The following is a 111771-nucleotide window of genomic DNA, read 5'->3' as shown; positions in this document are numbered from 1 at the left end:
CAGCCCCAGCGAGGCGAACAGCCCGAGCACGACCGAGACCAGCGCCAGCGGCCGGTCCTCGATGCCGGTCTCCTTCTCCGGCTTGAGCCGGTCGAGCGCGAACGTGCCCTCGCGAACCGGCCGCCCGAGCGCGCCCAACTGCTGGCGCAGCTGCGTGAACAGCGGGTCCGCCCCGTCCTTGCCGTGCCCCTCGACGGTGACGCTGCGCCCGTCGAACAGCACGACGTCGGCCGAGGCCTCCTTCGTCCCGCGCGTGGCCACGTACAGCGTGTCGATGTCGGCCCACCGGGCTGCGCTCGGCCGCCCCCGCCCGGCCCACACGATCCCCTCGTCGAAGGCGTAGAGCGAGGCGGAGCCCTTGAACAGCATGTAGAAGGTCAGCAGCACGACCCCGATGGCGGCCAGCACGGCCAGCACGGCCACCAGCGCCAGCGGCTTCACCTGCCAGGACTTGGGCAGCGCGTTGATGAGCGCGGCCACCCCGAACAGCCCGCCCCCGATGATCGCCCCCGTCGCCAGCGTCGCGACCGCACCGCTGCCCGCGCGCCCGCCCGTGGGCGCACCCAGCCGCATGTCCGACGCAAGCTGTACAACCTTCGCCGGCGGCGCGACGAGCACAGCCTGCGACCCGGAAGATGCCGTCATGATGCCCCCGTGCAGTTCGATCGATGCTGATGGCCCGGCCATGTTAGGCCACGCCGGCCCGCCCTCACACCCCGTCCGCGATGAGCTCGCTGTTCTCGCGGGTACGGCGGCGCTCATGTGGTGCGGGGATCAGCAGGCGCTGCTCTCGGAGCTGCAGCCGCGACGTTCAGGACTGGGCTCGGGTCATCCGCCTTCGTGGGCACCTTCGGCTGCGGGCACTCACGTAGGCATCCATAAGGGGCAATGACCTTGCAAAGGTGCGCGAATCAGCCCGTGATTCCAGGGTTTGGCCAAAAGGCGAGCAGCGTGTCGGCACGCTCAAGGCGACGCGTCGCCCCAGCGGCGGAGACCTTGCCGCAGCTGTAGTCGACCCGAACGACCGCATGAGTGCCATCGGGGTAGCCAAGGGCGATCTGATACTGGTCGTGGCCCATCAGCCCGCATCCGACAACAGTCCCCGAGTCGAATGCAATCAGCCTGTTCAGGTACTCCGTGACCCGATCCGGACTCGCGGCAGCCGACAGACTGCGCCGCAATTGGAACGTGCCTACGTTGTCTCCCGTGCCGAACGGGTAGACGCATAGCAACGCCGTGTCAGCACCGGCTGGTACCAGTTCGCCGCTCCTGTCGGAGGACGGGCCGGACGACTCAGTGAACGTCTGCGGGCACTCAGCCGGCCCGGGTGCTGCGGAAGGACCGCGATCTTCTTTCCCGCCACACGCCGACGTCGACAACACCAGTGCGGTCGCGATCAACACCAAGGCCACGTGACGCACGTTCAACACTTACTCCCTTTAGAGTCTTGTCGCCGCAGATGACGCCACTTTTCGATGTCTTGGTTGCAATGGCTGGGCACGAACACGAGCTGCGCCGGCGGATCTCGGTCGACGTGCCCGAAGTGCTGCGCCTCGACCAGTGGCATCATCCCGATGTCGAGCCGCCCAGCCAGTCCGAAACCTTCCGCCACATCGCCGATGTCCTGGCAACGGGCGATATCGATCGGTACGCACCCAGCAAGCCGCCCAACACGCATTGGTCCAACTGGCCGGAATCGGGAAGTCTGTAACCAGACCAGACCAGCCGTCAACTTGACACTGAAGTCGCGCGAGGCAGAACTGGTACAGCGCCCCAGCCTGGGTCGGCGAGCAGCGCTCTAGCGACCGAGGCTGACTCTGGGCCTCGTCTGGTAAGGGACATGCGGTTGTGACGGGCTCAAACTGGCCCACATGGGTTGGTCGCACATGGCGGCGGACTTTCGTCACCGTGGGCGCGGCCCTGGTGGTGGCGGTCGTCGGCATCGCTTGGAGCCAGTGCCTGGTGCACATCGGCGACAGGCGGGTCCGGGAGGGCCGTCCCGTCCCCGCGCTCGTCGCCGACGTGCATGCGACCAGGTGGGGCAAGCTCGGCAGCGAGGCGGTCCAAGCCTTCGTCACGTACGAGGTGGACGGCCGACGGTATGACGCGGGGCTGTCCGGATACGACGGCCTGGCGAAGGGCGACGTCGTGACCCTGTACGTCGAGCGAGGTCTACATGCCGAAACCCGTTGCGGGGCAACGGTTCGAGGTTCATTGGGGTGCGCCGCCGTACGTGGCCGTTCGCCCCGGTGGACCCCCGGATTGACCCTTGACGCCGCCCGGAACGGCTGAGGCAAGCCACATCCGGACGGTTGTCAACGTGACCCACTTTGAAGCGTGGGCACCTTCCCGCGTGGATTCAGGCCAGGCGTATTGGCCTTTGCGGCGCCCGCCGGCCAAGGCGCGGCCGGGCCGTTTCGTGTCGGCTGGAAATTCGTGGCGTTGCCCGGCGAACTCGACGACCCGGTGCGGCAAGTACAGGGCAGCAGCAAGCGGCCGGAGGAGGGATCATGAGCGGTCCGACGCGCGTCCGCGGTGTGCGAGCGCCGCGGTGATGGCGGAACCGCGGGCCGCGGTGCCCGACGCCAGGCCGGAGACCGACGCCGCGATCGTCGCGCGGTCCCGGACCGAACCCGAGCGGTTCGGCGAGATCTACGACCGCTACGCCGACGCGGTGCACCGCTACCTCGCCCGCCGGGCGGGCCCGGCGCTCGCCGACGACCTGACGGCCGAGACGTTCCTGGCCGCCTTCCGCGGCCGGCACGGCTACGACCCGCAGGCCGAGCGCGCGCTGCCGTGGCTGTACGGCATCGCCACCAACCTGCTGCGCCGCCACGCCCGCGCGGAGCGCGCCCAGTACCGCGCGTGGGCCCGCACCGGCGCCGACCCGGTCGTCGCGGACAACCACGCCGACGCCGTCGCGGCCGGCGTCACCGCCGAGGCAACCGTCCGGCGGCTGGCCGGCGCGCTGGCCGGGCTCACCGCGCGGGAGCGCGACGTGCTGCTGCTGGTCGTCTGGGGCGCCCTGACCTACGAGGAGACCGCGGCGGCGCTCGACGTGCCGGTCGGCACCGTGCGCTCCCGTCTCAACCGCGCCCGCCGGCGGCTGCGCGACGCGCTAGGCGGTATCGATCCCAGCGAGGAGTCACAGACATGAACGAACTCGACGAGCTGGCGCGCGTCCGGGCCGGCGTCGCGCCGATGTCCGCGCACGCCCGCAACGCCGCCCGACTCCGACTCGCCGACGCGATGGCGGGCGAGGGCCCGCGGATCCTGCACCGGCCGGTTGAGCGCCGGCGGCTGGCGATCGGGCTGGCCTTCGGTGTGACCCTGACCGCCACCGCGGCCGGCGCCCTCGTGCTGCCCCGGCCCGGCACCGACCGCCCGTCCGGCGCGGCCGGCTCCGAGTCCGGGTCGGAGCAGGTGCCGCGCCCGGACCAGTACGTGTTCACGGAGACCCGGAACTCGTCACCCACGCCGGGCCCGGACTACCACGTCTGGTCCTGGATGGCGGCCGACGGCACCCGGCCGGGCCGCGTGCGCTCGGTCAAAGAGTCGCCGTCCTGTCGCCCGGCCTCGTCGGGATCGCCCGCGGCTCCGTCCGGTGCGGCCGCCGGGGCCAGCACCAAGGCGGGCTGGTCGCGTGACGGGTGCAGCTGGGAGGACGAACTGCCGGTCTACGATCCGAAGGCTGGCCTGGCGTCCGCGCCGTACACGGTGTTGGCGCAGCTCCCGACCGATCCGAGCCTGCTCGCCGCCCTACAGGCCGACCCCTCCATCAGGGTGAGCACCTCGAAGGCGCCGGGCGCCGGCGGCCCGGTGGTGACCCGCGAGGCCGCGCTGTGGGAGGTGCTGCGGTCGCTGGCCGGCCGCCTGCCGGCCGCCCAGCGGGTCGCGCTGTTCCGGGCGCTGAGCGCCATGCGCGGCGTCAGCATCCATTCCGGCATCGCGGACGCGATCGGCCGCAAGGGCGTGGGTTTCGGCGTGGACGACGAACGCCTCGGCCGGGTCGTGCTGATCTTCGACCAGAACGGCTTGCGGTACCTCGGCGAGGCCATCCTCGACCACGACGGCCGCACCCAGTACAGCGGCACGCTCCTGCGGACCGTCGTTGTCGACCGCATCGGACAGCTGCCGTCCTGACCCCCGCCCGGAGCACCGCCTGTCAGGGGGACTGCACCCGAGGCAGCCCGACGTGGACGGCGATGGATGCCGTGCTAGGCCAGGACGACCGCCTGGGCCCGGTCGGGTTCGGGAACCCGCACGGCCTTGACCAGCAGCCACGCGATGAACGATAGTTCTGCGACCGCTGCGGGGGTCATGACGAACGGTGAGATGGTTGCGCCGAGGTCGGGGGCAAGGAAGCGCACGAACACGTCCGCGAGGTGGCCGAAGCATCCGATCACCAGCAGGACGCCCAACGCCTTGGGGAAGTAGCCCGACTTGACGACCAGGTAGCCCAGCGGCAGGAGCCACAGGCCGAAGTACGTCTGGGCAATGAGGTACCCGTCGTGTTGCATGTCAACGAACAGCATCGCTAGCTGGTCGGAACCTGCCGGGCCGAAGGTGGCGGTGTAGTCCTGGCCGGTGGCGATCGTCAGCGCCGCTTTCTGGTTGAGCAGGTTCAGGCTCTGGATCGCGACGCTGACCGCGACGAGGGTGACCATCGCGGCGGCAGCCATGTGGTTGACGTGCTTGAGCAGCATGTACAGGGCCATGCCCGTCAGCAGAAAGACCGTAGCCCCCACCAACTCGCTGACGAAGCCGATGCGAAACAGGGTGGCCGAGGTGTCGATGTTGTCGGCCGTGGTCGCTGCGTCCCCTGACTCGACGATGCGTGTGTTCACCAGTCCGGCGAAGATGGTGAACACGGCGACGATCAGATACAGGGATCCCGCGATCCTCGCGAGCGCCTTCGGTGCGGTCACGAGCGGACGCTTACGCCGGACCGTCGGCGTGGGCAAGGGCTGATGGGGTCAGCCGGCCGACGATGGCCGGGGCCTCTTGGACAAGGGCGTCGTTCTCCACCGCCTCGACCATGAAACGGGCGTAGTCCACGCGACGGGTCAGGTTGCTCGCGAGGACAGGGTCGCCGACGTGCCGGCTCCATACCGGCAGGCCCTGACTGTCCCCCTCCTCTAGGTCACTGCCACGCACGACCGTCCAGTTGGTGTTACTGGCAAAGATCCTCCGGCACGCCTCCACCTGGTCGTCCACGTCCACGACACGGGCGAGCTTCGCCAGCCGCCCGAACACGGCCGCGTAAGCCTTGAACTTCCGGGTGTACACGTCCTTCCCATCGCGAGTGATGTGCCAGCCGCAGGAGAACACCAAACGGGCGCTCGGACGTGCGTGGTCGAGCACAGCCTGGGCTGTACCGGAGGCATAGTGGTTCGTGCCCCACGGCACCAGCACCGTGAGCACGGCGTCGCATTCGTGCACCGCCCGTGCGACGACCGCGCGGTCGTCGGTCGGTCCAGGGATCACCGTGATCCGTCCCTCGAACTCGGCGAGCTTGCTCACGCTCTGCTCTCGGCACACACCCACGATTTCGTAGCCGCGGTCCAACGCGTGCTGCACCATGTAGCGCCCGAGCTTCCCGGACGCGCCGACGATGCACATCCTCTTCCCCGTGCCCGGCTTTTTGGCTCCGTCCAAACCGATCGGTTCCATGGCCCTCTCCTCAGCTCGCCGTCACCTCGACCCTTACGCTGTAAGGTACAACCTTGCGGCGTAAGGTTGTCAAGCCGTCCAAGCGACCCGGACAGGAGGACCTCGTGGCCACGGAGCCAGCCGACACGCATCGCCGCAACGCGCTCAGCAAGGAGTTGGTGCTTCGCACGGCGGTCGCGATGGCCGACGAGGCCGGCACCGGTGCGCCGAGCATGCGCCGGCTCGCCGAGCGGCTCGGCGTCGAGGCCATGTCGCTGTACCACCACTTCCGCAACAAGGATGTGATCCTCGACAGCATGATCGACCTCGTCTTCGGCGAGATCGAGCTCCCGTCGGACGACGTCGACTGGCGGACCGCGATGCGACGGCGGGCAGTCTCGATGCGTGACGCGCTGACCCGCCACCCCTGGGCGATCCGACTGATGGACTCACGGACAAACCCTGGCCACGCGACGCTGCGCCACCACAACGCGGCAATCGGCTGCCTACGGGCGGGCGGCTTCTCGATCGCTGGCGCGGCCCACGCGTTCTCGGTACTAGACAGCTACATCTACGGATTCACGCTCCAGGAGCTCAGCCTGCCCTTTACGTCATCCGCCGACCTCGAGGACGTGGCGGGATCGATTCTGCAACAGCTGCCCCGCGACGAGTTCCCGCACCTCACCGAGATGATCGCCGACCGCGCCCTGAAACCTGGTTACGCGTACACCGAGGAGTTCGACATCGGACTCGACCTGATCCTCGACGGACTGCAGCGACAGCGCGGACGCTGGCTGTAGCCCGTCGGCAAAACGAGCCCGGAACAACGGGGTCAGTTTTCACACGGAGCCGACACCGCGCAACGAGCACCGGGTCTCCCCGCAACGAACGCCTGTCCGGTCGCGGATAATCGCCCGCCCACTGCACACACCACAAACGCCGGGCGGCTGTTCCGGGTCATGGCCGCTCGCCGCTCCGACCGGCGGCCGTTCGCAGACCAACCGGTCCCCGCCGAAGCCCTCGACGGGCTACGGTCGGCCGCCGACGCCAACGGCGCCCAACTGCACCTACCCGCGCCGGCGATCTGGTCGACGTCACCGCCGCCGCTGGCCGGGCGGCAAAGGTGGAACTGGCCGACCCCGCATACCGGAGCGACCGGCGCGATCAACCCCTACTTGTGCCGCGCGTACTCGGCGATCTCGCCGAAGTCCAGGGCCACGCACTCCTCATCGCCGACCACCTCAGCGTCGTGGCCGGGCAGGATCGACGCCACCTCGCCAGGCGTGAGCTCCTGCTCGCTGCCATCGTTCATGTGGATACGCATGCGCCCCTGGAGCACGTACATCAGATGCGAAAACTCACAGGACTCCGTGCCCGCGATGGGTTTGACGTTGTTCGACCAGCGCCAGCCCGGTTCGAAGTGCCCACACTCCACCGTCTTGCCGGCCACGGTCACCATGTCGGCGTACCCCTTGCCCTCGAAGGGCCGCGTCTCGTCCGGCTTGTCGAAGGTCTTTACCTCGACGCTCACGACAACCACCCCCTTCTTCGGACCGTAACGCCTAGTCAGGCAGGGGTGTCAAGTCTTCGTCACCGAACCACTGCAGATCGTGTCCGCGAGGGCCGGGGGACAGACCGCTCAACCGGGCTGGAGTGGTCTCTTTCCCACTGATCTTGCCGCGCGTCCCTGGGGTGGCCCCCGCCCAGGCGCAGGTCAGGGCCCGCTGTCTGGGGAGGGCAGAGCACCGGGGCCGCGCCAACGTCGCCGCGGTGCCGCCGATCATGGAGAAGCTGCCCTGGTTTGATCTCAACTCGGGTCACCTTCTCCTTGATCGACGAGGTTGACAGACACGCCGATCACTGTTCGCTTCGGTGACCCCCTGTTAGCCCCCTCGTCGGGGAAGGCTGCAACAGGCCATCGCGTAGGCGGTACGGAATCTCTTGTCAGGTGTGTTTACGGAAGGTCAGCGGATAGGCGCATGACGGCAACCTGGCTGCCGTAGCCTACGGCGAGGTGGCCGTCTGGCAGCAGAGATAGCGCGTACACCTCCCCTGGCGTCTCGGTGTGGCCCACCTGCTCACTCGTCGTGGGGTCCCACAACCGCACCGTTTCGTCGTAACTGCCGGAGGCCAACAGCGTCCGCCCGCCCGGCAGCGACACCGCCGCCACCGAAACGACCCCGTCGGTGTGGCCGGTCAGCGGCGCACCCACCGGCTCACCAGTACCGGGATCCCACAGTTGCACCGTGCAGTCCAAACTGCCGGAGGCCAACAGCGTCCGCCCGTCCGGCAGCGACACCGCCGCCGCCGAAACGACCCAGTCGGTGTGGCCGGTCAGCGGCACACCCACCGGCTCACCGGTACCGGGATCCCACAACCGCACCGTGTGATCCTGGCTGCCGGAGGCCAGCAACGTCCGCCCATCCGGCAGCGGCACCGCCGCCACCGCCGCGACCCCGTGAGTGTGGCCGGTCAGCGGCACACCCACCGGCTCACCGGTACCGGGATCCCACAACCGCACCGTGTGATCCTGGCTGCCGGAGGCCAACAGCGTCCGCCCATCCGGCAGCGGAACCGTCGCCACCGAACGGACCCCGCCGGTGTGGCCGGCCAGCGGCGCACCCACCGGCTCACCATTGCCGGGATCCCACAACCGCACCGTGCCGTCCCGGCCGCTAGAGGCCAACAGCGTCCGCCCGTCCGGGAGCGGAACCGTCGCCACCGATCGGACCCCGCCGGTGTGGCCGGTCAGCGGCGCACCCACCGGCTTACCGGTACTGGGATTCCACAACCGCACCGTGCCGTCCCGGCTGCCGGAGGCCAACAGCATTGATCCGTCCGGCAGCGGCACCGCCGCCACCGAACGGACCCCGCCGGTGTGGCCGGTCAGCGGCGCACCCACCTGGTCATCGATGGTGGGGTCCCACAACCGCACCGTGCCGTCGCCGTCGCCGGAGGCCAGCAGCATCGACCCGTCCGGGAGCGACACCGCCGCCACCGAAACGACCCAGTCGGTGTGGCCGGTCAGCGGCATACCCACCGGTTCACCCGTGCAGGGATCCCACAACCGCACCGTGCCGTCGCCGCTGCCGGAGGCCAGCAGTTTCGACCCGCCCGGCAGCGGCACCGCCGCCACCGCTGCGACCCCGTTGGTGTGGCCGGTCAGCGGCATACCCACCGGTTCACCCGTGCTGGGATCCCACAACCGCACCGTGTGGTCTTGACTGCCGGAGGCCAGCAACGTCCGCCCATCCGGCAGCGATACCGCAACCACCGAACGGACCCAGTCGGTGTGGCCAGTCAGCGGCGCGCCCACCGACTCACCGGTGCCGGGATTCCACAGCCGCACCGTGCCGTCGTCGCTGCCGGAGGCCAACAGCGTCCGCCCGTCCGGCAGCGACACCGCCGCCACCGCTGCGAGCCCGTTGGTGTGTCCGGTCAGCGGCGCACCAACCGGCTCACCCGTGGCGGGATCCCACAACCGCACCGTTCCGTCGTCGCTGCCGGAGGCCAACAGCATCGACCCACCCGGCAACGACACCGCCGCCTTGACCCGGCCGGTGTCCAACGGCGCACCCACCGGCTCACCGGTACTGGGATCCCACAACCGCACCGTGCCGTCGTCGCTGCCGGAGGCCAGCAGCATCCGCCCATCCGGCAACGGCACCGCCGCCACCGCCGTAACCCAGTTGTGGTGGCCGGTCAGCGGCGCACCCACCGGCTTACCGGTGCTGGGATCCCACAACCGCACGGTGCGGTCCTGGCTGCCGGAGGCCAGCAGCATCGATCCGTCCGGCAGCGGCACCGCCGCCACCGAACGGACCCCGCCGGTGTGGCCGGTCAGTGGCGCACCCAACACCCACGGCACGGTGCTCCATACCGGATCGACCACCGACCCACCGCCCCAACCGGCCAACCACGCCCCAACATCAACCGCACCGAACCCCGACATCGCAATCCGCAACCGATCACCTTGCCCTGCAGCCGACAGCCCTGCCGTCGGCAGCCCCGCAGCTGACAGCACCGCCGCCCACACCCGACCCCGCTCACCAGCACTAGACAACGCCAGCAGCAACACCGCGGGATCTGCATCGGACAACAACCCCGGAGCGCCTACCAGCTCATCCAACCGGCCCGCCGCCGCAGCCAACTCCACCAACCGTCGCACCCCACCAGCCGGCACCGCCGACCACCCCAACAACGCCGCCGACAACAACTCACGCTCAAACACCGAAGCCACGCCATCCACCTCCCGCCACGTCCGCCCGAACACATACCAGACGCCTGCAAGCAGGCTGAAACAGAAGGGTGTGCCGATCCCCCTCTACGGACTGTAAAACGAACGGTGTCCCGGCAAGGTGCAGTTCAATGGCGGTGGGGGCATCCGGGAGTGTACGCACCGATTGACGCGCAGTTTGACGCTCAGTACGGCGTGGTAACGAGCAGGCTCACCCCCCCGTACGCGCGGCCTAGAAGGGCAGCCGAGACACTACGGGGTGTCTCGGCTGCCCTTTTCTTCGTTGGGCGCGATAACGGGGACACGTTCGCGGCCATCAGTCGATACAGAACTCGTTGCCCTCGATGTCCAGCATCGGGATGCACGAATCGTTGCCGTCGTACAGCGTTTGCACGTGTACCGCGCCGAGCGGGACCAACCGTGCGCATTCGGCCTCAAGTGCGGCGAGGCGCTCTTCACCCACGAGTCCGGTACCGACCCGCACATCGAGATGCACCCGGTTCTTGGCGGCCTTCCCCTCAGGGACGCGCTGGAAGTACAGTCGCGGGCCCACGCCTGAGGGATCGATGCAGGCGAACCGAGAATCCCGCTGCTCAGGTGGCTGCGAGCCCTTGAAGTCGTCCCAAGTGGCAAACCCCTCCGGCGGCGGCGGTACGACGTACCCCAACACCTCGCACCAGAAACGAGCGAGGCGCTCAGGTTCAGCGCAGTCGAAGGTGACTTGGAACTTCTTGATCGACGTCATCGACCCACCATATTGGCGCTTGGACACTATTTCGCTGCTCAGGGCATGTTCTGTGACACCCGTGATCATGCTGTCACGGCCGTCTTCCCTGATTAACCCACCTAGCGTGACACCAGCGACACCTACGCCCACGCGCTCCATGCATCGGCGATGATCTCGCTCAATGTCGAGTGCCGCGGCGTCCAGCCGAGATTGCGCGCGGCGAGCGTCACGTCGGCGACGAGGTGCTGAGCTTCCGGCTGCGGAGGGTTCCTCCGGACCGGCACTGCCCGGCCTGCTGTGGCCTCGGCGGCCTCGATGATCTCCGCGACGCTGACCCCGTGCCCGCTGGCGATGTTGTACGTCCGACTCTGCCCGGCGTGCGCCGCGCTGAGCGCGCTCAGGACGGCCGAGGCGGCATCCCGGACGTGGACGAAGTCGCGTACCGCCGATCCGGTGCCGTTGAGCGTCACGTACTCCAGTTGGCCAGTGATGGCCCGGAAGACGTTGGGGATGATTCGGGCGGTGTCCGTGTCGCCGAGGCCGTCGACCGCACCGGCGAGGTTGGGCGGTCTACCGCCAGCAGCTCGTTCCGGTGTTGGTGAGCGGGGCGGAGGTCATGAACCGGATGTTCGGGGTGCCGACCGGGGCGGTTGCGACCCCCCTAGACCCCCCCCGAACGGATCAAGGGCCGTTTCCGACTGGCGGAAACGGCCCTTGAGCTGTGGTGGGCGATACTGGGTTTGAACCAGTGACCTCTTCCGTGTCAACGCCATGATCGTCGCGCCTGACATGCCGAAACCCGTTGCGGCCTAAGGTTTCTAGGTCCGCGAGCGTGCGTCGGCGTACGTGGCTGTCCGCTTCGGTGACCCCCCTGTTAGCCCCCAGGGGGAAGGCTGCAAACAGGCCGTCACGTGGGCGGCACGGCGACCTTTGTCGGGTGTCTTTACGGAAGATCAGCGGAGAGGCGCATGACGGCGACGTGGTCGCCGTAGCCTACGGCGAGGTGGCCGTCTGGCAGCGGAGATAGCGCAAACACTCTTTCTGGCGTCTCAAAGTGGCCCACCCGCTCACTCGTCATGGGGTCCCACAACCGGACCGTGCAATCTAAGCCGGCGGAGGCCAGCAGCATGCGTCCGTCCGGCAGCGGCACCGCCGTCAAAGCCCGGAGCCAGGAGGTGTGGCCGGTCAGCGGCTCACCTACCGGCTCACCGGTGGCGGGGTCCCACAACCGCACCGTGCAATCCAGGCCGGCGGAGGCCAGCAGCGTCCGTCCGTCCGGCAGTGGCACTGCTGCCGCGGCCTGGACCATGGCGGTGTGGCCGGTCAGTGGCTTGCCTACCGGCTCGCCGCTGGTGGGGTCCCACAACCGGACCGTGCGGTCGCCGCTGCCGGAGGCCAGTAGTGTCCATCCGTCCGGCAGTGGCACCGCCGCCAACGCCGGGACGGAGCCGGCGTGGCCGGTCAGTGGCTCACCTACCGGCTCGCCGGTGGTGGGGTCCCACAACCGGACCATGTCGTCGTTGCTGCCGGAGGCCAGCAGTGTCCGCCCGTCCGGCAGTGGCACCGCCGCCATGGCCTGGACTTCGCCTGTGCCGGTCAGTGGCTTGCCTACCGGCTCACCGGTGGTGGGGTCCCAGAGCCGCACCGTGTGGTCGCTGCTGCCGGAGGCCAGTAGCGTCCGCCCGTCCGGTAGTGGCACCGCCGTCAACGCCTGGACACTGTTGGTGTGGCCGGTCAGCGGCGCACCTATCGGCTGACTGGTGGTGGGGTCCCACAGCCGCACCGTGTGGTCGTAGCTGCCGGAGGCCAGCAGTGTCCGTCCGTCCGGTAGTGACACCGCCGTCAACGCCGGGACGGAGCTGGCGTGGCCGGTCACTGGCTCACCTACCGGCTCACTGGTGGTCGGGTTCCACAGCCGCACCATGCCGTCATCGCTGCCGGAGGCCAGCAGCGTCCGTCCGTCCGGCAGAGACACGGCCGTCAGCGCCCCGACCCCCGCGGTGTGGCCGGTCAGCGGCTCACCTACCGGCTCACCGGTGGCGGGGTCCCACAACCGGACCGTGCAATCCAGGCTGGCCGAGGCCACTAGTGTCCGCCCGCCCGGCAGCGGCACTGCCGCTACGGCCTGGACCGAGACGGTGTGGCCGGTCAGCGGCTCACCTACCGGCTCGCCGGTGGTGGGGTCCCACAGCCGCACCGTCTGGTCCCGGCTGCCGGAGGCCAGCAGTGTCCGCCCGTTCGGCAGTGGCACTGCCGCTACAGCCTGGACTGTGGCGGTGTGGCCGATTAGCAGCTCACCTACCGGCTCGCTGGTGGTGGGGTCCCACAGCCGCACCGTCTGGTCCCGGCTGCCGGAGGCCAGCAGTGTTCGCCCGTCCGGTAGTGGCACCGCCGCCACTGTCAGGACGTTGTCGGTGTGGCCGGTCAGCGGCGCACCCACCGGCTCGCCGGTGGTGGGGTCCCACAGCCGCACCGTGTGGTCGTAGCTGCCGGAGGCCAGCAGCGTCCGCCCGTCCGGCAGCGGCACCGCCGTCAACGCCCCGATCCCCGCGGTGTGGCCGGTCAGCGGCGCACCCACCGGCTCGCCGGTGGTGGGGTCCCACAGCCGCACCGTGCCGTCGTAGCTGCCGGAGGCCAGCAGCGTCCGCCCGTTCGGCAGCGGCACCGCCGCCAACGCCGGGACGGAGCCGGTGTGGCCGGTTAGCGGCTTACTCGCCGGCTCACCGGTGGTGGGGTCCCACAATCGCACCGTGCCGTCATCGCTGCCGGAGGCCAGTAGCGTTTGCCTGTCCGGCAGCGGCACCGCCGCCACCGCCCGAACTTGGCCCATGCCTCTCAGCGGCGTACCCAACGCCGACGGCACGGTACTCCATACCGGTTCCATCACCGAGCCGACGCCCCAACCGGCCACCCGCGCCCCAGCATCAACCGTCCTGAACCCCGACATCGCCACCCGTAACCGATCACCCTGGCCGGCAACCGACACCCCAGCCGCTGGCAGCCTCGCAGCTGCCAGCACCGCTGCCCAGATCCGACCCTGCTCACCAGCGCCGTGCAACGCCAGCAGCAACACCGCGGGATCCACATCCGACAACAACCCCGGAGCCGCGACCAGCTCATCCAACCGGCCAGCCGCCGCGGCCAACCCCACCAACCGCCGCACCTCATCGGCTGGCATCGCCGACCACCCCACCAACGCGGCCAACAACAACTCACGCTCAAACTCCGGAGCCGCGCCATCCACTGTCACAACTCCCTACGCCACCAAGATCGTCTGAGCCCCTACCAGAGGCTGCGAGCAGGCTGGAACAGGGGGGGTGGGCCGATTCTCCTCTGTTCCAGCCGGTTCTCGATCGACGGGCCCTCAGGGACAGAGGTGATCAAGGTGTCCCCGGCAAACGTTCGGTTCAACGACGGTTGAGGGACGCCGGGGACAGCAGGGACAGCTACGCCCAGGCACTCCATGCGTCAGCGATGATCTCGTTCAGTGACGAGTGACGCGGTATCCAGCTGAGGTCGCGTGCGGCGAGTGTGACGTCGGCGACGAGGTGCTGAACTTGCGGCTGCGGAGGGTTCCTCCGTAACCGGCACCGTCCGGCCAGCCGTCGCCTCGGCGGCCTCTTCCGTGTCAACTGCCCGCTCGTCCCGAGCTGCCCGGCGTCGCCCCCGAGTTGGAGGCGCCCCTTCGCGGACCCGCTGCGTTGCCGCACCGCGGTGTTTGTCCGTTCCAGGTATGTCGCTACTCCCACGTCGCTGCCGCTGGCGCACTCACCGCTGCGCCCAGTCCTGACACAAAGCGCGGAGGCGGTGGACAGGTTCTTCGCGGCGCCCGCCGGGTGGGGGCAATAGCTAGACCCCCTGAACGGGTCAAGGGCCGTTTCCGATCATCGAAAACGGCCCTTGACCTGCGGTGGGCGATACTGGGTTTGAACCAGTGACCTCTTCCGTGTCAAGGAAGCGCGCTCCCACTGCGCCAATCGCCCTAGAGGTGCCACATTATGGTATGGCGACTCCGAGGTGGGAACGGGATTTGAACCCGTGTACACGGCTTTGCAGGCCGTTGCCTCGCCTCTCGGCCACCCCACCGTGGTGACTATCCCGAGCGGACGACGGGATTCGAACCCGCGACCCTCACCTTGGCAAGGTGATGCGCTACCAGCTGCGCTACGTCCGCACCGCCCGTTCGTACCGGGCGACGGTTGGAAACTTTAGCCGACCGTCACCCCCCATGCCAAACCGGTATCCCGCTTCGGCGCGTCGAGGGGGTCCTACCTGCGGATTCAGGATGCCGGGGACGGGGACAGGGCGGCGCAGGAGCGCAACCCGGAGTACCGCTGGGCGAGCTTGGTGGCGGCGGGGCCGGTCAGCAGGGCGGGCTGGCCGGTGTTGGAGACGACCGCGGGCAGGAACTGGGTCGCCGTGACCACGCGGGCGCGCACCGTCAGGCGAAGGATGCCGGTTTCCGTGCTCTTCGACGTGCCGTACCACAGGAAATTGCCCATCCCGTAGGCCACGAACGTGCGGCCCAGCCAGCCGGAGCCCTGCAGGGTGTGTGCGTGGGCGCCGATGATGAGGTCGGCGCCGGCCCTCGACAGGTGGGCGGCGAAGGTCTTCTGCTCGCCGGTGGGGCAGCTGTTGGCCTCCTCGCCCCAGTGGTTGAAGACGATCACCAGGTCGGCTCGGGGGCGGGCGGCGGTCACGGCGGCGATGGCGCGGTCTGTGTCGAAGGCCATGGCGATGCCGGGCCTGTCCGGGCCGGGGGCCCAGGTCGAGGCGAGCTCGTGGACCTGGCTGAAGCCGAGCAGGGCGATCTTGACACCCTTCACGGTGGTGTACCACGGGGCGTACGCGTCGTCCGTGTTGCGCCCGGCGCCCACGTACGGGTAGCCGGCCGCGTGCAGAGCGTCCAGCGTGTCCAGCAGGCCCACCCGGCCGTAGTCCAGGGTGTGGTTGTTCGCGATCGTCACCGCGTCGATCCCGGCCGCCTTCAGTGCGTCGATCGCCTTCGGCTCGGTGCGGAAGTGGTACGTCTTGGGCTCCGGCGTGCCGCGCGACGTGATCGCCGTCTCGAGGTTGACCACGGTGAGGTCGGCGTCGGACAGCGCGCTCGCGATCGGGCCGAAGGCGGTCGCCGGGTTCTTCAGCAGCGCGGCGGTGCGGTCCATGAAGTGCACGTCGCCGGCGAAGGCGAGGCGCAGCTCGGCCGGGGGCGGGCTCGCGGCCGGCGCGGTCGTGGGCACCGGCGTGGGCGTGGGCGTCGCGGCGGGAGCCGGCGCCGCGCTGCAGCCCGCGAGCAGCAGCGTCGTCGCGAGCGCGCGCACCCTCACCAGCATCACGCTAACGGGTGAGGGGCCCCGCCAGAAGTGCCCGCCGCGAATGCGCTACAGTTCTTCTGCACGCGGACGTAGCGCAGCTGGTAGCGCATCACCTTGCCAAGGTGAGGGTCGCGGGTTCGAATCCCGTCGTCCGCTCTTTCAATCGAGTCATTTCGTAGTCGTACGGCGGGAATTGACCGCTTCGACACTCCCACGACGTCACCGGTGGCCGCGCCGAGATGGGAAACGCCGCCGACGCCAAGGGCGAGGCTGCCGCGGTACCGCGTGAGATCGGTGAACCAGGCCGGCGCCGCGAGCAGATCGGCGCGCGAGATGGCAGACGTACGGGCGTGCTCGAAATGCGCCGAGAAGCTCGCCGGCCCATGCTGGCCGCCCGCGTTTCCCGGCGGCGGTATCCAGCGGCAAGGAACCGGCCGCGAGTGCGGCCCGGCGGTGGCCAGAACGAGGCGTGTGGTCCACATTCCCTGACGTTCCCGGATCACCGCGAGCCCGCGCAGACGAAATCGCTAAAGCTGCTCCACATGGATGTCGAGCTGCCCGGATTGGGCCTCCTCGACCCGGTACCCGAGTTCACGCAACGTTTCTGAAAGCTTTACCGGCGTCCGCGGCCGCGCCCCGCTCTCCAGCAGCGCCCGCACGATGCGCCCCTTGGTCGCCTTGTTGAAGTGGCTGACCACCTTCCCGCCGTGCAGCACCCGCACGCTCTGCCCGTTGCGCGGCGTCCACATCCCGGCGTACGCCGACGAGCGCAGGTCCAGCACCAGGTCGTCCCCGGCCACCTCGTCGAGCACCGGCCCCAGCGCCCGCCGCCAGTGCTGCGTCAACGCCCCGGCCGCCGGCAGCCGCACCCCGATGGAGCACCGGTACGGCGGAATGCGGTCGCCGACCCCCACGACCCCCCAGAGCCCCGAGAAGATGAGCAGCTGCCTGCCGGCCCGCCGCCGTGCCGCCGCGTCGAGTGTGGCCAGCCCGAGCGCGTCGTAGAGCACCCCGGTGTACACCTTCCCGGCCGGCGCGGTGGCGGCACGCTCCAGCCGCGCGTTCCGCTCGACCTCCGCCGTCTGCCCGCCCGTGAGCCCGAGCGTGGCCAGCGCGCTCTCGGGCTCGGCGCTGAGCTTCACGAGCTCGTCGAGCACCGCCCGCCGCGCGTCGTTGAGCCGCGGCAGCGAGAGGCCCTGGAGATCGAGCGGCTTCCCGCGCCGCGGCGCATCGGCCTTGCCTTCGGACGGCGGCAGAAGAATGAGCACCGCCAGACGCTACCGGTCGGCACCGGCCCGTTCACGGGCACGGTGCAGCCCAGCGACGGTGCTGTCATCCTGCAGGGTCAGAGCCAGCCCTCGCGGGCGGCCAGCAGGCCGGCCTCGAATCGGCTCCGCGCGTTCAGGCGCTCCATCAGGTCCGCCATCATGCGGCGGCACGTGCGCTCCGAGACGCCGAGCCGCTTGGCCGCCGACTCGTCGGTGTGGCCCTGGCCGAGCAGGTTGAGCAGCTCGCGCTCCTGCGCGGTGACCCCCTGACGGTCGCGGGCCTTGCTGGCGCCCAGCGGTACCGCGGTGCTCCACACCTGCTCGAACAGCGCCACGAGTGAGGCGACGACCCCGCGGCCGGTCAGCACAAGGATGCCGGCCGCCGTGTCGGTCGGGTCGACCGGCACGATGGCCGTGCTCCGGTCGGAGATGAGCATCCGGGGCGGCAGCAGCGGCGCCGTGCGGACCTCGGCGCCGGCGTCGGTCAGGGACTGCGCGTAGGCCAGGGTGGGCCGGTCGTTGCGCGCGGAGTCCTGCATCGCGGTGCGGATGGTGACGCTGCGCGACAGCAGCTCCGCGTTGTTGCGCAGGCCGGCCTCGATGGTGTGCACCGACTGCACGCCGGGCGTGATGCTCAGCGCCTCGACGCGGGTGTTGTCGGCCAGCTCCTCCAGGCGGCCCAGGACGGCATCGATGCCGACCACCCGATCGACGTCGGTCGGCGCCGCGCTCGTCGACCGGTCGGCGAACTCCGCGACCATCGTGGCCATGGCGGCCTGGCTGTCGGCGATCTGCTGCTTGCGCCGCTCGAGGTCCGCCTGCTGCCGGGCCAGCAGCGACTGGAGGCCGACTCGGGGGTTCACCGGCAGGAACCGGCCCTCCTGCTCGACCGACTTGCGGAGTAGCGACAGCTCGAACAGTTCGTCGAGCGCGGTCCGGATCTGGTCGGGTCCCGTATCGAGCGCCTCGGCAAGCTCGGCGACGCCCCAGTCCGGGTGGCCGAGCATCAAGCGGTAGACGCCCTCGGCGCTCGCGTCGAGCCCCAGGTATTCCAGCATGCTTATCTCCCCGTGATAGACGATCATCATCCCGTCCCCGCTCGCCCCGAAGCAACGGGCCCCCATGTCGCGCAGCGACCGTCAAATCGGGACATCCGGCTCCATTCGCCCGGCCGGTAGCGGACACTTCCGGCCGGGCCGGAACCGTCCAGTTGCCAAGCCTTCCGCCCGGCCCGGCGGTGCGGAAAAGTATTCATCACCGGCGGGGAGGACCCCGAAGGAAGCGAAAGAAAGAAATCAAACAAACCTCTCGAACAAAGGTGGAGTCATGTCTATTTCGGTGTCGAAGATTGGAATTCCCGTCGCGATCCTGGCGGCTCTCTTTGCATTCTTCGCTCTCGCGACGACGCACTCCGGGCCGGCCGGTAACCCGATTCCGGCGCACGCCGGCGGCTCACCCGCCCCGTCCCTGTCCCCTTCCCCGTCCCAGTCCCCGGCCACGACCGACGGCTGGACCTGGGGGTAGGCGATGCACTGGGTCAACCTGGCGATCGCGCCCGGCCTCGAGGCGCGGCTGCGGTCGCTGACATCGGCCCGGGCCGTCGAACTCCTGCGGCGCACCGCGGTGGACGGCGACCAGCTGGAACACATCAGCGCCCGCGCCGGGCCCGACCGGCTGCACGTCGGGCTGTTCTTCCGCACACCCAGCGGCAACGCCCGCGATTTCTGTCGCCGGGCGCTGGCCACCCAACCGGAACTCGCCGGTTGGCACGTGGTCGATTGACATAAACGTCAACCCCTTCGGCAACGGCTGGCACTTCGCGTAGACAGACCCACATCGACTGCCGGAAGCTGCACCTGGCCCCGGCGGTCGTCGTATGTCGCTGTCCGGCTGCTCTACAGTGTCAGCCGTCCTGGCGCGGGCAGACGGCCGTGAACACTTGGCGGTCGAGCTGCTTGCCGTCCTTGCCCTTGACGACGTAAGCAGGCAGGTCGGCCTCTGCCGTCGTCGCCGTCACCGGCGAGCCGTCGCGGATGGCCCAGAACAGGACCACGCTGCGGTCCATCGACCAGCCGGCGATACTCGCGTCGGTTTGAGTTCCGCCGTGCTCGACCGACACGCCGCCGACGTTGCCCTTGGCGACGCCGACGTCGACCAGGCGGCCGTCCTTCGCGACGATCTGCACGATGTGTTGCAGGCTCGGCCCGAGCTTGCACGGTCCCCACGAGGCGCCGCCGCCGTCCGGCTGCTGTCGAATCGCCGCGGTCTTCGTGTCCCGCCAGACCGTGAGCACGGATGTGGAGCCGGTCAACGCCAGCACCAGTTCCTCGCGGCCGACGACCAGGCCCGTCTCGATGATGTCGCCGGCCGGCCGAGCGCTGGCATTCGGCCATGCGGACGAAGTGGCGTCATGCCTCGGCCCGCGGGGCGGCGCCGAGGTGCCTTGTGCGCAGCCGGCCGCGAGGACGAGCGTGACGGCCACGGTCCCGCCCCACAGCCGGACAGTACGTCTCATCTACTGCCCCCCCGATAGTGCAGCGTCAATGCAAGAATCGCATCGCCGCCGCAATGGCGCCAGGGGTCATCTCGCTGGCGTTTGCGCCGGCGAGATGACCCCGTTGATCAGCACTTCCGTGGTGACCAAACCCGCGACACGGGGGTGTTCTGGTTATTTCAGCAGGGGAACGCGCCGCTGTAGAGGGCGTGGCCGTACGAGGACTTGCCGGAGCCGAAGCCCCAGATGCCATCGTCGGACCACACCGCCTCGCGCGAGCCGTTGACGCACGTCGAGGTCGGGGCGATCGCGAAGCCCTCGAGATTGTCGACCGGCATCACGGCCGGGTTCGTGTAGGTCACGTCCGCAACGATCGCGCCGCCGGCGTTCACCTTCATGAAGGTGTGCGTCTCGCCGCAGGTGTTGTCGCACGTCGCGACGATGCGCTGCGTGCCGGCATCGAACATGACGTCCATGACCGAGGCCTTGCCGGTGGGGATGGCGCCGAAGGTCGTGAACGTGCCGTCCGAGTTGAGGCCGTAGATGTGCAGCGTGCCGTCCCACTCGAGGCCGGCGAAGAAGAGACCCGACCCGTGCAGCGGGTAGTTCGACGGGTTGTAGGCCGCCCCGGTCAGCGGGTCGATCCAGCTGTTGGCGGTCAGCCAGCTGTCCGGCACGTAGGCCACGCCCTCGAAGCCGAGGTTGGCGTCGTCCTTGTTGCCGGTGTTGAGCTGCGGGAACTGCGAGGTCATGTCCCACTGGCGCAGCGGGGTGAGCGTCGAGCCGGTCGCGGCCGGGTCGAACTCCATGATCGTGTCCTTGGGGGCCGTGTTGTGGTTGTTGTCGCGCTCGGAGGTGACGTAGATGTGGCCGTTGCCGCCGATCGTCAGCCCCTCCGAGTCCGGCAGGCCGGAGCCGCCGGCGAAGCGGATCTGCTTGCCGGTCGCGCTCCAGGACGGGTCCGGGATCCACGTACTGCCGCTCTTGACCAGCTTGAACAGCCAGTTCTTGTTCTTCACCGCCCACAGCGTCGACGGGTTCGACGGGTCGAACACCAGGCCGCTCACATCACGGCCCTCGGGCCCCGTGGAGGTGGTGAAGGCGCAGACGTTGTCGGCGATGGTGACATCCAGCCCACCGGGCCACGGCAGGGTGCCGGCCGGGGTCGAACCCGTGCCCGTCGGCGCCTCCGGGGTGCAGCCGCTCGTCAGCGCACCGCCGCCGCCCAGCAACTGGCCGGTCGGCGGCTTCGTCGAGGTTGGCGTCGGGCTCGGCGAGCCGCCCGAGCACGAGTTCGCGCCGCCGAGCGTCGCGGTGGTGGCCGTCTGGAACCAGCCGGTGCCGTTGGCGCACCGTTCGGCCGACGGCTTGGCCCCGCCGAGCGCCCAGGTCACCGAGTCGATCGTGTTGCCGCTGCCGTCGATGAGGAACAGCGAGTCGTTGTCGCCGAGGCCGAGACCGGAGTTGAACGTCACGTACCCGCCGGCGGGGATGGTGGTGGCGCTCGGCGTCGACGACGAGATCGAGGTCGTGGCGTGGGAGGTGTCGCCGTCGACGTACTTCCACGTGCCGATGCTGACCGCGCTCGTGCCGCCGTTGTACAGCTCGACGGTGTCGGCGCCGTCCGAGGTCACCTCGTTGATCCGCACCTTGCTCGCGGCCGGGATCGTCGCCGGGCACCCGGAAGCGTTCGCGGCGCCGAACGTCGTCGCGGTCGTGGTGGTCACCCACGCGCCGGTGCCGTCCCCGCCGCAGCGGGCCATCGCCGGCTTGGCCTTGTTCGTGGCCCACTCGACGCGGTCGACCACCGTGCCGTCCGCCGTGTAGATCACCACCTTGTCCGAGTCACCGAGACCCTTGGGGGAGTTGAACGTGACGAAGCCACCCGCGGGGATCGTGGTCGAGGACGGGCTGAACGACTGCGGCGAGAAGCTGTCGTCCGACATCTTCCAGCCGCTGATGCTGACCGGCGTCGATCCCGCGTTGTACAGCTCGACCGTGTCGTTGCCGCTCGACGTGACTTCGTTGATGCGAACGTTCTGGTAGCCACCCGGGTCGGCGGCGGCCGCGGGCTGCGCGGTAGCGAACGCGACGACACCGACGCCGACGGTCAGCAGGCCGGCGCAGGCTAGGGCGATGCGGGCAGGGGTGTGATGTGACGGCATGGGGCAGACGTTGCTGAGCAGACCTTGAGACAACGTGGATCCCATCTGAATCTCAGATGCTGTGCGGCAGAACGCCAGGTACCGCATCCCCGGGGGCTGGTCGCCCGCCGCCACGCCCGTGCTGTGTGATCCTTCTCCACGTGCATCTATGGACGGGGAACTTCACGCGGTACTTCATCGCACGGGCGGTTTCGGTGTTCGGCGACGCGATGCTCGTCGTCGCCTCGGCGCTGGCGGTCGGGCAGGTGTACGGGGCGACCGGGGTCGGACTGGTGCTCGCCGCCTGGACGCTGCCGTTCCTCGGCTGCATTCTCTTCGGCGGGGTGTTCGCCGACCGGATCGGGGCGCGGCCGCTGATGCTCGGGGCCGACCTGGTCCGGGTGGTCGCGCAGGGCGTTCTGGCCGTGGCGTTCTTCGCCGGTACGCCGGGACTGTGGCTCCTGCTCGTCTGTTCCGCGGTGAGCGGCTGCGCGGCGGCGATGTTCCAGCCCGGGGTCAACGGCATCGTGCCACTGGTGGCCGAGGACCGCCACCGGGCCAACGCGGTCATCAAGGTGGCCGGCAGCGTGGCGCAGCTGCTCGGGCCGGCCACCGCCGGGGTGGTGTTCGGGCTGGCCGGGGCCGGGCCCGTGTACGCCGTGGACGCGGCCACCTTCGCGGTGAGCGCGATCTGCCTGGCGGGGCTACGGCTCGGGCGGATCAGCGCCGGTGACTCGTCGCCGCTGCGCGATCTGGTCGAGGGCTGGCGCGGGTTCCGGGAGCGGACGTGGATCTGGAGCGTGATCCTGGTCTGGGTGGTGTACGGCATCACGCTCTTCGGCCCGCTCGTCCCGCTCGGCGCCGTGCTGATCAGCGGGCGGCTGGGCCCCCTGGCGTACGGCTGGACGGAATCGGCGCTGGGGGTCGGCACCGTGGTCGGCGGGCTCGCCGCGCTGCGGGTCCGGCCGGGGCGGCCGCTCGTCGCCGGGGCGGTCGCGATGTTCGGCTACGGGCTGCTGCCGCTGGCGATCGCCGTGCACGCCGGGCTGCCGGCGCTGCTGGGCGCGGCCACGGTGAACGGCGCGGCCTGGGCGTTCTGGTCGGTGATGTGGCAGACCAGCGTGCAGACCCACGTGCCGGCGGGGATGCTCAACCGGATCACCTCCTACGAGGTCTTCGGCTCCGACGGCAGCCTCCCGCTCGGCCAGGCCCTCGCCGGGCCGGTCGCCGGGCTGGTCGGTGCGGAGCTGGTGCTGGGGACCTCGGCCGCGGTGAGCGTGCTCGGCTGCGTGACGTTGCTGATCATCCCGGCCGTGCGCCAGCTGCGACAGGCGGCACCCACGCCACCGGCGGGGTGAGCAACGCCCAGCGCCGGCGCCGTGCCCGGCGGGGTGTGGCGCACGGCGCGCCCCGGGTCGGGCCCCGGACCCGCGAGGGGCGTGCAGAATTGACCGGTGAACTTCCGGTCGATCTACGCTCACGGGTTCGTGCGGGTGGCCGCCTGCACCGGGCGGACCGCCATCGCCGACCCGCCCGCCAACGCCGCCGCGGTGCTGGCGCAGGCGCGGGAGTGCTCGGACGAGGGCGTGGCCCTGGCGGTCTTCCCGGAGCTGGGGCTGTGCGGGTACAGCATCGAGGACCTCCTGCTGCAGGACGCGGTCCTCGACGGGGTCGAGGACGCGCTCGCGACCGTCGTGGCCGGGTCGTCCGACCTGCTGACGGTGCTGGTCGTGGGGGCGCCGCTGCGCCACCGCGGCCGGGTGTACAACTGTGCGGTCGTGGTGCATCGCGGGCGGGTGCTGGGCGTGGCGCCCAAGTCGTACCTGCCGAACTACCGGGAGTTCTACGAGGCGCGGCAGCTCACCGCGGGCGACGAGGTGCGCGGCGGGACGATCCGGGTCGGGGGCGCCGACGTCCCGTTCGGCACGGACCTGCTCTTCGCGGCCGAGGATCTCCCCGATCTGGTACTGCACGTCGAGATCTGCGAGGACATGTGGGTGCCCGTCCCGCCGAGCGCGGAGGCGGCCCTCGCGGGCGCGACGATCCTGGCGAACCTCTCCGGCAGCCCGATCACGGTCGGGCGGGCCGAGGACCGGCGGCTGCTGTGCCGGTCCGCGTCGTCGCGGTGCCTGGCCGCCTATGTGTACGCGGCGGCCGGCCTCGGCGAGTCCTCGACCGACCTGTCGTGGGACGGCCAGACGATGATCTACGAGAACGGCGCGCTGCTGGCCGAGACCGAGCGGTTCCCGGACGGGCCGCGGCACGCGGTGGCCGACGTCGACCTGGACCTGCTGCGCCAGGAGCGGCAGCGGATGGGCACGTTCGAGGACAACCGGCGCACCCACGCCGCGCGGACCGGGGACTTCCGCCGGGTGGCGTTCACGCTCGGGGCGCCCGACGGCGACCTCGGGCTGCGGCGGGTGGTCGAGCGGTTCCCGTTTGTGCCGGCCGACGTCGAGCGGCTCGCGCTGGACTGCTACGAGGCGTACAACATCCAGGTCGCCGGGCTCCGCCAGCGTCTGGCCGCGATCGGCGAGCCCAAGATCGTCATCGGCGTGTCCGGCGGCCTCGACTCCACCCAGGCACTCATCGTGGCCGCGCGCGCGATGGACCGGGCCGGGCGGCCGCGCACCGACATCCTGGCCTATACGATGCCGGGGTTTGCCACGTCCAGCGGTACCAAGGACAACGCCCACGCCCTCATGCGAGCCCTCGGCGTCAGCGTGCACGAGCTGGACATCACCCCGACCGCGCGGCTCATGCTGGCCGAGCTGGGCCACCCGTTCGCCAAGGGCGAGCCCGTCTACGACGTGACGTTCGAGAACGTGCAGGCCGGGCTGCGCTACGACTACCTGTTCCGCATCGCCAACCACCGCGGCGGCATCGTGCTCGGCACCGGGGACCTCTCGGAGCTGGCGCTGGGCTGGTCGACGTACGGCGTCGGCGACCACATGAGCCACTACAACGTCAACGGCGGCGTGCCGAAGACGCTGATCCAGCACCTGATCCGCTGGGTCGCGGCCACCGGCGAGTTCGACGAGGAGGTCGTCAAGATCCTCCTGGCCATCCTCGACCAGGAGATCTCGCCCGAGCTGGTGCCGGGGGAGGAGCTGCAGTCCTCGGAGTCGAAGGTCGGCCCCTACGCGCTGCAGGACTTCACGCTGTTCCACGTGCTGCGCTACGGCATGCGCCCCTCGAAAGTCGCGTTCCTGGCCTGGCACGCCTGGCGCGACGCCGCCGCCGGCGCGTGGCCGGCCCACTTCCCCGAGGCCAAGCGGGTCGCCTACGACCTGCCGCAGATCCGCCACTGGCTGGAGGTGTTCTGCCGGCGGTACTTCGGCTTCGCCCAGTTCAAGCGCTCCGCCCTGCCCAACAGCCCGAAGGTCTCGGCCGGCGGCTCCCTGTCCCCCCGCGGCGACTGGCGCGCCCCCTCGGACGGCAACGCCAACGCCTGGCTGCGCGAGCTGGAACGGTGGGACATGTCATGAGCTGCTACACGTGTACCGTGAACGCCCGCTCCGGCGACCTCCCGCCCCGCGAGGAGATCGCGTCCGATCCGTACTGGCGGGTGGCGCACGTCTTCGACACCGCGCTGCCGGGCTGGCTGGTCCTCGTCCCGCGCCGGCACGTCACCACCGTCGCCGACCTCACCGACGAGGAGGCCGCCGGCCTGGGCACCTGGCTGACCCGCCTGTCCCGGGCGCTGCGCGACGTGACCGGCTGCGCGAAGACCTACGTCGCCCAGTTCGCGGAGAAGGAGGGGTTCGCGCACGTGCACTTCCACGTGGTGCCGCGCATACCCGACCTCGCGGCGCCGCTGCTCGGGCCGGGCATCTTCGGCCTGCTCGGCGTCCCGGGGGAGCGCGCCGTCCCGGAGCCGGAGCGCGACTCCCTCGCCCTGGCACTGCGAGCCTCGCTGGGCGCACGCCAGTGACCGGGTTCGATAAGTCGGGCGCTGGCGCGCCGCGACTTATCGCATTTATACCCTGACAGGTCATAAATGCGATAAGTCGGACAGCAACGCACTTCACGCTCGCGCGGCCGCGTTGCGGCGGAGCGGGGCGGTCTACGTGCCCGGCGAGGCGGTCAGCTCGGCGCGGAGCAGCGAGTAGAGGTACACCGAACGCCACCGCCCCTCGCGGAACTGCGCCGCGCGGATCAGCCCCTCCCGGGTGAACCCGGCCTTCTCCAGCGCCCGCTGCTCCGCCACGTTCTCCACGTCGGTGTAGGCCTCCACCCGCTCGACGGCGGTGGTGTCGAAGAGGTACTCGGCGAGCAGGCGCTGGGCCCGGGTCCCGTGCCCCCGGCCGCGGTGCTCAGGCAGCAGCGCGGCGCCGATGTTCCAGCAGCTCCAGGCGGGGATCCCGTAGGTCGCCCGGCCCCACGTCACGGTGCCGGCGACCGCCTCCGGCAGCTGCACCAGCAGGCAGCCGTCGTCCGGGCCGATCAGCCGGTGCTCCTCGAAGCGGCGCAGGGTGCCGGCGATGTCACGGAAGCCGGACCAGTTGAACGCGCCGCCGGCCTCCGGCTCGTCGGCCTGCCGCTGCAGCACCCACAGGTCCGCCGCCGTCACCGGCCGCAGGGTCACGCCCATCGCAGCAGCGTACCCGGCCGCTACACCGGGGGCGCCCGCTCGGTTCGCCGCGCGGCGGATGTGTCGAGAACCCGTCGCGGGCCGGGCCGAGACCGGGCCGATCGACCATGATTGGCGCGGGCAGAGGTTGGAGAACGGCAATGTCGTCCGGTTCCGACACCCGGCTGGGCGTCGAGACTGACATGGAACCGGTCGCCGCGGCCACGCGCGCCCTGCACGTGGACGGCGACCTGCACAACGCACGGAGGTACTTCGACGCCGCGTGGGCGCGCGCCGAGGCCGAGAGGGACGTCCCCGCCATGGCCGAGGCGGCGCTGGGCTACGCGGGCGTCTGGGTGCACGAGCACCGCACCGGCGCGGCTGCGGCCGTGCTCGAGCAGCGGCTGCAGCGCGTGCACGCGCTGGTCGACCCCGGCGGCGCGCTCGCGTTGCGGATCCGGGCCCGGCTGGCCGCCGAGCGCGACTACCGCGAGGGCCGGGCCGACGCCGTCCTGACCACCCTGGAGGAGGCGCGGGCGCTGGGCGACCCGATCGCGCACGCCGAGGCGCTGAGCCTGGCCCACCACTGCCTGCTCGGCCCCGAGCAGCGGCTGCTGCGCCGGGAGATCGCCGTCGAGCTGCTCGGGATCAGCTCCCGCACCGGCCGCCGCAGCGACCTGCTCCTGGGGCTGCTGTGGTGGACGTCCGACCTGCTGCTGGACGGGGATCGGCACGCCGAGCGCCGACTGGCCGAGCTGCGCGGCCTGCTGCGGGCGCACGAACACCTCGCGATCGGGTACGTGAGCGCCGCCATCGAGGTCATGTGCGAGATCCGGGCCGGGCGCTTCGCCGAGGCTGAGCGGCTGGCCGAGCGCTGCTTCGAGCTGGGCGCCCGGGCCGGGGACGCCGACGCCGCCGGCTGGCACGGCGGGCACCTGGTCGCCATCCGCTGGTACCAGGGGCGGCTGCCGGAGCTGCGCCCGATGCTGGACCAGCTGGTGCACTGGCCGACGCTCTCCGTCGTGGACAACGCCTACTTCGCCGTGCACGCCGTCGCCGCGGCCGAGGCCGGCGACCTGCGCACGGCCGCCGGCGCCCTGGCCCGGCTGCGCGGCCGGTCGCTCGAGGAGCTGCCACACTCCGGCAGCTGGCTGGTCACCATGCACGGCATCGTCGAGGCGGCGCGCATCCTCGGCGACGCCGACCTGGCCGCCGAGGCCTACGAGCTGCTGCGCCCGCACGCCGAGCTGCCCGCCATGGTCAGCCTCGGCATCGCCTGCTTCGGCTCGGTGCACCACGCCCTGGGCGTCGCCGCGGCCACCTTCGGCCGCCGGGACCTCGCCGAGGAGCACCTCACCCGGGCCGTCGAGCGCAACCGGGCGCTCGGGCACTGGCCGGCTGCCGAGGAGTCCCGCCGGGCCCTGCAGCGGCTCGCACCGGCCGAGCCGGCGCGGGCCTCCTGCGTGCGGGAGCGCCAGCACTGGCGGCTGGAGTGGGACGGACGCCCGGTGCTGGTCGAGAACAGCGTCGGCATGCTGCACCTGGCCGTGCTGCTGGCCAACGCCGGCACCGAGATCCCGGCCGTCGAGCTGGCGATGGGGGTCACGGGCATGGCGCAGGCGGCCGGCTCGCGCACGTCGCCGCAGGACGTCCTCGACCAGGAGGCGATGCGGCGGTACCGCGGCCGCGTCGCCGAGCTGCGCCGGGAGATCGAGGCCACCTCGGACCGCCGCCGCGCCGCCGCCGCCGAGCGCGAGACGGAGGCGCTGCTGGCCGAGCTGGCCGGCAGCGTCGGCATCGGCGGGCGCAGCCGGCGGTTCGCCGACAACGCCGAGCGGGCCCGGGTCGCGGTCGGCAAGGCGATCCGCCGCGCCATCGCGAAGGTCGAGGAGTCCGACCCCCGCCTGGGCCGGCACCTGCGGGAGACGGTGCACACCGGCCGGCAGTGCTCCTACCGGCCGGTGTGAGCGACCCGCGCACGAACCAGCCGACGTGTCCGGCCCGGTGTGGGCTACCGCTGGGCCGGGATCGTCCGCGTGCCGGTCGCCTGCGGCCACTGCGCCGCCGCGCCGCCCGCCTGGTCGACGACGACCGCGAACTGCGCGTGCAGCTGCGCGACCTCGCCGTTGAGTCGCTCCTCGAGCTTGCCGTGGGAGTAGCGCTGGGCGACGTCGCGCGCGTCGCGCAGCACGGCCAGGTTGAGGCCCGGCAGCTGCGGCTCGCCGGCGTCGGGCTCCGGGGCCGGCCGCTCGTCGTCCCACGGCCAGCGCAGGTGGACCAGCGGCAGCGCGAGCCGGCCGGCCACCCCGTTGCGGCCGCGGTCCTCGAGGATCGCGGCGCACCCCTCCTCGAACACCTCGCGGGCCCGGCCCTCGGCGCTGGAGATCGCCGACTGCAGCGCGTTCCAGGCCTTGCCGTGCTCGCCGAGCGCGCCCCGGGCCGCGTCGATGTCCCGCTCGCTGCGCGTCCGCGCCCGCTCGACGCCCCGGGCCACCGCGTCCTCGCGGTCGGCGAAAGGGTTGTGCGACTGCACCTTCACGCCGATGGCCGAGACGCTGAGCAGCAGCAGGATCACCACGAAGGCCCAGCGGTAGTCGGCCAGGTCGTCGAAGGCCGCGCCGGCCGTGGTGGCTCGCACGTACGCGGCCACGCCGAGCAGGCCGACGGTGCACACCCCCGCCAGCACCGGGAACGTCAGCCGCGGCCAGGGCAGGTCGCCGACGTCCCGGCGCAGCGGCTCGGGCCGCCAGTCCCAGAAGATGCGGCGCAGCAGGATGGCCGGGTTGAGCGCGGGCAGCAGCCGGCGCCGGGTGACCCGGGCCCGCCGCCGGAAGAGGTGCTCGGCCAGCTTGTCGCCGGCCAGCAGCAGGCACAGCGCCATGCCCACGGCCGGCAGGTAGGCGAGGTAGGCGAACAGGCTGCCGTCCGGCAGGTCGAGGATGCGCTGCACGAGGGTGCCGACGAACTGCCCGTCGAAGACCGACGCGATGGCGAGCACCGCCCACACCACCCACTTGGGGATGGACCGGCGCCGCAGGTCCTCGGGCCCGTCGTCGGCGTGGTCCCAGACCATCCGCTCGCGCTGGCCGCACGCCTCGGCCGCGGTGCCGACGGCGCGGAAGGTCGCGACCCGGTCGATGGCCGCGGCCGTGGCCTGGAACCGGTCGATCACCACGTCGCAGGCCTGCCGGATGCTCGGCAGCGCCTCGCGCAGCGACGCATTGCCGGCGTTGAAGGCGCGCACCAGCGCCGCCGCCTCGAGGTCGTCGACGCTCTGCGTGACCTGCGTGGGCGAGCCGATCCGGATCGGCACCGGCCCGGCGTCGCGCGAGCAGGGCACCGGCCCGGACCAGCGGCCGGTCCGCGCGCCGTTGTTGGAGCTCAACTCCGCCATGAAGACTCCCTCAGCTCACGTGGCGACGATGTCGACGCGCCGGAAGCACTGCAGCTTCTCGTCGTCGCCGGCCCCGGCCGGCACCTCGATCGGGTACGGGCAGGCCTGGGTCACGCCCATCCCGCGCGGCGTCACGCCGGGCACCTTGTTGCGCTGCAGCGCGGCGGCGACGGCCTCGGCCCGCCGCTGCGACAGCTCCTGGTTGTGCCCGGCCGAGCCCCGCGCGTCGGCGTAGCCGAACACCTCGACCTTGAGGTTGGGCCGGTTACGGATCTCCACAGAAATCTGCAGGATCAGGTCCATGGCGCTGGTCCGCAGCGTGGTCTGGTCCGTGTCGAACTGCGCCGCGGAGATCGAGTAGACCGAGCGCGAGGGGTCGAACGGCACCGACGGGTCCTCGACGGACTTGCTCGGCGGCGTGCCGTCGCCGGTGCCGGCGCTCGTCACCGACGTCGTGCTCACCGTGCACCGGCCGCCGGCCCCGGTGCAGAGCTTCTGCCACAGCTGGCCGAGCCAGGCGACCTGCTCGGTGGTCGGGACCGGCTGCTGCGCGGCCGGCTTGCCGATGCCGACGAACTCCACCGTGACGCCGTCCAGGGTGGCGGGCTTGAGGTCGCCGCCGGCGCACTCCCGCGCGATGGCGTCGATCTCCTGGGGGTTGGCGAAGTTCGCGTGGACCAGGTTGGCGCAGCCGGTGTTGGCCAGCCCGTCCGTGGCCACGACGAGGTGCCTGGCCCCCTTGCCGTCGCGCAGCCAGCCGGCCGCGAGGCTGATCGCCTTGGCGATGTCGCTGCCCTTGGCCAGCGGCGCGCTCGCGGCGGCGGTGGCCAGGTCGGCGCCGATGCAGCCGCTGGCCTCCTGCTCCCGGCTCTGCTGGTTGGCGGTGTTCTTGACGCCCTGCTGCCAGTCGGTGGAGCGGTCCTTGGCCGTCCACGCGAGGTCGGCCGTGGTCCCGCTGAAGGGCGCGATCGAGATCGTGTCCCGCCGGTGGACGGCCTCGTCGACCATCGGCTGCAGCGCGTCGGCGTAGTCCGGCGACTGGGCCGCGGGGCCGCCCGCCCGCGTTGAGTTTGTGGTGTCCAGCAGCACGGCGGTCCGCCCGGCCCCGTCCTGGCGCTGGCTCATCCAGCCGCACTTGGCCTGCTGGCGCGGCGCCTCGCAGGCCGCCGCCCCCGCGGTGGTGAGCAGCAGCGCGAGCAGCGCCGCCGCCGGGCGCGCGGCGCTCACAGCTGGGCCTCCAGCGTCTCGCTGTCGGCGGGGCCGGCCTCGCCGAAGTCGGCCAGGTTCCACTGTCCGATGTCGACGCCCATCTGGCGGCAGAAGGCCTGCAGCGCCTTGTCGTAGGCGTTGGCGAACTCGAACAGCCCCAGCCGCTCGTGGTCGCCCACGGCCCGCCGCAGCACGCCGACGAGATCGTTGTAGCGCCGCTCGCGGTCGCGGGCCAGCGCCTGGGTCACCTTCGAGAACCGCTCGTCGACCATGCTGGCCGCGAAGAGCAGCAGGAACTGCCGCTCGTCCTTGCCCAGCTCGGCGAACTGCTCGAGCTGCTGGAGGCCGCGCAGCCAGGACTCGGTGCGCTCGCGGAGGAAGTGGTCCCGCAGCGTCTGGCTGAGGTGCTCCTCCTCGATCTTGATCCGGCGCAGCTCGAGCGGGGCCTTCTCCTCCCGCAGCTTCGGGTCGAGGAAGACCCGGACCGTGGGCACGCACTGCACCATGCCGTTGTCGTCGCCGAAGCACATGCCCTGGCGCATCTCGCGGTCGGCGTTCATCACGTTCTCCGCGGACGCGGGGTGCAGGGGCTCGAGGGTCCGGGCCAGCCGCCAGATCGTCTTGAGGAACGAGTTGACCGCCGTGTCGTGGTAGATGCCTGCGAGCTGCTCCAGCCGCACGTACTCCAGCTGCTTGCCCGGCGCATTGCGCCAGCTCAGGTGCAGGATGACGTGGAAGTCGAACACGTCACCGGCGGCCGGCACGATGAACGGCGTCTGGATCGGCCGCGGCTCGAACGTCCCGGCCGGTCGCAACGGCTCCTTCGACGCCTCCTCGGGGGGCTCGTCGATCGTCTCCGGCTCCGGCCGGGGGTCCTTGAACCAGTCCACGATCCGTCGCAAGAAGCTCATGGTGTCGGTGCCTCCGTAGTGGTCTTCAAGCGGTGGTACAGCGTCTCGATCAGTCCGGCCTTGGGGTTGCGCTTGCGCCAGATGGTGAGGTTGAACAGCGCCCGCTGGGCGAGCGCGCCGCGGAATACGTCCAGCGCCATGGCCTCGACGAACGCGGCCAGCTCCGGGTCGCGGTCGGCCAGCAGCAGCCACTGCAGCATCGGCGTCCAGGCGCGGCGGGAGGTCATGGGGCCGGTCAGCGCCCGGCGCCACAGCGCCACGAGGGCGTCGCGGTACTCGTGGTTGCCGGCCGCGATCTCGGGGAGCGCGGGCCACCCCTCCAGGCCCGCGCTCCCGGCATAGCGAGCGAGGATGACCAGCACCCGGACCGCGTGCTGGCGCAGGTGCTGGTTCTCGCTCGAGATCCACTCGGAGATCTCCCGCATGACGAGGTCGCCGCCGCCGTTGAGGAACAGCCAGCCCATGGCCACCGAGACCGCGTTGCTGGTCGCCAGGCCGGACCGGCCGCCCAGCCAAGCGATCATCTTGATCGCGTGCGGGACGTCGGCCGTGCCGATGTCCAGCCCGTAGGAGCGCGCGGCGGCGTCCTGCAGCTGCGGGTCGGAGCTGCCGGCCCAGGCGTCGACCTGCCCGTGCACCCGCTCGGCGAGGCCCTTCGCGCGGTACGCCTGGTCCATGGCGGCCGCGGCCGAGAAGCGGTACTGCACCTGCCAGCCCGCCCAGACCCGGATCACCGTGGCGTACACCTCGGCGAAGTCGAAGGCCGCGAGCAGCCCGACGATCTGCCCGGCGCGCACCCGGACCTGCGCGATCGGGCTCCCGCCGAGCACCTGCAGCCACAGCATGATGGGCCGGCGCAGCGTGTCGTAGTCGTGCCAGGCGACCTCGAGCAGCGAGCCGAGCAGGCGTACGTCGGACAGCTGCGCCGTGCGCGGGGCGCCGTCGGCGGCGACCTCGGCCGGCTGCGCCGCGACCATGCGCTGGTCGATGAGTGTGTCCAGGCTCGCGTCGAAGATCAGGTGGGCCGGCGCCGACTCCCGCACCTCGTACAGCGGCATGATCTTCTGGCTCAGCAGCTCCGCCGCCTGGAACACGTACGACAGCGGCAGGCCGTGGAAGACCGCGTAGGAGATCCGGAACGCCTGCTGGTGCGGCACCAGCTGCGGCTTGGCCGGATCGCTCGGCGGCGCCTGCAGCAGCTCCTTCGCCAGGTTGCGCAGGGCGTCGTCCCAGGCCGGGTCGACGTCGTCCAGCGGCTTGCCGCTGTGCACCACGTCCGGGCGGGTCAGCGGCGCCACCAGCAGCCGCACGACGTCGGAGACCGACCTGGTCAGCAGCAGCCGGGCGCGCACGGCGGGGTCGTCCCGCACGCGCCGGCGGTACCGCAGCAGGCTCATCTCGTCGCAGCCGGCGTAGCAGTCGGCCCGGTGCCGGCGCAGCCGGACCTCCAGGTGCCGGTCGAGGACCTCGGCCCCGTCCGGGCGCGCCACGGTGAACGGGCCCGGCTCCGGCCCGTCGACGATGACGAGGAAGGCGCCGCTGTCCGTGGCCCGCTGGCGCAGCGCCTCGACGCTGTTGGCGCGCATCGGCCGGCCGGCGCGCTCGATCACGAACCCCTGCCCGGGCTCGAGCGTCACCTCGTCGTAGAGGACGGCGAAGATGTTCTCGTCGTCGACCTCGAGGGTGCCGATCCGGGCGGGGTCGCAGCCGGCCCGCTCCAGCAGGTACAGGCCGGTCGTGGTCCGCCCGCTGCCGGGCGCCCCGCCGAGCACGACCAGGTGGCGGCCGCGGAGCTCGGCGAGCATGTCGCCGACCCGGTCGACCGGGACGTACGTCTCGATCTCCCGCGCGACGTAGCCGGCGCCGAAGGTCGCCTTCTGCACCGTGAGCTGGCGGCCGCCGAAGGAGATGTACTCGTTGTACTGGTGCTCGTAGTAGTTGTTCTGCGAGTGGTCGCCCTGGCCGATGGCGCCGCGGTTGACGTGCGCCTCGTTCAGGGTCTCCCGGCCGGCGGCGACGGCCCGCATCTCCTCGGGCATGTTGTCGTACCGGCCGCCGCCGTCCTCGGCCGAGCCCGGGCCCCCTTCGGGCTGCTTGCCCTCGATGCCGCCGATGCTCTGCCGGGAGCTGAGCGAGGCGACCGAGTCCAGCGCCGACTTGGCGGGCTCCGGCTTCGCGGGCTCGGCCACCTCCTCGCCCTCGGCCGGCTTCTCGTCCTCGACGCCGAGCTCTCCATCGAGTTCGACGCCGAGTTCGACGCCGACGTCCCCGGCGTCGAACTCGTCCGCCGGTATCGGTGCGGGCGCCTCCTCGGTCTCGTCCGCCATCAGGCGCCGTTCTCGTAGAAATAGTTGGTGGTGTGATCGCCCTGGCTCAGCACGCCGTGCTCGAGCGTGCCCGTCCGGGCGCCGGGCGAAGCGGCGGGCTCCGGCCGGGTGGGCCGCGGGACGTGCTCGGACAGCACGGCCACGAGCGCGGGCAGGTCGAGCTCCAGGTTTCGGGAGCGCAGGCTCATCGCCGAGTGGTTGCTGAGCTCGGCGATCCCGCTCGGCAGATCCCCCGACTTGGGCAGCGGGGTGCCATCCAGCACCAGCGGAATGATCGTGATGTTGCGCTGCAGCGATGTCTCGATCTCGTACCGGACGAAGTCCTTGTCCTGATCGATGAGCCGCTCCCCGAGCGGGTTGCGCAGGATGAGCCAGTTCGGGCCGATGAGCACGAGCAGCACGGTGCAGTCGCGCAGGCGGCGGTCCAGCTCCGGGGGGAAGGGGGCGCCCGGCGGGAGGTCGGTCGAGTCGAGAAAGATCTTCTCTGCGCCGAATACCTGGCGCAGCTCCCGATTGAGATGCGCCGCGGCCTGGTGGCCGTCGCCGGTACGGTAATTGATGAATACGCCGGACATTCCGGTGGCCTTTCACGCAAGAAGTGAGGCAGGCCCCAGCGTGGCATCGGCGACGGCCGGAAATCAATGGTTGCCCATGGCCCCTTCGGGCGGACAACGGGATACGGCGAGACCGGTCGGAATTGGCTTTCGGTCGACCCCATTCCGGCTATCACCATACGCGGCAAATTCAGGGATGCAGGGCCATCGCCAATTCGGGCATGATGCGCACGACGGCGGGGTCGCCGTGCCATCGCCGGAGGGTTTGATTGAGCCGCCGAAGGTCGCTGCGCACGGTGGCCGAATCGACGAACCGGACGACCTCGGCCACCGGCCCGAGCACCGTCCCGGCGGCCTCGAGCTCGCGCTGCTCGGCCAGCGCCAGGGCGAGCCGGGCGCCGTAGCGGGCCCGGACCCGGTGCGCGTGGGCGGGGATGCACTCGAACTCCCGGCCCAGGATCTCGGCCGACTCCCGGGGCCGGGCCAGGTCGAGCAGGCACCAGCCGCGCACGAACGCGGTCGGGTCGCGCATGGTCGCGCTGCCCAGCACCGGCAGCGCCGCCGCGGGCGCCGGGTCGGCCTCCTGGGCCTGCTCGCCGGCCCGGTCCAGCATGCGCAGGCACTCGAGCTCGTTGCCGGCCAGCCCGTGCCCCTGGGCCAGCCGCTGCAGGGCCATCGCGCGCACCCGCGGCGTGGTGGCGGCGGCCAGCGCGGCCTCGGCGGCCCGCACGGTGCCGAGCGGGTCGTCGTCGTACAGCGCCAGCTCCGCCGCCCGGATCAGCAGGTACGTGCCGAGCTCCCCGTCGCCGGCCTCGTGGGCCATGTCGCCGGCCAGCCCGTTCCACCAGGCGCAGGCCCGCGGGTCGCCGCTCTCCTGGGCCATCCAGCCCGAGTACTCCGCGAACCGGGCGCCGACGCGCAGCAGGCCGGTCCGGTCGGCCCCGCGCGCGAGGCCCGCCTGGGTGCGCAGCGAGTGCACGATCGCGGCCGCGATTTTCAGCACGTCGGCCGGCCGCCCGGACTGCCCGAGCCGGCGCACGTCGTGCAGCAGCTGGACGTAGGCGGCGACCCCGTCGCCCAGCACCGGCCCGGTCGGCGCGGTCCGCGGCCGGGGCCAGCCCATCGCCACCGTGGCCGCCGTCGAGGTCAGCAGCGTGCGCCGGCTGATCGCCTGGAAGCCCCCGGCGCCGTCGTCCTGCATCTGGATCGTCCAGTCCCCGCCCGCGTCCGCCGCGCCGGCCTCGGCGCGCGGCGGGTGGTGGACCGGGACCAGCCCGGCGAGTGCCCCACCCGCGCCGAGGACATTGTCGAGCCGCCGCGCGAGGGCGATATTCGGCGGCTTCGCTCCGGATTCGATCTTGCTCAGATATCCCTTGCTGTACTTCGACAGGTCGGCGAGCGCCTCCAGTGAAAGATCGCGATCCCGCCGCCACCGCTTCAACTCGGTCCCGAATTGTTGCCCGTGCGCGTCTTCGGGCGCCATGCCGCACCACCGGGTTTCCGTCGCTCAACCGGACAGGGAATGAGGCAACGGTAGACCCGCGGCGCAAATGTGAAATAGATGCTGATCAAGGCAGACTGTGTGGTCTGCGGCCGTTGGGCACCAATTCGCCGGGGGCGGGCAGTCCAAGATCACGCAGGAAACGGCCGGTTTGGGCGTTTCGGTCAAGTTCCCCACCGGTCGGCCGATGTGCCCGATGTGCGGGATGGGGCGGCTGGGCGGCTGGGGTCGCCGCGGCGGGCCGGGGCGAAGACCTCGGCCCCGGCTGTGCTGCCCGGTGGTCGGGCCGCGGTGCGCGAGGCGTGGCACGGCGGCGGCGCCGAGCGCCCGCGTCACAAGGCGAAACGGGAGGGCCGCAACCGGATCGCGGCGGGCCAGCGGCCACCGGAGATCCCCAGCGGTTTGATAATCTCAGCGGTTTGAGGGAGCAAGCCACGAGCATGTCCGACCATCGAGCGGACCAGTCCGCCGGCGTCGCCGGTGGACCGGTGGCGCTGACGTTCGCGGAGCTGGAGTTCGTCCTGCGCTCCGCGGCCGAGCGCGGGGTCGACGTCGACGGCGTGCGCCGCCGCCTCAACTTCCAGCCCGGCGTCTCCACCGGCATCGTCGTCGCCTCCGGCATCGCCTCGCTGCTCGCCCGCGACCTGTGCCGGCTGGAGGGCGACCGGCTGGTGCCCGGCGAGTTCGTGCAGTGCGCGATCGCCGCCCTGGCGACCCGGCACACCAGCACCGAGGCGGCCGGGTGGATGGACGGGCGCCCGGTCGTCGTGCACCTGTTCAGCGGGGTGACCGGCCGGCTGGCCGTGTACCCGGGCTCCTACGGGCTGTTCACGGTGGAGCTGATCGATGCGGCCGAGCCGCTGTCGGCCCCGGTGCTGCGCTTCCTGGACCTGTGCACGTCGGGCCGCGGCGCGGCGACGGTGCTGGTGCGCACCCGGGCCGGCGAGGCGGACGAGGCCGGCGTGGTGGTGGCCCGCAGTGCCGCCGGCGCCTGGTTCGTCTCCGACTCGCTGGAGCGCCCCGACCCCGGCCGGCCGCTCGGCCGCGACGCCGCGGTGGCCCGGCTGCTGAGCCTTCTCGCGCAACCGGTGGGGGTCTGATGGCCGTACACATGACCGGTTGGACGGTGGTGTCCGCTCGGCTCAACGGGTCTGATCTGATGGTGGCTGGCCGCGGGCGGGCGACGGGCCGATGATTGCGGTTTCTGACGGTGGCCGGTCGGGATATGGCGGGCCCGGACGGTTGGCTGGGGCGATGGCGGTGGAGGACTGATGGCGAACATCCGCGCCGGTGCGGCGAGCGACGTCGGCAAGGTGCGGCGCCGCAACGAGGACAGCGCGCTGGCCGGTCGGAGCGTCTTCGCCGTCGCCGACGGCATGGGCGGCCACGCGGCCGGCGACGTGGCCAGCCGGATCGCGGTCGAGGCCTTGCAGCGCCTGGACGACTCGGCCGGCGCGAACGGCGTCGGCCCCCTGGACGTGCGCGACGCGATCGTGCAGGCCAACGCCGACATCCTCGGCGCCGCCGCGGCCGACCCGGCCCAGGGCGGCATGGGCACCACCGCCGCGGGCCTGACCCTCGGCATCGTGGACGGCGACGAGTGCTGGATCGTCTTCAACGTCGGCGACTCCCGCGTGTACCGCAGCGCCGGGGGCAGCCTCGAACAGCTCACGGTCGACCACGTGGCCCCCGAGGCCGTCACCATGCGCCGGGGCGTGATCACCCGGGCGCTGGGCACCGACCCGGGCCCGCGGCCGGACCTGTGGGTGCGCACGGCGGTGCCCGGCGAGCGGTACCTCGTCTGCTCCGACGGCCTCTCGCTCGAGCTCACGGACGAGGAGATCGCCACCGTGCTCTCCTCGGTCCCGGACCCGGTCGAGGCGGCCGAGGAGCTGGTCCGGCGCGCGGTCCTGGCCGGCGGCCGCGACAACGTGACCGTCGTCGTGGTCGACCACCGCCCGGACTGACCCGTATCGGCGGCGTTTCGCGACCGGACTTATGCCTCGCCGGGCGGAAGGCCGGTCAGGTGCGGGAATGTCGTTTTGTGCGGCCCTCCGTACGCCGTGATGAGCGGCAAGCCGGCCTCGAGCCCGGGCGCGGTCGAACTGCTGGTGCGGACCGGCGTCAGGCGCGCTGGCGGGGCCAGCGCATGCCGGTCTCCGCGGCCGGGTGGACCTCCTCGACGTCGCCGAGGACGACGACCAGCACCGGCACGCCATCGGGAAGGCCGAGCTCCTCGCGCTCGCGCGGCGTGGGCATCCGGGCCCGCAGCACCGCCTGTGCCGGCATCTCCACGATCGTCGGCGGCACGTCCACCGCGGCGCCGACGGCCCGGCGCTCGACCGGGCCGACCCGCACGATGTTGTCGCGGCCGAGCAGGAGCAGCCCCTCGCGGCGCAGCACGCGCAGCGCCTTCAGGGCGGTGTCCCGCCCGGTACCGTGATCGCGGGCCAGCTGTTCGGCACTCGGCACCGCCTCCCCGGGCGCCAGCGCGCCGGAGGTGATTCGCTCGCGCAGCGCGTCGGCGACATCCAGGTAGCGCACCATGCCGTCAATGTAGCCAAGTGGCCACAGGAACACAAATCCCCGGCGCGTCGGTGGAACTTCCAGGCCCCGAGGATGCCGGAGGTCCCGGAACGTCAGGCGACATTCCGGGACCTCGTGCGCGAACGTCAGGCGGGGGAGGACTGGCGGTAGGCCAGCACGCCGACCACCAGGCCGGCGAGGCCGAGGACCAGGCCCGCGATGCCGAGGCCGATGGCGGTGCCGTCGCTACCGGAGCCGGACGCCTCGGCGGTCGCCGTCGGGCCGGCCGAGGCGGCGGTCGTGTCGGCCTTCTTGGTGAGCTTCAGGACCGGGGCCGGGTGCTCGGCCTCGGCGCCCGCCGACGGCTCGTCGATCCAGCGGACGATCTCGCCGTTGGAGTACGTCTGCAGGGCCTTGAACACGATCTGGTCGGTCTGCGGCAGCGGGCCGAGGGAGACGTCGAACTCCTGGAACTGGTGGGGCTTGATGCCCGAGTTGGCGTCGGCCGTCCAGGTGATCTTCGAGACGGCCTCCGTGATCTCGCCCCCGTCGCCGGTCTTGAGGGGGGTGGTGAGCTTCGAGCTCTCGGTCACCGCCGTCCAGCCCTGCACCGGCTTGAGCGACACCGATGCGATCGGCTTGTCGGTCGGGATGGCCACCTCCAGCTTCGTGGTGCTCGCGTCGTCGCGCTCGGTCGGCACGCGGAAGGTCACCTTGGTGTAGCCGCCCTGGACGGCCGTGTTCGGGTTGACGGTGACGTGCGCGGAGGCGACGGCGGGGAAGGCGAGCGCCGCGGTGATGGCCGCCGCGGCGGCGACACCGGCGCGGACCACGTGGGTCAGGCGCATGACGGGGAGTTCCTCTCGGGTGCCGGGGATGTGTCGCGCGGTTAGTCGCCACACATCCCCGCAAAGTTCCCGAATGTCTCCCAGGCGGTTACCGGGCTTCTTTCAGGTCGCCGGGATCGGCCCAGGCGGTGCCGATCGCGGCCAGCGCGAAGAGCCCGACGGCCAGCACGTGCACCGCCGTGCACCACAGGCAGATGGCCTTCAGCGTGAACAGCTCGGCGAAGACCAGGTAGAAGACGAAGAGCACGCCGATCCCGGAGAAGATCAGGCGGCCGTACCGCAGGGCCGGCAGTGGCGAGCGCCACAGGGCCGGGAGCGACAGGACGAGCATGATCACGAAGTACACCAGGCCCAGAATGGCGACCGGGATGCCCAGGAACGCCGACTGTTCCGACGTGGTGACCTTCAGGCAGTTCAGCGCGCCGGTCTCCGGGCAGGCGAGGGTGGTCGAGGACGTGAAGTGCTCGATGGTGAGGTACACCGACACGGCCAAGCCGGCGACCGCCAGCACCATCGACGCGAGCGGCACCCAGGGCTGCACCAGGCTGCGGTCGATCTCGACCTCACTGACCGACATTGGCGAACTCCCCCTGGAAGGCCTTCACGGCGGCGCTGGAACACACGTCGGCCGGCTGCGCGCCGGTCAGCTTGCAGATGAGCGCGGTGAGCGCGTTGGCGTTGCCGTTGATCGCGCCGCCGAGCTGGCTGTTCGGGTCCTTGATGGCGGCGACGATCTGGGCGTGCGAGTGGTTCTGCAGCAGCTGGGGGCTGAAGGAGGCGCCGGCCAGCACGGCCCGGTTGGCGAAGTCCATGAAGGGGATCGATCCGGCCGAGTCCTGGGGGACGTACGGCGGCGCGTTGAACTTCTGCACGATCTGCACCTGCGCGGGCGTCAGCTGGTCCAGCGGCGCGTACTGGCCGTTCTTGCGCACGTTCGTGGTCGTCTCCACGCCCTGGAAGGCGATGTACTGGCTCGTGTACGTCGAACCGTGGAACGACAGCGTCGGCGTGTTGGGGAACGTGTCGTCGGCGGCGGACGTGGTCAGCGCGAGGTCGCTGAAGGTCCCGAACCGCGACAGGGCCACCACCACGGGCCAGCGCTGGGCGGCGCAGAAGGGGCAGTACTCGGCCCCGACGTACAGCAGCAGCGGCTTCCCGCCCTCGGTCAGCGTCGCCTGCCCGGTGACCACCGTCGGCAGCACCTGGGCGGAGCCCTTGCCGACCTGGTCGAGGGTGGCCGCCGGCACCGAGGTGACCCCGGCGGTGATCTCGGCGGCGGCGCTGCCCGTCGGCAGGGCGCTGGGCGCCTCGCCGCCCCCGCCGCCCGCCCCGGACCCGAGCCGGACCACGATCATCACGGCGAAGACCAGCAGGACGGCGCCGATGGCGGAGTACGCCATCCGGAGGCGGCCGTGCCGGGCCGTCGCCCGCTCCTGGATCATCCGCATTCGGCGCGCATATTCGCGCGAGTCGCGCTGCCGTTTGGACACGCGGCCACCTTCCGGAGAAACGTCGGTCTTGTCTTAGTCGCACGCGCCGCGGTCCTGGTTCCCCGGAACTCGGCAAAGATCACCCGCCGAGGCTCGATGCTAGGCGGTCCGGCGCGTCGCGCGGCCGGGTACAAGGTCCCGAACCGCGGGGTGAGAAGGGCCTAAAGTCGGCGGCAACATCGTCGTGCACGGATGCGAAGGGGCGATTCGAACAACATGCAGAGACGACACCTGCTCGCGGCCGCTGGCGGAGCGGTCGCCGGAGCCGCCGGGCTGGCCGGCAGCGCCGCGGCCGCGCCCGCCGGGGCCGACGCGCTGCGGCCCGGCAAGACCCGCCTGATCAGCCTGTCCCACGTCAACGACCCCGCCAAAACCAATATCTACCCCGGGGACCCCGCGTTCACGCTCGAGACCATCGCCACGATCGAGAACGATGGGTACTACCTGCAGTACGTCCGGGAGGGCGAGGCGACCGGCACGCACTGGGGCGCGCCGGGGCACTTCAACGCCGGCGAGCCGCTCGCCGACGAGCTCGACCCGAACGATCTCTTCCTGCCCGCGGTGAAGATCGACGTGCGGGACAAGTGCGCCCGCAACGCCGACTACGCGCTCACCGTCGACGACGTGAAGCAGTGGGAGCGCCGCCACGGCCGCATCCCCAACGAGTCCATGATCATTATGTGGACCGGCTGGGAGTACAAGTGGGGCACCCCGGCCTTCCCCAACCTCGACGCCGACGGCGTGCTGCACCAGCCCGGCTTCGCGCCGGAGACGGTCCAGTGGTTCATCGACACCGGCCGGATCGGCCGCAACGGCGGCACCGGCATCGACACGTTCGGGCCGGACCTGGGCACGGACCCGCAGTTCCTCGCCTCGCTGCTGGTGTACCAGCGGCACCGGGTCAGCCTGGAGATCCTGGCCGGGCTGGCCCGGTTCCCCACCACGGGCGCCTCGGTGCTGTGCGGCGGCTTTATCAACCTCAAGGGCGCGGGATCGACGGCCCTGATCTACGGCGTGATCCCGCCGGGTGTGCATGCGTGAATGAGGTCGGGCCGGTGCCGTGCGCCGTTCGGCGGCGCCGGCCCGATTGACGTAAGGAGTGGGTGACTCCTAGTGTCGTAACGTATGAGCACCATTTCCGGCGCCGAGACGCCGCAGGCGGCCGCCACCCCGCTGGTCCTGCCGATCTCGCGATCGCTGTTCTGGCTGGGCGGCACGGCGCTGCTGGCCCTGCTCGTGTACTACTTCGTCGGCATCGACCAGGGCGCCGTCTCGATCTTCGGCAGTGACACCCACCTGCACGAGTTCGTCCACGACGGCCGGCACTTCCTCGGCTTCCCCTGCCACTGACGCGGGGGCGTGAGCCCATGTGACGCTGGCGCGCCGCGACTTACTCGTCCACGACGGCTGGCATGTTCTCGGCTTCCCCTGCCGCTGACGCGGGGGCGTGAGCCCATACGCCGATAAGTCGGGCGCTGGCGCGCCACGACTTATCGGATTTTTCGCCTGACAGGCGGCATATCCGGTGAGAATCGGACTTAAGCTCCGACGGGGTATAAGTCAGAAAAGTCGCGGCGCGCCAGCGCCCGACTTTTCGTTCGCGGCCGAACGATCAGGGGTGTCGCAGCACGTCGGTCGCCGCGGGTGCTGCCGTGCGGGATGCGGTAGCACAGGCCGCGGTTGCGGTCGTCAGGGGTGTCGCAGCACGCGGTCGCCGCGGGGGCCGCCGTCCGGGATGCGGTAGTACGAGCAGCAGCTGCGGTCATCGGGGTTTGGTAGTGCAGGCCGCGGTTGCGGTCGTCAGGGGTGTCGCAGCACGCAGTCGCCGCAGGTGCCGCCGCCCGGGATGCGGTAGTACAGGCAGCAGTTGCGGCGGCGCAGCGAGTGGTGCCCGACGAGCGCCATCCCCGCCAGCGGCGGCCGTTGCAGCAGGCCCGCCACCGCCGCCCAGGCGCCCTCCGGCAGCTGCCCCGCCGCCCCGCCCAGCGCCGACGCCGCGTTGCCCCACAGCACCTGCGGCGAGAGCCGGAACCGGGCCCGGAACACCTCCAGCAGCGGCGCCACCAGCCCCAGCACGGCCACGTCGAAGAGGTCCGACGCCGGGCGGGTGCCGACCGGGCCGACCGCCATCGGCAGCGGGCCGCCGGGGACCGGCCGCCACCACAGGTCGCCGGGGCCCACGGCGCGGATCGGCCCGTCGAGCGACTCGGCCAGCAGCGGGGACAGCAGGCGCGAGGCGTAGCCGAGGAACAGTACGGAGGCGACGACCCGCTCGGGCACCGCGGCCTCGTCCAGGCCGAACATGGCCACCAGGCCCTGCCGCGACACGGCCACGCGCTGCGCCAGGACGTCGGGCTCCAGCAGTTCCGTGAAGGGGCGCCAGTCCGGGCCCGGGGCGTATTCGTCCCAGACGAAGTACGGGTTCACCCGCCGTACTTTAGTGATGGGCCGGTGATGGTTGAACCCTGAACCGTCTCGGGGTGTACACCGTCGGGGTGGCCGTGGAGAGGGGCTATGCGTGACGCGCGACGAGGAGCTCATGACCGCGCTGTACACCGAGCACTACGGTGTGCTGCTCGCGTTCGTCTCGCGGTACGAGCGGGACCGCCACCGCGCGGAGGACCTCGTGCAGGACACGCTCCTGCGGGCCTGGCGGCACATCGAGCGCATCGACGTCAGCCGGGACACCACCCGGGCCTACCTGCTCACCATCGCGCGCAACGTGGTCAGCAACGCGTGGCGGGCCGAGCAGCGCCGGCCCCGGCTGGTCTCCGACCCCGACGCGGTCGCCGCCGTCGCCGATCCCGGCAACGTCGACGAGCTGGTCGAGGGCTGGCTCATCCGGGCCGCGCTGGACCGGCTGTCGGCCGAGCACCGCGAGGTCATCAAGTCCGTGTACTACGACGGGCGGACCGTCGCCGACACGGCCCGCCGGTTGTCGGTACCGGAGGGTACCGTCAAGTCGCGCGCGTACTACGCGGTCCGCGCGCTGCGTGCGGTGTTCGAGGAGATGGGAGTCTTACGGTGACCGCCGGGCACGACGCGGTGCGCCGGCTGCTCGGGGCCTACGTCCTGGGCGGCCTCGACGATGCCGACCAGAGCACGGTCGACGCCCACCTCAGTGGCTGCGCCGAGTGCCGCGCCGAGGTCGGGCGGCTGGCCGCGGTGCCGGAGCTGCTGCAGCGCCTCCCGGCGGGGGACTGCGCGACCCTGGAGCCGCCGTCGCGGGCCGGCCTGGACGCGTTCCTGCGCCGGGCGCGCCCCCGCCGCCTGCCGGTCGTCGCGCTCGCCGCCGCCTGCGCCGTGCTGGCGATCGTGGCCGTCGTCCTGGCGCTGCGCCCGAAGCCGGAGGCGCCGCCCGTGGCGCAGGCGACGGCGTCGGCCAGCGGACCGGCCCCGACGGTGGTCCAGTTCGAGGCCGCCTCCGGCAGCGAGCTGAGCGGCCGGGCCCTGCTGACCCCGAAGCAGTGGGGCGTCTCCGTGTCGCTGGAGCTGGCGGGGCTGCCCGGCGACGGGCCGTTCGTGATGCGGGTGCTGGACCGCGGGGGCCAGGCCGAGCAGGCCGCCTGCTGGGGCCGCACCTCCTCCGCCCAGGCCCGGGTGACCGGGGCGAGCTCGATCCAGCTGGTCAACGTCGGCTCGATCCAGGTCGCCGATTACGACGGCCACCTGCTCGGATCCGCCCATATCGCATAAATCCGGAAGCTAGGGTGTGCGATGTGGACCCGTTAGGTGTTGCCGGCATCGCCACCCGAGTGACGGAAATCCGCGGCCAGCTCGCGGCGTTCCAGGCGCCCAAGGCGGCCTCCGGGACAACGTTCGCGGAGACGTTGCGCACCGTGCAGGCCGATGACGTGCAGCGGTACGGCAACGGCAAGATCCCGGAGGGTGCGCTCCAGCGGGTCGGCGGCACGGACCACCGCCTGCAAGCGCCGGCCGCCACGTCGCTGGAGGCCCTGATGAGCGCGGCCCGCCGCGACGGCGTGCACATCGGCATCACCGACTCGTACCGCTCCTACGCCGAGCAGGTCGACCTGGTCCGGCGCAAGGGCCTCTACTCCCAGGGCGGCCTCGCGGCCAAGCCCGGGACCAGCGACCACGGCTGGGGCCTGGCCGTCGACCTCGACCTCGACGCGAAGGCCCAGGCCTGGATGCGGGCCAACGCCGGCCGCTACAGCTTCGCCGAGACGACCCCGCGCGAGCCGTGGCACTGGGCCTACCGCCCTTCGACAATGCAGGCGTGACCGCACGGCACCATGGGGTGTACGGCGTGGCCGCCCTCGTCTTCGCGTTGCCGGCCGGGCGCCCCGCGTGCCGCCGCAGCCTGCGTGCCCAGGCCTCGCCGTTGGCGCCTTTCTGACAGCCCTGGCGGCAATCAGCGGACTCATCTGATCACCCCGCCGCGGTTAGCCTCTGGGCGAGCGTCGATCGGCGTAAGGAGGGCATAGCGTGGTGACCGGTTTCCGCCATGACCTGGCGCAGCTGCTGAAGGCCAGGTTCCCGGTCCTCTACGTGGAGTCCTACGAGGAGCACCGGGTGCTGTCCGAGCTGGCCGCCGTGGCCGCCGACGCGGCGCTGGTGCGCACCCCGCGGCCGGTCTGGACCTGGTCGGCGACCAGCGGGCTGGTGCAGCCGGACGGGGCGGTCCAGCAGTACACCTCGGAGCCCGACAACGCCCTGGAGGCCGTGCTGCGCATCCAGCAGCCGGGCCTGTTCGTCTTCCGGGACCTGCACAACTCGCTCGGCGGGGACGTGCCGGTGCTGCCCAGCGTGGTACGCCGGCTGCGGGACATCGCCGCCGCCTTCAAGGCCGGCGCGGCGCCCCGCACGCTCGTCATCGTGGCGCCGGTACTGCGGATCCCGCCCGACGCCGAGAAGGACGTCACAATCGTCGACTTCCCGCTGCCGACCGAGGCCGAGATCCGCGGGGTGCTCGAGGGCATGATCGCGAACAACGCCGCCAGCGGCCGGATCCGCATCGACCTCGACCCGGTCGGCCGGGAGAAGTTCGCCAAGGCCGCGGCCGGGCTGACCCTGGCCGAGGCCGAGAACGCCTTCGCCCGGGCCATGGTCAACGACGGCGTGCTCGACCTGCAGGACCTGACCGTCGTGCACGAGGAGAAGCGGCAGGCGGTGCGCAAGGCCGGGGTGCTCGAGTACGTCGACGCCGGCGTCCGGCTGGACCAGGTCGGCGGCCTGGAGAACCTCAAGCGCTGGCTGGCCAAGCGGGACAACTCCTGGCTGGCCGCGGCGGCCGAGTGGGGCCTGCCCGCGCCGAAGGGCGTGCTCATCACCGGCGTGCCGGGCTGCGGCAAGTCGCTGACCGCCAAGGCCGTCGCCGCCGCCTGGGGCCTGCCCCTGCTGCGCCTGGACATCGGCCGGGTCTTCTCCGGGCTGATCGGCTCCAGCGAGCAGAACATGCGCGCCGCGCTGCGCACCGCAGAGGCCAGCGCCCCCTGCGTGCTGTGGGTGGACGAGATCGAGAAGGGCTTCGCCACCTCGGGCAGCAACGACGGCGGCACCACCAACCGCGTCTTCGGCACGTTCCTGACCTGGATGCAGGAGAAGACCGGGGCGGTGTTCGTCATCGCCACCGCCAACGACATCGAGCGCCTCCCGCCCGAACTGCTGCGCAAGGGCCGCTTCGACGAGATCTTCTTCGTCGACCTGCCCAGCCGGGCCGAGCGGTCCTCGATCTGGTCGCTGCACCTGCGCCGGCGCCTGGCCCGCCCCGCCGTGCAGGGCCACCTGCAGCTCGACCAGGCCCTCCTGCACGACCTGTGCGACCTGTCCGCGGGCTACTCCGGCGCCGAGATCGAGCAGGTCGTCGTGGCCGCGCTCTTCGACGCCTTCTCCGAGCGGCGCCCCCTGCGCCGTGAGGACCTGCAGCGGGCGGCGGCCGCGACGGTACCGCTGAGCGTGACCCAGGCCGAGAAGCTCGACGTGATCCGCGAGTGGGCCCGCACCCGCGCGGTGGCCGCCACCGCACCCGAGGACTGGGACCCCAGCGGGGAGCCCCCGACCGCGCCGATGCCGGTGCTCGGCGCCCAAGGCCGGACGATCGAGGTCTGACGATGAGTGTTTCCCTGATCCTGATACCGCTGGCCATCGCCGCCGCGGCCGCCCACGCGGGCCTGAGCAAGGGCAAGGACGCGACGGTGTGCCAGGTGCAGACCCGGATGCGCGACGCCGGCCTGCTCGCCGCCGCCCTGCGCGAGTCCCGCGCCGCCGTGGCGAGCGAGGACGGCGTCCTGGTCGCGGACTGGGCGGGCGTGCGGGCCCGCTTCGCCCGCGACGAGCGCCAGATCTGGACCGCCCACTTCACCGGCGACGTCGACGAGGCGCGGGCGGTGGACATCGTGCGCGCCGTCGACGCCGCCTACGGCCGCCAGGTCCAGCAGGCGGTGCTGGCCCGGCTGACCGAGCGGGCGCCGGCGGCCGGGCTGCGCCTGGAGTCCCGCTCGGTCACCCCCGACCGGGCGGTCCGGCTGGTCTTCGCCGTGGAGCGGGCCTCGTGAGCGGTCCTGCGAAGCGGCTCGTGGTGACCGTCGCCGCCGACGGCACGGTGTCGGCCGTGACCGAGGGCATCACCGGGTCGAAGTGCCTCAACTACATCGCCGTCCTCGAGGATCTGCTCGCGGCGCAGACCGTCCACAGCGAGTACACCTCCGACTTCCACCGCGTCACCGGAGCCGTCACGAACCGACAGGAGCAGCACGATGGCCGCTAACCCGACCGGCCTCGGCTGGCGCCTGCGCAACAGCTGGTGGGTCCTGCTGGTGGTGCTCGGCCTGGGCTGCCTGGGTGGCTCGGGCTACCTGTACATCGGCATCACCGCCCGCAAGCCGGCCTGGTGGGGTCTGGGCGTCGTCTACCTGGTCCTGCCGTGGGCGGGGCTGGTGGCCATCAACCGCCTCGGCCAGGACTCCTCGGTCAGCACCGCGATCGCCGTGGGGTACTTCGTCCTGTGGTTCGAGAGCATCGTCCACGCCCTGTTCCTCAACGGCTCCTGGTTGCGCTGGCGGGCCGCCAACCGCCCCTGGTTCGAGCAGCCGCCGGTGCTGGCCCCGCCGCCGGTGCTGGCTGCGCCGCCGGTTGCGGGTCCGCCGCCGGTCGTGTCCGCGCTGGACGTCAACGCCGCGACCGTGGCACAGCTCGTCGAGGTGGTCCGGCTGGACCCGGTGCGCGCGGGGCGGCTGATCGCCGACCGCGAGGCCCGGGGCGGCTTCCAGACCGTGGAGGAGTTCGGCGCCGCCCTGGCCCCGCACGAGTTCGCCCGCGTCCGCGGGCAGCTGACGTGCACGCCGAGGCCCCGGGCGCGGCAGAACCCCGCGGGACCCGGCCGTGTCGTCGACTTCTGACAACATCCTGCCCATCGGCCGGTTCGTCGACCGCACGGTCGCCGAGGGGCCGGGCGAACGGACCGCGATCTGGGTCCAGGGCTGCACGATCCGCTGCGCCGGCTGCTTCAACCCGCACCTGTGGGCCTTCCGCGGCGGCACGCCGACCCCGACCGGGGAGGTCATCGCGCGGGTCCTCGCAGCCGGCACGGAGGGGCTGACCCTGCTCGGCGGCGAGCCCTTCGACCACGCCGCCCCGCTGGCCGAGGTGGCCCGGGCCGCGGGCGCCGCCGGCCTGTCGGTGATGACGTTCTCCGGCTACACCACGGCGCAGCTCAACGGGCAGGTGCACGCCGGCCGGCCCGGGGTCGCGGCGCTGCTGAAGGCCACCGACCTGCTCATCGCCGGGCCCTTCGTGGCCGGGCTGGTCGACCGCGACCGCCCGTGGGCCGGCTCCACCAACCAGGAGTTCGTCCAGCGCGGCGACCGGATTCCCGTGGCCGCGGTGGCCGCGACCCCGGACCGCCTGGAGATCACGGTCGCCGCGGACGGCGTGCTCTCGGTCAACGGCTGGGCCGACGACGAGACCCTCGACGCGCTGCTGCACGACCTGGGCCGCCGCTCACTCCACCAGGAACACGACCAGGGTGCGGGGGCCGTGCACGCCCTCGACCCGGTTCAGCTCGATGTCGCTCGTCGCTGACGGCCCGCTGACCAGCGTCAGCGGCCGGCCCGGATCGAGCCGGGCCAGCAGGTCCGGCACCGACTGGACGACCTGGTCGGCGCGGACCACGCAGTAGTGCCGGTCCGGCACCAGCGTGATCGCCCGCCGGCCCTGGCCGGGCGATGCGTCCAGGGCGATCGTGCCGGTCTCGGCCACCGCGGCGGCGCAGCCGGTGACCACGCCGGCGTAGGCGTCAAGGGCGGGCGCGTCGAGCGTGCCGTCGTCGACGATCGCGCCCGGCACGTCGAAGGGCAGCCCCGGCGGCACGATCAAGGGCCCGACCCCGTCGAGCGCCGCGGCGAGGTCCGCCGCCAGCCCGTCGGCGGTGGTGTGCACGACGGTCGCCTTGTAGTCCTCCAGGCGATCGGCGAGCAGCCGCAGGTCGCCGGCGCGGGCGGGATCGGCCCGGCGGTAGCCGCGCGGCACCTCGGGGACCGCGGGGGAGGAGCCCAGCGCGGATCGGATCCGGGCGAGGACCTCCGAGCGGGCGTCGGTGTCAGCCATTGCGGGTGCGCCACCATTCGCGGAAGGTCTGGGCCGGGGGCTCGGGCAGGTCGCGGCTCGCCGTCCAGCCCCGGGCGAACGGCGCGGCGAGGGGCAGGAGCCGGCGGAGCCGCTCGGCGCCGCGGAACCGGCCGGGGCGGGCCATCACCCACGAGGCGGCGGCCATCGAGATCGCCTCCGGCGACGGGCCCTTGCGCTCCTCGACGTGCTTCGTGCGCAGGTGGACCAGCATGGACGGAATGTCGATGCGCACCGGGCAGGCGTCGAAGCAGGCGCCGCAGAGGCTGGAGGCGTACGGCAGCGAGGCGTTGTCCTCGACCCCGGTCAGCTGCGGGCTCAGCACGGCGCCGATCGGGCCGGGGTAGACCGAGCCGTAGGCGTGGCCGCCGGTCCGCTCGTACACCGGGCACACGTTGAGGCAGGCGCTGCACCGGATGCAGTGCAGCGCGGAGCGGCCGGCCTCGTCGGCGAGCACCGCGGTCCGCCCGTTGTCCAGCAGCACGAGGTGGAACTCCTGCGGCCCGTCGCCGGGCGTCACGCCGGTCCACAGCGACGTATACGGGTTCATCCGCTCGCCGGTGGAGGAGCGCGGCAGCAGCTGCAGGAACACCTCCAGGTCGGTCCACGTGGGCACGACCTTCTCGATGCCCATGACCGTGATCAGCGTCCGCGGCAGGGTCAGGCACATGCGCCCGTTGCCCTCGGACTCGACCACGGCCAGGGTGCCGGTCTCGGCCACGGCGAAGTTGGCCCCGGAGACGGCGACCTTCGCCGAGAGGAACTTGCGCCGCAGGTGCTCGCGGGCGGCCATGGCCAGCCGGCGGGGATCGTCGGTGAGGTCCGGCGGCGCGTCCGGCATCTCGCGCAGGAAGATGTCGCGGATCTCGGTGCGGTTGCGGTGGATGGCCGGCACGAGGATGTGCGAGGGCTTGTCGTGGCCGAGCTGGACGATGAGCTCGGCGAGGTCGGTCTCCCAGGCCGCGATGCCCTCGGCCGCCAGGGCCTCGTTGAGCCCGATCTCCTGGGTCGCCATCGACTTGACCTTGACGACCTCGTCGGCGCCGGCCGCCCGGACCAGGCCGGTCACGATCCGGTTGGCCTCGTTGGCGTCGCGGGCCCAGTGCACCGTGCCGCCGGCCGCGGCGACCCGCTCCTCGAGCTCGGCGAGCAGCTCCGGCAGGCGGGCCATGGTCGCGGCCTTGAGCGCCTCGCCGGCCCGGCGCAGCTCCTCCCAGTCGGGGACCTCGGCGACGACCGCGGCCCGCTTGGCCCGGATGGTGCGGGTGGCGTGGCCAAGGTTGCGCCGCAGCTGCTCGTTGCCCAGCGCCGCGCGGGCCGCCTTGGGGAAGCTCTCGTCGCCGCGCAGGTGCCCGACGCCGCGCGGGGCGACCGTGGGCATGCCGAGGAAGGTGCTCATCGGGCCGCCAGGATCTGCGCCAGGTGTACCGGTTTGGCGTCCACCGACAGCCGGGAGAGCCCGCCGCCGATGTGCATCAGGCACGACGAGTCGCCGGCCGTCACCACCGACGCCTCGGTGGACAGCACGCTGCGCAGCTTGTCGGCGAGCATCGCGGCCGAGGTGTCGGCGTTCTTCAGGGCGAAGGTGCCCCCGAAGCCGCAGCACTGCTCGGCGTCGGGCAGCTCGACCAGGTCGATGCCCCGCACCGCGCGCAGCAGCCGCAGGGGCCGGTCGCCGACGCGCAGCAGGCGCAGTGAGTGGCAGGTCGGGTGGTAGGTCACCCGGTGCGGATAGTGCGCCCCGACGTCGGTCACGCCGAGCACGTCGACCAGGAACTCCGACAGCTCGTAGGTGCGCCCGGCGACCTCGGCGGCCCGGGCCGCGAGCTGGCGCTTGCCGGCCCGCTCGGCGACCATCGCGTGCTGGTGGCGCACCGAGCCGACGCACGAGCCCGACGGGGCCACGATCGCGTCATAGGGCTCGAAGGTGCGCATGTGGTGCTCGACGAGGCTCAGGGCCTGCCGTTGGTACCCCGTGTTGACGTGCATCTGCCCGCAACACGTCTGCGCCTCGGGGAACACGACCTCGTGCCCCAGTCGCTCCAGCAGTGTCACGGTCGCCTTGCCGACGTCGGGGAACATCGCGTCGGCCAGGCACGTGACGAACAGCGCCACGCGCATCGGTTACCGCCCTCTTCTGCCCGCGGCCCGCCGGCCGCGCGGGCGGCCGCTGGACTCGCGAACGATCAGCTCGGGTTGGAAGACCACGTGCCGGTGCTCGTGCCGGCCGTCGTCCTCGATCTCCTCGAGCAGCAGGGCTGCCGCCGTGCGGCCAAGCTGTTCGCGGGGTTGCCGAACGGAGGATAACGGCACGGCGGCCGCCGCGGCGAACTCGATGTCGTCGTAGCCCACGATCGCCACGTCCCGCGGCACCCGGATCCCCCGCTGGGTCATCTCCTGCAGTACCCCGAGGGCGAGCAGGTCGTTGGCGCAGAACACCGCGGTCGGGCGGGACTCGGGCGGCGTCGACGCGATCCGCGTGGCGGCGGTGCGGCCCGACGCGACGGTGAGGTTCGGCGTCGGTACCACGGCCAGCTCCGCCTTGCCCGCCACCGCCCCGGCGATCCCGGCGTGCCGGTCGTGGATCTGGGCGATGGAGACGGGCCCGCCGACGAAGGCGATGTGCCGATGCCCCTGCGCCACCAGGTGCTCCCCGGCGAGCCGGCCGCCGAGCACGTCGTCGACGGCGACCGAGCAGCGGCTGTGCCGGCTCGTGCCCCGGTCGACCAGCACTACCGGCGTGCCGCGCTGCATGAGCTGCTCCAGCCGGGAGCCGGGCGACTCGCCGACCGGGGTGATGAGCACCCCGCGGACCCGCTGCTCCTCCAGCAGCTCGAGGTGGCGCTGCTCGCGGCCGGCGTCCTCGTCGCTGTTGCAGACCACGACCATCACCCCGTGTTCCTCGGCGGCCGCCTCGGCGCCGCGGACCACGTCGGTGAAGAACGGGTTGGTCACGTCCAGCACCACCAGGGCGATCTGCCGGCTCTGCCCGGCCCGCAGCTGCCGGGCCGAGTCGTTGCGCACGTAGCCGAGCTCGGCGATCGCGTCGAGCACGCGCTGCCGGGTGCTCGTGGCGACGAGCTCCGGGCGGTTGAGGACGTTGCTGACGGTGCCGATGGAGACGCCGGCCCGGCGCGCGACCTCCTTGATGCCGGTGGTGGACATCGAACTCCTGAAACGTGTCAAGCCCAAAGGCGCGGCAGGGTGCCGCAATCGGTGTATCAAAACGTTAACGCGATCGAAACCCTCGACATCGTCGCGGGATTGCTTCCACCGTCACGGCAACCACTCTTTGAAACGTTTCATGAGTCGATCACCGGGGAGGGGTCCGTCGGCAAGTTCTTCGGCGCCGTCGCCGCGCTGCGCGCCTGCTCGACCCGGCGGCGGCACGAAGGAGTGCATCTGGGGGCCTCGCGCGGCGTGCCGGGGCGCGTCTGACCGGTTTTGTCGCACCTCTGGGGTACGGTGTGCTCATGGTTAGAACAGATGTTCTAGATCATGGTTCTGCGCCGGGGCATTCACGGGGGAAAGCGGGCCTGGAAGGCGAGGCGCTCGCCGGCACCCTCGGCGATGCGGGTGAGCTCGTCGTCCAGGCGCATGTAGGCGGCCCAGACGGGCTCGCCGGTGGCGGCGGCGACGACCTCCGCGACCTTCTGCTCGAGGCCGGGCTCGCGCCGGCCCTTCCAGACCTTGTCGGCCAGCGTGACGAGCAGCTCCTCGAGCGTGACCCCGTCGCGGTCCCACCGCCCGTGCAGCGCCGCGAAGCGGGCGAGCCGCCCCTCGACGCCGAGCCGGACCAGCAGCTGCTCCCCGGCCGGCTCGTGCTGTGCGCCGGGCCCGGTGAGCTCGCCGGGGAAGCGCACCTTCCCGATGTCGTGCGTGGCCGCCCCGAAGAGCACCGCCTCCCGGTCGACGCCGACGCCGGCGAGCACGGGCCCGTCGACGATCTCTACGGCGACGTCGTGCACGGCCCGCAGATGGGCACCGAGCCGCGGCGGCGCGTCCACATCCCGCAGTAGCACCGCGACAACGTCGGGCAGCGGCCGTAGGCCCGGCTCCGCGAATGCCCGCTCGAGCGCCTCGTTCATGCGCGGAGCTTGCTGCCGGTCACGTAGGCCGACGCGTACCGATGCCTCGCTGATGTGCCGAGTTCGCTGTCGGTCATGCAGGCCGGCGCTGCCGATTGCCTCGTTTTTGCGCGGGGTTCGCTGTCAGTTATGTAGTCCGCGCTGCCGATTGCCTCGCTGAGGTGCGAAGTCCCGCTGTCGGTCGTGTAGCCCGCGCTGGGGACTGCCTCGGTCATGTGCGGAGTTCGCTGTCGGTTACGTAGCCCGCGCTGCGGACCAGGTCGGGGACGACGTGGAAGCGGCCCCGGAAGACGGCCGGCGTCCCCGGAGGCGACTCGGCCAGCTTGTCGGCCAGGATGCGGGCCTCCCACTCCCGGGCCGCGACGTCGATGGTCAGCCGGGCGTCGAGGAAGTCCAGCCAGGTGCCGACGATCGGGGACCAGAGCTTGTAGACGACCTCCTTGGCCGAGAAGTGCACCGCCGGCCACAAGTCCTCGCCCGGCTGCTCGGCGCACCAGGCCAGCTCCTCGGGCAGGCAGATCGAGCGCCGCACGTTGCCGGGCAGGATGGTACGGCGCTCGGCGTCGATGCCCACGGCCCGCACGTCGGAGCGCAGGGCGACGGCGGCGGCGCAGTACCCGGCCGTGTGCGTGATGCTGCCGGTCGTACCCTCGGGCCAGACCGGCGCCCGCCCGGGGCTGGTCGGCACCGCGCGCCCGTGCACCCCGATCCGGCCGAGCGCCCTTCGCGCACAGACCCGGCCGGCGGTGAACTCCCGCCGGCGGCTCGCCACGGCCCGCTCGCTCAGGCCGGCCGCCTCCTCGGGCAGCAGCCGTCCGGCGTAGTCCTCCTCCGCCGCAACCTCAACCGCCACCCACTCCGGCAACAGGTCATCCACGCCCGCGACTGTATCCGCCGCAGCGCCGCGTTCCCACCCGCCGCGGACGCCGCCGGTGCGCTGCCCTGGCCCGGCGCCGCGCTCGCACGCGCTGCTGGGCGCCGCCGGGTCCTGGCCTGGCGCCGCGCTCGCATGCGCTGCCGGGCGCTGTCTGGTCCTGGCGTGGGGCCGCGCTTGCATGTGCTGCTGGGCGCTGTCGGGTCCTGGCGTGGCGTCGCGCTCGCAGGCGTCGCCGGGCGCTGCCGGTGCGCTGCCCTGCCAGGACCGGGGTCAGTCGGGGTCCGGGCGGCGGGTGCCGGGGAGGAACAGGCCGCCCAACACGGCGCCGGCCAGCAGCGTCAGGACCACCACACCGCTCCAGAGCTCCAGGGACCAGGCGATGCCCAGCGACAGCTCGACGCCGAGGAGGTGGGTGGGCCAGATCGTCAGCGGGATCAGCGCGCCCGCGGCCACCGGGAGGAGGTCCGGGCGCCGGGTGCTCACCCACCGCATCGCCAGGTCGGCCACGATCGCGCCGGTCAGCGGCCAGAGCTGGGCGGCGAGGTTCTCGAAGTCGTCGAAGACCCCGTTGGGGATCGAGGCGGCGGCGACCACCAGCGTGACCAGGCCGAGCGGCAGGCGGCCCAGGCGGGTCCACACGAACAGGACGACGGCGACGACGAGGACCGAGTAGACGAGGTACTCCGCCAGGCCCAGCGCCTGTCTGTTGCCGTACCCGGTCAGCGCGGCCGGGGCGTCGGTGAACGGCGACACGTAGTCGAGGAAGAACGCGGCTACGGCGGTCGACGTGGTGGCGGTGATCAGCACCGGGACGTCCGCCTGGAGCGGGCGCGGGGCGGGGCCGTGCTTCGCCGCCGCGGCCCGGATCGGGGTGGTGATCATGAGTTGGCCGGCGGTGAGCAGCAGGAGGTGCGGCGGGCTGAGCAGTGCCTCCAGGTCGGCCTCGATGCCGAAGAGGATGTGCCAGGTCATGTCGATCGCGCCGCCGGCGGCGAAGAGGATCGCGCCCAGCAGGCCCAGGCCGTAGCCGGCCGGCACCCAGGCGCGGACCGGTCCCTCGGGGCGGCCGCGCCAGACCCGGGCCGGGACGAGCGCGACGGCGAGGGCCGCGTAGCCGCTGTACAGCACCCCGTGCCACGGCGTGAAGAACGTCTCCAGCTTGGGCACGTGCGAGTGCGCCCAGCCGTCCATGAAGAGCCCGCCGGCGAGCCAGACCGTGGCCAGGGCGACGAACAGGTCACGGCGATCCGAGGAGACGGGGCGGCGGACGTCGGCCGGGCGCTGAGCAACGGTGGTCGCCATGCATCGATCCTGACGCATCATGGCGTCGCGCACTGCCCCGTTCGGCTCCCGATCAGTCGACGGGCCGCGCACCGCGCGCCGCGGCTTACGTCGGACGGGCCGGGCACTGCGCGCCGCGGGCTATGTCGGCAGGCTTGCGCCCTGGGCCCGCAGGACCCGTTGGACCTGGGCCGCCGGGATCTCGCGCGGTGGCTTGCCGATGTGGGCCGCGAGCGCCGCGCACACCCCGGCGGCCTGGCCCGTGGCCATGGAGATGGGCATGATCCGGTACGAGCTGTGCGCCACGTGATCGCCGGAGATGCACCGGCCCGCGACCAGCAGGTTGTCGACGTCGCGGGGGAGCAGCGAGCGCAGCGGGATGTCGTACGAGCAGCCCTGGGGCAGGCGGCGCAGGATGGTGCCGGGGCCGTTGGGGTTGTGGATGTCGACCGGGTACGCGCCGCGGGCGATCACGTCGGCGAAGGAGCGGGCGCCGAGCACGTCCTCGCCGGTCAGCAGGTAGTCGCCCAGGATCCTCCGCGTCTCGCGGACTCCGACCTGCACGCCGCTCTGGATGACGTACGACTCGGAGAATCCCGGCACCCGGGTGCGCAGGAAGTTGGCGATCTGCGCGAGCTGGCGGTGCGTGGCGAGCTCCGCCCGGGTCAGGTCCCACACGCTGATGCCAAGGCCGCCGACGCGCGTGGAGTTGACCGAGACCTCGTCCGGGTGCGGGGTGGCGAAGAAGAGCACGTCCTCGCGCGGGAGATCGAGCTCGCCGGCGTCGCGGGCCGCCCGGATGAGGTCCCAGAGGCCGTGCACGCCGCGCCACTGGTCGGGGTGCTCGTGGACGTACTCCAGGAAGCCCGGCCGATCGACGTTGCCCACCCGGAACATGAGGGTCATCGGCTGGGTCAGGCCGTCCTCGGGGCGCCCGACCTCGAAGGGTGCGCCGGCCGCCGCGGCCAGGTCGCCGTCGCCGGTGCAGTCCACGACCACGTCGGCGTCCAGCACGACCGGGCCGGACTTGGTCTCGAAGACGGCGCGGCAGCCGCCCTCGGGCAGCTGGAACAGGTCGGAGGCGAAGGAGTGCAGGAGCATCCGCACCCCGCAGCCGGCGAGCATGTCGTACGTGACGAGCTTGAACAGCTCCGGGTCGAACGGCACGGTGTAGCCGGTGCCCGGGTCGGGCGGGATGGCGCCGCCGGCCCGGACCAGGTGGTCCAGCAGCGTCCACAGCACGCCGGCCACCACCGGCTCGCCCTCGCCGTGGTCGGTCGGCAGCAGGCGTCCCTCGTCGCCGCCGACCGCCTGCCGCATCTCGTTGTGGAAGCTCATGAGCGGCATGACCAGCGCGGCCGTGGCGTTGCCGCCGAGGAACCCGTACCGCTCGACGAGCACCACGTCGGCCCCGGCGGCGGCCGCGCCCGTCGCCGCGCCGATGCCGGCCGGGCCGCCGCCGACCACGAGGACCTCGGTGCGCCCGCCGTGGGTCGCGGCGCGCGGCGGCAGCTGGACGCTCGGCAGCCCGGTGGGGCGTTCCAGGCCGGTCATCCGGCGGCCACCGGCTCCCGCTCGGCGAGCGGCGCGATGCGGTCGAGCTGAGCGCCCAGCCGCCGGCCCGTCTCGGTGGCCCGCTGGCGCATGGCGGCGACGTTTGCGGTGATCTCGTCCTGCCGCTGCGGCCGCTCGTCCCAGAGCCGGTCGACCTGGGCGATGAGCGGGCCGGCCGCCTCCCGGACGACGCCGCGCGGCACGGGGGCCCCGATGCGCTGGGCGAAGTCGAACACCTTGCCGGCGTAGGGGAGGGCCAGGAGCGGTACACCGGACAGCGCGGCAAAGATCAGGAAGTGCAGTCGCATGCCGACGGCCAGGTCCAGGCTTCGCATCAGATCGAGGATCTGGCCCGGACGGTACTGCCCGTAGAGGACCCGGCAGTGCTCGGCCGCCGTCATGCGGCTCAGCACCGCGTGCGAGTGGCGGATGTCGCCGCGCTCCATCGGCACGAACAGCAGCGACGCGTCGAGCCGGTGCACGATGAAGTCCCCGACCTGGGCCAGGAGCTGGTGGTACTCGTCGGCGTCGAGGTGCTGGGCGGCGCGCCCCGGCTCGCGCACGCTCATGCCGACCACCCGGCGGCCCGCCGGCAGCGAGTCGCGCAGGAGGCGCGCGTCGAACTCCTCCGGCTGCAGCAGCAGGGCGGGGTCGGCGGTGACGGTGACCGTCGCCGTCACGCCCGCCTCCTCCAGCGCCACCTTCGACTCCTCGTCGCGGACCGTCACCTCGACCGCCTGCCCGAGCGCGTCGCGGACCATGGTGCAGTCGAACTCCTCGGTGAGCGGGCCGACCCCGAGGGCGTACGTGAACACGGGCACGCGCTGCTCCTGGGCGGTGCGCACGACGCGCAGGTAGCGGCGGGCCTCGGTGTCGTAGAGGATGCCGCCCCCGCCCAGCACGAGCATGTCGAGGCGGGCCAGGGAGGTCGCGGTATGGTCCCGGCCCACGCCCTCCCACGCGGCCACGGCGACGCCGGGGTGCTCCCGCTCGGTGTGCCCGGGATCGCGCGAGAAGACGAGCACCTCCGCGTCCGGGCGCCGGGCTCGCAGGTCGGCCAGGAGGCTGGCGAGGATGGCCTCGTCGCCGAGGTTGTAGCCGCCGTATGAGCCGAGGACGCCCACTCTGGGGCCGTGTTCAGACATGACGCGCCTCCAGATCGCCGGATGGCCCGCACTACCCAGGAGCGAGTTCGTCACACGCGACCCTTATGGTGGATTTCGTGATCCACCTTCCGGCCGTACGGCGTGGGCCGCTTCGAGCCATCAGCGCCCGCCTCGGCTTGGCCGTCGCACTGGTGTGCGTCATCGTGCTGATCATCTTCATCGATCGCAGGGGCTATCGGGACGTCAACGACGACGGCCTGTCGCTGCTCGACTGCTTCTACTACGCGGTCGTGACGCTCTCGACCACCGGCTACGGCGACATCACGCCGGTCTCGGATTCGGCCCGCCTGGTCAACATCATCATCATCACGCCGGCCCGCGTGCTGTTCCTGATCATCCTGGTCGGCACCACGCTCGAAGTCCTGACCGATCAGTACCGCACCAATCTCAGGTTGCAGCGGTGGAGGAAGCGCGTGAAGAACCACGTCATCGTGTGCGGCTACGGCACCAAGGGCCGCGCGGCCGTCAGTACCCTGCTGGAGAACGGCTTCGACAAGTCCAGCGTCGTGGTCGTGGAGAGCGACCGCCCGGCCCTGCGCCAGGCCACGGCCGACGGTCTGGTCGCCATCGAGGGCTCGGCCACCCGCTCGTCGGTGCTGATGGAGGCCCGCGTCACCGACGCCAAGGCGGTCATCATCGCCACCGACAGTGACGACGCCTCGGTCCTGGTCACCCTCACCGTCCGCCAGCTGACCTCCGGCAAGGTGTCGATCGTCGCCGCCGCCCGCGAGGCCGAGAACGCCCCGCTGCTGCGCCAGTCCGGCGCCCACCACGTCGTCGTCTCCTCCGCCACCGCCGGCCGCCTGCTGGGCCTGTCCACCACGGCTCCGCCGCTGATCGAGGTCGTCGAGGACCTGCTGACCCCCGGCCAGGGCATGGCGCTGGCCATGCGCTCCGCCCGCCGCGACGAGGTGGGCAGGTCCCCGCGCGACCTGACCGAGCTGGTCATCGCCCTCTTCCGCCGCGGCAAAGTCCTCTCCCTGGCCGACCCCGAGGGCACCGCCATCCAGACCGGCGACATGATCGTCTATGTCCGGGACGACCGTCCGGAGACCATCCCGGCCATGCCGTAGGGTTGCGTTCCGTGCTCGCGCGGTTCCTGTCCTTCGTCCTGGCCGTGGCCGCGCTCCTGGTGTTCGGCGCCGCCCCGGCCCAGGCCCACGGCGGCGCCACCGTCACCATCCACTCCGACGGCCGGGGCTCCGTCTGGATCACCGCCGTCTGGCAGGACGGCCACCCCATCAACGAGCCCACGCAGGTCACCATGACCGCGACCGGCCCGTCGCCGGCGACGGTGGCTCCATCGGTACTGCACCAGACGGGCGATGAGCGCGGCACCCAGACGTACAGCGGCACCCTGGACCCGCCGGGCGCCTGGCGGGTGTCGATCGACCTCGGCGCCCCGGTCGCCGGCCACTGCCAGGCCCTCATCCAGGTCGCCCAGCCCACCGCCACCCCCCTCCCGGCCGAGGTGGCCTGCCTGATCCCGGCCACCGCCCCCTCGGCCGCCGCGGCTTCCACCGACCCCGGCGGCGGCAGCCTGGCCCCGCTCTGGCTGACCCTGTCGGCCCTGGCGGTCGCGGCCCTGGCCGGCGGCGTGGTGTGGTCCCGCCGCCGCCGTTAGTGGCCCGTTTCTGTCGTACCCCTGTTCTAATCTCCCCCCATGACCCACGCACTCCCCCTCCCCGCCATCGACTCGGCGCAATGGCGCACCCGACTTGACGCGATGCTGGCCGAGCACCGCCGCCGCCGAGCCCGCACGACGGCGATGCGCAACTCGTTCGCGCAGGCCCGCCGTCGTGGGTTGGAGCACCGCCACGCCGAGCGCCTGGCCCGGCTGGACCGCGAGGCCAGGACCGCGGAGATCTCGGCACACTGGGCCGAGCGCGATGCGAGGGCGGCGGGTGGGCGCGAGCGGGCAGCGGGGGCGGGGGCCGGGCCGGGGCCTCTGGTCGCAGGCGCCGGCGGGAGGCACCCTCCCCGCCCGTCCCCGGCGTCATCCACACCTCCTCCACCTGCTCTTCCGCCGCAGCCGCCCGCTCCTCCTACACGGCCGCCCGCTCCTCCGCCGCAGCCGCCTGCTCCTTCGCGGCCTTCCGCTCCTCCTCCACGGCCGCCCGCTCCTCCTCCACAGCCGCCTGCTCCTTCGCGGCCTTCCGCTCCTCCTCCACGGCCGCCTGCTCCTTCGCGGCCTTCCGCTCCTCCACCACAGCAGCCCGCTCCGTCGGGGCCACCCGCTCCTCCGCGGCCGCTGGCTCGACCGGGTCCGCTGGCTCCATCGGGGTCGTCCGCTCCTGGCGGGACACCAGCCGCCGCATCGCCGGTCTGCCTTCGCATGTCTTCCCCGCGCCCCGCCTGTTCTCGCCCCTGCCCGTCTCGCCCCGCTGGTTCTCGCCTCTGTTCCTCTCGCACCGCCTGTGCTCGCATTTCGTCCGTTCGCACCCCTTCTCGCGACACCTCTTCCTCTCGTTCCTCCCGCAGCTTGTTCGCTCCCTCGCGGTCTCCTCTCGTGTCTTCCGCGCCACTCGAGCCGGCCGCCTCGTCCGGTGCAGGTCCTCCTGAATCCGGCGCCGGGAGCCGTGCACCGCCGCGGTGACCGTGGCGTCGTCGCCGAGCCGGAAGCGTGATCTCCGGCCCGGATGTCACCGCCGTTGTGTCCTGCGGCGCGCGGCTCCCACCCCTGGCGAGCGAGGCGGAAGGAGGATTGCCAGGATGGGGCGCTAGGCTCGCTGCCGTGACTGGTGAGGCCGACGGCGAGTTGGATGCGGCAACCGCCGCGCTGCTGGCCGCGCGAGCGGGCGACGAACGGTCCGCCGCCGTGTTCGTGCGCGCCACGCAGCCCGAGGTCTGGCGCTTCGTCGCCGCGCTGGTGGGCCCGGCGCACGCCGACGACGTGACGCAGGACACGTACCTGCGCGCGTTCCGGGCTCTGCCCGAGTTCGCCGGGCGCTCGTCGGCGCGCACCTGGGTGCTCGCCATCGCCCGCCGCGCCTGCGCCGACCATGTCCGGGCGGCCGTGCGGACCCGGCGGCTGGAGGCCCGGGTCGTGGCCGAGCCGGCGCCGCTGACCGAGCGCGACCACGCGGGGCTGCACGCCACCAACGCCCTGGTCGCCGCCCTGCCGGACGACCGCCGCGTGGCGTTCGTACTCACGCAGGTGCTCGGCGTCCCGTACGCGGAGGCCGCCGAGATCGAGGCCGTCCCCATCGGCACGATCCGCTCCCGCGTGGCGCGCGCCCGGGCCGACCTCGTCGCCGCCATCGCCGCCGCCCGGGCCGGATGACCCAGCCTCGCCCGAGCCCGTCCGCCACCGCGCCCGCCCCTGGCCCGCGCCCGCCCGCCCCTGCGCCGCCCGAGCCGCGTTCCGTCGGGTGTGCATGTGCCACTGCCGGGGCTGCGTCTGGCTTGCCTGTCGGCGGGTGCGCCTCTGGCCTGGGCGTGACCGAGGTCGTGCCGCTCGAGTCGCGGGTCGGGTGTGCGGGTGTGGTGTCCGTCGCCCGGTCTGCCTCTGGTCCGTGCGCGATCGAGTCGGTGTCTGAGCTTCGGGTCCCTGGGCCCGGTGCTGGCCGGATGGCGCGGGCTTTGCCAAGCCGGTTGCTCGCTGTGCTCGGGTTCGGGGGAGTGCGTTCGGCGGCTGGGTGGGGGTTTGGCTTTGCGGTGCCGGGCCGGGATGGGAGGGGTCGTGGGTAAGGGGTTCGTACGGGCCGTGCTGCGGTGGGGGAGTGCTGCCGCCGTCGGGCTGGTCGGGGTGTTGCTCTATGCGACGCCGGCCGCTGCGCATGGGGCCGATGCGCCCGTGGCGGTGGGGTACGTCGTGCGGGTCGAGTCGGTGTCCGTGCCCGGGGTTGAGGTTCGGGCGGTTGAGGGTGGGGCTCGGCTGGAGTTGGTGAATCGGTCGGGGCGCGAAGTTGTGGTGCTTGGGCTGCAAGGGGAGGAGTTTCTTCGGGTCACCGGCGGGGGTGTTGAGGAGAACCGGGTTTCGCCCACCTGGTTTGCCAGCCGGGTGATCGGGGGGAGCGCGGCCGGCGGGGATGTCAAGGCGGCGCCGCAGTGGCATCGGATTGCCACGGTGCCTCGGGTGCGGTGGCATGACGAGCGGGCGCGGGAGCTGCCGGCTCGGAGCTGGAGTGTGCCGCTGCTGGTTGACTCGCGGGAGCCGGGGGTGGTGCGGGGGAGCATCGTGGCGGCGCCGGTGCCGCAGACCGGGTGGTGGTGGGCCGGCGGCATTCTCGGGGCGGTCGTCGTCGGGCTCTCGTGGCGGTTCAGGGGGGTGCTGGCCGTCGTGGCTTTGGTTGGCGGGGGGCTGGCCGCGAGCTGGGTGGTGGGGTCGGCGGTGCTTGCCTCCTCGCCGGCCGAGGGGGTGGGGGTGCAGCTGCTGGCGCGGGTCTGGCCGTTGGTCAGTGCGGCCGGGGTGGTGGTGGCCGGGGGGCTGGTGCTCTTCAAGAAGGTTGACATTCTGGTCGGGATCGCCGGGGCGTGTCTTGCCGTGATGGTGGGGGTCGGGGACTCGGCGGTGTTGCGGTACGGGACGCTTGCCGGGCCTTCCTGGGGGCGGTGGGCGGTCGTCGCGGCGCTCGGGGCCGGGATCGGGCTTGCTGTGGCCGGAGGAGTGCGGTGGTACCACGCCGCTGGTCAGGCCGCCGCCGATCAGCCTCGGGATGATCAGACCGATGCCCGGGTCCACGCCGAATAAGGGCTCAAAGCGACGAATCCACACAAGGCGCCAGCGGCTCCGTACGGTACCGCGGATTCATCGGTGCCGCGGGCGTGGGAGCAACCGGGTGGTGGGCAACGTGGGCGCCGGCAGCGGCGGCTCGCCGCCCGGGACCGTGCCGAAACGGCCCGAGCCGGCCATCCAGTCCTCGCGCGCCTCGACGATCTCCTCGTGCGAGCGGGCGACGAAGTTCCACCACATGACGAGATCTTCCTCGAACGGCACCCCGCCGAGCAGAAAGAGCCGCGCCGGCCCCTCGAGGCGCAGCGTCTCGCGCCCGGGCTCGAGGTAGAGCAGCGCCCCGCGGCCGACCTCGTCCCCGTCGACGCGCGCGATGCCCTCGGTGACGACGACGGCGTGCTCGAAATCGCCGCGCACATGGATCTCCGTGGCGGTGTCGAGCGTGATGTCCGCGCCGAGGAGCTCGCTGTGCACCTCGGCGGGGGATCTCGCGCCTTCGAGCTCGCCGACGGCGACGACAATTCGCGCGGAGCTGTCCGAGATTTCCGGCAGGGCGGACAGGTGCTGGAAGGCGGGGTCTCGGAAGCGGGCGGACTCCGGGAGGGCGACCCACAGCTGCAGGCCATGCAGGAGCGGCGGCTTGTCGGTGGGGGAGTTCTCCGAGTGCGAGATGCCCCGGCCGGAGGTCATGATGTTGAGCTGCCCCGGGTAGATGACCTGGTCCGAGCCCAGGCTGTCGCGGTGGCGCACCTCCCCGCTCAGCAGCCAGCTCACCGTCTGCAGCCCGATGTGCGGATGCGGCGGGACCCGCATCCCCGGCTTGCCGGTCACGTCCTCCGGCCCGAAGTGGTCGAGGAAGCACCACGCCCCGACGGTTCGCCGCGTCTTGTTCGGCAGGCTGCGCCGCACCACGGTGTACCGACCCAGCGGCACGTCCCGCCCCTCTTCGAGCACGCTCACGCCACCGATTCTGGCAGCCCGACTTCACGCAACCCCAACACCGGGTAATTTGTCCGATGTGTTGGGACTTATCGCGGCGGTCCTCGCCGTGGTGGTCGCCGGGGCCGGGGCGTACCTGGCCTGGTCCGCGCTGCGGGCGACCCGGCGGGCCGCGGCTTCGGCGGCCGAGCTGGTCGCCGCGTACCGGCTGGCCGAGGACCGGGCCGACGCCGAGCGGGTCTGCGCCTGGGCGGTCAGCGAGCGCGAGACCTTCGAGAAGATCATCACCCGGGGCGTGGTCGGGGCGGCGGTGCGCAATGCCTCGCAGGCCCCGGTGTACGACATGGAGATCGTCTTCCGCGACCCGCCGGCCGCCTGGACCGCCATCCGGCGGGTCCGGATCGTGCCCCCGTCCGACGGCCCCGAGGTGTTCGCCGGCTTCGACCACGAGGAGACCAACGGGCCGGTCGAGCGCGACCGGATCAACGAGGACGGCACCATCCGGCTCGCGCCCTCGGCCGACATGTACGTCGAGCTGCGCTTCACCGACCTGCGGGGCCGGCGCTGGCAGCGCGACGACAAGGGACAGCTGAACCTGCTGGCCGAGAACGTGCCCCGCGCCCCGGCCCCGGTCGAGGCCGCCTGAAACGGGCGATAAGGCAGGGGAGCGGCCCGATTAACGGACTTGTCGCCCGTCGGGGTATAAGTCCGAAATGTCGTGGCGCGCCAGCGCCCGACATTTCGCGCAAAACGACGAAGCGGCTAAGCCACTACGGTCCCGGCGGCGGCGATCGCGGCGCCGCGGGCGCCGGCCATGTCCCGGTCGGGCACCAGGGCGAACTCGGCCGCCGCGCCCTGCTCCTCCCGCAGCAGCGTGTGCTCCCGCACGCGGGCCAGGAACCAGTCGCGGAAGTGCGCGGCCGCCTCGACCACCCCGCCGCCGACGAAGTAGCAGTCCGGGTCGGTGAAGTTGGCCGCGATCGTGAAGAGCCGGCCGAGGCCCATCGCCTGCTGCTCGAAGATGTGCAGGGCCAGCTCGTCGCCCTGCTCGGCGTAGGAGCGCACCTGCTTGGCCGCCGCCTTGACGGACTCGGCCCGGTGGAGCGGGTGGTCGGGGTACCTCGTCAGCCAGTACGGCAGCAGGTTGCGCACGATCCCGGTGAGGGACGACACGCTCTCCACGTCGCCGAGGAAGCCGCACCCGCAGCTGGGCAGCGGCTGGCCTTCTTCCAGCAGGCCGTGCAGGGGGATGTGCACGTGGCCGAGCTCGCCGGCCATGCCGGCCGCCCCGCGGACCACCTGGCCCCGCTCGATGACCCCGCCGCCGAGGCCGGTGCCGACGATCGCCGAGACCGAGGACCTGGTGTGCGAGTCCGCTCCGAAGTACACGTGATGGGCGTACAGCGCGGCGGCGTTGCCGTCGTTGTTGTAGACGACCGGCAGGTCCAGCCGCCGCTCGAGCGCGCCGCGGAAGTCGTAGCCCCACCAGGCCGGCTGCGAGAAGTTGGTCGCGCCCTTGGACGAGATCACCCCGGCGGCGCTGGCCGGACCCGGTGTGTCCAGGCCGACGGCGACGACCCGGGAGCGGTCCACCTTGGTCACCGCCAGGATGTGGTCGAAGGCCCCGGCCAGCGACTCGACCGCCGTCTCGGGCCCCTCCAGCACCCGGCTCGGCACCTCGACCAGCCCGTCCACCAGGAACATGCCCTCGTGGTCGAGCACCGTGGCATTGTTCGCGGTGCCGCCGTTGTCGAGCCCGACAACGACCCAGTCCTTCGCGTTGACCATCGTCCCGACTCCCTCGCCTGATGCTGCGCGCATGCACGCTACCGCATTTCTCCTTGACCTCAACCGCGCTTGAGGTCGCACAGTAGGCGCTCATGAGAGCTGCAGCGTTTGCCGAGCCGGGCCCGCCGGACGTCCTCGCCCTTCACGAGCTGCCCGAACCGCAGGCCGGACCCGGCCAGGTCCGGGTGCGGGTGAAGGCGGCCGGGGTTCAGCCCTTCGATGTGCGGCTGCGCAGGGGCTGGGTCCCGCCGTTTGTCACCGTCACGCTGCCCCAGATCCCCGGCAACGAGTTCGCCGGCGTGGTCGACCAGGGCACGGCCGAGGTCCCGGCCGGCACCGAGGTGCTGGGCTTCAGCGTGTTCAACGCCTACGCGCAGTACGTCGTCGTTCCGGCCGACCAGGTGGCCCCCAAGCCCGCGAACGTTTCATGGGAGGTGGCCGGCGGCTTCACGGCCGGCTGGCAGACGGCCCGGCTGGCCCTGTCCGCGCTGCAGGTCGGCCCCGGCGACACCGTGCTCATCAACGCGGCGGCCGGTGCGACGGGCACCGCGGGCGTGCAGCTGGCCCGCCTGCTCGGGGCCTCCGTCATCGGTACGGCGAGCGAGTCCAACCAGGACTACGTGCGCTCGCTCGGCGCTACCCCCGTCGTGTACGGCGAGGGCCTGGCCGACCGCGTCCGGGCCCTCGCCCCGCAGGGCATCACCGCGGCGATCGACGGCGCCGGCGGGGCGGCCCTGGAGACCTCGCTGGAGCTGGTCGCCGACCGTCAGCGCATCCTGACGCTGGTCGCCCACGACCGCATCGAGGAGCTGGGCCTGGCGAGCATCCAGGGCCGCCGCAGCGCGGAGGCGCTGGCCGAGCTGATCGGGCTGCACGCGGCCGGCACGACCTCCTGGCTGGTGCGCCGCGTCTACCCGCTGGCGGAGGCGGCCGAGGCACACCGCGAGATCGAGACCGGCCACGGCCGCGGCAAGATCGTGCTTGCGATCGACTGACGACTCAGGAGTAGGGGCCCGGGGTGATGATCTCGTTCGTGAGCACCGCCACGGCGAGCACCACCACCCCGGCCGTCACCAGCCGGCTGGCCGCCTTCGACGACGCGGCGATGCGGGCGGTGATCCACCCGGCGAGCACCAGCAGGGCCGGCACGGCGTGGTAGAGCAGGCGGTCGGCGTTGACGATCCCGATCGCCCAGGCGAAGACGATGCCCGCCGCCGCGGTCAGCCCGGCCGCCACCACCGTCGCCCGCTGCGAGTCGGTGAGGACGGGCAGCTTCACGCGCAGGAGGACGGCCGTGGCGGCCAGCCCGACGATGAGCAGCAGGGCGACCGTGCAGATGGCGAACACCGCGCGCCCCGCCGTGATGGTCATGTCGTGCGTGGCGATCCGCAGGCTGTCGACGCCCTGCTTGGCCGCCTTGGGCAGCCAGATGAACTCGTCGTACAGCCTCGTCTCCTGGTTGTAGTAGTCGCCGGACACGATCTTGCACAGCGCCATCCAGGCGACCTGGGGCGCGCCGAACCCGGCCAGGAAGCCCACGAGGGGGATCCAGCGCCGCTGGTACAGCAGGATCAGTCCGGCCACCGCGGCGGTGATGAGGAAGCTGCCGTACACCAGGGAAGCCCCGCCCGCCGCGAGCCCGACGAGCGTCACGGCCCACCACGGGGACCTCCGCAGCAGCAGATACCGTCCGGCGAGGATGGTCGCCGCCGGCACGAGCAGCGCGAAGGTCTGCTGGTGCGGGGTCCAGGTGAACGCCGTCGTGACCCCGTTGATCGCCAGGAACGCGCACAGGGCCGCGTTGGCCAGCCGCGGCGTGCCCAGCCCGGCCAGCTGGGACGCCATCAGGGCGATCCCCGCCGCCGTCGCGGCCAGGTTGATCGCCACGAGCGGGAACTGGGCCCGGTCCCGCATCTTGTACAGCCGGTCGAGGCCGGTCCAGTGCGCCACCGGGCCGATGGTCCGCTCGGCGACGACCGACAGCACCACGTAGCCGGGGCGCGACTGGCGGGCGTTGTGGTGCTCCAGCACGTCCCCCGGTGTGTGGGCCAGGTGCATGAACTCGTACGAGTCGCAGTTGAGCGAGTAGGCCATGACCCTGTTGACGTGGATCGGCTCGACGCAGAACTGGTTGTCGACCATGGGTCCGAGCAGGACCAGGTTGGCGCCCAGCACCGCGCCGCCGATGCCGCCGAGGACCAGCCAGCGGTACCGCGGGCGGCGCTGCGGCGACGCGGGGGACGCCACGGCCGGCCGCCGGGCCTCCAGCACGCACAGCGCGGCGAGCACGACCGCGCCGGCCAGCCCCCACAGCCACGAGTGGGCCGTCGCCGGCACCCGCTCGCAGGTCTCCTGCCCGCGCGGGCAGCCGTAGCGCTGGCCCAGCATCGCGTAGAGGTACAGCGCCCAGCCGGCGCACCAGCCGGCCAGCAGGATCGTGGTGACTCGCCGGTACCAGGGCGTGGGGTCGGGGCGGGCCACGGCCGGGGCTTCGATCTCGGCGGTGCTCGACATGCCGCGCACGATACCTGCGACCTTGCCGCGAGGGGGTCCGGTCTCGGCCTCGACAGCCGCTGAACCTGGTCGTCCTACGAGCCGGTGCCCTGCAGGTGGGCCAGGACCGCCAGCACACGGCGGTTGTCGTCGTCCGACACGGGCAGGTTCAGCTTGCCGAAGATGCTCGCGATGTGCTTGCCGACCGCGCTCTCGCTGAGGTATAGCTGCTTGCCGATGGCCGCGTTGGAGCGCCCCTCCGCCATCAGGGTCAGCACCTCGCGCTCGCGCGGGGTCAGGGTGCCCGACTGCGGCGTCGGGCGGGCGACCAGCTTGGCGATGACCGACGGGTCCATCACCGTGCCGCCGCCGGCCACCCGGCGCACGGCGTCGATGAACTGCTCGGCGTTGAAGACCCGGTCCTTGAGCAGGTAGCCCACCGCGCCGGTGCCGTCGGCCAGCAGCTCCCGCGCGTACAACTGCTCCACGTGCTGCGAGAGCACCAGCACGGGCAGGCCCGGCACCTCGCGGCGGGCGGCCAGGGCGGCCTGCAGGCCCTCGTCGGTGAAGGACGGGGGGAGCCGCACGTCGACCACGGCCACGTCCGGCCGGTGCTCCAGCAGGGCGGACAGCAGCGCCGGGCCGTTGTCCACCGCGGCGACGATCTCGAAGCCGTGGCTGCGCAGCAGCAGGACCATGCCGTCCCTCAGGAGGTAGAGGTCTTCGGCGAGGACAACGCGCACGGCAGCTCCAGCGTCGCGACGGTCGGGCCGCCCTGCGGGCTGTGCAGGGCGAGCGTTCCGTCGAAGGTACCCAACCGCCGCTCGATCCCGCGCAGGCCGGTCCCGCGCGAGGGATCGGCGCCGCCCTCGCCGTCGTCGGTGACCGTGACGCGCAGCGTCCCCTCGCGATGGCGGATGTCGACCGTCACGTGCTCGGCGCGGCCGTGCCTGACGGCGTTGGCCAGCAGCTCGCTGACCGCGAAGTAGGCCGCCGACTCGACCGGCGCGGCCAGCCGGCCGGGCAGCCGGCCGACGACGGTGACCTCGGCCGCGGTGTCGAGGGCCAGCGCCCGCACGGCGTCGGGCAGCCCCCGCTCCGACAGCACCGGCGGGTGGATGCCGCGCACCAGGTCGCGCAGCTCGGTCAGGGCCGCCTGCGAGGTCTCCCGGGCCTGCGCGACCAGCCGGCGGGCGGCGTCCGGGTCGGTGTCCATGAGCCGCTCGATCGCGCCGAGGGTGAGCCCGACGGAGATCAGCCGGGCCTGGGCGCCGTCGTGCAGGTCGCGCTCGATGCGCCGGACCTCGGCGGCCTGCGCGTCCACCGCGTCTGCGCGGGTCTGCGTGAGCCGCTCGACCCGCCGGCGTAGCTCCTCCTTGGCCGTCGGGCGCAGCAGCAGCGCGGACCAACGGGAGGTCAGCGACAGCACCAGGGGTGGCAGGGCCAGCGCCACGGCGACGAGCGCCACGCCGGCCGGGAGGGCGGCGAGGCGGTTGCCGGCCACCGCGCCGTACCAGCGGCTCCACTGCGCCCCGAACGCCGTGGTCCAGATCCAGGGCAGGGCGAGGCCGAATGCGCCGTACACCCCGAGCAGCACCGGCACCCCGGCCAGCACGCCGGTGACGAGGGCGTCGGCGGGCAGCCACACCAGGTCGCGCCAGGCCGCGGGGTCGTGCCAGACCCACTGCCAGCGGGCGCCGAACTCGGCCATGCTCTCGGTCTTGTAGAGGGTGTTGCCGACCCGGTAGAGCCCGTCGGGCCGAAGCTCCGGCCGCAGGCGCGGCTTGTAGGGGCGCTCGATGCGCTGTCCGGCCCACCCGGCGTACTGCCGGCGGAGGTTGACCAGCCAGCGAAAATGCGTCAGCCCGGCCGGGACCAGGAACACGATGCCCAGGCCCATGCCCAGCACCAGGCACACCAGGCTCAGCCCGAACAGCACGACCTGCATGAGCGCGCTGAGCAGCAGCAGGCCGCACCGGGCCCAGGCCAGCAGGACCGCGTCGCTGCGCTTGCGCCGCTCGGCCTTGCTGCGGCCGCGCTGCTCGGCCTTCGCGGACGGGCCGAGCATGCGGGCGCTCCACGCGGCGACCGCGCGCACGGTCAGCGGGGCCACCGGCAGCCCGATCGGCACCACCAGCAGCACGACCAGCGGGAAGAGCGCCTGCCAGCCGACATCGCGGTGGGTCGCCGGGTCGTCGGCCAGCCACTGCATCCGGCCGAAGTACGCGGGCCAGCGCGGCGAGCGGTACAGCGTGCTCTCGTGCCGGTACAGCCCCTCCTCGTCCGGCTGCGGCGGGCCGGGCGCCGGGCGGTACCACTCGGGGATCTCCCGGCCCAGCCAGCCGCCGAACAGCCGCCGGCAGTAGCCGGTCAGCCGCCGGGCCTGCTCCAGGCCGGCCACCACGATCGCGCAGATCAGCACGATCGAGCCGAGGAACGCGACGAAGACGAGCACGGCCAGGCCGAGCAGCTGCGCGCTGCGGGCGAGCCCCCTGAGATATGCCATGCCGTCGAGCCTCCGTCCTGCCGTCCCCGTGCGCATCGGGCCTGACTACCCGCGGGGGTGTAGCCAGCCCCACCCCCGGATCGGTGCCCAGCGTCATTCTGCCCGCCCGGCGGAACCGGGAGAGTCCTCGGCATGACGGTCATCGACGTTCAGCAGTTGCAGAAGTCGTACGGCGACCGCGCCGCCGTGCGGGACGTGTCCTTCTCGGTCGAGCGCGGCGAGATCTTCGGCATCATCGGGCGCAACGGCGCCGGCAAGACGACCACGGTCGAGTGCATCGAGGGCCTGCGCCGCCCCGACGGCGGCGAGGTGCGGGTGCTCGGCCTCGACCCGGCCGACCCGGCGGTGCGCCAGCGCCTCGGCGTCCAGCTGCAGGAGTCCCAGCTGCCGGACCGGCTGCGGGTGCGCGAGGCGATGGAGCTGTTCGCCTCGTTCTACGACCGGCCGGCCGCCATCGACCCGCTGCTGGCCCGGCTGGGGCTGGGCGAGCACGCGAAGCAGCAGTACAAGAGGCTCTCCGGCGGGCAGAAGCAGCGCCTGTCGATCGCGCTGTCGCTGGTCGGCTCGCCGGAGGTGGCGGTGCTCGACGAGCTGACCACCGGCCTGGACCCGCAGGCCCGCCGGGAGACCTGGCAGCTCATCGAGGACATCCGCGGCCACGGCGTCACCGTCCTGCTCGTCACGCACTTCATGGACGAGGCCGAGCGGCTCTGCGACCGGATCGCGGTCATCGACCAGGGCCGCACCGTCGCCATCGACACCCCCTCGGGTCTCATCCGCCGTGTCTCGTCGGGCGTGACCGTGACCTTCCGGCCCTCTTGCGTCCTGGCCCCCGGCGCCCTGGCCGCCGTGCCGGGCGTCGACTCGATCCGCTCGGACGACGGCGTCTGGACCGTAACCGGCCGCGGCAACCTCGCCCACGAGGTGTCCTCGGCGCTCGCCGCCCGGTCGGTCGTCCCGCTCTCGCTCAACATCGTCCAGGCCGATCTGGAGTCGGCCTTCATCGCCCTCACCGGCAAGGAGTCCTGAGATGCGCGTCCTGACCCGGCTGACCGCCGTCGAGACCAGGCTGATGCTGCGCGACGCGGCCGGCCCGATGTTCACCGTCCTGCTCCCGGTCGCCCTGCTGGTCGTCTTCGGCCTGCCCGGCAGTGCCCACAAGGCCGACCCCGCCCTGGGCGGCCACCGCGGCATCGACACCGTCATCCCGTCGATGTCCGTCATGGTGTCGATGGCGATGGTGGCGTTCTTCATGCTGCCGGTCGTCCTGGCCGGCTACCGCGAGCGGGGCATCCTGCGCCGCTTCGCCACCACCCCGGTCAAGCCCGCGGCCCTGCTCGGCGCCCAGCTGCTCATGAACGCCGGCGTGGTGCTCTGCTCCGTGCTGCTCACGCTGGTCATCGGCGTCGTCGCGCTGGGCATGCACCTGCCCAACCTGCCGCTGGTCGTCCCGACGCTGCTGCTGGGCGTGCTCGGCCTCTTCCCGATCGGCCTGCTGGTCGCGGCGGTCGCCGGCAGCACCAAGACGGCCACCGGCTACGCCCTGGCGATGTGGTTCCCGTCGGCGTTCTTCGCGGGGCTGTACGTCCCGGTGGAGTACATGCCGAAGGTGCTGCGCCGCATCGGGGACTTCACCCCGCTCGGCGCCTTCCGCCAGGCCATCCAGGCGGCCTGGGCCGGCGACGTCCCGCACCCGCTGCACCTGGCGGTGCTCGGGGCCAGCTTCCTGCTCGCCGGTGGCCTGGCGGTGCGCTACTTCCGGGCTACCTAGAACCGCCCCGCGAAGTCGGCCGCGCTCATGGGGGTGGAGAACATCGGGAAGTCGTACTTCAGGGCGTTGTCGTGCTCCTCCTGCGAGGTGGCGGCAACGCAGTCCTGCAGGGTGATCACCTGGTAGCCGTGCTCGTAGCCGGTGCGCATGGTCGACTCGACGCAGCAGTTGGTCAGGAACCCGCCGAGGGCGATTGTGGTGATGCCCTTGCTGCGCAGGATGAAGTCGAGGTTGGTGCTGGCGAAGGTGTCCAGGCCGCGCTTGCCCTCCACCACGATGTCCCCGGGCTGGGGCGCCAGGTCGTCGACGATCTGCGCGCCCCATTCGCCCTTGACGAAGGCGTTGCCGTCCACGACGCCCTTGAGGATGCCGTACGGGTGGGACGTGATCTCGTTGTAGCCCGGTGCGAAGGAGATCGGCGCGTGCACGACGGTCACCCCGGCGGCCCGCGCGGCGGCGACGGCCTTGCGGGTGTTGGCCAGCATGTCGGTCTTCTCCATGACGCCCCGCACGGCGGCGTGGAACGCGCCGCCCTCGGAGACGAAGTCGTTCTGGTACTCGATGAGGACGATGGCGGTCTTGGTGGGATCGAGGGACATGCGTGGCTCCTCCAAGGTCGGAGTCGTGACGCAGCTCACCCTACGCCCGCCAGATAGGCTGAGCGGCGTGGAACTCCTGCACTCGGGCAAGGTCCGTGACGTCTATGCCGACGGCGACGACCTGATCCTCGTCGCCTCGGACCGGATCTCCGTCTACGACGTCGTGCTGCCGACGCCGATCCCGGACAAGGGCGCCGTGCTGACCCGGCTCTCGCTGTGGTGGTTCGAGCAGCTGGCCGACATCGTGCCCAATCACGTCGTCTCGGCGACCGACGTGCCCGCGGAGTTCGCCGGCCGGGCCATCCGCTGCCGCCGGCTGGAGATGCTGCCGGTCGAGTGCATCGCGCGCGGGTACCTCGCGGGGCTCGGGCTCTCGGAGTACAACGCCCGCGGCGAAGTCTCCGGAGTGCCCCTGCCGCCCGGGCTCGTGGAGGGCTCGCGCCTGCCGGAGCCGGTCTTCACCCCGACGACCAAGGCCCCGGTCGGCGTGCACGACGAGTTCATCACGCTCGACGAGGTGCGCGACGAGATCGGCAAGGACCTCGCGGACGAGCTGCGCGACCTGACCCTGCGGGTGTACTCCCGCGGCGCCGCCCTCGCCGCCGAGCGCGGCATCGTGGTGGCCGACACGAAGCTGGAGTTCGGCCGCACGCCGGACGGCGCCGTGCTGCTGGCCGACGAGGTGCTGACCCCGGACTCGTCCCGCTTCTGGCCGCTGGACCAGTGGGAGCCGGGCCGCACGCAGTTCTCCTTCGACAAGCAGCTCGTGCGCGACTGGTCGCTGACGAGCGGCTGGGACAAGACGGCGCCGGGCCCGGAGATCCCGCCGGACGTGGTCGCCCTCACCCGCGCCCGGTATGTCGAGGTCTACGAGCGGCTGACCGGTACGACCTGGTAGCCGGGCCCCCGCCGGGTTTCAGCCGCCGAGTGGCGGCTCGTCGCCCCGCGTGTGCTCGGCCAGGAACCGCTCCAGCTCGGCCCCGATCTCGTCCGCCGTGGGCAGCGGCGCCGGCGAGTCGGCCAGCAGGTTGTTGTTCCCCGCGCGCCCGCGGGTGAAGGCGTCGTACTGCTCCTCCAGCGCCCGCACCAGCGAGGCCGCCTCGTCGGACTGCGCGATCTGCACGTCGATCTCCGCCCGGACGCCCTCGGCCGCCGAGTGCAGCTCCTCCATCGGCACCCGCAGCCCGGTGGCGTCGGCGAGGCAGGCGAGCAGCTTCTCCGCCGCCGCCGGGAACTCGGCCTGCGCCACATAGTGCGGCACGTGTACGGCGAACCCGAACGCGTCCCGATCCTGCTGCCCGATGCGGTACTCCAGCAGGTTCGCCACGCTCCCGGGCACCTGGACCCGCTGCAGCCAGGGCTCGAACCCGGCGATGAGGTCCCGGCTCGTGCCGTGCGCGGTCACGCCGGTCGGGCGGGTGTGCGGCACGGCCATCGGGATCGCGGTCAGCCCGACCGTGGCCCGCACGTCGAAGCGCTCGATCAGCTCGAGCGCCGCGGCGGAGAACCGCTCCCACTGCAGGTCCGGCTCCGGCCCGTCGAGCAGCAGGAACTCGGTGCCGGCGGCGTCGCGCAGCACGCGCAGCAGCAGCTGGGGCCGCTCGTAGTGCTCCCAGTGGTCCTCGACGAAGAGCATCGCCGGCCGGCGGCCGCGGTAGTCGTAGAGCTGGTCGAGGTCGAACGACGCGATCGTGCGCGCGGAGCCCACGGTCAGCAGGTGCTCCCGGGCGAGGCGGGCGGCGTTGCCGGCGTCGACGAAGCCCGTCAGCGCGTGCACGAGCACAGGCCGGTCGAGCGCCGGCAGGTCATCACTGAGCTCGTAGAGTTCGCTGGGGTTCAGCACAGCAACGAGTTCCTTCCTCTGTTTTAGTCCTGCAACTCGTCCGGACGTCCGATCATTCCACCCGATTCGCGCCAGGGATTGGTGAGGATGGCATAGACGAGCTCGTCCACGGCCGGCGTGAGGGAGGTCCAGGAGGGTCCGGCGCCGGTGTACGGGTCCGAGACCTGCAACATCATCTCGTGCACGCCGCCGACGAGCGCGATCGCCAGCAGCGGCGACAGCGCCGGGACGGCCGGGTCGGCCGCGCGCGCCCCCTCCACCACCTCGACCAGCGCGTCGGCGAAGCGCCGCTGCATCTGCTGGCGCAGCCGGAACGCCTTCGGCCCGGCCGCCTGGATCTCCACCAGCAGCGTGCGGGTCACCGCCGGCATGCTCTCCAGCGCGGTCAGGTATGCGGTCACCCCGTTGTTGATCATTTCCTTCCACGGCCGCCCGCCCGCCTCGGCCGCGTCGCGCACCACCGCCAGCAGCTGCCCGCAACCCTGCTCGTACAGGGCCATGAGGCACGCCTCCTTGTCGGCGAAGTGCTCGTAGAACGTGCGCTTGGACACTCGCGCGTGCATGACGATGTCCGCGATCGTCGTGGCCGCGTACCCTTTCGCGGCGATCGCCTGGGCCAGCCCGCCCGTCAGGTCCTGCCGCAGCTCCTCGGCGGTCCTGGTGCTCGTCATGCGGTATTCCCGCCCTTTCGCGACAATGTCTCCGGGTGCTATTTTGCCTGGTACTGCCCGGTACCGCCGAATGGGAGGCCCCCGGTGAAGCGCAGCTTGTCCGGCCAGGTGGTGCTCGTCACGGGCGCCGCCCGCGGCATCGGTGCACACACCGCCCGCCTGGCCGCTGCCCGTGGCGCGAAGCTCGCACTGGTCGGCCTGGAACCCGACCGGCTGCGCGCCGTCGCCGAGGAGCTCGACGCCGTCTGGTTCGCCGCCGACGTGACCGACCAGGCCAGTATGGCGGCCGCGGTCGAGGGGGTGCTCGCCGCGTACGGCCGGATCGACGCCGTCGTCGCCAACGCGGGCGTCGCCAGCCGGGGCACGATGGCCACCGGCGACGTCGAGGCCCTGGTGCGCACCGTCGAGGTCAACCTCGTCGGCGTCATGCGCACCGCCGCCGCCTGCCTGCCGCACCTCATCGCCAGCCGCGGCTACCTGCTCATCGTCGCCTCCGCCGCGTCCTTTGCCGCGCTGCCGGGCATGGCGCCGTACTGCGCCTCGAAGGCCGGCGTCGAGCACTTCGGCAACGCCGTGCGCCTGGAGGTCGCCCACCACGGCGTCGCCGTCGGCACCGCCCACCCGTCCTGGATCGACACCGACCTCGTGCGCGACGCCAAGGACGACCTGCCCGGCTTCAAGGACAGCCTGCGCCGGCTGCCGCCCCCGATGGGCTCGACCACGTCGGTCGAGCGCTGCGCCGCCGCCTTCGTCGACGCCCTGCAACGCCGTCGGCGCAAGGTCTTCGTGCCGCGCAGCGTCTTGCTCATGTACTGGTTGCGCACCCTCCTGAACAGCCGCCTGGCCGAGAAGGTCGTCGAGGCGCAGGCCCGCCGCAGCGTGCCCCTCATGGAGGAGCAGGTCCGCACCCTCGGTCGCGGCTTCGGGGCCAACACCGCCCCCCGCCTGCCGGGGGCGGCCGAGTCCGCGTCCCCGGGCTTCATCGCGGACCGCTATCACCGCTGAGGATCCCCGAGTCGTACGTCCACCGAGCCGCGCCGGCCGGCTCCGCCTCTGCGCGCAGTTCCTGCGCCTGCCTCCGTCCGCACGGAGTTCCTGCGCGGTCCGCGGTGTGCGCTGCGCTCTTCCGCCTGCCGCTTTCTGCGCGCGCTGAGCTTTCGCGCTGGGTTGGCGCTGAATGTTCGCGTTGAGCTTGGCGCTGGGCTTTCGCGCTGGCCTTGGCGCTGGGCTTGGCGCTGAGTCTTCGCGCCGAGCTTGGCGCTGGCTTTCCGCGCTGGGCTTTTTCGCGGGCCGCTATCTGTGTCGAGCCGGCCGGTGCGTCAGACTACGGGAATGCCCACGGATGCGCCCCGCCCGCCGATCTGGGCGCGCCCGGAGCCGAGCGCCCGCGCGCCCCGCTTCAGCCGCGAGCGCATCGCCGCCGCCGCCCTCGAGATCGCCGACACCGAGGGCATCGAGGCCGTGTCGATGCGCAACGTCGCCGCGCGGCTCGGGGCGGGCACGATGACGCTGTACAACTACGTGGAGACCAAGGACGAGCTCTTCGCCCTCATGGACGACGCCCTGATGGCCGAGGCCGTGGTCCCCGACGGCGAGCTGCCCGACGGCTGGCGCGAGGCCACCGCCGCCATCGCCCGGCGCACCTGGACCGTGCTGTCGCGCCACCCGTGGGCGATCACCCTGCGCCAGGGCCCGGCCATCGGCCCCAACGCCATGCTGCACTTCGAGCAGAGCCTCGCCGCCCTGGACAACGCCGCTCTGGACAACGCCGCCAAGTTCGACGTGCTGAGCATCATCGACGCGTACGTCTTCGGCAGCGCCCTGCGCGCCGCCGAGACCCGCCCCCAGCCGGACCCGGACGCGGTGCAGGCCATCGTGGAGTACGGCATGGCCCAGCTCGCCACCGGCCACTTCCCCCACACCGCCGCCCTCCTGAACGGCCAGGACCCCCGCGACCCGGAGGTGGCCGGCCCGCCGCTGACCCCCGACGCCTTCGCCACCCAGTTCGAGCGCGGCCTGCAGGCCGTCCTGGAGGGAGTGGCCGGCCTAGTCGAGCCGTGACTCGTGCACCAGGATCGCCACCTGGACCCGGTTGGTGCACCCGAGCTTGGCCAGGATCCGCGACACGTACGTCTTCACGGTCGCCACGCTCATGTGCACCGCCGCGCTGATCTCCGCATTCGACCGCCCCTCGGCCACGGCCTCCGCGACGTCGCGCTCCCGCGGCGTGAGCACCGCCAGCCCGCGCCGCGCCACCTCCCCCCGCCCCTCGGCCGCGACGTGCGCGATGAGCCGCCGCACCACCGACGGCGAGAGCGTCTGCTCGCCGGCGGCCACCCGCCGTACCGCATCGAGAATGGCCAACGGCGGCGTGTCCTTGAGCAGGAACCCGTGCGCCCCGAGCCGCAGCGCCCGCAGCACGTGCTCGTCGGTGTCGAACGTGGTCAGCACCACGACCCGCACCCCGTCGGGCTGCAACTGCTCGAGCGCGGCCAGCCCGTCCACCCGCGGCATGCGGATGTCCATCAGCACCACGTCGGGCCGTACCTCCCGCACGACCCGCACCGCCTGCGCCCCGTCGCCCGCCTCACCCACCACCTCGACCCCGGCATCCCCGCCGAGCACCATCGTCAGCCCCGCCCGCACCAGCGCGTCGTCGTCCACCACGACGACCCGGATCACGTCTCCCACGACACCCCCGCCTCCGACCCGCAGCGCACCCCGGCACCGCCCGACTCGGCCCGAGGCAACACACCGCCATCAACCAGGGCAACCCGGACCAGCACCCCCACCCCGGCCCACCGCGACGCTCGCCCCAGGACAGCCCGCCCGCCAGCGTTCGGGGCGTCTGGCCAGTGTCGCGCCCGGCCCCCAACGTTCGGCGCGGCCGGCCAAGATCGCGTGCGGCCTAGGGCAGCCCGGCCGCCGACGTTTGGCGCGGCCCGCCCATGTTGCGCTCGGCCCAGGGCAGCCCGGCCACCGACGTTCGGCCCGACCCACCCATGCTGCGCTCGCCCCAGGGCGGCTCGGCCTCGGACGTGTGCCGCGGTCGGCCGCTGGTGCGCTCGGTTCGTGGCCGACCCGCCGCCGAGGTTCGGCGCGGACCGTCGGTCTTGCGCTCGGCCCGCGGCGGGGTGGGTCAGGTCCCCCATGGCAGCCAGGCCTCCAGCGTGAAGTGCGGGCCCTCGCCGTCACCGCGGCGGGGGCCGTGCTGGATGCGGCCGCCGGCCAGCGCCACCCGCTCGCCCAGGCCGACCAGGCCCGAGCGGGAGCCCGGCAACCCCGGCGGCACCGGGAGCATCGGCAGCGGGTTGCGCAGGCGCACGTACAGCTGGTCCGGCCGCTCCTCGCACCGGCCCACGAGCACCGACACCTCCTCGCCCGGCGCGTGCTTGCGCGCGTTGGTCAGCCCCTCCTGCACCAGCCGGAACGCGGTCCGGTTGACCGCCGCCGGCATCCCCTGCGGGTCGTCGACGCGGTTGTCCAGGTGGACGGTCGCGCCGGCCCGCCGCGCCTCGCCGACCAGCTCGTCCAGGTCTGCCAGGTCTTGGCGGGGGCGCAGCTCGTCGTCGTCGCCGGTGCGCAGTACCCCCAGGATCTCGCGCAACTCCTCCATGGCCTGCCGCGCGCTGCTGCGGATCGTCGCGCCCGCCTCGACCACCTGCTCCCGGCTCAGGTCCCCGCGGATCTCCAGCGCCCCCGCGTGCAGGCTGATCAGCGAGATCCGGTGCGCCAGCACGTCGTGCATCTCCCGCGCGATGCGCTCCCGCTCCAGCCCGCGCAGCACCTCGGCCCGCTGCTCGGTCTCCGCCTCGGCCCGCGCCGCCCGCTCCCGCAGCGTGGCGATGACCAGCCGGCGGTTGCGCACCGCGCTGCCCCAGGCGACCAGGGCGGCCATGATGACCAGCCCGATCCCGTTGGCCCCGACGACCTGCAGATCTGGATCCGGGTGCAGCACGCTCAGCGGGATCGACACCACGAAATGTGCCACCGCCACCCACACCGCCGTGCGCAGCCGCCGGTGCACCGCCACGGTGAACACCGCGATCGCCGCCGCCCCGCCGGCCACCTCGGTCACCGCCGCCGGCACCAGCATGAGCAGCGCCACCGCGACCGGATGCCGGCGCCGCCACCACAGCAACACGATGGCCGGCAGCGTCACGGCGAGCGAGAGCAGCAGCCGCTCGTCGGACAAGGTCCCGCTGTCCAGCCCGTCCGCCGCCGCGGTCAGCCCCACCAGCACGGCGACGACGACGCAGCTGACGTCGACCGCCAGATTGCGCGCCCGCCTCACGCCGCCACCCCGGCCCGGCCGCCCGCGACCGGCCGCAAACGGCCGCGCGCCGGGGCGGAGCAGTGGCTCACCGTGCCGCTCGGCGGCCTCCAGCGGCGCGGCGCCATCCCGGCGTGGCCGCCCGCGCTGGGCCGCGGACGGCTGCGCGGCGGCCCCCAGCGGTCCGGCGCTACCCCGGCGTGGCTGCCTGCCGTGGGCCGTGGACGGCTGCGCGGCGGAGCGGAGCAGTGGCTCACCGTGCCGTGCGGGCTGCAGTGGCACGGGAGCTGCCCTGACCGCGCCGCCACCGGCCGCCCGCCGCCGCTTTCCCCTCGCCTCGCGTCAGCGGCGGTCACGGTCGCACCAAGGGGCGCCAGTGCTGGGCCCGGCCGACATCGCGCACGGTGTACCCCAGCTTCTGCACCTCGTCGCGCAGCTCCGCCGCATCGGCGGCGCTCTTGGACTCCAGGGCCTTGGCCCGGGCGGCCAGCAGCGCGTTGACCGAGGCCGGCAGGTCGGGCAGGTCCGGGACCCAGCGCCGGAACAGCCCGTCGTACGGGTCGCGCGGCACCCACGGGTACCCGCGCTCCCGGAACGCCCGCTCCACCCTCGGGCTCCCGGCGTTCTCCAGCCGGTCCCGCACCACCTGCCGCGACTCCCGGTCGAGCACGACCAGCAGCCGCCCGTCCACGAACACGGCGTCGACGTCGCGCCTGGGCACGCTGCGCCGGGACTCCCCGCTCACCACCGTCAGCCCCTCGTCGCCGACGGTGACCCGCAGCGACTCGTGCAGCGCGACGAACCCGGCGGCGGCCCCGAGCAGGGCGCCGCCCGTGGCCACGGCCAGCCGCCCCCACCCGCCGCCGAGGTGCTCGACCAGCCGCATCGGCCCCGCGAACGGCACCCACGGCAGCCCGAGCAGCCACCGGGCCGCGATCGGTAGCAGCCACCCGATGACGCCGCCGGCCAGGGGGAACCCGATGCCGATGACCCCCCGGTCCGCGCGCGATAGCCCCAGCGTCTCCTCTGCCATGTCCTCACCGTAGGCACCCCCAATGCCGTTCGACAGTCGCCGAAAGTCGTCAGCCCGCGAGCCGCTCCGTGATGTGCACCGCCTCGATCCAGGCCGGCGGCGCGGGCGGGTGGTCGCCGACCAGCCCCGCGATGACCCGGCAGCCGGTCGGCTCGTCCGGCCACGGCGTCGCGCCGTCGGTGAGCACCACGATGATGTTCGGCGGGTCGGGCACGGCCAGGGCGCGGGCGATGCCCACCCGCATGTCGGTGCCGCCGCCCCCGCCCAGCTCGACCTGCTCCGCCTTCGTCACCCGGGTCACGGCGTGCACGTCGGCGTCGCAGGCCAGCACGGTGACCCGGTTGCCGCGGATGCCGACGGTCCGCAGCACGCCGGTCACCTCGCCCAGCGCCGAGGCCAGGTCGTCGGGCCCCATCGATCCCGAGGTGTCGATGACGATCGCGACCCGCGGCAGCGGCCGGCGCAGGCTCGGCAGCACCACCCCGCGCAGCGCCCCGCCGCGGCGCCCCGGCCGCGCATACGTGTAGTCGACCGCCCCGCTGGCCCACGCCACCGCCTGCCGCAGCGCCCCGGCCAGCACGCGCCGCCAGTCCACGACCGGCTCGGCGATCCGCTCGGCCCACCGCATCCAGCCGCCCGGGACGGTGCCCCGCGAGCGTGCGTGGGCCCGGATCGCGTCCGCGGTCTGCCGCCGGATCGCGTCCGCCTCGATGCCCCGGACCGCCGGCGCCCCGTCCGGCCCGAGCTCGCCCGGCACCGGCCCGCCGTGCGCCCCGGACCCGCATTGCAGGTGAAGCTCGGTGGAGCGGGGGATGCCCGGCAGATACTCCTCGAAGAGCCTCCCCACCGGCAGTCCGAACGTCTTCGGCTCCACCCGCTGCGGCGGCAGCGCCAGCCCGTCGGCCACCAGGTCGTCGTTGATCTCGCAGTCCTGCGCGAGGTTGACCCGGAAGCGGTCGTGGTGCTCGGCGTGCGGCAGCCGGTCGGCCCGCCCGTGGTGGTCCCGCAGCAGGTGAGCCACCTCGTGGACCCAGACCCCGGCCAGCTCCTCGACGGGGTGCGCCGCGACGAAGTCCGGGCTCACGTACAGCCGCCAGTGCCGGTCGACGCCCATCGTCGCGAGGTGCCAGGACGGCACGACCGACAGGGCGTAGAGCGCCGACGCCAAATACGGCCGCAGCTTCGCCGCCCGGTACCGCGCCGCGAGCAGCTTCGTGCGATCCAGCGCCACCCCGGCCCGCTCCCGCCCGGCCACGCCCGCGTGCGTGGCAACGCCCGCGTCCACCCCGGCCGCCGCCGGGGCGGACGAGGCCGGCGCCTCACGCCCGGTCACATCGCCCCCGACAGCCGCAGGATGTCGATGAAGGCGTCGATGGCCGGCGGCACCGGCCACGACAGCTCCCGCATGGCCGCGAGGTCGGCCGCCGCCCCGGCCGCCACGTCCGGCACGCCCGCGTCGACCGCCTTGGCCAGCACCGTCCACGCCGCCTCCCACCGGGCCCGGCTCCGGTCGGACTGCACGGCCGAGACGATCGCGGTGAGGAAGGCCAGCTGCCGGTCGCCCCGGTCGGGCAGGGCGAACGCGTCCGGGTTGGCCAGCACCCGGTTGGGGTCGGGCAGGTCGAGCTCGTCGAGGTAGTTCAGCAGCTCCAGCCCGGCGCCGTCGCCGATGGCGCCGATGAGGGCGGTCGAGAGGGCCTCCGGTGAGGCGTCGCCGGCCAGGGCGAACGTGAGCAGCCGCAGCGCCATCTCCCAGGTGCGCGGCGAGGGCCAGGCGCCGCCGCGGGCCTCCGCGTCGGCCGGGAGGTGGTGAGTCAGGCCGGGCCGGGCGGTGAGGAAGCCGGACAGGGTGCCGCGGGCGCGGGCCAGCGCGGAACCGGCCCGGCGCGGGTCGATGCGCGGGATGTCGGCCGTGGGCCAGGTGCCGGCCAGGCCGCGGGCCACCACCCCCGGGTCGTGGGTCCAGCGCAGGTGGACGAACCGGTTGGCCAGCGGCGGGCTCAGGTGCCAGCCGTCGGCGGCGCTGGCCGGCGGGTTGGCCGCGGCGACCACGCGCACCCCGGGCGGCAGGGTCAGGCTGCCGACCCGCCGCTCGAGCACGACCCGCAGCAGGGCGGCCTGCACGGCCGGGGGAGCGGAGGACAACTCGTCGAAGAAGATCAGGCCCACGCCCAGCCGGGTGAGCCGGACCGCCCAGTCCGGCGGCGCCATCGGCACGCCCTGGTTGGCCGGATCGTCGCCGACGACCGGCAGGCCGGCGAAGTCGGAGGGCTCATGGATGCTCGCGATGACGGTCTCCATCGGCACCTCGAGCCGGTCGGCCAACTGTTGCAGGGCCGCGGACTTGCCGATGCCCGGCTCGCCCCACAGCAGCACCGGCAGGTTGGCCGACACGGCCAGCGCGAGCGCCTCCAGCTGGACGTTGTCGCGTCGCTCCACCCGCGTTGCCCGGGTCGCCGCGAGCAGTTCGTCCGCCGCGGCCAGCTGGGTCAGTGCCTCCGTCATGACCCAGAGGCTAGCGACGGGGTACGACAATTCTCGAGGCGTTATCGGTACACACTGACGATTTCGCTGGCCAGCGGGGGCTCGCCGCCGGGCAGGAGCGCGCCGAGCGCCCGCTTGACCCGCCGCGGCACGTCCGGCCCGAGGGTCAGCCGCCGCAGCGCGGTGCGTCCCGTCTCCACCGCCGCCAGGAGCCGTTTGGCCCCGCGCCCGCGCACCCCGGTGTGGCGCAGGTCGAGACGGCGCAAGGAGGTGCCGGGCAGCGCGTCCGCCAGTAGCGCCGCCCCCGGGTCGCCGATCGCGTTGTCGGCGGCGCCGAGCACCCGCAGCGACAGCGGCCGCCCGAGGTCCAGCCCATCGAGCAGGTGCAGGCGCGCGGCGAGCGGCGCGACGTCGGTCAGGCCGTTGCCGCCCAGGCCCAGGGACGTACCGTTGCGGCGCATGTCCGACAGGACCCTCGCGACACCGTCGTCGCCGAGCCGGTTGGCCGCGAGGAAGAGGCCCGTCACGCCGCACTCGCCCAGCAGGCGGCCGAGCAGCGGGCCGGCGCCCGGACCGAGCCCGTTGCCGCCGAGGAAGACGCGGGTGACCGGCCGCGACCGCGCGGCGAGGGCATCGACGAGCATGCCGAGCCCGGCCTCGGTCAGCCCGGTGTTCACGAGGTCGAGGGTCGAGATCGAGGAGTTGTACCGCAACATCTCCGCCAGCCCCGCCACCCCCGCGTCGCCGAGCGGGTTGCGCTTGAGCCACAGCGCGGTCACGGTGGAGTCGCTGGCGAGGCGCTCGAACAACGGCGTCGCGCCGCCGGCGTCGATGGCGTTGCACCCGAGGTACAACGTGCGCACCCCGTGACCGGGGGAGAGCGACGCGGCCAGGGCGGCGGTGCCGGGCGCGCCGAGGCCGTTGGTGCCGAGCAGTAGGTGCACGGCGTGCCGCGACCCGACCACGCGATCCAGCACCCGGGTCACCCCGTCGGGCCCGAGTCCCTGTTTGCACAGGTCGAGCCGGCCGTCCGGCTGGAGCGTGCCCAGCGGGAACCGCTCCGTGTCGCCGACCCCGGACGGATCGTCGAGCCGCGCCAGCAGGGGCTCGAGAAGAGCGAGATCCGCCTGCGGTACCGCGGGAGCCTTCACAACCGGACAGGCGATCTCGACGCCGGGATCCTGCACGCGCCCATGGTAGCCAGCGGCGGCCCGGCCGGATTCGAACCGGCGTCCTCGCGGAGTATGGGTCCGCGCGCGACGACCTCTGCGCTACGGTCCGCCGCACGCCAGCCTAACGAGCGGGGCAAGGCCGGCCGGATTCGGACCGGCGTCCTCCCCGCGTGACGAGCGGGCGCGACGACCTCTGCGCTACGACCTCGCCTCGGCGAAGCGTACCGGCCGCACCCGGGGCTGGTAGAGCTGGTGCAGCACGAAGGTGTTGCCGTCGGGGTCGCAGAAGCTGGTGACCCGGGAGAACGGCCCCTCCTCGATCGGCGAGTCGAAGATGATGCCCCGCTCGGCCAGTTCCTCGTAGGTCTTCTCGATGTCGTCGGTGTCCAGCACGATGCCGCGCAGCGACCCGGCCGGCATCGACTCGAACCAGGTCACCAGCGTGAACGAGGTCTGGCCGTGCCGCGGCGCGACCTCGACCCAGCGGCGGTCGCCGTCGTCGTTGTCGCTGACGAGCTCCCAGTCCAGCGCGTTGAGGTAGAAGTCGCGGGCCCGGTCCTGGTCACTGACGGGAATGGACACGATCTGCACGTGGTCGATGGGCATGGCCGGCTCCTCGCAACGTCACGGCACCTTTTCCGCACGGTACCGCTGCTGACCTGGGCCTCGACGCCGATCGCTACAATTGCACCCATTCTGTGCGGATCGGCACGAATGCCCCCTCGACCTCCGGCTCGCAGCGCAGCCGCACCGGGCCGGGCGTGACGCCCTCGACCCGGAAGCGTCCCTCGCCGTCGGCCGCCGTCTCGTGTGTGCCGCCGGGCGACTCCACCACCACGCGCGCCGCCATCACCGGCGCGAGCTCGCCGACCACGTCGACGACGCCCGCCCGGGTGATCACCTGCACGTCGATGGTCAGCGCGCCGCCCAGGAACGTCAGCACCCGCGGTGAGCCACCGCGCACGCTGATGAGCCGGTCAAGCGAATCGCGGACCAGCTCGGCCAGCGCCGCGTCCGGGTTGCGCCACGAGAGGCTTGCCCGCGCGGCAGCCAGGACGGCGGGCGGCACCGGATCGTGCCGGCCGGCGATCTCACGCAATGAGCTCAGCACCTCTTCCTCCCCGATCATCGGGTCGGCCCTGCCCAGCCGCAGCGGGTCATATCGAAGCCGCCAATCGTCGGCGCAGCGTGCCCAGGCAGCGCTTGCGCGTAGGTCCGATGCTGCCGATCGGCACGTCGAGCGCGGCCGAGACCTCGGCGTAGCTCGGCGGCGGATCGGCGATGAGCACCCGCAACAGCTGCTGGCACTGGCCGGACAGCGCGCGGAACTCCTGCCACAGCACGGCGTCGCGCTCGTCGCGCAGCACGCTCGCGTCGGGCTCGTCCTCGACCCGGTCGAGGCCGAGCTGGACGCCGAGGTGGCCGACGAAGTCACCGGCCGAGCCGGCGGGGACGTCGCGACCGCCCTTGCGCAGCAGGGCGATCGCCTCGCGCCGGGCCGTGGTGGCCAGCCACGAGCCGAGCTTGTCCGCCTCGCGGACGTCCGCCACGTGCTCGACGAGCCGCAGCCAGGTCGCCTGGCTCACGTCGGCGGCGTCGGACCGGCTGAGCTGGAAGCTGCGCGCCACCGACCACACGAGGTTGGCGTATCTGTCCACAATGGATTCCCACGCCTGCTGGTCGCCGGTCGCGGCCGCCCGCAGAAGTGCGGCGTTTGGGTGTTCACCGGGACTTTCGGGGTCGGCCATGGCTCCGAAGAGTAGCATCGCGCCCGCCGGGCGACGGGGTGCGGCGACCACTGCGCCGCACCCCACCATCCCCCTCCCCCAGGTGCGTTCACAGGCCCCGCTGCTGCACTCCATGGCCTATGCCAGCCCGGCGTATCGGCCGTACCGAAGGCTGGTCCCGGCGATGACCGCCTCGGCCGCCAGCCGGGTGGACCCGGCCTCCAGCAGCGCGTCGGCGATCGCCGCGGCGACGAACGGCGCGGCGAACGACGTCCCGCTCCACCTCGCCCAGCCGTCCGGGAAGTCCGCGTGGTGCACGAACGTGCTGACCGCCTCGGCGCCGGGGGCGGCGAGCGTGACCCACGTCCCCGTGTTGCTCCACTCGCAGATGCGGCGGCCGTCGTGTGCGGCGACCGCGACCACGCGCCGCCGCCACGGCGCGCTGGTGCCGGCGTACGCGGCCGGCCAGAACGGCCGGTCGTGCTGTCCGTCGTTGCCGGCCGCCGCCACGACCACCCGGTCGCCGCTGCCCAGCAGCCCTGCCAGGGCCGCCGTGAGCAGGACCGGAGGCCGGTCGTCGAGCGTGTATCCCCCCAGCGAGACGTTGATGATCGGATCGTCGCCCGCCTGCCGGAAGGCGGCGACGAGGTCACTCTCCCGGCAGACCCCGTACGCGTCGACGACCTTCACCACTCTCGGCTGCACCCGCCCCGACCGGCCCAGCATCACCCCGGCGACGAAGTTCGCATGCCCCGCGTCCCCGTCGCGGACCCCCTCGTCGTCCGTCTCCGCGTCGGACTCGTAGTCCTCCGTGACGTACCGATCCTTCGGCAGCGGGCTGTTGAGCCAGACACCGGTGTCCAGCACCAGCACCCCCACGCCGGAGCCGTCCGCCGTGCGCAGCCGGCCGGGCGGTACCGGGCGCGGCGGCCCGTACGCCCCGGCGTGCCCGAACGGCGTCGAGACGAACACGTGATTGGGTCCGGCGGCCACCCGTGTGTCCCCGGCCGCCTCGGCCTGCACCCGCACGCGCCGCGCGGCCCGTGCCACGTCCAGGCCCCGCAGCCGGACCCGCCGGAACCCGTCCGGGACATCCCCCTCCTCAACGATGTCCCGTCCGGTGAAGCCCTGCTCCGCGAACGCCTGGCGGGCCGTGCCGAAGTGCTCGTCGAGCACGATCAGCTCGTCGGCGACGAAACGCACCGGCGTGCCGTCCGCCCGGTCCTCGCGACGCACCCACGCCAGCCCGGCCAGCCGCCGGGTGCGCCGGGAGCGCCACTCGTCCGAACGGGCGTCCGCTGCCATGGGCTCCTCCTCACCGTGTCGTCGTTCTCGACACACATGAGGGGCGCGATCGGGTTCCTGATACACCCACCCCCACTATTTCTTGTCGTACCCCCACGGCATGATGTGCCCCGTGGCGAGCATCGATCAGCAGATGGTGACCAGAGAGCTCACCGTGCTCGAGGTGACAAGCGGCGACAAGAAGGCGATCGTCCGGCCCGACGACACGGTGACCATCGGTCGCGACGCCGCCAACGACCTCGTGGTCGAGGACAATCTGATCTCCCGGCGGCACGCCGAGGTGATCTACAACGACGCCAGCTGGTTCCTGCGCGACCTGGACAGCCGCAACGGCACGTTCGTCGGCGGGGAAAAGGCCGCCTTCGTCGCCGCGACCGATGGCGGCGTGGTCAACCTGGGCGGGGCCGAGGGCCCGGCGGTGCACTTCAAGGTGGTCACGATCACCGAAGAGGTACCGGTTGAGCCCGCCCTGCCGCAGCGCCCCGCCGCCCCGGTGGCCCCGGCCGCCCAGCACGAGTTCGGCGCCGGACGGATCAGCCTCGGCCGCGACGCCGGCAACGACATCGTGCTGACCGACCTGCGCAGCTCCCGCAACCACGCCGAGCTGCGGCGCACCGCGGCCGGCGGCTTCGAGGTCGTCGACCTGGGCAGTCGCAACGGCACGTTCCACAACGGCAAGCAGATCGCTCGCGCCGACATGACCCCCGGCGACCTGATCTCGATCGGCCGGCACGAGTTCATCTTCGACGGCGCCCGGCTGCACGAGTTCGAGGACGCCGGCCCGTCCTCCCTCATCGCCGACGACCTCACCGTGCGGATCAAGGACGCGGTCCTGCTCGACGACGTCAGCTTCGCGCTGGCCGAGGGCAGCGTCCTGGCCGTCATCGGGCCCTCCGGCTGCGGCAAGTCGACGCTGGTCAAGGCCGTCGCCGGGCTGCGGCCGGCGACGCAGGGCAAGGTCCGCTACGACGGGCGCGACCTCTACGCCGACTATGCCGAGCTGCGGTACCGCATCGGCATGGTCCCGCAGGACGACGTGCTGCACCGCCAGCTCACCGTCCGCCGCGCGCTGCGCTTCGCCGCCGCCCTGCGCTTCGCCGACGACGTGCCGCGCAAGGAGCGCCGGGCCCGGGTGGCCGAGGTGCTCAAGACCCTCAACCTCACCGAGCGGGCCAAGCAGCGCATCGACAGCCTCTCCGGCGGCCAGCGCAAGCGGGTCTCGGTCGCCCTGGAGCTGCTCACCGAGCCCTCCCTGCTCTTCCTCGACGAGCCCACGTCCGGCCTCGACCCGGCGCTGGACAAGGAGGTCATGGAGGAGCTGCGGGGACTCGCCGACAAGGGCCGCACGGTCGCGGTGGTCACCCACAACGTGATGCACCTGGACCTCGCCGACCGGGTGCTCGTGCTGACCGTGGGTGGCCGCATGGGCTTCTTCGGCCCGCCCGGCGAGCTGCTGGAGTTCTTCGGCGCCGAGGACTACGCGGAGGTGTTCCGGGAGGTCACCAGCAACGCGGAGCACTGGGTGCGCAAGTACCGGTCCTCCGAGCACTACACGCGTTACGTCACCGACCAAATCGCCGAGGCCCCGCCGCCGAAGCCGGAGGTGGTGGAGCGGGTGAGCGCCTCCGTGCCCGTCCAGCGGCCCGTCGCGCCCGTCGCGGCCCCGGCGGCCGTTGCGGCCGGGGCGCCGACCGTCAAGCAGGCACCGCCGCCGCAGTCGGCCGGGGAGGCGACCGTCAAGCAGCCGCGGCCGGCGGGGGAGAAGACGGCGGAGCAGCGGATGCCGGCGCGGCCCGCGGCCCCGACCGCCGACCTGCCGGCCTCTAGGCCCGCGGCTTCCAGCGGCGCGGCGGTCGGGCGGGCCCGGGTGCGCCTAGGCGGGGCGTCGCTGCGCAGCCGGGCGCTGCATCCTGCGGCGCCGATCCGGCAGTTCCTCACGCTGTGCCTGCGGATGCTCTGGGTCGTCGGGGCGGACCGCGGCCTGAGCGTCTTCATGATCGGCCTGCCGCTCGCGCTGGCCCTGCTGACCCGGACGGTGCCGGGCGACAACGGCCTGGCCCCGGCCGTCGGCCTGCGGTACAGCCTGGAGGCCCAGCGCCTCCTCGTCGTCCTGGCCGTCGGCGCGGCGTTCCTGGGCACCGCCGCCGCGATCCGCGAGATCGTCAACGAGTCGACCATCTACAAGCGCGAGCGGGCCGTGGGCCTGTCCGCCGGTGCGTACCTGGCCTCGAAGCTCGTCGTCTTCTCCCTCATCATCATCGTCCAGACGGCCCTGTTCACCTGGCTCGCCCTGCTGGGCAAGAACCCGCCGAAGGACCCGCTGATCCTCCCCAACCACTGGCTGCTGGAGATCGCCATCCCGGTCGCCATGGTCGCCCTCGCCTCGATGGCGTTCGCCCTGCTGGTCAGCGCGCTGGTCAAGACCACCGAGCAGACCACCCCGGTCCTGGTCGTCACCGTGATGGCCCAGCTGGTCCTGTCGGGCGGCCTGTTCGAGCTCGGTGGCCAGCAGGTCCTGGAGCAGATCTCCTGGCTCTTCCCGACCCGCTGGGGGCTGGCCGCCGGCGCCTCGACCGTCGACCTGCAGTCCATGATCCCGTTCAAGGACGGCATGTGGGAGCACTCCACCGGCGCGTGGTGGCGTTCGACCCTGATCCTGCTCGTCCAGATCGTCCTGCTGACCGGCCTGGCCCGCCTGGCTCTGCGCCGCTCGGAGCCCGGCCGCCAGTAACCCTCGTCCGGCCGGCCCGCCAGCCGCCCACCGCTCGCGGCTTGGGTGGCCGGCCCGCGCTGGACGCCCGCTTCCCCGCGCCCCGGGTGCCCGGCCCGCCGGATGCCCGCGCTTTGCGGCGCGGGCGCCTGGCCTGCTGGGCGTCCGGCTTGTCGGCCTCCCACGCCTCGTTGGCTCGGGCGGCCGACAGGAGCCCCGGATCGGTGTGGGTCGGCGCTCGTCTCGGGCTGGACTTCGCCTCGGGCTGAGTCTTGCCTCACCCGCGGCTGACGTTGCTGCCCCACCCGCGTTCGGTGTTGCGTCGACGAGTCCGGTGCCGGTCCGCCTGGCTTATCGGACATTTCGCGCCGATGCGGACCTGTCTCGGGCGTAGGTGGGCCGCCGTTTGAACCGTTCTCCGGGGCCGGGGATATTGTTTGCTCGGCTAAGGAAAACCGCCGAGCACGACGGAGAAGAGACGAATGTCAGACGCGATCCGGGCCGAGACGGTGTACATCGGCGAGGAGAAGATCCAGGCGTACCAGGCCCGACCGCTCGACCCGGGACCGTTCCCGGGGGTCGTGGTGATTCACCACCTGCCCGGGTACGACGAGGCGACGAAGGAGATGGTGCGGCGGTTCGCGGTCAACGGGTACTCCGCGATCTGCCCCAACCTGTACTGGCGGCAGGCGCCCGGCGCGTCGCCCGATGACGCCTCGGCGTTCGTGCGCGGGCAGGGCGGCGTGGCCGACGAGCAGATCATCACCGACGTGGCCACGGCGGCGGCCGCGCTGCGCGGGCTGGACAACGCCAACGGCAAGGTCGGCGTGATCGGGCACTGCTCCGGCGGCCGGCAGGCGCTGCTCGTCTCGACCGCCGTGGACCTCGACGCCGCCGTCGACTGCTACGGCGCCTTCGCCCTCGAGGCACCCCCGGTCGGCAGCGGCCTCAACGCCGTGCCGATCCAGGACCGGCTCGGCGACGTGCGCTGCCCGGTGCTGGGGCTGTTCGGCGACGACGACAAGTACCCGGCACCGGACGAGGTGGCGCGGCTGGCCGGGCTGCTCGAGGAGCACGGCAAGAGCTTCGAGCACCACAGCTACGAGGGCGCGGGGCACGCGTTCTTCTCGGTGGACCGCCCGTCGTACCGGCCACTGGCCGCCGTCGACGGGTGGCAGCGCGTCTTCGCCTTCTTCGGCCGGCACCTGGGGGCCTGACCATGTGCACGTACGAGACCGAGACGATCGAGATCGAAGGCGCCGGCAAGGGCGCGGCCGGGTGGTTCGACCTGACCCAGGCGGCGGTGTACGTCGACCACCCGCAGCGGGCGCCCTTCGGGCACACCGTGAACATCGACTTCGCCAACCCGGGGCAGGGGCCCTCGGCGCGGGTCGCGGTCGAGCTGACGGAGGAGGCGGCGCTGGCCCTGGTGGCGGCGATCCAGCGGGCCATCGCCCACGCCCCTGCCGGCCTGGCGAGCGCCAACGCCCCAGCCTGACGGCCCTCACCTCGGCAGCCGTCCAGCCTGCCCGGGGAGAGGTACGCCCCGAAGGATGGCCCAGCCTGGGTTCTCGGTGCGAGGGATGGTCCAGCCTGGCGGGTGGTCCGGGGCGAAGGGTGGTCGCGCCTGACGGCGCCCCGTTCGGGAGCGGTCCGGCCCGGCGGGTGGTCCAGCTCGACGGCGCCCCCGCCCGGCAGGGCGGCCAGCCGAGAATCGGGCCTATAACCCTAAACGGCCCAGCACCGCTAAATGATGATAAGTCCGAAAAATCCGGCACCGGAGGTGCCGGATTTTTCGTCACCAGGCCGGAAAGGGTCGACTTCTCGGGTCGGAGTCGCGCTACCCAAAGGGCCAGCGGGCGGAGCAGGATCGGAGGATGGGCGTCTATCGCGACACGTACCGGCGGAGCCTCGACGATCCCGAGTGGTTCTGGCGCGACGCCGCGGCCGCCGTCGACTGGCAGCGTATGCCGATGCGCATCCTGGACGCCGACCGGCCGCCGTTCTACCGGTGGTTCCCCGACGCCGAGCTCAACACCTGCCACAACGCCCTCGATCGGCATGTGCTGGCCGGGCGCGGGGACACGCTCGCGCTCGTGTACGACAGCCCGGTCACCGGGAGCGTGCGGCGGTACACCTTCGGCGAACTGCGCGACGAGGTCGCCCGGTTCGCCGGGGCGCTGGGCCGCCTGGGCGTGGGCAAGGGCGACCGGGTCGTGCTGTACATGGCGATGGTGCCCGAGGCCGTGGTGGCCATGCTCGCGTGCGCGCGGCTGGGTGCCGTGCACTCGGTGGTGTTCGGCGGGTTCGGGCCCAAGGAGCTGGCCGCCCGCATCGACGACGCCCGGCCCAAGGTGGTGGTCGCGACCTCCTGCGGGATCGAGCCGGCCCGCGTGGTCGAGTACAAGCCGCTGCTGGACGCCGCCCTGGACGAGGCCGCCCACAAGCCCGAGCGCGTGGTGCTCCTGCAGCGTGAGCAGGCGCCCGGCCGGCTGCGCGAGGGGGACCTGACGTGGGAGGACGCCCTCCAGGACGCCCCGTGGGCCGGGTGCGTGCCGGTGGGGGCGACCGACCCGCTGTACATCCTCTACACCTCGGGAACCACCGGGCGCCCGAAGGGGATCGTGCGCGACAACGGCGGGCACGCGGTCGCGCTCGCCTGGTCGATGGCCAACATCTTCGACTGCGGCGCCGGCGACGTGTTCTGGGCGGCCTCCGACGTCGGGTGGGTCGTCGGGCACTCGTACATCGTGTATGCGCCCCTGCTCGCCGGCGCCACGACCGTGCTGTACGAGGGCAAGCCCGTCGGCACCCCGGACGCGGGCGCGTTCTGGCGGGTGGTGGCGGACCACGGCGTCAACGTGCTCTTCACCGCGCCGACCGCGATCCGCGCGATCCGCAAGGAGGACCCGGAGGGGGCCCGGATCGACCGGGAGCGCACGAAGACGCTGCGCGCGCTGTTCCTGGCCGGCGAGCGGCTCGACCCGCAGACGTACGAGTGGGCGGGGGAGCGGCTCGGCGTCCCGGTGATCGACAACTGGTGGCAGACCGAGACCGGCTGGCCGATCGCGGCGAACCCGCGCGGGCTGGAGGCGCTGCCGACGAAGCCGGGTTCGCCATCGGTACCGGTACCGGGCTTCGACGTGCGCGTCGTGCGGCCGGACGGGTCGGATGCGCCGGCCGGCACCGACGGGCCGATCGTGATCCGGCTCCCGCTGCCGCCGGGCTGCCTGCCGACGCTGTGGGGCGACGACGAGCGGTACACCGGCTCGTACCTCAGCGCCTTCCCCGGCTGCTACCTGACCGGCGACGGCGGGCGCTTCGACGAGGACGGCTACCTCTACGTCATGGGCCGCACCGACGACGTCATCAACGTCGCCGGCCATCGCCTGTCGACCGGCGCGATGGAGGAGGTCCTGTCCGGGCACCCGGCGGTCGCGGAGTGCGCGGTGATCGGCGTCGCCGACGAGCTCAAGGGCCAGGTGCCGCGCGGCTTCGTGGTGCTCAAGGCCGGCGCCGGCGCGGATCACGACACCGTCGCCGCGGAGCTGGTGCAGCTGGTCCGCGACCGGATCGGGGCGGTGGCGAGCCTGCGCAGCGTGCAGGTGGTGGCCGGGCTGCCGAAGACCCGCTCGGGCAAGATCCTGCGGCGGACCATGCGCGGCATCGCCGACGGCCGGGAGGAGCCGGTGCCGTCGACCATCGAGGATCCGGCGGTCCTGGACGCCCTGCGGCCAATCTTGGAGCGGCCGCGCTGACGACAAAAGGCGCCTGCGGAGCGGCCGCGCTGCAAAGCCGAAGGCGCCCTGCGGCCAAATCCGAAGGCGCGCAACGCTGACAGCGAACACGCTCACGGCGAACGGGGGGTCACAGGGCCCGGTCGTGGTCATACCGTCGTGGGATGGCCGACTTTGAGATCCCCTTCGACAGCGCCGTCTTCGACCGCCTGCTCGCCAAGCGCATCATCGTCCTCGGGACGGAGGTCAACGACGAGAGCGCCAACCGCATCTGCGGCCAGCTGATCCTGCTCGCCGCCGAGGACTCCGACCGGGACATCAGCTTGTGGATCAACTCGCCGGGCGGCGCGGTCCACGCCGGGCTGGCGATCTACGACACGATGAAGTTCATCAAGAACGACATTTCGACGGTGGTCATGGGCATGGCCGCCTCGATGGGGCAGTTCCTGCTCAGCGCCGGCACCCCCGGCAAGCGCTACGCCCTGCCCCACTCGCGGGTCATGATGCACCAGCCGTCGGGCGGCATCGGCGGCACCGCGGCCGACATCGCCATCCAGGCCGAGCAGATGCTGTTCACCAAGAAGACCATCCAGCGGCTCATTGCCGAGCACACCGGCCAGACCGTCGAGCAGATCGAGACCGACTCCGACCGTGACCGCTGGTTCACCGCAACGGAAGCCAAGGACTACGGCTTCGTGGACCGGGTCGTGCAGGGAGCCGAGCAGCTGGCCCTTTCATAACGGGGCGAAGACGATCTACAGTCCCCGAATGTGAGTATCGAACGCGAAGTGGCGTCAGAGCAGGCCGGATTCGACGCGCGGCGGCTGGCCCGCCTTGACGCCCACTTCGCGCGGTACGTGGATGACGGCCGTCTCGCCGGCTGGCAGCTGGTGATCGCCCGGGACGGCAAGGTGGTGCACACCAGCGTCTACGGTCAGCGCGACGCCGAGGCCGGCCTGCCGGTCGAGCCCGACACGCTCTGGCGGCTCTACTCGATGACCAAGCCGGTCACGTCCGTCGCGGCGATGCTGCTGTGGGAGGAGGGGCGCTTCGAGCTCACCGACCCGATCGCGAAGTACCTGCCCGAGTTCGCCGACGTGCGGGTCTACGACAAGGGCTCGTCCGGCCAGCCCTTCACCGTGCCGGCGGCCGAGCCCATCCGGGTGTGGCACCTGCTCACCCACACCTCGGGCCTGACGTACGGCTTCCTGAACACCTCCGTCGTCGACGCCCTCTACCGCAAGGCCGGCTACGACCTGACCATGAAGCCCGGCGTCGACCTGGCCGAGGCCAGCCGCGACTTCGCCGCGCTGCCGCTGCTGTTCCAGCCGGGCACCGCCTGGGGCTACGGCGTGAGCACCGACGTGCTCGGCCGGCTGGTCGAGGTGGTGGCGGGCGTGCCGCTGGCGGAGTTCCTGCGCACGCGCATCCTGGAGCCGCTCGGCATGGCCGACACGAGCTGGTCGGTGGCCCCCGGCGAGCCGAGGCTGGCGGCGCTGTACATCCCGGGGCCCGACGGCCGCCGCGTGCGCTTCGACCCGATCGGCAGGGCGGCCTTCCAGGAGCCGCTGGCCCCGTCGGGCGGCGGCGGGCTCATCTCGACCGCCGCCGACTACCAGCGGTTCATGAACATGCTGCTGGCCCGGGGCGGGTCCCTGCTGGCCCCGCGCACCGTGGACTTCATGACCCGCAACCACCTGCCCGGCGGCGTGGACCTGGACACGCTGCAGTCCGGCGGCTTCGCCGAGACCACGTTCGAGGGCGTCGGCTTCGGCCTGGGCTTCGCCGTGGTCCGCGACCCGGTGCCGGCGCGCGTGTTCAGCTCCCCGGGCACGTACTACTGGGGCGGCGCGGCCAGCACCGCGTTCTGGATCGACCCGGTCGAGCGGCTCACCGTGGCGTTCTACACCCAGCTGCTGCCCTCCAGCACGTACCCGATCCGCCCGCAGCTGCGCCAGCTGGTGTACAGCGCACTGACCGATTAGACGAACGACAGGTTCCCGCCGCCGGTGTTGACGCGGACCTTGTGCGCCGAGGCCTTCTCGACCTTGACGGTGCCGCTCTGCTTGCCACCGCCGAGGTCGGCCTCCAGCGCGTAGCCGTCCGAGGTCAGCCGCAGGTTGACGTTGCCGCCCTCGGAGTCGACGTCGATCCGGTTCGGCGCCTGGGTGATCTTCAGGTCGACCGGGCCGCCGCCGGTGCGGGCGGTGAGCTCCGGCGGGGCCAGCCCCTCGCCGGACAGCGAGCCGCCGTCGGACTGCACGTCGACCAGCCCGGTGAGCCCGGTGAGGGAGATCCGCCCGCCCGAGCTGTCCAGCCGGACGCTGAGCGTCGAGGGCATCTCGATCTCGTACGAGATCGAGCAGTCGTTCTTCGGGCAGCCGGTCGAGGCGAGGATGAGCTCGCCGCCGTCGAGGCTCTGCTTGCGGTTCGGCTTGTCCGTGCGGTACCGCTGGGTCTCCGTCACCTTGATCGTCGGCCCGCTGCCGGCCTTGATCGTGACCCCGCCGCCCTCGCTGTCGACCTCCACGACGCTGACGTCGTCCTTCACCTCGAACGAGTTCGTGGCGGTCTGCTCCGACCCGTCCTTGCCCGCCGGCGCGGGGGAGGGCTTGGGGCTACTGCAGGCGCCGAGGGCCAGCAGGACGACGGCGGCGGGCGTGAGGACCCGCAGGGGCAGTGACTTCACGGAGCACAGCTTTGCACGCGGAGCACGACCACTTTCGGTAGGGTCGCCGCCGTGGATCTCATCGATGCCGCCTACGCCCGAGCCGAGGCCAACGGGTTCGGAATGTCCTGTGAGCCGCCGGTCGGCCGGCTGCTCGCCACCCTCGCGGCCGCGCTGCCACCCGGCGGAAGGGTTCTGGAGCTGGGCACCGGCGTCGGCGTCGGCACCGCCTGGCTGGTCAGTGGCCTGCTGCCGCGCGCCGACGCGACCCTCGTCTCGGTCGAGCTCGACCCGGCCACCTCGGCCCTGGCCGCCGGGGCCGGCTGGCCGGACTTCGTCGAGCTGCGGGTCGGCGACGCCCTGGAGTTCCTGACCGCGGCTTCGCCCGGAACCGACGACGGCGGCTACGACCTCATTTTCGCCGACTGCGTCGGCGGCAAGATCGAGGGCCTGGAGCACACCCTGGCCCGGCTCAACCCGCGCGGCGCGATCGTGGTCGACGACATGCGCACGGTCGACGGCTGGCCCGACGACTTCAAGGTTCGCCAGCAGGGCGTGCGCCGAACCCTGCTGGACCATCCGGACCTCGTTTCGGTCGAGCTCGACCACGGCTCGGGTGTGATCATCAGCGTCCGTCGACCCCCTGCGGGCTGAACGGCCCCGACCGGGGTCGGCCGCCCGGCCGCTGACGCCCGCCCGGCGGGATCGGTACCGTCAAAACCGATGAGTGCGGTCGTGCTGGCCCTGCACGGGCTGCTGGTGGACGGGACCGTGGCGACGATCGAGCCGGTGCTCGCCGGGCTCCTCGTGGCCGACGATCCCGACCTGGTGCTCGACGTCTCCCAGGTCACGGTGTGCGACACCACGGGCGTGGCGCTGCTGGTCGGCGTGGCCGCGACGGCCCGCGCCCGGGGCGGCGAGCTGCGCCTGGCCGCCCCCTCGCCGGCCATCCGCGCCTGGCTGCCGGTGGCCCCCGGGATGAGCGGCATCGCCACCTTCGCGACGGTCGAGGGCGCGATGGAGGCCGACCCGCGGGACCTGCTCAGGTCGTCGACGTACGCCGAGCCGCCCGCGTCGGCGTGCATCGACGACCCGCCGGCCCGCAAGCTCCCGAGCGGCCGGCCGCGCTGGCGGGTCAACCCTTCGGGCCGCGCACGATCACACCGAGGTCCCGCATCACCGCGTCGGTGAGCCCGGGCAGCTGGGCCGGTTCGATCGTCACCCCGCGCAGGCTGGACATCCCGCTGACCTCGGACAGCTGGTTGCCGCGCAGGTCGGCCCCGCGCAGGTCGCAGCTCTCGAAGGACATCTGGCGCAGCCGGCAGCCCTGCATCGCCGCGTAGGGCAGCACGCAGTCGCGAAGGTTGGTGTTGACCAGCACGCAGCCGACGAAGCCGGTCGGCCCGGCGGTGCTCACGTCGTCGAGCGTCGCCCCGTCGAGCCGGCACCCCTCGAACAGCACGTCGGACAGGCGCGTCTCGGCGAGGTTGGCCCACGTCAGCTTGCAGTTGACGAAATGCACCCGATCGAGAGTCAGCCCCGTGAGCCGCGCGGCGGTGAAGTCGACCTTCTCGAACCGGCAGCCGCTGATCGCCACGTCCTCCCACACGACCCCGTTGAGGTCGAGGTTCTCGAGGTGGGAACGGCGCAGCCGGGCGTCGATGAGGGTGGTGCGGATGGCGCGGCCGGTCTGTACGTGGGCCTCGGTCAGGTTGCCGCCCCACGGAGCGCCGACGGGCTCGAGCTCGCCGTGGTCGAACACGGGTAGCTCGATGTCGATCTCGTGCACGCTACGCACTGCCACGTGCTTCACCGTAAAGGGTGACCCGAGCGGGTGGCACGTAGGCTGTGCGGTCATGGGCGATGCAGGGGTGCGGCAGCGGGTGGACGGGCGGACCCTGCGGGCCGAGCGGACCCGCCAGGCCATCACCGACGCGCACTTCGCGCTGCTGGAGGAGGGCGACCTGCGCCCGACCGCGGAGCGGATCGCCGAGCGGGCCGGCGTCTCGCTGCGCGCGCTGTGGACCAACTTCAAGGACATGGAGGGCCTGTTCGCGGCCTGCGGCGAGCGGCTCATGGAGCGGCAGCGGGCGGAGTTCCGGCCGGTCCCGGCGGGCCTGCCGCTGCCAGAGCGCATCGAGCGGTACTGCGCCCAGCGCGCCCGCCTGCTGGAGCTCATCGCGCCGGCCGCCCGGGCCGCGCGCATCCGCGAGCCGTTCTCGGTGCAGCTGCGCAGGAGCCGGGCCCGGTACCTCCAGAGCGCCCGCGAGGAGATCGAGACGCTCTTCGCGCCGGAGCTCGCCGCGGCCGGAGCGGGCCGCGCCGAGGTGCTCGACGCCCTCACCGTCGCCACCACGTTTGCCGGTTGGTCGATGTGGCGCGACGAGTTGCACCTGGATGTGGCGGGCGCCACCGCCGTGCTTCGCCGCGTGGTGAGCGCGCTGCTACCCGTCGCAGTGGCGGCATAAGTTTCGATTAGACGGCCGTTAAATCGCCTCCGATGGCCGCCTTTCGTGACCGGCGCTCTCTAGTGTTCGGCTTCTAGCGTCCGGTGCGGCTGAGACCCGCAGTGATCATGGAGGCCCTGGTGTCATCGTTCGGTGACGGCGACCGGTACGACCCCTATGCCGGTGGCTTTGCCCGTGACCCGTACCCGGCCTCCTACGGTGATCCGGGCGACGACCCCGAGGACGAGGAGCACGCCCCGCGGCACCGGCGCGGCTCCAAGGTCCTGATCGCCGCGATGATCGGCACGCTGGCCCTCATCGTGGTCGGGGCCGTCGCCTTCGCCGGCTCGCTGGTCATGTCCCGCACCTCTGGCGGCAAGCCGCCGGCGGGCAAGAGCGACGTGGCCGCGGCCGCCTCGGTCCAGCCGCGCAACCTGGTCGGCGGGGCCGGCGACCCGTCGTCCAGCGACCCGGCCGAGCAGGCCACCGCCACCGCCTCTGCTGCCCCGACGACGGGCGCGCCCACCAAGGCGCCCACCACGAAGGCGACCACCCCGGCGAGCAGGCCGAAGACCACCGCGGCCACCGGCGGGGGCGACGTGGCCTACGAGAACCAGGTGATCAGCCTGGTCAACGTCGAGCGGGCCAAGGCCGGCTGCGGGCCGGTGAAGTACAACGCGAAGCTGCGGGCGGCCGCCTACAAGCACTCGGCCGACATGGCCAAGCGCGACTACTTCTCGCACACGACCCCGGAAGGGGTGGAGTTCGCGACCCGGATCAAGGCCGAGGGGTACAACTGGTCGGGCGCCGGCGAGAACATCGCGGCCGGGCAGGGCACCCCGGAGCAGGTGATGGACGCCTGGATGCACAGCGAGGGGCACCGCGCCAACATCCTGAACTGCAAGTTCGTCGACCTCGGCGTCGGCCTGGAGTACCAGGTCAAGAACAACCGCAAGATCCCGTACTGGACGCAGGACTTCGCCACCCCGGGGCGCTAGGCATCGACGGGTACCGACCGGTAAGTTGCCTCGTCCGTCCGGCGGTTGCGCCGCAGCACAGCGTTGGGGACCGTCCACGTAACGCGATGATCGCTGCCCGACGCGGGTAGCGCGTTGCTCATGCACGTGCCACACTCACCGCGGTCAGTGCTTACGGTGCCCGCGCGGACTACTCACGTTCGTTCCCCGCGGGTGCGTACAACCCGCTCTCGAAAGCATCGAGCTGTATTTCACAGCAGGGGGTACAACGTGTTCGCTGCTCCCCAGCGGCGGCGGCTCGCGGCACTCGCGGCCGCGGCGCTCCTGGGTCTGGGCCTGACGGTCGTGGAGGCGTCGCCCGCGGCGGCGGCCGGGGTCGGCTATGTCCGCCTCGCACACCTCTCGCCCGACACGCCCGCGGTCGATGTCTATCTCAGCTCCGTCAGCGGGGCCATCCCGCAGCAGAAGTTCGACGCCGTCGGGTACGGCACCGTCTCGAAGTACCTGCCACTGCCGCCCGGGACCTACGCGGTGGCGATGCGCAAGAAGGGCGACCCGGCCTCCGCCACCCCGGTGCTCAGCACCCAGGCGACGGTCGAGGAGGGCAAGGCCTACACGGTCGCCGGCACCGGCAAGTTCGCCGACCTGGGCCTGCGCGTCATCGCCGACGACCTCGGGCTGCCCGAGTCCGGCAAGGCCAAGGTCCGGGTCATCCAGGCCTCGGTCAAGGAGCCCGTGCTCGACGTCGCGGTGGCCGGCGGCAGCAAGATCGCCGACGGCGTGCAGTTCGCGACCACCACCTCGTACCAGACCGTCGACCCCGGCCGGTGGACGCTACGGCTGACCCAGCCCGGCGCGACCGGCTCGCCGACGACGGTGACCGCGCCGCTGAAGGCCGGGGCAGTGTACTCCCTGATCATCCTCGACGGCCAGGCCGGCCTCACCGCTCAGCTGCGCACCGACGCCGAGAGCGGCGGGGTGCCGCAGGGCGGCGTGGACACCGGTGGCGGGGGCACGGCCGGCGGGCGGGGGATGAGCCCGCTGCTGCCGATCGGCGGCGGCGTGGCGCTGGTGGTCCTGGCGGTGGCCGGCGGCCTGCTCCGGCGGCGGTCCCGGGTCCGCGCGACGGCGGCATAGCGGCCGTACGCTCGATCCATGCGCACCACGGGGAAGGTGGTCAGGCATCGGGCGCTGCCCGCGCGCCCGAACCTGACCGCCACCCGCCGCCGGACGCTCACCCTCATCGGCTGCGTGCTCGCCCTGGCCGCGCCGGTCATCGTCGGCTCGGCGGTGCTGGTCGGCCGGCGGGTCGAGGTCGACGCCGGCGAGTCGACCTGGATCGTCCCGCACCGCATCGACCTGACCGGGGCGACCGCCGATCCGGACACCCCGCCCTCGCGGCTGAGGATTGCGCAGCTGGGCGTGGACACGCCCCTGGAGAGCCTGGTCATGGACGGCTCCGGGGTGTTGCAGAGCCCCAAGGTGTACGGCGAGGCAGGTTGGTTCGCCACCGGCACGCTCCCGGGTGATCCGGGTCCGGCGGTGCTGGCCGGCCACGTGGACTCCAAGACCGGCCCGGCGGTGTTCTACCGCCTGCACGAGCTGAAGCCCGGCGACACCGTCGACGTGCGGCGGGGCGACGGCTGGCTCACCTCCCGGGTGACCGCGAGCGAGCACTACTCCAAGGCGCAGTTCCCCACCGCGAAGGTGTACGGCCCGACCCCGGTGCCGGAGCTACGGCTGATCACGTGCGGCGGCACCTTCGATCAGAGCCGCCATTCGTACCGGGACAACCTGGTCGTCTACGCGGTGTTGACCTGAGCAGCGGTGCTGAACTGAGAACGTTTAGGGTCGGTGTGCCAGGTCGCCTCGCGGCGATAGGCGCGACACGGCTCCAGCCGAACGGTATTCCGTGAAGGCAGTGTGATGAGGCCCGGGGACACACAGCACACCGACTCCCTGAACAGTAGCGCGCCAATCACGTATCGTCCCGTGATCCCGGCATGGGAGAGATCACAGGGTGAAAGCCCTCGAACCCGTGACAGGGTCTTCGTCCGCGGGGCTGCACATGCGTCGGGCGTCGCGCCCGACCCCTTCCTCGCAGCTGGCGGACTGCTGGAGGACGGGTCGGGCGCGACGCCCGGTTTCGCACGTTCTGGAGGTGTGGCTGCACCTTGTGCGGGGTGTGCGCTTGCCGCGGGTGGTGCGCGCTCGCGCGTGTTCGTGCCGCTCGACGCGCTGGCTCGCCGGCCCGGCGGGTGGTGCCGCTGGCGGTTACCTGCTCGCGTCGCTCGTGGGCGAACTCGCCGGCCTCGGCGGGTGGTGCCGCGGGTGGTGCCGGCGAGGTTCGCGGTGTGGGACTCAGCGCCCGGCGAGCAGCCGGTTCACGGCGTTGTCGACGTCGAGGTGGTCGGTCTCGTGACCGCGCGGCACGACGCTGTACGTGCGGCGCAGGAATCGCACCAGCACGCTGCGCGGCACCTCGAACAACGCATTGCCGTCCGGTGAGGACAGCGCCAGGGCCACGAAGTCCCCGCGCGGCCCGTTCCACGGCCAGACCCGCACGTCGCCGATGCCCGCCGGCTCGTCGAGCCCGGTGAACAGCAACTCACGAGCGAACGACCAGCTCACCGGCTCGCCCCCGGCCGACTCGGCGTGGAAGAGGACGTGGACCGCGTACGGGTCGTTCGGGTCGTAGCGCAGGCTGGCTCGCACCGGCAGCGCGGTCGCGTCGGGCGCGACGAGTCGTAGGGATGTCTCGACCTCGACGGTCGATGGTCGGATAGCGCTCATGTCGTACTCCCCCCGGCACCGCTGCGGAGCATGCCGTGCCCCGCCTCTCCTATGTTGAGGCGATTCCCAGTGTTACGCGCAGTGATTCTATGATCTCACTCTGTAGTGTTTCTAGGCCCGATTTGCCGTCAACCGAACATCCTGCGTGCGATGTCCAGTTTTCTGGGCGCGGTCGGGGTCCATGACGTGGCGTGTGGGCCGTACGTCAATTCATTCCGGTAACGTCCAGTGGTCCATGGGAGTGACGGGTTATCGAGTGAGTGGAACGAGAATTGCGCGGCAGTGAGGTGGACGGGTCGGGCGTTACGCCTGATTCCGGACGTTCCGCGGCCCGCGAGGGTGACTTCCGGCGTGTCGCTACCACCACCGAAGGCGACCCAAGGTTTGGGCGATTCTGGCGACCCCTCTAGGTTAATGTCCGATTTGTACTGCGGGAGGACCGCGCTGCCGCGGATTCGGGGCCACGCCTACTCCACCCGGCCGGGTCACCCCGGCGTGCAGGTCGCGGTCGTGATGGTGGGTACGGTGACCGGCGCCGTGGGCCGGGTGCTCCCGCCGCCGGCCGGCCCCGGACGGTTGAGCACCCTGGCTGGCCCGGCGTTGCCGGCGATGCGGAGGCGGCTGCTGCTCTGCACCCGCGCGCAGTCGCCGGGCTGAAGCCGGCTGCTGCTCTGCACCCACGCGCAGTTGCCGGGCTGAAGCCGGCTGCTCCGCGAAGGCTCGTGGCTGGCGCGGATTGTCTCCGTCAACGGCCAGCTCCTGGTGGCCGGTGGGGCGTTGCTGTCGCTGCGGATGCTCGCCTGACTCCACATCAGCGATCTTCTGGATCGCGGGGGTGAGTTCTCGCCATCCGGCCGGGGTGGCTCTTCCCGCCCGTCCGCCGCCGCTTTATCCCACGTCGCCTTTACCGATCGTGTGCGTTTCGTGTTGTATGCGTTTCGTGACGTGCCGATTTCTGCGGGCGGCGCGCCAAAGAGCTACCGTAGAGGTAATCTCGCCCGAGCCGGGCGTAGCATGTCGCCAAGTTCTTGTTTGTGTCCGAATGATACGGCCGGCGCGCTCAGTGCCGAGGTCCGGATCGGTTCCGTACACATCCGGTTCTGTACAACTGGGTACCACCGAGGAAAGGCCACTCATGGCAAAACGCGTCATCCACGAGCTGATCGATGACATCGACGGCAAGCCGGCCGCCGAGAGCATCGTGTTCGCACTCGACGGCGTGCAGTACGAGATCGACCTGTCCGCGTCCAACGCCGCCAAGCTGCGCGACGCGGTAGCCCCCTTCGTCGCCGCCGCGACGAAGATCGGCCGCGGTGGTGTGGTCGCGACTTCGCGGGGCCGCGAGGCCCGGGGCCGCAGCGTCACCCGCGGCGACCGCGACCAGAATCGCGCGATTCGCGAGTGGGCACAGGCCAAGGGCATCGACGTGTCCGACCGTGGCCGCATCAAGCAGGACATCGTCGACCGCTACCACGCCGAGGCCGGTCGCTGATCAGGCCGCCGCGTCGCCCCCGCGCGGCGTGAACGGTACGTTCCCAGGGCCCGGCCCGCACGATTTCCCCGTGCCGGCCGGGCTCTGACGTTTTTCCGCGTTCCTGCTCGCCCCGCCGCCGATCCGGCGGTCGTATTGCCGGATAGGCGGCCCGCATTGCCGCTCGATCTTCCGCTCGCATTGCCGCCGGCTCGGTGGGGCCATACGCCCGATTTGCTGGCGCTACGCCGCTGGATTCACCATCGCCGGGATGGCCTTTGCGATGGTTAGCCGCGGCGGTGCCCGGTCGGCGTTCTTCTTCGCGGTGCCGGTGTTCGCCGGACCGATCGCACGGATCCGTCGTCCGCCCGGCCGGTCGCTTTGCCGCGGACCGGCCCCGCGCGCATTGCGCCCTTTGGTCACCGATCGGCCCGCGCTTTGCTCCCTATGCGCCCCGCGCGACCCCGCCGCCGCCCCCGCGCCGGGTGCCCGCGACGCATTTCCCGCGGCCTCGATTACGTTGCATGATCACCGCGAGCGCATCAAGAATAACGGCGCGTGGCGATGTAGGTCGATATTTGAATGCGTATAAAAACGCACGGGCCGCGACCCGTGGTCGGGTCGCGGCCCCTTCGCGGCCGGGGTCATGCCTCGCCGGGCGCTCCGGCGCTGCCTGCGCTCGGGTGATGCCGCCCGGGCTGTTGCCGGGACGGTGCCGTTTCGACCGGTCGCGCGTCAGGCCGACGCGGCCGGGCGCCAGGCTGGCGCGGGTCAGTGCTGGGTGGTGCCGGTTCGACCGGCCGTGCGCCAGGCTGACGCGGGCTCGTGCCGGGCGGTGCGGTTCGGCCGGCGGCGCGGCGGGCCGACGTGAGTTCGCGCTGGGCGGTGCCGGTCCGGCCGGTCGCGCGTCAGGCCGATGCGAGCTCGCGCTGGGCGGTGCTGATCTCGATCTTGCGCGGCTTGGCCTTCTCGGCGACCGGAATGGTCAGGGTGAGCACCCCGGCGTCGTAGCTGGCCTCGAGCCGGTCGGCGTCAAGGCTGTCGCCGAGGATCAGCCGCCGGGTGGCGGTGCCGGTGGCCCGCTCGCTGATGACGCGGCGAACCCCCTCGCGCTCGGCGCGGGTCCGCTCGGCCCGCACGGTCAGCACGTTGCGGTCCACGGTCGCGTCGATGCTCGCGGGGTCCACGCCGGGCAGGTCGATCTCGACGAAGAAGGTGTCGCCGTCGCGGTAGGCGTCCAGCGGCGCCGTCGCCCCGGCGCGGGTCGCCGGGCCGCCGAAGAACTGGTCGAACGCGTCATAGCTCCGGAACGGTGCAGTGCGCAGCAACATGGTTGAGTCCCTCCAAGGTTGAGCCCGTATCGCTCAAGTCTTACAACGGCGACCACGCCCGCCGTCTTCCGTGCGCAGCCGTGACATGAGTCACCGGGACTCAACTTTGCGGAGGCGCCGGGAGGCTCAGAGCCACCCGTTGGACTGCGCCACCCCGACGGCCTCGATGCGGTTGCGGGTGCCGGTCTTGGTGATCGTGGCCGACAGGTAGTTGCGCACGGTGCTCTCCGACAGGTGCAGCCGCGCCGCGATGTCGGCGACCGTCGAGCCGTCGGCCGCCTCGCGCGGCACGTCGCGCTCGCACTCGGTCAGGGGTCGGGTCCGGCGGCGAGCGCGGCGGCGGCCAACTGCGGGTCGACGACCCGCTCGCCGGCCAGGACCCGCCGGATCGCCGCCGCCAGCATCTCGACCGGCCCGTCCTTGACCAGGAAGCCGGAGGCGCCCGCCTCCATCGCGCGCCGCAGGTATCCGGGCCGGCCGAAGGTCGTCAGGATCAGCACCCGGCAGCCGGGCAGCCGCCGCCGCAGCTCGGCCGTGGCCGCGATGCCGTCGCCGCCCGGGCATCTCGATGTCGAGGAGGGCCACGTCGGGCCGTGCCTGCAGGGCGGCCGCCACGACCGCGTCCCCGGTCGCCACCTCGGGGGAGACCGAGCAGCAACGCCAGCGCGCCGCGCATCATCTCCTGGTCCTCGGCGAGCAGCACCTGGATGGTCACGCCGCCACCCCCATTGCGGCCGCCGCCGGCCCGGGCCGGTGCCGCGGCGCGGGAGACGCGGATGGAAGGGCCGGCGGGACAGCGGGCGGGATTGATCGCGTCATAGGGGGAGCCTTGCCTCGAGGGAGGGGATCGGCGGTGCGCAGCGCGTCGGCGGTGATGCTGGCGGCGGTCAGGGCACCGTCGCCACGCTCCGTGCAGATGCGTGCGTCGCGAACCGGCGGTGACAAATGTCCCGCCGATACGATCGTCGCCATGGCACCGACCCCGCAGCCGGGCATCTTCGCGGCGGCCCTGGCCGAGCACGTCTACCTCGAGTTCGACCTGCGCCCCGGCGTGGCGGTCCGGGAGCTGCTCACCGCGCTGACCGCGGTCGGCGAGCCGATGCCGGCCACCGGCGCGATCAACGTGGTGGTCGGGGTCCGCCCGTCGGTGTGGACGCCGGCCATCGCAGAGGACTTTGCCGAGCCGGTCGTGGGCCCGGACGGGTTCAGCATGCCGGCCACGCAGCACGACGCCTGGCTCTGGCTGTCCGGCGCCGACCGCACCGCGCTGTTCGACTACACGCGGGCCGCGCTGGGGCTGCTCGAGCCGGCCGCGAGCTGCGCGCTGGAGGTGAACGGGTGGGTGTACCACCACGACCGCGACTTGACCGGGTTCATCGACGGCACCGAGAACCCGCCGCGCAGCCTCGCCCCGGCCGTCGCCGCGATCGCCGAAGGCCCGGCCGCGGGCTGCGGCGTGGTGCTGGTCCAGCAGTGGCGCCACGACGCCGACGCGTTCGACGCGCTCAGCGTGGCCGAGCAGGAGCGGGTCATCGGCCGCACCAAGGCCGACTCGGTCGAGCTCGACGAGGAGCACCAGCCGCCGACCTCGCACGTGGCGCGCACCGTGATCGAGGAGGACGGCGAGGAGCTGAAGATCTTCCGCCGCAACACCGCGTACGGCACCGTGCGCGACCACGGCACGATGTTCGTCGGCTTCTGCGCCAGCCAGCGCCCGCTCGCCGAGATGCTGCGCCGCATGGCCGGCGTCGGCGACGGGGTGCGCGACGCGCTGACCCGCTACACCGCGCCGCTCACCGGCGCCTACTACGTGGTGCCGCCGGTGGAGGCCCTGGCCGAGTACGCCCCCGAGGACGACTGACGCGGCAGCAGGATTAGAGCAGCGCCGCAGGGGTGATCGGCAGCGAGCGCACCCGGATCCCGGTGGCGTGGTGGACGGCGTTGGCCACCGCCGCCGCGGTGCCGACGATGCCGAGTTCCCCGACGCCCTTGGACCCCATCGGGTTGAGGTGCGGGTCCTCCTCCTCCAGCAGCTCCACGTCGATGCGCGGCACGTCGGCGTTGACCGCCACGTGGTACGCGGCCAGGTCCGACGTCACGAAGTCGCCGCTTCGCCGGTCCATCACGGACTGCTCCATGAGGGCCATCGACACGCCCATCGTCATCGCGCCGAGCAGCTGCGAGCGGGCCGTCAGCGGGTTGATGATCCGGCCGGCCGCGAACACGCCCAGCAGCCGGTCGACGCGGACCTCGCCGGTGGCCGGATCCACCCGCACCGCGCAGAACTGGGCGCCGAAGGCGTGCCGCGCGTAGTCGGGGCGGGCGGCCAGGTCGGCGGTGGTGTCGGCGCCGACGGTGAGCCCCTCGGGCGGCACGCGGCCCTGGTGCGGGCCGTCGATCCGCTCCCGCAGCAGCCGGCAGGCCTTCGTCACCGCCCAGCCCCACGAGGACGTGCCCATCGAGCCGCCGGCCACCGGGGCCGGGCCGATCGCGCTGTCGCCCACCGAGATCTCGACGCGGCCCGGGTCGGCGCCGAGCGCGTCGGCGGCGATCTGGCGCAGCACCGTGCGCGCGCCGGTGCCGATGTCGGCCGCGTTGACCGCGACCTCGAAACGGTCGTCGGCGGTGGCCCGCGCGGTCGCGGTCGACGGCATGGTGAGCGCCGGGAACGTCGTGGCAGCCACGCCGCTGCCGAGCAGCCACCGCCCTTCGCGACGGGTGCCCGGCCGCGGGTCGCGCCCCGCCCAGCCGAAGCGCTCGGCCCCCCGCAGCAGGCACTCCACCAGGTGCCGGCTGCTGAACGGGCGCCCCTCGGCGTCGGTGGCGGCGTCGTTGTCGATGCGCAGCCGCACCGGATCCCAGTTGCCGGCGGCGGCGAGCTCGTCCATGGCCGACTCGAGCGCGAACGCGCCCGGGCAATCGCCCGGGGCCCGCATCCAGGTCGGCGGGGCCACGTCGAGCCGGACGACGCGGTGGCCGGTGGCGAGGTTGGGCACGCCGTAGAGGACCCGGCTGATGACGGCGGCCTGTTCGGTGTACTCCACCAGCCGCGACGACTGGCTGCAGGACTCGTGCCCGAGCGCGACCAGCCGCCCGTCGCGGTCCGCGCCGAGCCGGACCCGCTGGATGGTGGGGGTGCGGTACCCCTCCGTCGCGAACACCGCCGCCCGCGGCATGGTCAGCTTGACCGGCCGGCCGACCACCCGGGCGGCCATGGCGGCGAGCACCACGTTGGGCTTCGGTGCCCCCTTCGACCCGAAGCCCCCGCCCACGTGCTCGTTGTGCACCCGTACCAGCTGCGGCGGCAGCTCGAAGAGCGTGGCCAGGGTGTCGCGCACCGCGGTCGAGGACTGCGTGGCGTCGTAGACGACCAGCCGCCCGCCCTCCCAGGACGCCGCCGTCGCGTGCGGCTCCATCGCGACGTGGTGCTCGGCCGGCGTGCGGTAGGTCGCGTCGATGCGCACCTCGGCCGCCCCGAACCCGGCCTCGAAGTCGCCCTTGTCCAGCCGCCCCGGAAAGCCGCCGTTGACCAGCTCCGGCTCGTACAGCCCGGCGTGGTCGGCCCGCAGCACGGTGTCCGCCGGCGCGGTCCGCGCGTCGATGACGACGGCGTCCGCGCCCTCGCGCGCGCTCTCCAGCGTGGTGGCCACGACCAGCGCGACGATCTGCCCGTGGTAGGTCACCTCGGGCGTCTGCAGCACGCGCAGGTGCGGGTCGCCGTCGCGCTCCAGCCGCGGCGCGTTGCCGTGCCACAGCACCGCCAGCACGCCGTCGACGGCCAGGGCCGGCCCGGTGTCCACCGAGTCCACCCGGCCGCGGGCGAACGCGGCCGGCACCGGCCAGGCGTAGGCGGTGCCCGGCATCGGCCGGTCCGCGGCGTAGAGCGCCTGCCCGGTCACCTTCTCCCGCGCCTCCAGGCGGGGCTCGGCCGCGCCGACCCCGGTCCGCTCGCGCACCTCGGTCATCGGGCCAGCTCCCGCAGGACCTCGACGGTCAGGTTGCGCAGCAGCGGCACCTTGTAGCCGTTGTCGCGCAGCGTCCGCGCCGCGGAGAGCTCCGCGTCGGCGGCCCGCTCGAAGCTCGCCACGGTGGCCGGCGCGCCCCGCAGCGCCCGCTCGGCCGCCCACGCCCGCCACGGCAGGTGCGCGACCGCGCCCCAGGCCAGCCGGGCCTCCCGGACGATCCCGTCGCGCACGTCGAGGGCGGCCGCGACCGATCCGGCGGCGAAGGCGAACGACGCGCGGTCGCGGACCTTGCGGTACACCGAGCCCGCCGCGATCGGCAGCTCCGGCAGCACGACGGCGGTGATCAGCGCGCCGCGGGGCAGGCTGGTGTCGCGGTCGGGTTGGTCGCCCGGGCGCCGGAAGAAGTCGTGCACGCTGATCGCGGCGCTGCCGTGCGGCCCGAGGTAGTGCACGGAAGCGTCCATGATGGACAGTGCCACGGCGAGGTCCGACGGGTTGGTCGCCACGCACTGCGGGGACGCGCCCAGGATGGCCAGGTCGTGGTGCTCGCCCTCGCGGGCGTCGCAGCCCGACCCCGGCACGCGCTTGTTGCAGGCCTTGGTGACGTCCTGGAAGTACCGGCAGCGGGTGCGCTGCATGAGGTTGCCGGCCACCGTCGCGCGGTTGCGCAGTTGCCCGGAGGCGCCGGACAGCAGCGCCTGGGCCACCGCCGGGTAACCGGCCCGCACGGCGGGGTGGCGGGCCAGGTCGCTGTTGGGCACCAGCGCGCCGATGGCGAGCCCGCCGCCCGGCGCCGGCTCCACGTCGTGGAAGGGCAGCGCGTTCACGTCCACCACGACGTCGGGCGCGGCCACCCCGAGCTTCATGAGGTCCACCAGGTTGGTGCCGCCGGCCAGGTACGCCGCGCCGGGCCGGACCATCGTGGCCAGCGCGCCGGCCGGGTCGTCCGGGCGCTCGTACGCGAACGGTTTCATGACGCGGCCGTCACCTCGTGGATGGCGGCGGCGATGTTGACGTACGCGCCGCAGCGGCACAGGTTGCCGCTCATCGCCTCCCGGATGTCGGCCAGCGATCCGGACTCCTCCCGGGTCAGCCCGGCCGCCGAGCAGATCTGCCCCGGCGTGCAGAAGCCGCACTGCAGCGCGTCGTGCTCGATGAACGCCTCCTGCAGCGGGTGCAGGCCGTCCCCGGCGGTGAGCCCCTCGACCGTGGTCACCTCCGCGCCGCCGGCCGCCACGGCCAGGATGAGGCAGCTGACCACCCGGCGGCCGTCCATCAGGACCGTGCAGGCGCCGCACTGGCCGTGGTCGCAGCCCTTCTTCGCCCCCGGCAGGCCCAGCCGCTCGCGCAGCACGTCCAGCAGCGTGGCCCGGTTGTCCAGGCGCAGCTCGCGCGCCCGCCCGTTCACGCGAAGCGTCACGTCGGTCGCGGTTCGTCGCTCCAGCACGGTCGTGTGCTGCCCCGGCCGGCCCGCTTTAACCGCGCGCGACCTGCGCCCCGCCCCCGCCCACGCCGCCGTCAGCCACGACGGCGGCCGGTGCTGCGCGCACGGCGGAGCGCCATCGGCAGGACCGTCCTAGGTGACTGGTGCTAAACGCGGGCTGATTGGTGACGCCGGTCAGCCCGCGTTTGTTGTTGGGGCGAGGTCGGGTTCGGGAGGTGCGCGCGGAT

General features: G+C 72.5%; 109 protein-coding genes, 6 tRNA genes and 2 pseudogenes (1 of these 117 only partly in view). 50 read left to right on the top strand and 67 right to left on the bottom strand.

What is annotated here, in order from left to right:
- Nucleotides 1-645 carry the 5' end (the start) of a hypothetical protein gene (locus AB0M46_RS07360; protein ID WP_363333459.1) on the bottom strand. Its footprint begins 855 nt before the window's first position, so the window shows 645 of its 1500 coding nt (coding positions 1-645); the start codon lies at nucleotides 643-645; its stop codon lies beyond the left edge, outside the window.
- A gap of 266 nt (nucleotides 646-911) precedes the next feature.
- Entirely contained in the window at nucleotides 912-1427 is a 516-nt protein-coding gene (locus AB0M46_RS07355) for a hypothetical protein (RefSeq protein WP_363333458.1), read from the bottom strand.
- A 32-nt stretch (nucleotides 1428-1459) separates the two neighbouring features.
- Between AB0M46_RS07355 and AB0M46_RS07350 the strand changes: the two genes are divergently transcribed.
- The 4 genes from AB0M46_RS07350 (at nucleotide 1460) to AB0M46_RS07335 (ending at nucleotide 4143) form a co-directional block, all read left to right on the top strand.
- Nucleotides 1460-1711, top strand: coding sequence for a hypothetical protein (locus AB0M46_RS07350; protein ID WP_363333457.1), 252 nt, complete (start codon nucleotides 1460-1462; stop codon nucleotides 1709-1711).
- A gap of 197 nt (nucleotides 1712-1908) precedes the next feature.
- Nucleotides 1909-2292 (top strand): hypothetical protein, encoded by a 384-nt coding sequence (locus AB0M46_RS07345; RefSeq protein ID WP_363333456.1) that lies wholly within the window; start codon nucleotides 1909-1911, stop codon nucleotides 2290-2292.
- 262 nt (nucleotides 2293-2554) lie between these two features.
- A complete protein-coding gene (locus tag AB0M46_RS07340; protein WP_363333455.1) occupies nucleotides 2555-3157 on the top strand; it encodes an RNA polymerase sigma factor in 603 nt (200 codons plus the stop codon).
- Nucleotides 3154-4143 carry a hypothetical protein gene (locus tag AB0M46_RS07335; protein ID WP_363333454.1) on the top strand — a complete coding sequence of 330 codons (990 nt, stop codon included), beginning with the start codon at nucleotides 3154-3156 and terminating at the stop codon, nucleotides 4141-4143. The genes AB0M46_RS07340 and AB0M46_RS07335 overlap by 4 nt, the downstream gene beginning before the upstream one ends.
- A 74-nt stretch (nucleotides 4144-4217) precedes the next feature.
- Here AB0M46_RS07335 and AB0M46_RS07330 read toward each other — a convergent pair whose 3' ends face one another.
- On the bottom strand, nucleotides 4218-4928 hold the full coding sequence (locus AB0M46_RS07330; RefSeq protein ID WP_363333453.1) for a DUF4386 domain-containing protein: 711 nt from the start codon (nucleotides 4926-4928) through the stop codon (nucleotides 4218-4220).
- Nucleotides 4929-4938: 10 nt separating this feature from the next.
- The gene (locus tag AB0M46_RS07325; protein ID WP_363333452.1) at nucleotides 4939-5673 is read right to left on the bottom strand and encodes an NAD(P)H-binding protein; all 735 of its coding nucleotides are present in this window, start codon (nucleotides 5671-5673) and stop codon (nucleotides 4939-4941) included.
- Between the two features lie 104 nt (nucleotides 5674-5777).
- Between AB0M46_RS07325 and AB0M46_RS07320 the strand changes: the two genes are divergently transcribed.
- On the top strand, nucleotides 5778-6452 hold the full coding sequence (locus tag AB0M46_RS07320) for a TetR/AcrR family transcriptional regulator (RefSeq protein WP_363333451.1): 675 nt from the start codon (nucleotides 5778-5780) through the stop codon (nucleotides 6450-6452).
- Nucleotides 6453-6823: 371 nt separating this feature from the next.
- On the opposite strand, the gene AB0M46_RS07315 is transcribed toward AB0M46_RS07320, so the two are convergent.
- From AB0M46_RS07315 to AB0M46_RS07275, 9 genes and pseudogenes are all read right to left on the bottom strand, one after another.
- Nucleotides 6824-7183, bottom strand: a complete 360-nt coding sequence (locus AB0M46_RS07315; RefSeq protein WP_363333450.1) for a cupin domain-containing protein — start codon at nucleotides 7181-7183, stop codon at nucleotides 6824-6826.
- 423 nt (nucleotides 7184-7606) lie between these two features.
- A complete protein-coding gene (locus AB0M46_RS07310) occupies nucleotides 7607-9892 on the bottom strand; it encodes a hypothetical protein (RefSeq protein WP_363333449.1) in 2286 nt (761 codons plus the stop codon).
- Nucleotides 9893-10205: 313 nt separating this feature from the next.
- Nucleotides 10206-10634, bottom strand: coding sequence for a VOC family protein (locus AB0M46_RS07305; RefSeq protein WP_363333448.1), 429 nt, complete (start codon nucleotides 10632-10634; stop codon nucleotides 10206-10208).
- Nucleotides 10635-10756: 122 nt separating this feature from the next.
- Nucleotides 10757-11188, bottom strand: a pseudogene (locus tag AB0M46_RS07300) (NAD-dependent epimerase/dehydratase family protein); the annotation flags it as partial.
- Nucleotides 11189-11559: 371 nt separating this feature from the next.
- Nucleotides 11560-13860 (bottom strand): WD40 repeat domain-containing protein, encoded by a 2301-nt coding sequence (locus AB0M46_RS07295; protein WP_363333447.1) that lies wholly within the window; start codon nucleotides 13858-13860, stop codon nucleotides 11560-11562.
- A gap of 667 nt (nucleotides 13861-14527) precedes the next feature.
- Nucleotides 14528-14599: transfer RNA gene (locus tag AB0M46_RS07290), tRNA-Val, on the bottom strand.
- A gap of 32 nt (nucleotides 14600-14631) precedes the next feature.
- Nucleotides 14632-14702, bottom strand: a tRNA-Cys gene (locus AB0M46_RS07285).
- A gap of 15 nt (nucleotides 14703-14717) precedes the next feature.
- Nucleotides 14718-14790 (bottom strand) — tRNA-Gly (locus AB0M46_RS07280).
- Between the two features lie 106 nt (nucleotides 14791-14896).
- Nucleotides 14897-15943, bottom strand: coding sequence for a CapA family protein (locus AB0M46_RS07275; RefSeq protein ID WP_363333446.1), 1047 nt, complete (start codon nucleotides 15941-15943; stop codon nucleotides 14897-14899).
- 71 nt (nucleotides 15944-16014) lie between these two features.
- Between AB0M46_RS07275 and AB0M46_RS07270 the strand changes: the two genes are divergently transcribed.
- Nucleotides 16015-16087: transfer RNA gene (locus tag AB0M46_RS07270), tRNA-Gly, on the top strand.
- 371 nt (nucleotides 16088-16458) lie between these two features.
- On the opposite strand, the gene yaaA is transcribed toward AB0M46_RS07270, so the two are convergent.
- A complete protein-coding gene (gene yaaA / locus AB0M46_RS07265; RefSeq protein WP_363333445.1) occupies nucleotides 16459-17199 on the bottom strand; it encodes a peroxide stress protein YaaA in 741 nt (246 codons plus the stop codon).
- A gap of 77 nt (nucleotides 17200-17276) precedes the next feature.
- A complete protein-coding gene (locus tag AB0M46_RS07260) occupies nucleotides 17277-18257 on the bottom strand; it encodes a helix-turn-helix transcriptional regulator (protein ID WP_363333444.1) in 981 nt (326 codons plus the stop codon).
- Nucleotides 18258-18726: 469 nt separating this feature from the next.
- Here AB0M46_RS07260 and AB0M46_RS07255 point away from each other — a divergent pair, with 469 nt between their 5' ends.
- Nucleotides 18727-18981, top strand: a complete 255-nt coding sequence (locus tag AB0M46_RS07255; protein ID WP_363333443.1) for a hypothetical protein — start codon at nucleotides 18727-18729, stop codon at nucleotides 18979-18981.
- Between the two features lie 121 nt (nucleotides 18982-19102).
- On the opposite strand, the gene AB0M46_RS07250 is transcribed toward AB0M46_RS07255, so the two are convergent.
- Both AB0M46_RS07250 and AB0M46_RS07245 read right to left on the bottom strand, forming a co-directional pair.
- On the bottom strand, nucleotides 19103-19714 hold the full coding sequence (locus AB0M46_RS07250) for a hypothetical protein (protein WP_363333442.1): 612 nt from the start codon (nucleotides 19712-19714) through the stop codon (nucleotides 19103-19105).
- Nucleotides 19715-19872: 158 nt separating this feature from the next.
- Nucleotides 19873-21858 carry a lamin tail domain-containing protein gene (locus tag AB0M46_RS07245; RefSeq protein ID WP_363333441.1) on the bottom strand — a complete coding sequence of 662 codons (1986 nt, stop codon included), beginning with the start codon at nucleotides 21856-21858 and terminating at the stop codon, nucleotides 19873-19875.
- Nucleotides 21859-21998: 140 nt separating this feature from the next.
- Between AB0M46_RS07245 and AB0M46_RS07240 the strand changes: the two genes are divergently transcribed.
- The 3 genes from AB0M46_RS07240 to AB0M46_RS07230 all read left to right on the top strand — a co-directional run bounded on the left by AB0M46_RS07240 (nucleotide 21999) and on the right by AB0M46_RS07230 (nucleotide 25771).
- Nucleotides 21999-23195, top strand: a complete 1197-nt coding sequence (locus AB0M46_RS07240) for an MFS transporter (RefSeq protein WP_363333440.1) — start codon at nucleotides 21999-22001, stop codon at nucleotides 23193-23195.
- Nucleotides 23196-23291: 96 nt separating this feature from the next.
- Nucleotides 23292-25325 (top strand): NAD(+) synthase, encoded by a 2034-nt coding sequence (locus tag AB0M46_RS07235; RefSeq protein ID WP_363333439.1) that lies wholly within the window; start codon nucleotides 23292-23294, stop codon nucleotides 25323-25325.
- A gap of 17 nt (nucleotides 25326-25342) precedes the next feature.
- Nucleotides 25343-25771: an HIT family protein gene (locus AB0M46_RS07230; protein ID WP_363333438.1), complete on the top strand. Its 429-nt coding sequence runs from the start codon at nucleotides 25343-25345 to the stop codon at nucleotides 25769-25771.
- 132 nt (nucleotides 25772-25903) lie between these two features.
- Here the strand turns inward: AB0M46_RS07230 and AB0M46_RS07225 are convergent, their stop codons facing one another.
- On the bottom strand, nucleotides 25904-26431 hold the full coding sequence (locus AB0M46_RS07225; protein WP_363333437.1) for a GNAT family protein: 528 nt from the start codon (nucleotides 26429-26431) through the stop codon (nucleotides 25904-25906).
- Nucleotides 26432-26571: 140 nt separating this feature from the next.
- Here AB0M46_RS07225 and AB0M46_RS07220 point away from each other — a divergent pair, with 140 nt between their 5' ends.
- Entirely contained in the window at nucleotides 26572-28377 is a 1806-nt protein-coding gene (locus tag AB0M46_RS07220; protein ID WP_363333436.1) for a hypothetical protein, read from the top strand.
- A gap of 44 nt (nucleotides 28378-28421) precedes the next feature.
- On the opposite strand, the gene AB0M46_RS07215 is transcribed toward AB0M46_RS07220, so the two are convergent.
- From AB0M46_RS07215 to AB0M46_RS07190, 6 genes are all read right to left on the bottom strand, one after another.
- A complete protein-coding gene (locus tag AB0M46_RS07215; RefSeq protein WP_363333435.1) occupies nucleotides 28422-29804 on the bottom strand; it encodes a hypothetical protein in 1383 nt (460 codons plus the stop codon).
- Nucleotides 29805-29819: 15 nt separating this feature from the next.
- Nucleotides 29820-31031: an OmpA family protein gene (locus AB0M46_RS07210; RefSeq protein WP_363333434.1), complete on the bottom strand. Its 1212-nt coding sequence runs from the start codon at nucleotides 31029-31031 to the stop codon at nucleotides 29820-29822.
- Entirely contained in the window at nucleotides 31028-31924 is an 897-nt protein-coding gene (locus AB0M46_RS07205; protein WP_363333433.1) for a hypothetical protein, read from the bottom strand. Before AB0M46_RS07205 ends, AB0M46_RS07210 begins: the two co-directional genes overlap by 4 nt.
- The gene (locus AB0M46_RS07200; protein WP_363333432.1) at nucleotides 31921-34251 is read right to left on the bottom strand and encodes a hypothetical protein; all 2331 of its coding nucleotides are present in this window, start codon (nucleotides 34249-34251) and stop codon (nucleotides 31921-31923) included. The genes AB0M46_RS07205 and AB0M46_RS07200 overlap by 4 nt, the downstream gene beginning before the upstream one ends.
- Nucleotides 34251-34826 (bottom strand): toll/interleukin-1 receptor domain-containing protein, encoded by a 576-nt coding sequence (locus tag AB0M46_RS07195; protein ID WP_363333431.1) that lies wholly within the window; start codon nucleotides 34824-34826, stop codon nucleotides 34251-34253. Before AB0M46_RS07195 ends, AB0M46_RS07200 begins: the two co-directional genes overlap by 1 nt.
- A 169-nt stretch (nucleotides 34827-34995) precedes the next feature.
- Nucleotides 34996-36288 (bottom strand): helix-turn-helix transcriptional regulator, encoded by a 1293-nt coding sequence (locus AB0M46_RS07190; protein WP_363333430.1) that lies wholly within the window; start codon nucleotides 36286-36288, stop codon nucleotides 34996-34998.
- Nucleotides 36289-36746: 458 nt separating this feature from the next.
- On the opposite strand from AB0M46_RS07190, the gene AB0M46_RS07185 reads away from it, so the two are divergent.
- The gene (locus AB0M46_RS07185) at nucleotides 36747-37406 is read left to right on the top strand and encodes a hypothetical protein (RefSeq protein WP_363333429.1); all 660 of its coding nucleotides are present in this window, start codon (nucleotides 36747-36749) and stop codon (nucleotides 37404-37406) included.
- Between the two features lie 171 nt (nucleotides 37407-37577).
- Nucleotides 37578-38273: a protein phosphatase 2C domain-containing protein gene (locus AB0M46_RS07180; RefSeq protein WP_363333428.1), complete on the top strand. Its 696-nt coding sequence runs from the start codon at nucleotides 37578-37580 to the stop codon at nucleotides 38271-38273.
- 157 nt (nucleotides 38274-38430) lie between these two features.
- Here AB0M46_RS07180 and AB0M46_RS07175 read toward each other — a convergent pair whose 3' ends face one another.
- From AB0M46_RS07175 to AB0M46_RS07160, 4 genes are all read right to left on the bottom strand, one after another.
- On the bottom strand, nucleotides 38431-38853 hold the full coding sequence (locus tag AB0M46_RS07175; RefSeq protein ID WP_363333427.1) for a GntR family transcriptional regulator: 423 nt from the start codon (nucleotides 38851-38853) through the stop codon (nucleotides 38431-38433).
- 125 nt (nucleotides 38854-38978) lie between these two features.
- Nucleotides 38979-39680 carry a YcnI family protein gene (locus AB0M46_RS07170; RefSeq protein ID WP_363333426.1) on the bottom strand — a complete coding sequence of 234 codons (702 nt, stop codon included), beginning with the start codon at nucleotides 39678-39680 and terminating at the stop codon, nucleotides 38979-38981.
- A gap of 88 nt (nucleotides 39681-39768) precedes the next feature.
- A complete protein-coding gene (locus tag AB0M46_RS07165; protein ID WP_363333425.1) occupies nucleotides 39769-40257 on the bottom strand; it encodes a vitamin K epoxide reductase family protein in 489 nt (162 codons plus the stop codon).
- Complete coding sequence (locus AB0M46_RS07160; protein WP_363333424.1) at nucleotides 40244-41170, bottom strand: DUF929 family protein; 927 nt, start codon at nucleotides 41168-41170, stop codon at nucleotides 40244-40246. The genes AB0M46_RS07165 and AB0M46_RS07160 overlap by 14 nt, the downstream gene beginning before the upstream one ends.
- 216 nt (nucleotides 41171-41386) lie before the next feature.
- Here AB0M46_RS07160 and AB0M46_RS07155 point away from each other — a divergent pair, with 216 nt between their 5' ends.
- Nucleotides 41387-42211: a cyclase family protein gene (locus AB0M46_RS07155; RefSeq protein ID WP_363333423.1), complete on the top strand. Its 825-nt coding sequence runs from the start codon at nucleotides 41387-41389 to the stop codon at nucleotides 42209-42211.
- Nucleotides 42212-42295: 84 nt separating this feature from the next.
- Nucleotides 42296-42520, top strand: coding sequence for a CbtB-domain containing protein (locus AB0M46_RS07150; protein ID WP_363333422.1), 225 nt, complete (start codon nucleotides 42296-42298; stop codon nucleotides 42518-42520).
- 450 nt (nucleotides 42521-42970) lie between these two features.
- On the opposite strand, the gene AB0M46_RS07145 is transcribed toward AB0M46_RS07150, so the two are convergent.
- Nucleotides 42971-43597, bottom strand: coding sequence for a (2Fe-2S)-binding protein (locus AB0M46_RS07145; RefSeq protein WP_363333421.1), 627 nt, complete (start codon nucleotides 43595-43597; stop codon nucleotides 42971-42973).
- Nucleotides 43598-43688: 91 nt separating this feature from the next.
- Here AB0M46_RS07145 and AB0M46_RS07140 point away from each other — a divergent pair, with 91 nt between their 5' ends.
- The 8 genes from AB0M46_RS07140 to AB0M46_RS07105 all read left to right on the top strand — a co-directional run bounded on the left by AB0M46_RS07140 (nucleotide 43689) and on the right by AB0M46_RS07105 (nucleotide 49213).
- Nucleotides 43689-44198 carry a sigma-70 family RNA polymerase sigma factor gene (locus tag AB0M46_RS07140; RefSeq protein ID WP_363333420.1) on the top strand — a complete coding sequence of 170 codons (510 nt, stop codon included), beginning with the start codon at nucleotides 43689-43691 and terminating at the stop codon, nucleotides 44196-44198.
- Nucleotides 44195-44866 (top strand): zf-HC2 domain-containing protein, encoded by a 672-nt coding sequence (locus tag AB0M46_RS07135; protein WP_363333419.1) that lies wholly within the window; start codon nucleotides 44195-44197, stop codon nucleotides 44864-44866. Before AB0M46_RS07140 ends, AB0M46_RS07135 begins: the two co-directional genes overlap by 4 nt.
- Before the next feature lie 23 nt (nucleotides 44867-44889).
- Complete coding sequence (locus AB0M46_RS07130) at nucleotides 44890-45414, top strand: M15 family metallopeptidase (protein ID WP_363333418.1); 525 nt, start codon at nucleotides 44890-44892, stop codon at nucleotides 45412-45414.
- 205 nt (nucleotides 45415-45619) lie between these two features.
- Nucleotides 45620-47242, top strand: a complete 1623-nt coding sequence (locus AB0M46_RS07125) for an AAA family ATPase (protein ID WP_363333417.1) — start codon at nucleotides 45620-45622, stop codon at nucleotides 47240-47242.
- Nucleotides 47243-47244: 2 nt separating this feature from the next.
- Nucleotides 47245-47688, top strand: a complete 444-nt coding sequence (locus AB0M46_RS07120; RefSeq protein ID WP_363333416.1) for a hypothetical protein — start codon at nucleotides 47245-47247, stop codon at nucleotides 47686-47688.
- Nucleotides 47685-47900 carry a DUF2997 domain-containing protein gene (locus AB0M46_RS07115; protein WP_363333415.1) on the top strand — a complete coding sequence of 72 codons (216 nt, stop codon included), beginning with the start codon at nucleotides 47685-47687 and terminating at the stop codon, nucleotides 47898-47900. The genes AB0M46_RS07120 and AB0M46_RS07115 overlap by 4 nt, the downstream gene beginning before the upstream one ends.
- Nucleotides 47890-48531, top strand: a complete 642-nt coding sequence (locus tag AB0M46_RS07110) for a helix-hairpin-helix domain-containing protein (protein ID WP_363333414.1) — start codon at nucleotides 47890-47892, stop codon at nucleotides 48529-48531. The genes AB0M46_RS07115 and AB0M46_RS07110 overlap by 11 nt, the downstream gene beginning before the upstream one ends.
- Entirely contained in the window at nucleotides 48515-49213 is a 699-nt protein-coding gene (locus AB0M46_RS07105; RefSeq protein ID WP_363333413.1) for a 4Fe-4S single cluster domain-containing protein, read from the top strand. Before AB0M46_RS07110 ends, AB0M46_RS07105 begins: the two co-directional genes overlap by 17 nt.
- Here the strand turns inward: AB0M46_RS07105 and AB0M46_RS07100 are convergent.
- The 4 genes from AB0M46_RS07100 to AB0M46_RS07085 are packed head-to-tail and all read right to left on the bottom strand — an operon-like array spanning nucleotide 49133 to nucleotide 52921.
- Nucleotides 49133-49738, bottom strand: a complete 606-nt coding sequence (locus AB0M46_RS07100; protein WP_363333412.1) for an LUD domain-containing protein — start codon at nucleotides 49736-49738, stop codon at nucleotides 49133-49135. The genes AB0M46_RS07105 and AB0M46_RS07100 overlap by 81 nt on opposite strands.
- Nucleotides 49731-51155: a LutB/LldF family L-lactate oxidation iron-sulfur protein gene (locus AB0M46_RS07095; protein ID WP_363333411.1), complete on the bottom strand. Its 1425-nt coding sequence runs from the start codon at nucleotides 51153-51155 to the stop codon at nucleotides 49731-49733. The genes AB0M46_RS07100 and AB0M46_RS07095 overlap by 8 nt, the downstream gene beginning before the upstream one ends.
- Entirely contained in the window at nucleotides 51152-51877 is a 726-nt protein-coding gene (locus AB0M46_RS07090) for a (Fe-S)-binding protein (RefSeq protein WP_363333410.1), read from the bottom strand. The genes AB0M46_RS07095 and AB0M46_RS07090 overlap by 4 nt, the downstream gene beginning before the upstream one ends.
- A 3-nt stretch (nucleotides 51878-51880) precedes the next feature.
- Nucleotides 51881-52921, bottom strand: coding sequence for a LacI family DNA-binding transcriptional regulator (locus AB0M46_RS07085; RefSeq protein WP_363333409.1), 1041 nt, complete (start codon nucleotides 52919-52921; stop codon nucleotides 51881-51883).
- Nucleotides 52922-52960: 39 nt separating this feature from the next.
- On the opposite strand from AB0M46_RS07085, the gene AB0M46_RS07080 reads away from it, so the two are divergent.
- Nucleotides 52961-53194 (top strand): hypothetical protein, encoded by a 234-nt coding sequence (locus AB0M46_RS07080; protein ID WP_363333408.1) that lies wholly within the window; start codon nucleotides 52961-52963, stop codon nucleotides 53192-53194.
- Nucleotides 53195-53274: 80 nt separating this feature from the next.
- Here the strand turns inward: AB0M46_RS07080 and AB0M46_RS07075 are convergent, their stop codons facing one another.
- The 5 genes from AB0M46_RS07075 to AB0M46_RS07055 all read right to left on the bottom strand — a co-directional run bounded on the left by AB0M46_RS07075 (nucleotide 53275) and on the right by AB0M46_RS07055 (nucleotide 58701).
- Nucleotides 53275-53844 carry an HD domain-containing protein gene (locus AB0M46_RS07075; RefSeq protein WP_363333407.1) on the bottom strand — a complete coding sequence of 190 codons (570 nt, stop codon included), beginning with the start codon at nucleotides 53842-53844 and terminating at the stop codon, nucleotides 53275-53277.
- A gap of 211 nt (nucleotides 53845-54055) precedes the next feature.
- Complete coding sequence (locus tag AB0M46_RS07070; protein ID WP_363333406.1) at nucleotides 54056-54721, bottom strand: 4'-phosphopantetheinyl transferase superfamily protein; 666 nt, start codon at nucleotides 54719-54721, stop codon at nucleotides 54056-54058.
- A gap of 270 nt (nucleotides 54722-54991) precedes the next feature.
- The gene (locus tag AB0M46_RS07065) at nucleotides 54992-56023 is read right to left on the bottom strand and encodes a hypothetical protein (RefSeq protein ID WP_363333405.1); all 1032 of its coding nucleotides are present in this window, start codon (nucleotides 56021-56023) and stop codon (nucleotides 54992-54994) included.
- A 120-nt stretch (nucleotides 56024-56143) separates the two neighbouring features.
- Nucleotides 56144-57556: an FAD-dependent oxidoreductase gene (locus AB0M46_RS07060; protein WP_363333404.1), complete on the bottom strand. Its 1413-nt coding sequence runs from the start codon at nucleotides 57554-57556 to the stop codon at nucleotides 56144-56146.
- Nucleotides 57553-58701, bottom strand: coding sequence for a polysaccharide pyruvyl transferase family protein (locus AB0M46_RS07055; RefSeq protein WP_363333403.1), 1149 nt, complete (start codon nucleotides 58699-58701; stop codon nucleotides 57553-57555). Before AB0M46_RS07055 ends, AB0M46_RS07060 begins: the two co-directional genes overlap by 4 nt.
- 77 nt (nucleotides 58702-58778) lie before the next feature.
- On the opposite strand from AB0M46_RS07055, the gene AB0M46_RS07050 reads away from it, so the two are divergent.
- Both AB0M46_RS07050 and AB0M46_RS07045 read left to right on the top strand, forming a co-directional pair.
- A complete protein-coding gene (locus AB0M46_RS07050; protein ID WP_363333402.1) occupies nucleotides 58779-59795 on the top strand; it encodes a potassium channel family protein in 1017 nt (338 codons plus the stop codon).
- A gap of 11 nt (nucleotides 59796-59806) precedes the next feature.
- Entirely contained in the window at nucleotides 59807-60346 is a 540-nt protein-coding gene (locus AB0M46_RS07045; RefSeq protein WP_363333401.1) for a hypothetical protein, read from the top strand.
- A gap of 421 nt (nucleotides 60347-60767) precedes the next feature.
- On the opposite strand, the gene AB0M46_RS07040 is transcribed toward AB0M46_RS07045, so the two are convergent.
- Nucleotides 60768-61247 (bottom strand): hypothetical protein, encoded by a 480-nt coding sequence (locus AB0M46_RS07040; protein WP_363333400.1) that lies wholly within the window; start codon nucleotides 61245-61247, stop codon nucleotides 60768-60770.
- 209 nt (nucleotides 61248-61456) lie between these two features.
- On the opposite strand from AB0M46_RS07040, the gene AB0M46_RS07035 reads away from it, so the two are divergent.
- Together AB0M46_RS07035 and AB0M46_RS07030 are read left to right on the top strand one after the other, a co-directional pair.
- Complete coding sequence (locus AB0M46_RS07035; protein WP_363333399.1) at nucleotides 61457-62005, top strand: sigma-70 family RNA polymerase sigma factor; 549 nt, start codon at nucleotides 61457-61459, stop codon at nucleotides 62003-62005.
- Between the two features lie 399 nt (nucleotides 62006-62404).
- The gene (locus AB0M46_RS07030; RefSeq protein ID WP_363333398.1) at nucleotides 62405-63415 is read left to right on the top strand and encodes a hypothetical protein; all 1011 of its coding nucleotides are present in this window, start codon (nucleotides 62405-62407) and stop codon (nucleotides 63413-63415) included.
- Between the two features lie 57 nt (nucleotides 63416-63472).
- Here AB0M46_RS07030 and AB0M46_RS07025 read toward each other — a convergent pair whose 3' ends face one another.
- A complete protein-coding gene (locus tag AB0M46_RS07025) occupies nucleotides 63473-64357 on the bottom strand; it encodes a pirin family protein (RefSeq protein ID WP_363333397.1) in 885 nt (294 codons plus the stop codon).
- Nucleotides 64358-64415: 58 nt separating this feature from the next.
- Here AB0M46_RS07025 and AB0M46_RS07020 point away from each other — a divergent pair, with 58 nt between their 5' ends.
- Complete coding sequence (locus AB0M46_RS07020) at nucleotides 64416-64982, top strand: hypothetical protein (protein ID WP_363333396.1); 567 nt, start codon at nucleotides 64416-64418, stop codon at nucleotides 64980-64982.
- 116 nt (nucleotides 64983-65098) lie between these two features.
- Here the strand turns inward: AB0M46_RS07020 and AB0M46_RS07015 are convergent, their stop codons facing one another.
- Entirely contained in the window at nucleotides 65099-66157 is a 1059-nt protein-coding gene (locus AB0M46_RS07015) for an ROK family protein (protein ID WP_363333395.1), read from the bottom strand.
- 59 nt (nucleotides 66158-66216) lie between these two features.
- On the opposite strand from AB0M46_RS07015, the gene AB0M46_RS07010 reads away from it, so the two are divergent.
- Nucleotides 66217-67119 carry an NADP-dependent oxidoreductase gene (locus tag AB0M46_RS07010; protein ID WP_363333394.1) on the top strand — a complete coding sequence of 301 codons (903 nt, stop codon included), beginning with the start codon at nucleotides 66217-66219 and terminating at the stop codon, nucleotides 67117-67119.
- 4 nt (nucleotides 67120-67123) lie between these two features.
- On the opposite strand, the gene AB0M46_RS07005 is transcribed toward AB0M46_RS07010, so the two are convergent.
- The 3 genes from AB0M46_RS07005 to AB0M46_RS06995 all read right to left on the bottom strand — a co-directional run bounded on the left by AB0M46_RS07005 (nucleotide 67124) and on the right by AB0M46_RS06995 (nucleotide 71123).
- Nucleotides 67124-68638: a glycosyltransferase family 87 protein gene (locus AB0M46_RS07005; RefSeq protein WP_363333393.1), complete on the bottom strand. Its 1515-nt coding sequence runs from the start codon at nucleotides 68636-68638 to the stop codon at nucleotides 67124-67126.
- A gap of 74 nt (nucleotides 68639-68712) precedes the next feature.
- The gene (locus AB0M46_RS07000) at nucleotides 68713-69360 is read right to left on the bottom strand and encodes a response regulator transcription factor (RefSeq protein WP_363333392.1); all 648 of its coding nucleotides are present in this window, start codon (nucleotides 69358-69360) and stop codon (nucleotides 68713-68715) included.
- Nucleotides 69324-71123 (bottom strand): histidine kinase, encoded by a 1800-nt coding sequence (locus AB0M46_RS06995; RefSeq protein ID WP_363333391.1) that lies wholly within the window; start codon nucleotides 71121-71123, stop codon nucleotides 69324-69326. Before AB0M46_RS06995 ends, AB0M46_RS07000 begins: the two co-directional genes overlap by 37 nt.
- Before the next feature lie 132 nt (nucleotides 71124-71255).
- Between AB0M46_RS06995 and AB0M46_RS06990 the strand changes: the two genes are divergently transcribed.
- Together AB0M46_RS06990 and AB0M46_RS06985 are read left to right on the top strand one after the other, a co-directional pair.
- On the top strand, nucleotides 71256-72152 hold the full coding sequence (locus AB0M46_RS06990; RefSeq protein WP_363333390.1) for an ABC transporter ATP-binding protein: 897 nt from the start codon (nucleotides 71256-71258) through the stop codon (nucleotides 72150-72152).
- Between the two features lies 1 nt (nucleotide 72153).
- The gene (locus tag AB0M46_RS06985) at nucleotides 72154-72894 is read left to right on the top strand and encodes an ABC transporter permease (protein WP_363333389.1); all 741 of its coding nucleotides are present in this window, start codon (nucleotides 72154-72156) and stop codon (nucleotides 72892-72894) included.
- On the opposite strand, the gene AB0M46_RS06980 is transcribed toward AB0M46_RS06985, so the two are convergent.
- A complete protein-coding gene (locus tag AB0M46_RS06980) occupies nucleotides 72891-73493 on the bottom strand; it encodes a cysteine hydrolase (RefSeq protein ID WP_363333388.1) in 603 nt (200 codons plus the stop codon). The two genes, AB0M46_RS06985 and AB0M46_RS06980, sit on opposite strands and share 4 nt — an antisense overlap.
- 67 nt (nucleotides 73494-73560) lie before the next feature.
- Between AB0M46_RS06980 and AB0M46_RS06975 the strand changes: the two genes are divergently transcribed.
- Nucleotides 73561-74391 (top strand): phosphoribosylaminoimidazolesuccinocarboxamide synthase, encoded by an 831-nt coding sequence (locus tag AB0M46_RS06975; protein WP_363333387.1) that lies wholly within the window; start codon nucleotides 73561-73563, stop codon nucleotides 74389-74391.
- Between the two features lie 18 nt (nucleotides 74392-74409).
- Here the strand turns inward: AB0M46_RS06975 and AB0M46_RS06970 are convergent, their stop codons facing one another.
- Together AB0M46_RS06970 and AB0M46_RS06965 are read right to left on the bottom strand one after the other, a co-directional pair.
- On the bottom strand, nucleotides 74410-75336 hold the full coding sequence (locus AB0M46_RS06970; protein ID WP_363333386.1) for a PAC2 family protein: 927 nt from the start codon (nucleotides 75334-75336) through the stop codon (nucleotides 74410-74412).
- A 23-nt stretch (nucleotides 75337-75359) separates the two neighbouring features.
- Nucleotides 75360-76007 (bottom strand): TetR/AcrR family transcriptional regulator, encoded by a 648-nt coding sequence (locus AB0M46_RS06965; RefSeq protein WP_363333385.1) that lies wholly within the window; start codon nucleotides 76005-76007, stop codon nucleotides 75360-75362.
- An 84-nt stretch (nucleotides 76008-76091) separates the two neighbouring features.
- Between AB0M46_RS06965 and AB0M46_RS06960 the strand changes: the two genes are divergently transcribed.
- Both AB0M46_RS06960 and AB0M46_RS06955 read left to right on the top strand, forming a co-directional pair.
- Nucleotides 76092-77012 (top strand): SDR family oxidoreductase, encoded by a 921-nt coding sequence (locus AB0M46_RS06960; RefSeq protein ID WP_363333384.1) that lies wholly within the window; start codon nucleotides 76092-76094, stop codon nucleotides 77010-77012.
- Between the two features lie 327 nt (nucleotides 77013-77339).
- Nucleotides 77340-78068: a TetR/AcrR family transcriptional regulator gene (locus tag AB0M46_RS06955; protein ID WP_363333383.1), complete on the top strand. Its 729-nt coding sequence runs from the start codon at nucleotides 77340-77342 to the stop codon at nucleotides 78066-78068.
- Here the strand turns inward: AB0M46_RS06955 and AB0M46_RS06950 are convergent.
- From AB0M46_RS06950 to AB0M46_RS06895, 12 genes are all read right to left on the bottom strand, one after another.
- The gene (locus tag AB0M46_RS06950) at nucleotides 78054-78698 is read right to left on the bottom strand and encodes a response regulator transcription factor (protein WP_363333382.1); all 645 of its coding nucleotides are present in this window, start codon (nucleotides 78696-78698) and stop codon (nucleotides 78054-78056) included. The genes AB0M46_RS06955 and AB0M46_RS06950 overlap by 15 nt on opposite strands.
- A 448-nt stretch (nucleotides 78699-79146) precedes the next feature.
- Nucleotides 79147-80301, bottom strand: coding sequence for a histidine kinase (locus tag AB0M46_RS06945; RefSeq protein ID WP_363333381.1), 1155 nt, complete (start codon nucleotides 80299-80301; stop codon nucleotides 79147-79149).
- A gap of 331 nt (nucleotides 80302-80632) precedes the next feature.
- Nucleotides 80633-81313 (bottom strand): hypothetical protein, encoded by a 681-nt coding sequence (locus AB0M46_RS06940; RefSeq protein WP_363333380.1) that lies wholly within the window; start codon nucleotides 81311-81313, stop codon nucleotides 80633-80635.
- A 49-nt stretch (nucleotides 81314-81362) separates the two neighbouring features.
- Nucleotides 81363-82646 (bottom strand): VWA-like domain-containing protein, encoded by a 1284-nt coding sequence (locus AB0M46_RS06935; RefSeq protein ID WP_363333379.1) that lies wholly within the window; start codon nucleotides 82644-82646, stop codon nucleotides 81363-81365.
- On the bottom strand, nucleotides 82643-83818 hold the full coding sequence (locus AB0M46_RS06930; RefSeq protein WP_363333378.1) for an AAA family ATPase: 1176 nt from the start codon (nucleotides 83816-83818) through the stop codon (nucleotides 82643-82645). Before AB0M46_RS06930 ends, AB0M46_RS06935 begins: the two co-directional genes overlap by 4 nt.
- A 41-nt stretch (nucleotides 83819-83859) precedes the next feature.
- Nucleotides 83860-84984, bottom strand: a complete 1125-nt coding sequence (locus AB0M46_RS06925; protein WP_363333377.1) for a gala protein — start codon at nucleotides 84982-84984, stop codon at nucleotides 83860-83862.
- A gap of 18 nt (nucleotides 84985-85002) precedes the next feature.
- Nucleotides 85003-85079 (bottom strand) — tRNA-Met (locus AB0M46_RS06920).
- 24 nt (nucleotides 85080-85103) lie between these two features.
- Nucleotides 85104-85177 (bottom strand) — tRNA-Asp (locus tag AB0M46_RS06915).
- A complete protein-coding gene (locus AB0M46_RS06910; RefSeq protein ID WP_363333376.1) occupies nucleotides 85168-85575 on the bottom strand; it encodes a VOC family protein in 408 nt (135 codons plus the stop codon). The genes AB0M46_RS06915 and AB0M46_RS06910 overlap by 10 nt, the downstream gene beginning before the upstream one ends.
- Before the next feature lie 73 nt (nucleotides 85576-85648).
- Nucleotides 85649-86068: a hypothetical protein gene (locus AB0M46_RS06905; RefSeq protein ID WP_363333375.1), complete on the bottom strand. Its 420-nt coding sequence runs from the start codon at nucleotides 86066-86068 to the stop codon at nucleotides 85649-85651.
- A gap of 58 nt (nucleotides 86069-86126) precedes the next feature.
- The gene (locus AB0M46_RS06900; RefSeq protein WP_363333374.1) at nucleotides 86127-86717 is read right to left on the bottom strand and encodes a sigma-70 family RNA polymerase sigma factor; all 591 of its coding nucleotides are present in this window, start codon (nucleotides 86715-86717) and stop codon (nucleotides 86127-86129) included.
- A 117-nt stretch (nucleotides 86718-86834) separates the two neighbouring features.
- Entirely contained in the window at nucleotides 86835-88001 is a 1167-nt protein-coding gene (locus AB0M46_RS06895) for a S8/S53 family peptidase (protein ID WP_363333373.1), read from the bottom strand.
- 112 nt (nucleotides 88002-88113) lie between these two features.
- Here AB0M46_RS06895 and AB0M46_RS06890 point away from each other — a divergent pair, with 112 nt between their 5' ends.
- The 6 genes from AB0M46_RS06890 (at nucleotide 88114) to AB0M46_RS06865 (ending at nucleotide 96433) form a co-directional block, all read left to right on the top strand.
- Nucleotides 88114-90732: an ATP-binding cassette domain-containing protein gene (locus AB0M46_RS06890; RefSeq protein ID WP_363333372.1), complete on the top strand. Its 2619-nt coding sequence runs from the start codon at nucleotides 88114-88116 to the stop codon at nucleotides 90730-90732.
- 461 nt (nucleotides 90733-91193) lie between these two features.
- Complete coding sequence (locus AB0M46_RS06885) at nucleotides 91194-91928, top strand: dienelactone hydrolase family protein (protein WP_363333371.1); 735 nt, start codon at nucleotides 91194-91196, stop codon at nucleotides 91926-91928.
- A 2-nt stretch (nucleotides 91929-91930) separates the two neighbouring features.
- A complete protein-coding gene (locus tag AB0M46_RS06880) occupies nucleotides 91931-92209 on the top strand; it encodes a DUF6295 family protein (RefSeq protein ID WP_363333370.1) in 279 nt (92 codons plus the stop codon).
- 379 nt (nucleotides 92210-92588) lie between these two features.
- Nucleotides 92589-94469 carry a propionyl-CoA synthetase gene (locus AB0M46_RS06875; RefSeq protein WP_363333369.1) on the top strand — a complete coding sequence of 627 codons (1881 nt, stop codon included), beginning with the start codon at nucleotides 92589-92591 and terminating at the stop codon, nucleotides 94467-94469.
- 143 nt (nucleotides 94470-94612) lie between these two features.
- Nucleotides 94613-95188 (top strand): ATP-dependent Clp protease proteolytic subunit, encoded by a 576-nt coding sequence (locus AB0M46_RS06870; protein ID WP_363333368.1) that lies wholly within the window; start codon nucleotides 94613-94615, stop codon nucleotides 95186-95188.
- A 30-nt stretch (nucleotides 95189-95218) separates the two neighbouring features.
- Complete coding sequence (locus tag AB0M46_RS06865; protein ID WP_363333367.1) at nucleotides 95219-96433, top strand: serine hydrolase domain-containing protein; 1215 nt, start codon at nucleotides 95219-95221, stop codon at nucleotides 96431-96433.
- Here AB0M46_RS06865 and AB0M46_RS06860 read toward each other — a convergent pair.
- A complete protein-coding gene (locus AB0M46_RS06860; protein ID WP_363333366.1) occupies nucleotides 96430-97137 on the bottom strand; it encodes a hypothetical protein in 708 nt (235 codons plus the stop codon). The genes AB0M46_RS06865 and AB0M46_RS06860 overlap by 4 nt on opposite strands.
- 51 nt (nucleotides 97138-97188) lie before the next feature.
- Here AB0M46_RS06860 and AB0M46_RS06855 point away from each other — a divergent pair, with 51 nt between their 5' ends.
- Both AB0M46_RS06855 and AB0M46_RS06850 read left to right on the top strand, forming a co-directional pair.
- Nucleotides 97189-97770 carry a class I SAM-dependent methyltransferase gene (locus AB0M46_RS06855; protein WP_363333365.1) on the top strand — a complete coding sequence of 194 codons (582 nt, stop codon included), beginning with the start codon at nucleotides 97189-97191 and terminating at the stop codon, nucleotides 97768-97770.
- A 69-nt stretch (nucleotides 97771-97839) separates the two neighbouring features.
- Nucleotides 97840-98307: an STAS domain-containing protein gene (locus AB0M46_RS06850; RefSeq protein WP_363333364.1), complete on the top strand. Its 468-nt coding sequence runs from the start codon at nucleotides 97840-97842 to the stop codon at nucleotides 98305-98307.
- Here the strand turns inward: AB0M46_RS06850 and AB0M46_RS06845 are convergent.
- The gene (locus tag AB0M46_RS06845) at nucleotides 98252-98920 is read right to left on the bottom strand and encodes a pentapeptide repeat-containing protein (RefSeq protein ID WP_363333363.1); all 669 of its coding nucleotides are present in this window, start codon (nucleotides 98918-98920) and stop codon (nucleotides 98252-98254) included. The genes AB0M46_RS06850 and AB0M46_RS06845 overlap by 56 nt on opposite strands.
- A 52-nt stretch (nucleotides 98921-98972) precedes the next feature.
- Here AB0M46_RS06845 and AB0M46_RS06840 point away from each other — a divergent pair, with 52 nt between their 5' ends.
- The 4 genes from AB0M46_RS06840 (at nucleotide 98973) to AB0M46_RS06825 (ending at nucleotide 102361) form a co-directional block, all read left to right on the top strand.
- A complete protein-coding gene (locus tag AB0M46_RS06840) occupies nucleotides 98973-99584 on the top strand; it encodes a TetR family transcriptional regulator (RefSeq protein WP_363333362.1) in 612 nt (203 codons plus the stop codon).
- A gap of 119 nt (nucleotides 99585-99703) precedes the next feature.
- A complete protein-coding gene (locus tag AB0M46_RS06835) occupies nucleotides 99704-100561 on the top strand; it encodes a CAP domain-containing protein (RefSeq protein WP_363333361.1) in 858 nt (285 codons plus the stop codon).
- A 249-nt stretch (nucleotides 100562-100810) separates the two neighbouring features.
- Nucleotides 100811-101677 (top strand): DUF4397 domain-containing protein, encoded by an 867-nt coding sequence (locus AB0M46_RS06830; RefSeq protein WP_363333360.1) that lies wholly within the window; start codon nucleotides 100811-100813, stop codon nucleotides 101675-101677.
- 18 nt (nucleotides 101678-101695) lie between these two features.
- Nucleotides 101696-102361 (top strand): class F sortase, encoded by a 666-nt coding sequence (locus AB0M46_RS06825; RefSeq protein WP_363333359.1) that lies wholly within the window; start codon nucleotides 101696-101698, stop codon nucleotides 102359-102361.
- A 540-nt stretch (nucleotides 102362-102901) separates the two neighbouring features.
- On the opposite strand, the gene AB0M46_RS06820 is transcribed toward AB0M46_RS06825, so the two are convergent.
- A complete protein-coding gene (locus AB0M46_RS06820; RefSeq protein WP_033356715.1) occupies nucleotides 102902-103333 on the bottom strand; it encodes an SsgA family sporulation/cell division regulator in 432 nt (143 codons plus the stop codon).
- 414 nt (nucleotides 103334-103747) lie between these two features.
- On the opposite strand from AB0M46_RS06820, the gene AB0M46_RS06815 reads away from it, so the two are divergent.
- Nucleotides 103748-103990, top strand: coding sequence for a hypothetical protein (locus tag AB0M46_RS06815; protein WP_363333358.1), 243 nt, complete (start codon nucleotides 103748-103750; stop codon nucleotides 103988-103990).
- 478 nt (nucleotides 103991-104468) lie between these two features.
- A complete protein-coding gene (locus tag AB0M46_RS06810; protein ID WP_344615633.1) occupies nucleotides 104469-104825 on the top strand; it encodes an Lsr2 family protein in 357 nt (118 codons plus the stop codon).
- Nucleotides 104826-105712: 887 nt separating this feature from the next.
- On the opposite strand, the gene AB0M46_RS06805 is transcribed toward AB0M46_RS06810, so the two are convergent.
- Both AB0M46_RS06805 and AB0M46_RS06800 read right to left on the bottom strand, forming a co-directional pair.
- Nucleotides 105713-106135 (bottom strand): Hsp20/alpha crystallin family protein, encoded by a 423-nt coding sequence (locus AB0M46_RS06805; protein WP_363333357.1) that lies wholly within the window; start codon nucleotides 106133-106135, stop codon nucleotides 105713-105715.
- Between the two features lie 126 nt (nucleotides 106136-106261).
- Nucleotides 106262-106814 (bottom strand): annotated as a pseudogene (locus tag AB0M46_RS06800) (response regulator transcription factor).
- 291 nt (nucleotides 106815-107105) lie between these two features.
- Here AB0M46_RS06800 and AB0M46_RS06795 point away from each other — a divergent pair.
- A complete protein-coding gene (locus tag AB0M46_RS06795; protein WP_363333356.1) occupies nucleotides 107106-107996 on the top strand; it encodes a Dyp-type peroxidase in 891 nt (296 codons plus the stop codon).
- 13 nt (nucleotides 107997-108009) lie between these two features.
- Here AB0M46_RS06795 and AB0M46_RS06790 read toward each other — a convergent pair whose 3' ends face one another.
- The 3 genes from AB0M46_RS06790 to AB0M46_RS06780 are packed head-to-tail and all read right to left on the bottom strand — an operon-like array spanning nucleotide 108010 to nucleotide 111547.
- On the bottom strand, nucleotides 108010-110100 hold the full coding sequence (locus AB0M46_RS06790; RefSeq protein WP_363333355.1) for a xanthine dehydrogenase family protein molybdopterin-binding subunit: 2091 nt from the start codon (nucleotides 110098-110100) through the stop codon (nucleotides 108010-108012).
- The gene (locus AB0M46_RS06785; protein WP_363333354.1) at nucleotides 110097-111074 is read right to left on the bottom strand and encodes an FAD binding domain-containing protein; all 978 of its coding nucleotides are present in this window, start codon (nucleotides 111072-111074) and stop codon (nucleotides 110097-110099) included. Before AB0M46_RS06785 ends, AB0M46_RS06790 begins: the two co-directional genes overlap by 4 nt.
- On the bottom strand, nucleotides 111071-111547 hold the full coding sequence (locus tag AB0M46_RS06780) for a (2Fe-2S)-binding protein (RefSeq protein WP_363333353.1): 477 nt from the start codon (nucleotides 111545-111547) through the stop codon (nucleotides 111071-111073). The genes AB0M46_RS06785 and AB0M46_RS06780 overlap by 4 nt, the downstream gene beginning before the upstream one ends.
- Between the last annotated feature and the right edge of the window lie 224 nt (nucleotides 111548-111771).

It is taken from the genome of Dactylosporangium sp. NPDC051485, assembly GCF_040682015.1.
GTDB lineage: Bacteria > Actinomycetota > Actinomycetes > Mycobacteriales > Micromonosporaceae > Dactylosporangium.
This window is presented reverse-complemented; position numbering and strand designations above follow the sequence as displayed.

Coding starts and splice junctions, on each gene's coding strand:
- AB0M46_RS07350 (WP_363333457.1), top strand. CDS start 1,460: ATGACGCCACTTTTCGATGTCTTGGTTGCAATGGCTGGGCACGAACAC.
- AB0M46_RS07340 (WP_363333455.1), top strand. CDS start 2,555: ATGGCGGAACCGCGGGCCGCGGTGCCCGACGCCAGGCCGGAGACCGAC.
- AB0M46_RS07335 (WP_363333454.1), top strand. CDS start 3,154: ATGAACGAACTCGACGAGCTGGCGCGCGTCCGGGCCGGCGTCGCGCCG.
- AB0M46_RS07325 (WP_363333452.1), bottom strand. CDS start 5,673: ATGGAACCGATCGGTTTGGACGGAGCCAAAAAGCCGGGCACGGGGAAG.
- AB0M46_RS07305 (WP_363333448.1), bottom strand. CDS start 10,634: ATGACGTCGATCAAGAAGTTCCAAGTCACCTTCGACTGCGCTGAACCT.
- AB0M46_RS07260 (WP_363333444.1), bottom strand. CDS start 18,257: ATGCTGGAATACCTGGGGCTCGACGCGAGCGCCGAGGGCGTCTACCGC.
- AB0M46_RS07255 (WP_363333443.1), top strand. CDS start 18,727: ATGCACTGGGTCAACCTGGCGATCGCGCCCGGCCTCGAGGCGCGGCTG.
- AB0M46_RS07250 (WP_363333442.1), bottom strand. CDS start 19,714: ATGAGACGTACTGTCCGGCTGTGGGGCGGGACCGTGGCCGTCACGCTC.
- AB0M46_RS07245 (WP_363333441.1), bottom strand. CDS start 21,858: ATGCCGTCACATCACACCCCTGCCCGCATCGCCCTAGCCTGCGCCGGC.
- AB0M46_RS07225 (WP_363333437.1), bottom strand. CDS start 26,431: ATGGGCGTGACCCTGCGGCCGGTGACGGCGGCGGACCTGTGGGTGCTG.
- AB0M46_RS07220 (WP_363333436.1), top strand. CDS start 26,572: ATGTCGTCCGGTTCCGACACCCGGCTGGGCGTCGAGACTGACATGGAA.
- AB0M46_RS07215 (WP_363333435.1), bottom strand. CDS start 29,804: ATGGCGGAGTTGAGCTCCAACAACGGCGCGCGGACCGGCCGCTGGTCC.
- AB0M46_RS07205 (WP_363333433.1), bottom strand. CDS start 31,924: ATGAGCTTCTTGCGACGGATCGTGGACTGGTTCAAGGACCCCCGGCCG.
- AB0M46_RS07200 (WP_363333432.1), bottom strand. CDS start 34,251: ATGGCGGACGAGACCGAGGAGGCGCCCGCACCGATACCGGCGGACGAG.
- AB0M46_RS07195 (WP_363333431.1), bottom strand. CDS start 34,826: ATGTCCGGCGTATTCATCAATTACCGTACCGGCGACGGCCACCAGGCC.
- AB0M46_RS07190 (WP_363333430.1), bottom strand. CDS start 36,288: ATGGCGCCCGAAGACGCGCACGGGCAACAATTCGGGACCGAGTTGAAG.
- AB0M46_RS07185 (WP_363333429.1), top strand. CDS start 36,747: ATGTCCGACCATCGAGCGGACCAGTCCGCCGGCGTCGCCGGTGGACCG.
- AB0M46_RS07180 (WP_363333428.1), top strand. CDS start 37,578: ATGGCGAACATCCGCGCCGGTGCGGCGAGCGACGTCGGCAAGGTGCGG.
- AB0M46_RS07175 (WP_363333427.1), bottom strand. CDS start 38,853: ATGGTGCGCTACCTGGATGTCGCCGACGCGCTGCGCGAGCGAATCACC.
- AB0M46_RS07170 (WP_363333426.1), bottom strand. CDS start 39,680: ATGCGCCTGACCCACGTGGTCCGCGCCGGTGTCGCCGCCGCGGCGGCC.
- AB0M46_RS07165 (WP_363333425.1), bottom strand. CDS start 40,257: ATGTCGGTCAGTGAGGTCGAGATCGACCGCAGCCTGGTGCAGCCCTGG.
- AB0M46_RS07155 (WP_363333423.1), top strand. CDS start 41,387: ATGCAGAGACGACACCTGCTCGCGGCCGCTGGCGGAGCGGTCGCCGGA.
- AB0M46_RS07150 (WP_363333422.1), top strand. CDS start 42,296: ATGAGCACCATTTCCGGCGCCGAGACGCCGCAGGCGGCCGCCACCCCG.
- AB0M46_RS07120 (WP_363333416.1), top strand. CDS start 47,245: ATGAGTGTTTCCCTGATCCTGATACCGCTGGCCATCGCCGCCGCGGCC.
- AB0M46_RS07110 (WP_363333414.1), top strand. CDS start 47,890: ATGGCCGCTAACCCGACCGGCCTCGGCTGGCGCCTGCGCAACAGCTGG.
- AB0M46_RS07100 (WP_363333412.1), bottom strand. CDS start 49,738: ATGGCTGACACCGACGCCCGCTCGGAGGTCCTCGCCCGGATCCGATCC.
- AB0M46_RS07095 (WP_363333411.1), bottom strand. CDS start 51,155: ATGAGCACCTTCCTCGGCATGCCCACGGTCGCCCCGCGCGGCGTCGGG.
- AB0M46_RS07090 (WP_363333410.1), bottom strand. CDS start 51,877: ATGCGCGTGGCGCTGTTCGTCACGTGCCTGGCCGACGCGATGTTCCCC.
- AB0M46_RS07085 (WP_363333409.1), bottom strand. CDS start 52,921: ATGTCCACCACCGGCATCAAGGAGGTCGCGCGCCGGGCCGGCGTCTCC.
- AB0M46_RS07075 (WP_363333407.1), bottom strand. CDS start 53,844: ATGAACGAGGCGCTCGAGCGGGCATTCGCGGAGCCGGGCCTACGGCCG.
- AB0M46_RS07065 (WP_363333405.1), bottom strand. CDS start 56,023: ATGGCGACCACCGTTGCTCAGCGCCCGGCCGACGTCCGCCGCCCCGTC.
- AB0M46_RS07060 (WP_363333404.1), bottom strand. CDS start 57,556: ATGACCGGCCTGGAACGCCCCACCGGGCTGCCGAGCGTCCAGCTGCCG.
- AB0M46_RS07055 (WP_363333403.1), bottom strand. CDS start 58,701: ATGTCTGAACACGGCCCCAGAGTGGGCGTCCTCGGCTCATACGGCGGC.
- AB0M46_RS07015 (WP_363333395.1), bottom strand. CDS start 66,157: ATGCGCGCAGCATCAGGCGAGGGAGTCGGGACGATGGTCAACGCGAAG.
- AB0M46_RS07010 (WP_363333394.1), top strand. CDS start 66,217: ATGAGAGCTGCAGCGTTTGCCGAGCCGGGCCCGCCGGACGTCCTCGCC.
- AB0M46_RS07005 (WP_363333393.1), bottom strand. CDS start 68,638: ATGTCGAGCACCGCCGAGATCGAAGCCCCGGCCGTGGCCCGCCCCGAC.
- AB0M46_RS06995 (WP_363333391.1), bottom strand. CDS start 71,123: ATGGCATATCTCAGGGGGCTCGCCCGCAGCGCGCAGCTGCTCGGCCTG.
- AB0M46_RS06990 (WP_363333390.1), top strand. CDS start 71,256: ATGACGGTCATCGACGTTCAGCAGTTGCAGAAGTCGTACGGCGACCGC.
- AB0M46_RS06985 (WP_363333389.1), top strand. CDS start 72,154: ATGCGCGTCCTGACCCGGCTGACCGCCGTCGAGACCAGGCTGATGCTG.
- AB0M46_RS06980 (WP_363333388.1), bottom strand. CDS start 73,493: ATGTCCCTCGATCCCACCAAGACCGCCATCGTCCTCATCGAGTACCAG.
- AB0M46_RS06965 (WP_363333385.1), bottom strand. CDS start 76,007: ATGACGAGCACCAGGACCGCCGAGGAGCTGCGGCAGGACCTGACGGGC.
- AB0M46_RS06955 (WP_363333383.1), top strand. CDS start 77,340: ATGCCCACGGATGCGCCCCGCCCGCCGATCTGGGCGCGCCCGGAGCCG.
- AB0M46_RS06940 (WP_363333380.1), bottom strand. CDS start 81,313: ATGGCAGAGGAGACGCTGGGGCTATCGCGCGCGGACCGGGGGGTCATC.
- AB0M46_RS06930 (WP_363333378.1), bottom strand. CDS start 83,818: ATGACGGAGGCACTGACCCAGCTGGCCGCGGCGGACGAACTGCTCGCG.
- AB0M46_RS06910 (WP_363333376.1), bottom strand. CDS start 85,575: ATGCCCATCGACCACGTGCAGATCGTGTCCATTCCCGTCAGTGACCAG.
- AB0M46_RS06900 (WP_363333374.1), bottom strand. CDS start 86,717: ATGGCCGACCCCGAAAGTCCCGGTGAACACCCAAACGCCGCACTTCTG.
- AB0M46_RS06895 (WP_363333373.1), bottom strand. CDS start 88,001: ATGGCAGCGGACGCCCGTTCGGACGAGTGGCGCTCCCGGCGCACCCGG.
- AB0M46_RS06885 (WP_363333371.1), top strand. CDS start 91,194: ATGTCAGACGCGATCCGGGCCGAGACGGTGTACATCGGCGAGGAGAAG.
- AB0M46_RS06880 (WP_363333370.1), top strand. CDS start 91,931: ATGTGCACGTACGAGACCGAGACGATCGAGATCGAAGGCGCCGGCAAG.
- AB0M46_RS06875 (WP_363333369.1), top strand. CDS start 92,589: ATGGGCGTCTATCGCGACACGTACCGGCGGAGCCTCGACGATCCCGAG.
- AB0M46_RS06870 (WP_363333368.1), top strand. CDS start 94,613: ATGGCCGACTTTGAGATCCCCTTCGACAGCGCCGTCTTCGACCGCCTG.
- AB0M46_RS06850 (WP_363333364.1), top strand. CDS start 97,840: ATGAGTGCGGTCGTGCTGGCCCTGCACGGGCTGCTGGTGGACGGGACC.
- AB0M46_RS06840 (WP_363333362.1), top strand. CDS start 98,973: ATGGGCGATGCAGGGGTGCGGCAGCGGGTGGACGGGCGGACCCTGCGG.
- AB0M46_RS06825 (WP_363333359.1), top strand. CDS start 101,696: ATGCGCACCACGGGGAAGGTGGTCAGGCATCGGGCGCTGCCCGCGCGC.
- AB0M46_RS06820 (WP_033356715.1), bottom strand. CDS start 103,333: ATGAGCGCTATCCGACCATCGACCGTCGAGGTCGAGACATCCCTACGA.
- AB0M46_RS06815 (WP_363333358.1), top strand. CDS start 103,748: ATGTCCGATTTGTACTGCGGGAGGACCGCGCTGCCGCGGATTCGGGGC.
- AB0M46_RS06810 (WP_344615633.1), top strand. CDS start 104,469: ATGGCAAAACGCGTCATCCACGAGCTGATCGATGACATCGACGGCAAG.
- AB0M46_RS06805 (WP_363333357.1), bottom strand. CDS start 106,135: ATGTTGCTGCGCACTGCACCGTTCCGGAGCTATGACGCGTTCGACCAG.
- AB0M46_RS06795 (WP_363333356.1), top strand. CDS start 107,106: ATGGCACCGACCCCGCAGCCGGGCATCTTCGCGGCGGCCCTGGCCGAG.
- AB0M46_RS06790 (WP_363333355.1), bottom strand. CDS start 110,100: ATGACCGAGGTGCGCGAGCGGACCGGGGTCGGCGCGGCCGAGCCCCGC.
- AB0M46_RS06785 (WP_363333354.1), bottom strand. CDS start 111,074: ATGAAACCGTTCGCGTACGAGCGCCCGGACGACCCGGCCGGCGCGCTG.